This is a genomic window from Epilithonimonas bovis DSM 19482 (genome assembly GCF_900108115.1).
Classification (GTDB): domain Bacteria; phylum Bacteroidota; class Bacteroidia; order Flavobacteriales; family Weeksellaceae; genus Epilithonimonas; species Epilithonimonas bovis.
The window spans coordinates 1-81,339 of the sequence record NZ_FTPU01000014.1 but is presented as its reverse complement, the minus strand read 5'-3'; the positions used below and the strand labels follow the sequence as shown (position 1 = coordinate 81,339).

Genomic DNA, 81,339 nt, shown 5'->3' with positions numbered 1-81,339 from the left:
TTATCAAAAGCAGACAAAGCGCAAAAAATTTAGAACCAGAGCGGCAATAGAACCTATCATCGGACATTTAAAAACCGATTTTAGGCTGGCAAAAAATTACTTCATGGGAGAAACGGGACCACAAATCAATGCATTACTAGCTGCAACCGTTTGGAACATGAAGAAAATGATGGAGCTACTGAAACAGAAAATTATTTTCTTATTTTATAAGATACAAATTATGCTGTTTTCTAATCCTGTTTTTAAAAATAAATTAAATAGTGGGTTTTGTTAAGGAACGACTAAATAGTGGGTTTTGTTAAGGAACGACTAATTAATAATAAAAGAAATGAACCGCGGTTAACAAATTCGTTTCTTGATTCGGCTTAGTGCCTGCGGTGTAATGCCCATGTAAGATGCAATATATTTCAACGGTACGGCCTGGAAAAGTTCCGGCTGCTCTTTCAGAAGTTTGAGATATCTTTCTTCGGCAGTTTCGCTAAGGAAAGAAAACTCCCTTTTCAGTTTTTCTACATAAAGATACTCAATCATCAGGCGCCCAATAAGATTGCCAACACTGGATTTTTTATAAATCTTCTGCAAATCATCGTGATGGATTTGCCAAACCACCATATCCGTCAGCGCTTCTATGTTGCAACGGGACGGTGTCTAATAAACTCCATCTGATACTATTTGTAGATAGAATCCAATTCTGCCATATATTCGTAAGCGGTTAGATCAAATTTGACCGGGACAATACTGATATAGCCATTGGCAAGAGCGGTTTCATCTGCATCTTCGGACTCATCCATGTTGTTAAAGTAGCCTGTGAGCCAGTAATATTTTCGGCCATGAGGGTTAACCCTTTCGTCAAAACTCTCTTCCCATTTGGCATCGGCTTGTTTACAAACCTTAACTCCTTTTATTTCTTCTTTTTTAAGATTCGGGATATTCACATTTAGCACAACACCTTTGGGCATTGGGTTTTCTAATGTTTTGAGAACGATTTCCCGGATGTAATCTTCTGCCTGGTCAAAATCGGCGTCCCATTTCAGGTCAGAAAGAGAAAATCCAATAGATTGCAAGCCTTCTACACCGGCTTCTACAGCGGCACTCATGGTTCCTGAATAGATTACATTAATAGAAGAATTGGCCCCGTGATTGATTCCCGATACCACAAGATCCGGCCTTCTTGGGAGAATTTTGTCCAAGGCCATTTTTACACAATCCACCGGTGTGCCAGAGCAGGCAAAATCTTTTTGAGGCCCATCCAGCGTCAGCTCCTCATAACTCAAGGTAGAATTAATAGTAATAGCATGGCCTTTGCCACTCTGTGGGGAGTTGGGTGCCACTACAATCACATCTCCAATTTCATTCATAATACTGATTAGTTTCCTGATCCCAGGTGCTGTAATGCCGTCATCATTGGTTACCAATATCAATGGTCTGTTCATAGTATGATATTTTAATTCTTTAATTGATTTTTCAAATATCTCTCAAAAATAACCATTTTATAGCAGGTAAAATAAAATAAGGTCTTAAATTTGGTTTCATTTTTGAAGATTTATGTAACTTTCAAAAGAAAATTTTTACTAATAGCAGTACACATTAAAAAATATGTTCAAAAAATTCAAGCTCAAGAAACTACTGATGTTTGCGCCTCTTATGACGCTGATGTTCTGTTTCAACTCTCCACAAAATGATGATGAAAAAATGCAGACCATTATGGTAAGTGTGAGAAACACCTTATCATACCTCCATTATAGTCCCAAACCCATCAATGATGCTTACTCGCAGGATGTTTATGACAAGTATCTGGAAGATGTTGACGCATCCAAGCGTTATTTTCTGCAGTCTGATATAGACGAGTTCAAAAAACATTATACAAAACTGGATGATTACCTTAATCAGGGTAATCTTATTTTTTATAAATTAACAATCGACCGCCTTTACCAGCGTGTAGACGAGATTGATAAAATGACTCAGGATATTTTGGCAAAACCGATTAATCTTGATGAAAATGATGAACTTGTCCTGGAGCCCAAAAAGCGGGTAAACCCGGCCAATGCCAAGGAGCAGTACAACGAATGGAAAAAATACATCAAGTACAATATCCTACAAGAGATAGAAACGCTTAACAGCAAAGAGGAAGCACAGAAAAAGAAAAAAGATTCTGTTGTAGCCAACAAACTGAAAGATACGATTAAGTACGAGCCACTTTCTATAGAAAAGAAACGCGAAAAAGCCACGTCCGAAGTTAAGGACTTGATTACAGATTCTTTCCGACGCTTCAAAAAAAGAAAAAAAATGGACTGGTTTACGGTGTATATGAATGCGTACACCGAAGTTTTTGATCCGCACACCAATTATTTCTCTCCCAAAAACAAAGAGGAATTTGACATGCAGTTCACCGGGAAAGTGATTGGCATAGGCGCTCTTATACAGGAGAAAAGAGGCTACCTTTACCTGGGTGAGCTAACTATTGGTGCACCAGCCTGGAAATCCAAACAGCTTGCGGCAGGAGATAAAATCCTGAAAGTACGATCCAAGCCTAATGAAGAGCCAGTAAATGTTGTTGGTATGCTGTCTGACGAAGCTGTGCGCCTAATCCGAGGAGAGAAAGGAACACCGGTGACATTAACGGTAGAGAAAAAAGATAAGAGTATCAAAGAAGTTACCATGATCCGCGAGGAAGTAACCATAGAAGATACTTACGCCAGAAGTATCGTGGTGAATTCTAAAAACGGTAAAAAATATGGGTTTATTTATCTGCCGGGCTTCAATGTAGAATTTGATAAAGAAAACGGTGGCAGAAATGCCTCTGATGATGTCAAGGCAGAACTCCTCAAGCTTAAAAAAGAAAATGTAGAAGGGATTATCCTAGACCTTAGAAACAATGGTGGCGGTTCTTTGACTGAGGTAGGAGATATCATGGGGCTTTTTATGAATGCCGGCCCTTATGTACAGGTAAAAGACAGCCGTGGCAAAGTTCAGGTTTTGTCCAACAAGACCAATGATCCTATCTGGACCGGGCCGCTTGTCATCATGCAAAACGAACTGTCTGCTTCTGCATCAGAGATTTTGGCAGGCGCCATGCAGGATTACGGCAGAGCAGCGGTTATCGGGTCACCAAGCTCTTTTGGTAAAGGTACCGTGCAGACTTTTGTAGAGCTCAACAGGTTCCTGAATACCAGCGATGATTTTGGTGCGCTTAAACTGACTATTCAAAAATTTTACCGAATCTCTGGCGAGTCCACCCAAAGAAAAGGTGTAGAGTCTGATATCAAAATGAAGGATCTCTTCTCCTACGCAGAAGTGGGTGAGCGGTTTGACCAGTTTGCTTTGCCATGGGATAAAATTGCGGCCACATCTTATAAGAAATTAACGGCCCTTAATATTCCTCAATTGCAGGCAGAGATTGACAAACAGGTTGCTAACAATAATAATTATAAATTGTTGCTGGAATCTGCAGAATGGAAAGAAGCACTTGACAAAGAAGAAACCATTACTTTGAATCAGGCCAAATTCAATGAACTGATGAAAACGCGTAAAGCGCAAATTGAAAAGTTCAAAGCTTTGGACAAATTCAACAACGGGCTCAAGTTTACGCTGCACACAGATGAAGCAGAACGAATCAAAAAAGATGAGGCCTTTGCCAAAAAAACAGAAAACTGGAGAAAAAACCTTGAACGGGATTTCTATCTGGAAGAGACGGTAGATGCGCTCTCAAAAATTAAATAGCAAAAACCCGCTTCAATATTGAAGCGGGTTTTTTATATTCTTTTGGTAACAAGTTTGTAAATAACCGTTTTATTCCTGGTATTTGAAAAGGAAAATCTTCTTGATGTCAGGATGAAGGCTGAGGTACACCGGGCAATTCTTAATGGTGCTTTCTATAAACTCTTTCTCCTCAAGGGCATAATCTTTTGGAAAATGGAAAACGCAAAAGATCTCACCAATTCTTCTTGGGTCAAAATACATCGTTTTTTTCAGTTCACAGGTTGCGCCGGTAATATCGATATTCCTGTCCTGTCCCAAAACTACCAAAGAAGCAAACGCACTTTCTGCCAAGGCCGTTGCAAAAATATCAGTCGGGGAAAAATGCTCACGGACAGAAAAATTGTTGGCTGGCACATAGGTAGAGAATACCTCTCCGGATGCTTCGTGCACAGATTCTATTTTTGAGTCTCCCAAATAAGTCGTTTTTGAAGTCATAGTTTGAATTTTTATATTGTTTTTCAGTAATAAAAGTACAGCTTTTTTTTAAGATTCATAATTCATCATTTCACGAATCCTCAAAATATGATAAAACTTATCTTCTCACCAGCTTTAGAAATGGAAAATATCTTTTGCCATATTATAGGCACTTTCAAAATGCAAAAGGTTCTGATGGATATCCAGTTTTTCTGATGACATAAAAGTGAAAACCTTTTCTGTAGGCATATTTCCCACCAAATCATCCTTGGCCATCGGGCAGCCACCCATGCCTTTTATAGCGCTGTCAAATCTTCTGCAGCCCTGATCATAAGCCGCTTTCAGTTTTTTGTAAGAATCCTCATAGCGGTTATGCAAATGGGCACCAAAGTTGATCTCCGGATATTTTGAAGGGATCTTATTGAACAACAGCGATATTTTTTCAACATCGCCCACGCCGGTAGTGTCCGATAAAAGGATATTCTTAATGCCAATCTCTTCAAAGCGATGAGCCCAAAAATCCACATCTTCCCATTTCCAGCTTTCCCCATAAGGATTTCCAAAAGCCATAGAGAAATAGAGGTTCAGTTGCCGGCTTTCTGAAGTTACAAGGTCCAATATTTTCACCACTTCTGCAAAAGCCTCTTCGCGGCTTTTATTGGTATTGCGGTGTTGGAACGTTTCGGAGATAGAAAAAGGAAAACCAAGGATATCCACCTGCTCATGGCTCAGCGCTTTCTCTGCACCACGCAGATTGGCGACCACCACAGACAGTTTTGTATTAGAAAGGGATTTATCTATCTCGTCCACCACAATCCCGGAATCGGCCATCTGAGGCATCGTTTTAGGATTGACGAAGCTGCCGCAATCCAGCACATCAAAGCCTACTTCCATCAGTCGGTTGATGTAATCAATTTTTGTTGGTGTCGGGATCATCTCTCCCCAGCCTTGCATCGCGTCCCGAGGACATTCGGTTAAGAACATTGGTTTTTATTTTTTAATAATTTTTTAGGCGTGCCCTTTTGTTCCTCTTGCATCGGAACAAGCAGGTCGCGCTTTTCGCTGTATCTATTTCTTGGCAAGCCTTCATTCTTCAGCCATGCAAAGAAAAAGGATGCCGCTGCAATCGCTCACGCATGCTATTCGGCGTTCCAATATTGCGCATTGGCGCTCGCTTCGCTCGCGCTCTTACACTGACAGCAGTGGCCTCCATTGTAATATAATGTGCCAATGCAGCCAATTTCAGCGCAGAGATTAATCATTGTCTATTATTTGCCGTTCACTGCATAAATATATAACTTTGCGCGGATATAGCAATTGATATGGAAAACATTCAGTTAGACAGCATTTGGAGCGAAAAACTCCTCAACAGATTTATCACTTACATCAAGATTTATTCTACCAGCGATCCGGAAAGTGAAACCACGCCGTCCACAGAAAGGCAATGGGATATCGCCAATTATCTGTATAAAGAATTGCAGGATTTGGGGCTGGAAGATGTGAGCATTGATGACAAAGGCTATGTTTTTGGATACATCCCTTCCAACAAAGAAGAAAAAGTGCCTCAGGTTGGGTTTATCGCCCATTATGATTCGTCCCCGGATTTCAGTGGTGAAAATGTCAATCCACAAATTTGGGAAAATTATAACGGCGAAGATCTGTTGCTGAATAAAGAAACAGGATTTACTTTGTCTTCAACCAAATTTGAAGCTTTAAAAAAATATATCGGGCAAACCATCATTACAACCGATGGGACAACATTGCTAAGTGCAGATGACAAAGCGGGTGTGGCTGAGATTGTAACAGCTGCTGAATTTCTTTTGGCCAATCCGCAAATCAAACACGGGAGAATCTCTATCGGGTTCAATCCGGATGAAGAGATTGGACGTGGCGCACATCATTTTGATGTCAAGAAATTTAGTGCAGAATGGGCTTATACCATGGATGGCGGAGAAATTGGCGAGCTGGAATATGAGAACTTCAATGCCGCAGGTGCGGTGATTAAGATCCACGGTTTATCTGTTCACCCGGGTTATGCATTTGGGAAAATGATGAATGCAGGTTTGATAGCATCAGAATTTATCAGTTCGCTTCCGGCTAACGAAACGCCTGCAACGACCAAAGGTTTTGAAGGGTTTTTCCATCTGACAGATTTTGAAGGTGATGTTTCTGAAGCTAAACTCCAATATATTATCCGTGATCACGATGATCAGAAATTTGAAGAGCGAAAAAAGCTGATTGCTGAGAAAGTTGACGAGATCAACAGAAAATATGGCGAAAAAACCGCTGAGATAGAAATCAAACCGCAATATCTGAATATGAAAAAGCAGTTTGAGGGTAAAATGCACATCATTGATTTGGCAGAACAGGCCATGAAAGATTCCGGGATTGAGCCAAAAATCAAGGCTATAAGAGGCGGGACAGACGGTGCACAGTTATCCTATATGGGATTGCCTTGCCCTAATATTTTTGCTGGCGGTCACAACTTTCACGGACCTTACGAATTTGTACCCTTGGAGAGTATGTTGGCAGCGGTAAAAGTGATTGTAAATATTACACAATCAGTAAGATAAACTTAAAAGTAACAAGACTAAGTTTGGTTTATTAGTCAACAAAAACTTTGTGCCTTTTGTGGTGTTTCCAAAATAATTTAATTTTAATTCAAATTAATTCTGAATGACAATCAAAGAAAAACAACAGGAACTGATAGAAGAGTTCGCCTTTCTCGACGATTGGGAACAGAAATATGAATATATCATTGACCTTGGCAAAGAGCTGAAAGGCCTGCCAGACGATAAAAAAACAGATGAAAATCTCATTAGAGGATGCCAGTCCAAAGTTTGGATTGATGCAGATTTCAGAGATGGTAAATTGTTTTTCAATGCAGATTCTGACGGTATTTTGCCTAAAGGCATTGTGTCATTATTGATAAGGATCTACAGCGGCCATACGACCCAGGAAATCCTTGATTCAGATTTTGAGTTTATTTCAAAAATTGGATTACAGGAATTTCTATCACCCTCCAGAGCCAACGGGCTGATGGCGATGACCAAACAGATCAAATTTTACGCAGTTGCATTCCAACTAAAGAAGTAGGTGAAGAGAATTCTGGCATATCGTTTTTCCGCATTTGGAGATGTGGCAATGGCCGTTCCGGTTTGCATAGAGTTACTGGAACAGAATCGTGATGTTGAAATTATTTTTGTAAGCAGAGATAATTTTAGAGATCTTTTTGACCATCACCCGAGGCTGAAATTCCATGGGGTCAGTTTTGATGATTATAAAGGAATTTTCGGGATCAGAAAACTCACAAGGAATCTGATAAAGACCTATAATCCGGATTTTGTAGGTGATCTCCACGAGGTTATCCGTACCAAAATGATCAATTCTATTTTTAAAAGGCATGGTTACAAAGTTTTTCAGATTGATAAAGGGAAAGACGAAAAAGAACGCCTCACCAATGTTTGGAACCTCAATAAATTTCCCCTGAAAAGAACCGTTGAGCGCTATGCTGATGTTTTCCGCAAAATGGGTTTTGGTTTGGAACTTTCTTATAAATTACGCAGCCAGTGCAGCAACAAAAAAGATATTGGCTTTGCACCTTTTGCCCAGCATACTGGGAAAATGATGCCTGTAGAAAAATCTTTTGAACTGGCACGCTTACTGGCGCGGACCAACAAAGTCTATTTTTTTGGCGGAGGAAAGGAGGAAAACGATATTCTTAAAACATGGGAAACCCAAATTCCCAACACACACAGCTTAGCCGGAAAACTCACCCTGAAGGAAGAGCTGCAAAAAATTGCGGAACTAAAAGTGATGATATCCATGGATTCTGCCAATATGCATTTGGCGAGTCTTATGGGCACCAGATGTATTTCTGTTTGGGGTTCTACCCATTATTATGCCGGTTTTTTAGGCTACGGGCAGAACGAAACCGATATCGTTGAGGTCAAGGATCTAACGTGCAGGCCATGTTCTGTATTTGGGGACAAGGAATGTTTCCGTGGCGATTATGCCTGTCTGGAAGAATTGGATATTCAGCAGGTTATTGACCGGCTTGATCTTTGAAAATAATGTCTGCCATTCTTTTTGCCATATTCAGGTCAGAATAGTTGTTTTCAAGCACAATTTGTTTTTGGCTGTACATTTTAAAATCCTGTGTGGCAATTTCAATTATTTTATCTCTTAATTCAGTTTTATCGTTGATCAGTGTACAGAGATTAATTAGCTGCGGGTCATCTGTTATATTGTCATTAATAATGGTGAATCTACTGTTAAACAGCGTGTTAAATAGTTTCACCTTTGTGCCGGATTTTTGGTAAGACAGCAAAATATTTGCCTGTGCATGGCTCAGAAGCAAGTTGAGATTGTCCTGATTTTTAATTGGAACAAGTTTTATGTTCTGATGTTTTGACAGGTTTTGTTTTATTTTGGGAGTGGCTTTATCAGATGCTACGACAAGATTATACTGCGGTAGCTTCTCAAAAACTTCAATTACTGAATAGAGTGCCTTTCGGTTGTCAGATATGCTCAGGTCTCCGTGAAATAAAAAATATTCACCTCTGCCTTCCAGGGTTTTTACATGTGTATTACCATGAAAAATACCAATAAGAGACGCATTCCCTGTATTGGAGTTAACTTCATTATACTCTTTTTGAGAGAGGCAAAAAACGGTTTCAAACAAGGCAAATTTGGATTTTTGATAAAATCGGTACTTATAGCTTTCGAAATAATAGACTATTTTTTTGACAAAATTTTCTTCGGATTGAGAAAGTCCTTTATAGTAAACTTCTTCATTGTTATGAAGCCTTAAAAAGATTGATTTATGCTTGAGGTATTTGGCAATGCCAGTGGTTTGCAATCCTTCAAACAAAACGGGGGCATCGATCTTTTCCACATTCTGCAAAAGTATTTTAGACGTTCTGATTTTGACAGAAAACGGATCTTTAAATAAAAAAAGCAAGGGATTTCTCTTTTTTCTGTAGAAGAAAATATTGTCAACGAGGGACGCGACCTCTTCATCAATAACAGCAGGAATATTTTCTACAAAGCAGTGCAAGTGGATTTTAACCCCGAGCTCTGATAATGCCTTGATTTTATAATAAGCATCAATTAATCCACCATATGACGGTGGATAAGGATAATTAAATGATATGATCTGGAGTTCCTTCTTCAATTGCCCAATATTGATGACAACTATACCACGGACTTTTTGGTCCGGATGTCACAAATATATTGTTTTATTTTAATCCGATGGATAGGAAGAAAGCTTTACTACGAAAAAATTACAGGTATCATGATAATCTGTAAGAACCTACAGGATTTTGTTCCAATTCAATATTAATGTTAGCTACATTAAGCCATTTAACCAATTTTAAAGAAAAATAACCTAGCAGCATCCCAAGAGTATTCAGAAATACATCATCTATATCTGCTGTTCCGCGCGCTGTGTAAAGTTGTGCTAATTCTATCATCGATATCCACGAGATAAACAAAAACAAAAGTAATGGCAGCTTATCAAGTCTTTTATCTAGTATGCCCAACCATCCAAAAGGTGTAAATACCAGGATGTTACCCACAATATTTACCAAAAAGGTCTGGGAGAAAAACTCAGAAGAGTTGAAAAAATGATTGATGCTTTCTAAAGGATGCAGTTTTAGGAAACCGTATTCCGGATGCCTGCCACAACCATAAAACATCATATATAATAGAAAAAATGTGTAGAAAAAAATTAACACTGCATAGTATCTTTTCATAGGTTTCCTTTTTTGGAGGATTAGTAATCAAAAAGAAATTTACTTCATAGAGGGATTATTAATGCATAGTTTTTCTCTGTATCAAAAATCTTTCCCTTTTAGAAATTACTGTGATAAAAAAAGAAAATTTATAAAAAATTAACAGTTTGGCGTTGTGGAAATCGAGAAAGATGAAGAAAAAGTGGGCGATACAGGATTCGAACCAGTGACCTCTGCGATGTCAACGCAACGCTCTAAACCAACTGAGCTAATCGCCCTTTATGAGGCTGCAATTTAGAAAAAATTTCTTAATCAAATTTCAACAATATCAATATTTGTCTTCAATTTCTTATTTCTAAATTTGTATTTTCATTATAAACTATGACTTTGCAAGATTATCAGCAGGCTGTAGAGTGGCTGTTTGTTCAGATGCCCAATTATCAGACCGACGGAGAAAAGGCTTACAAACCCGGCCTCGACAATATCAGGAGGCTGTGTGCATTTTTTGGAAATCCACAGGATAAGATTAAAACGATACACATTGGTGGGACCAACGGAAAAGGTTCCACCAGCAATATGCTGGCCTCTGTCCTGCAGGAGTCCGGGTACAAAACAGGCCTTTATAACTCACCACATCTTATAGATTTTACAGAAAGAATCAAGGTCAACGGGCAAAACTGTGACAAAGAATTTGTATATCAATTTATACAGAAGCTCAGGCATTTGCCTCAGGATATCCATCCCTCTTTTTTTGAATTTACAACCGTGATGGCCTTTGAATATTTTTATCAGCAAAAAGTCGATTTTGCTATTATAGAAGTAGGTTTAGGCGGCCGGCTGGATTCTACCAATATTATAAAGCCTTTGGTTGCAGCTATTACCAATGTCCAGCTGGATCATCAGAATATCCTCGGGAATACCATAGAAGAAATTGCTTACGAAAAGGCTGGCATTATTAAAGAGAATGTCCCTGTTATTTCCGGTGATGACAATACAATCGTCAAAGAAATCATCAGATCAACAGCTGCAAAAGTTAATACAAAATTTGTAGATGCCAGCGAGGTTAAAACGTCTCTTGTCTCTGATTTGAAAGGTAATTATCAACGGAAAAATATCCGTGTGGTTATTGCATTGGTTGATGAATTAAGAAAAAAAGGCCTTCAGATTTCTGACGAAGATCTACAGACAGGACTTCTGAATGTCTGTAAAAACACCAATTTTATTGGAAGATGGTACGAGTTTTCAAAAGAACCATTAACAATCTGCGATACAGGCCATAACCAGGCCGGGCTGCGGGAAGTTTTTATACAGCTTAAAAGTTATCCTCAGCATAAGCATGTTATTTTGGGATTTGTGAATGATAAAAAGATTGATGAGGTTATCCCGATGTTGCCGAAAGATGCTGATTATTATTTCGTAAAACCAGCGGTTAACCGAGGCAGGCACCCCATTGATTATGAAGAATTACTTCAAATATCAGGATTACACTACCATATTTTTGATACAGTGCAGGATGGCTATGTTGCTGCAAAACAGCATGCTGGGGCGGAAGAAATGATTTTTATCGGAGGCAGTAACTTTGTTGTGGGTGAATTTTTAGAAAAAAATTTGCTGATTTCGTAATAAGTTGTATATTTGCACCACTCTAAACGAGAATTAGAGGGTTCTTAGCTCAGTTGGTTCAGAGCATCTGGTTTACACCCAGAGGGTCGGGGGTTCGAATCCCTCAGGACCCACACAAAAGGAAACGAAACCTTTTCAAAAAATTCGGGTTCTTAGCTCAGTTGGTTCAGAGCATCTGGTTTACACCCAGAGGGTCGGGGGTTCGAATCCCTCAGGACCCACAGTCAAAAATCTCAGAATTTTCTGAGATTTTTTTGTTTTTCGCCTTTTCAGTTTTCTGGTGTTGATCGTTACCAATGGCAGTGTAACGGTAGAATATTTTATTTTAACAGCCTTTTCTCGCGACAATCTTTTACTTTTGCAAAAAGTTTTAGAACAATGACGATGCAAAAACCCGAAGTCGGGAAAATTCTTACAGAAGCTTATCAGTATTGGATGAAAACATTACCTTATCAGTTGCTGTTTTCTGTGATCTATTTTTCTGTAATTATGTTTGCCGGGGCTTATGCCTTTCGGTATTATGGTTTGTTTGAAGAGGTTAATCGCTTCTCACAACTCATGTACTCTGATTTTCCGGCATTCTTAAAAAAATATGAGGCGCTTATGCAGACCGATAATGCCGTCGCTTTTACCATGGCTGTACTGGTAATAAAAGCAGTCATATTCCCTCTAAATATTGGATTTCTGAAGATTTACAGAAAATTGGATCTCGGGGAGCCGGTTGTTGTGTCAGACCTTTTTGCAGGTTTCAGAGGTTATCACTTCTTTTTATTTGGCATCTATGCGGTTTTCTGGAATGTCATCAACAGCTATCTTCTTCTCTTTCCGCCATTATGCCTGTTGTGGATTGGTCTGGCGCTTTTTGTGCCTGCCCTTGTTTTTTATAAAAATATTAATTTTTTTCAGGCTTTTAGAATTAGTGCGCAGGTTTTCCGGAAGAATGTTTTTCTAATTTTGCTTGTCAGCCTTGCATCTGTGCTGATATCATATTGTGGTATATTGGTTTTCTTTTTCGGGATTTTTGTAAGCTTCCCTTTTTGGAATGCTGCAATATATGTTCTTTACAAGCATCTTATTGCGGATTTTGGCGAATAATTTTTTCTAACTTTATCCATTTCATTATTTTTTTTTGTAGATTTGATTATCAACTACAAAAATAAACTCAATGGAAAATTTTAACGAATTTGATTCACCTGCTAAATCGCCGGACAGAGAAGCCGGAAGTATAATTTCTCACGCACTGGAGATTTTTAAAAACACATTTCTTTACTGCTTTTTAGCGGTAGTGATCTATTTTTTACTCAGCTTTTTAATCCAGTTGCTAACGGGTTTTGATTCTCAGGTCTTTGTGGAAGAAATCAGAGATAAAACAGAGGCAGGGCAAAGTTTTGGTTATAGTGATATTATTGCTGCGCCTGGTTTTATAACCTATAGTGGTGCCAGTTTTCTGGTGACATTGTTGCTTACGCCTATTTTTGTGAGTCTCATCTACGTTGCTAATAAGTCAAATTTCAAACAGCGAATTACGGTTTCTGATATCTTTTTCGCCTACAGGCAAAATTTCATCAACATTTTTATTTATGCATTAATCACACAGGTAGCCGCGTCAATTTTACTTCTCATGTGTGTATTGCCAGCCATTTTTGTGATGCCATTCTTCTTTTTGGGTTACCCTATTTTGATTTTTGAAAAGGCAAGTGCTTTTGATGCAATCAAAAAATCTTTCAATATTGTGCAGAATAATTATGGCACGATTTTACTTACAGGAGTTTTAACTTTTCTAATTAGTATCGCAGGCCTTGTCTTATGTTGCGTTGGGGTTTATCTTACATTTCCTTTCGCTTATATTGCGGCATATTCTGCGTATTGCGCCTATTGTGGTGCGCCAAGACAGTTGGGTTAATAATCTTTAAAAATAAATTATGTCAGATTCCGGTAAGCCAATAGATTCTGTAGTTATCAAACAGGTCGCTCTAATTCTTGTAATATGTGTATTAGCTGGGCTTATTTGCTGGAATCTGGCATTATTCATCCCTTCAGTTTTAGGTGCTGTTACGCTGTACATCATTTGCAGAAAGTACAATTTTTACCTGACAGAAGAAAAAAACTGGAAACCTTGGCTGTCCGCCACCGTTCTTATGCTGGCTTCTTTGATCATGTTGATTCTTCCTATCTATTTTACTATAGACCAGATGGTTTCCAAATTAGGAAATGCTCAGTTGTACATGCAGAAATTCAATGTTTTCCTGGAGAAAATTCATCAGTTTATTTACCAGAAAGTCGGGTTTGATATCCTCAGCAAAGAGAATATTACCAAGGTTACAAATTTTGCAGGAACCTTTTCTACTAAGGCGCTCAGTACAACGGTCAATACCTTTACGGTTATTGTTTCTATGTACTTTATTCTTTATTTTATGTTTGTCAAGCCCCGTTTTTTTGAACGATCGGTTGCCAGAGCAATGCCTTTTAAAAGAACCAATACCCAAATGTTGGGAGACAAATTTGTAAAACTTGTCATGGCTAATGCTATTGGTATTCCGGTTGTAGCTTTGGGGCAGGGCTTTGTGGCGCTGATTGGCTACTGGATTTTTGGCGCGCCCAGTCCTTTGTTGCTTTTTGCGTTAACGGCGCTGGCCTCTATGTTGCCGGTAGTAGGTGCGGCAATCGTGTATGTGCCGATTGGTATTTTTATGATTGCAGAAGGGCAGACTGGCTCAGGCATCGGGATACTGATTTATGGGCTGGTACTCGTTGGCCTTACAGATAATCTGCTCCGCTTTACATTGCTGAAAAGGCTGGAGGATATTCACCCATTGATTACGGTCTTCGGGATTATTATGGGTCTCAACATTTTTGGATTCATGGGATTGATATTCGGCCCTATTTTAATGTCCATTACAGTCTTGCTGGTTCAGGTATATCAGGATGAGTTTTCTGATGATGATGCAACACCAACCTTAGAAATTCCTGAACAAAATAATAAACCATCCGATCTTATCCTGTAAAATGGAAGAATTAAACACCCAGATCCTTGAAGAAATATGCATTGTAAAAATGCCTTTCGGGAAATATAAAGATACTGTGCTGGCCGATTTACCCATATCATATCTTGAATGGTTTATGAGGAATGGTGGCTTCCCAAAAGGAAAACTTGGGATGCAGCTTTCTACCATCTATGAAATTAAGCTAAATGGACTGATGGATCTTCTGACACCCATCCGCGGGAAAGTTGATTATCAAAAACCAAAAAATAAAACCTACAGATTCTAAAAAAAGAGAGCAGACGTTAATCTGCTCTCTTCTGTTTTGTAAAAATTATTAAGCTTTGAGAGCTTCGATCTCATCCCTTAATTTAGCCGCTTTTATAAAATCGAGGTTTTTGGCTGCGGCTTCCATCTCTTTTTGTTTCTGAATAATTATTTTTTGGATGTCTTCATTGCCATAATTGGCTTTGGTCTCAGCCACTTCCTGCATGATTTCTTTGTGGGTATACTTCTCATCAGGGAAATCCTTGCTTCTGCCGACCAGATTTTCACTGATTTTTTTATTAAGTGCCTGAGGGACTTTACCGTGTTCCTCGTTGTATTTCATTTGTTTTTCCCGGCGATAGTTAGTCTCATCTATGGTATTCTGCATAGATTTTGTCATTTTATCCGCATACATGATGGCGCGGCCGTTCAGGTTCCTGGCAGCTCTACCAACAGTCTGAATCATCGATCTTCGGGAACGCAACATCCCTTCTTTATCCGCGTCCAAAATGGCTACCAGAGAGACCTCAGGCAAATCCAGGCCTTCTCTCAAAAGATTGACACCTACCAAAACATCAAACAATCCCAAACGCAAATCCTGCATAATCTGAATCCGTTCCAGTGTCTCGACATCTGAGTGGATGTATCTGGTGCGGATCCCGACTTTGGTAAAATATTTAGTTAGTTCTTCAGCCATTTTTTTGGTTAGGGTGGTGACCAGAACACGCTCATCCAACTCAACTCTTTTATGGATCTCTTCAATAAGATCATCAATCTGATTCATGGTTGGGCGCACTTCGATTATTGGGTCCAAAAGGCCTGTCGGGCGGATAATCTGCTCTATATAAGTACCTCCGGATTTTTCCAATTCATAATCTGCGGGTGTTGCAGAGACATAGATAACCTGGTTTTGCATGGTTTCAAACTCTTCAAATTTGAGTGGGCGGTTGTCCATCGCCGCAGGTAAACGGAAGCCGTGCTCTACCAAAACTTCTTTACGGCTTCGGTCACCACCGTACATCGCATGTACCTGCGGGATGGTGACGTGGCTTTCATCAATTACCATTAGGAAATCTTTTGGGAAATAGTCCAGAAGGCAAAATGGCCTTGATCCCGGCAAACGGCCATCCATATAGCGGGAATAATTCTCAATCCCGGAACAATATCCCAGTTCTTTTATCATCTCCAGGTCTAGTTCTGTTCGTTCTTCTAACCGTTTGGCTTCCAGTGGTTTTTCGATTTCTCGGAAAAAATCCACCTGCTTTACCATATCATCCTGAATCTGACGGATGGCACTTTGCATGGTTTCCGGAGTGGTTACAAACAAATTGGCCGGGTAGATATTAATACTGTCAAAATTAGAAGTGACATTCCCGGAAACAGGGTCAAAACTTTGTATTTTGTCGATCTCATCACCAAAAAACTGTACTCGGATTGCCGTATCAGCATAGGCAGGATAAATATCAATCACATCGCCTTTGACACGGAATGTCCCTCTCTGAAACTCGTTCAATGCTCTGGAATATAAAGAACTAACGAGCGAATGAAGCAGTTTTGTGCGGGACAGTTTCTCGTTTTTCTCTATGGAAATAACCGATTTATGAAATTCGGTCGGGTTTCCGATACCATAAATACATGAAACTGAAGAAACAATCAGGACATCACGTCTACCAGACAGCAAACTGGCTGATGCGGACAGTCTCAGTTTTTCCACTTCTTCATTGATACTGAGGTCTTTTTCGATATAAGTATTGGTAGATGCAATAAATGCTTCCGGCTGATAATAGTCGTAATAACTTACAAAATACTCCACGGCATTATCAGGAAAAAACTCTTTGAACTCCATAAAAAGCTGCGCTGCCAAAGTCTTGTTATGCGCCAGGACCAATGTTGGTTTCTGAACCTGCTGCACGACATTGGCTACTGTAAAAGTTTTCCCCGAACCGGTAACGCCCAACAGCGTCTGGTATTTTTCCCCAATGTTAATGCCTTCTACCAATTTCTCAATGGCTTTGGGCTGATCTCCAGTGGGTTGATATTCTGAATGAAGTTTAAAATCCATCTAACAAAAATACGAAATAAAAAACGTTCCCATATCGGAACGTTTTTTTAGGCGGTTAAATTATTGGGCAAAATTCATTGTAAGAGGGAATTTAAAAACGGTTGCTGCATCTTTTCCATTTTCTGTTGCGGGTTTCCAGGTTACATTGTCTGTTGATGTTTTCATGGCCTTGACCGCTTCGTTATTGAAAGCTGTGTTGGGTCCGTCAGCTCTTACGTTAGATGTTTTTCCATTTTCGTCAACCGAGATGTATAACATGGTTTTTATAGTTCCCTGCCCGGTCAAAGTAGTTGCATCAAAATTATTTTGAAACTTTAGTCGTAATGCATTCATACCTTCAGGAAACTCAGCGTTCGTCAAATCTCTTGCAGGCGGAGGTGACGATGGAATTGGAGATTCGTTTTCCTTAAATTCCTTTGGTATCGGTGGGGTTTTTACTTTTTTGGAATTTTTAAATTTTACATTATTTTTTACTTCGGCTCTTTGTGGAATGGTATCCATCTTCAATGAGTTGCTTGTCATGATTATTGGAGCGTTATGCTGTTCCAGCTTGCTTTCCGATGCATAAACTTTCTGTACAAATAAAGTGCTCAATCCTGCAAAAGCGGAAGCCGCCAATATTTTTTTTGCTTTTTCAAATTTTGATTTTTTGGTGGTCATCATAATAAATCGTTTTTTGGTGTTGTTATAATTGAATTGATGTGTGAGGCTAATATTTTGAGTCTGCAGCATCTCCGAGAGAATCAGTCTTTGATAATCTTTTACATCGGTATTTTGTAGAATGATGCTATCGTCTGCCAAAAACTCGTGGTTATCGCTCATTGCTTTTTTATAAACATACAGAGCGGGATTAAACCAAGATATAACCTTCAAAATCTCAAGGAACAGGATATCCAAAGAATGTTTCTGAGCGATATGTGTTTTCTCATGTTGGAAAATCCTCTCGTCAATTTTCCCATTTTCAAAGTATTTTTTGTTCAGGTAGATGGTTTTCAAAAAACTGAATGGCGGAAGATTTTTCTCAATAATCTTCATTTTTTGGTTCTGATAAATAATCTCGATTCCTCTCAGACTAATAATTTTTTTGAAGGCAATCACTAATTTGATCATCAGAATAAGCGAAACCAATACGTAATCTATTACAAGCAAGCTAGACCAGTCGAATTGGGAAGTGTTATTGCTGCTCCTGAGCAATTGTTGTGCTGGGATTTGATCAATCAATAGTACTTTTTGGGACGATGTTTCTGGCAGCGTGATTTTAATAAACGGAATCGCATAAGAGAAAATCAAGGCTGTCAAAAGATAAAAACGGTTGAACCAGAACATCTTTTCCTTTTGCAAAAACATGTAATAAATGCCAATTAATAAAGATGAACACAGGATTATTTTAAAAATCGGTATGAGCATTTTATTCGTTGATTTCTTTGTCTATAATGTCTCTAAGTTCTTTTAACTGCTTCTGAGAGAGCTTTGCATTCGAAGTGAAAAACGAAGCAAACTGGCTCACAGAATTGTTAAAAAAACGGTCAATCATAGAAGTCATTTCCACCTGGAAATAATCTTCTTTCCTCACTTTTGGGAAATATTCTCTTGAGTTACCAAAAGTTTTGTAGCCTATCAGATCTTTGGTCTGCATTCTTTTCAGCAATGTCGCGATGGTGGTTGCCGCAGGTTTTGGTTCGGTATATTCGTCCAGGATGTCTTTCATAAAAGCTTTTTCCTTTTGCCAAAGAATCTCCATCAGAATAATTTCGGTATCGGTTAATTTGTGTTCTTTCATAATTTTATTCTACAAAGCTGCAATTGTTTCTACAAATGTAGAATAAATATTTGAAATTGATTATATTTGATAAAAAAAATATGATGAAGTATTATATTCTTTGTTTTCTGATGGTTTTAATATCTTGTAAAATAAACCGTTACGAGCAATTGCCAAATCATCAGAAGAAAAAAACCGGAAGATGGATAGAAAAGGATGATTACCCACAGCAGACGTTCCTGAGTATTGGTCGCTATAAAAAAGGTGAAAAGAAAGGCGTTTGGAAAACCTATCGCAATGGGAAGTTATACCAAAAAGATGTGATCAAAGATTCTGTTACCACCACGACCCTTTATCAGGAAAATGGGAAGAGGCAGGAAAAAGGACAAACGAAACGTATCAGTAAGCCAGGATCTGTGCATTGGTTTTACTTTGGGGATTGGATTTATTATGACGAAAAAGGTAATCCTTCTTATATCAAAACATACGATAAAGATAAAAGTACAGACAGTGTTGGATACAAAAAAAGGATTCAAAAAAGCTTGAATCCTTTCAAAAAAAGTAGTTAGTATAGATTAAAATTTATAAGTTACCCTTGTGAAAACCTGTCGACCCGCAAATCCCATCTGCACAGGATCAAAGATGCCACCAGATTCTGTATTGCCTTCTGATACAGAAGAGTATTGTAGAGTAGGATATCTGTTGAATACGTTTTTTCCACCCACGATCCATGAGAAATTTTTGGTGAAATCATAGCCCACTGAGAAATCGGTGGTCACTCTTGGTGTATAGGTCTGGTAATCGTCCAGACCGTTGTATCCTACCAACGTTATTTTGTCAAACCTCACCAATTGCAAATTAGCATTGAATTTCTGGATCCTGTAGTTCAGATTCAGGTTGACTTTGGTTTTGGGTGCAGATGCTAAGATAAAAGCTCTTTCTCTGGCACTGAGATAGGTGTCCTCTTTGCCTATCAGTTTGCCGCTGGTGTGAACAGCGGTGATCTCCATATCGTTGTAGTTGCCGGCAAGAGTTGCGGCTAATTTTCCGGTTCCTAGATTGGTATTGTAAGACAGGATCAGATCTACGCCGCGGGTTTTTGTGTCCACCGCATTGGTGAAAAACTGTGCCTGGTCTATATGGCTCGCTGCCAAAATAGATCCAATAGCATCATCGGATTGATCAAATGTTCCCGTCAAAACAATTCTGTCTTTTACCTTGATATAATAACCGTCAACTGTTGCAGTGAACTTTCCACTATTGAAGGTGAAGCCGGCACTTCCGTTGGTAGAAGTTTCCTGTTTTAGATCGGGGATACCAACTTCTTTAGCCAAGGCACTGTCATTGGAAGCCAGCTGGACAGTTACAAGATTTCCTCCCTGGAAGTTGGTAAATTGAAGGCTGTAATATTTCTGAACCAACGATGGTGCACGGAACCCTGTAGAAACCGATCCTCGGAACGCAAACTGTGGCGTGATGGCGTATCTTGTAGCAAACTTACCATTTACGGTGCTTCCAAAATCGTTATAATTCTCGAAACGGCCTGCCGCGCTGATCATCCAGTTTTTGGTGATGTCCAACTCTGTATCTATATACGCAGCAAAGTTGTTTCTGCTTTTGCCAACTTCCTGAGAATAGCCCGGAAAGCCTTGTGCGCCGCCTGGTCGTACATCGCCGGATAACGGATTGATGACCAACAGATCAGGATTGGTGTTGGCAGTTACTACTTGACCATTGACATCATACATCGCATAAGACGCTTCTTCTCCTTTGATAATATTAAATTTTTCGTATCGGAATTCTGTTCCCAGCGCGATATTTAATCCTTGCAAAACATCAAATGACTTGGTTGTGCTGATGCCCGTCGTATTTTGAAAAAGCGAGTGGCCTCCGGCATTGAAACTCGTTGGCGAATTGACGCCCAATGTTGCATTGATGGTATTATCGATCTGATAAACAAAACGGTTGCCACCAAAAGCATTATAAAAATCAAAATCCCAGCCTCCAACTTTGAATTTGAGCCCGTTATCAAAAGTAAAATCGCTGATTTTGGTATTCTCTATTGGATTGAAACCAGTTGGGTAGATCTCCGGAATGTTGCCATCAGCATCGGCAGATCGCGTCCATGCGTATGCATGGGTGTTGCGGAAAGAAAAACCTGGCTGAGTGTAGAACTTAAGCCCATCAGACAATGGCACTTCTATATTTCCAAAAAAATAAACATTGTTGGATTTGGCATCGCCAAAGCGTTGCCTTGGTGCATCAAACTTATCCGGATTGGCATTTCGTATGGCATAATCTTTATTAATTAATTCTAAAGTAAAGTTTCCGAAACCTCCTTTGGTTCCTATTTTTGTCCCCAGGTTTCCACTAAAATCAAATGTATTACCGTCCAGTTTTTTATCAGAAACGACATCATTATTCCCTGGGCTTTTAAAAACATTGCCACTGTAGAATGCGCTGCCTTCAAAACCGTGATCACGATCATTCAAAACCACATTGATAACTCCTGCAATCGCATCTGAGCCATACTGTGCTGAGGCACCATCACGCAGAATCTCCACTCTTTTAATCGCCGCCACAGGAATGGTATTCATGTCAGAGCCTGTATTTCCGCGCCCTCTGGTTCCAAAAAGGTTGATGAGAGAAGACTGGTGGTATCTTTTGCCATTCAATAATAACAAAGTCTGATCCGGTCCCAAACCTCGTAATGTCGCAGGATCTACCGCATCGGCACCGTCTGAGCCTGATTGCTTGTTGGAGTTAAACGAAGGTGCTGCAAACTGCAATAGCTGATTAACATCTACCTGACCGGTAGATTGGCTGACCTGTTTCAGATCTATGACATCCACGGGAACCGCCGTATTGGTAACGGTTCTCTTTTTGTTTCGTGTTCCGGTGAGAACCACTTCATCTACAGATGTTTCTTTGGATAGGCTGTCTTTTGTGGTCTGAGCAAAAAACAATGATGTTGCACCCAGGAAAAAAAGGACACTTACTTTTTTGATTCTCATAGTATGATTTAGATTTTAATCAAATGTATAACATTTTTGAATTAAAATTGAATTTTATTAGGGTTGTTTGTGTTTTAATACCTAAAATTTGTAATTATACTTATTTAAATTGAGGGTAATGTCTAAAAATTGTAAAAACAGATGGTGTATTTTGATCTTATCTCTTTTTTGATGGCACTATATTTCCATTTCATTCAAAAAAGTTATGTTAAAATTTGTCATTTTATTCGCTTGTTGTTCTTCAACCATTCTAATTTGTTGTCAGGAAAAGGGCTCCGTCAAAAATCTCTCATCGGTTGAAAAAGAACAGCCCAACTCCGATTATAAACCGGCATTTAACGGTCAAACAAGGGTCGCAGGATATAAAACTCAAACCGAATATCAGGTTGATATTATCAACACCAGCCTTGGGCGGCCTTGGGGAATGGCGCAATTACCGAGCGGCGATTTTCTGATTACAGAAAAGACAGGATTTATCAATCTCGTTTCCAAAGACGGAAAAACGATTACAAAAATTACCGGTCTCCCAAAAGTTGACAGCCGTGGACAGGGCGGGCTTTTGGATATCGCGATTGACCCTGATTTCTTAACTAATAAAACCGTTTACTGGACATTTTCGGAACCTTATGAAAAAGGAAATTTGACCGCCGTTGGCAAAGGTGTTTTGTCCGGGAATAAAATCGATAATGTGAAAATCATTTTCCGGGCGACGCCTTCCTACAACGGTAGGTTACATTACGGCAGCCGCCTGGTTTTTGATAAATCCGAAAATCTTTTTGTGAGCACCGGTGAACGGTCAGATTTGGAAACCCGCCCTTTGGCTCAGGATCTCAAAGCATACTTGGGAAAAATTCTTAAAATCGATAAAAACGGAAAACCTGCGGCGGGAAATCCATTCATTGGAAATGATAATGCACAACCGGAAATCTTTTCTTACGGACACAGAAATCCCCAGGGCCTCGCCATCAATCCCCCAACGGGAGATCTTTGGGAAACCGAAATGGGACCCAGAGGTGGTGATGAAATCAATCTCATCCAGGCCGGGAAAAACTACGGTTGGCCAACGATTACTTATGGTATCGAATATTCTGGGAAGGCAATCAATAATGGTTTGACAAAGCAAGCCGGACTGGAGCAGCCTGTTTATTATTGGGATCCCGTGATCTCGCCCAGCGGTATTACCTTCTACACCGGCAATATAACCGAATGGAAGAATAATCTTTTCATTGCCTGCCTTAGCGGCGAAAAAATTGACAGAATTATTATCGAAAACAACAAAGTTGTTGGCGAAGAACGCCTGCTGGAAGACCAACACGAGAGATTCCGTGATGTTTTTGACGGGAAAGACGGGAATCTTTATGCGATTACGGACAGCGGGAAATTGTACCGAATTTCTAAGAAATAATTACTGTTTCTTAACTCTATCAGCTTTCTTAATTCCCTGAAAATCTTTTAGATAAAAAGGTTCAAAATAAGCGACATCTTCAAAATCCTGCTGATTAAATTTCTCCACCGCTTTTTTAATCAAGCCTTTTGCTGAAGGATAAATATCTGTTTTGAATTCTGCGTTTGGAAAGTTCAAGATTTCCTGGGCTTTTTTTGCGCCATCGCCAATGAAGAGAATTTTCTTGTCAGCTAATTCAGAAAATGAATTTTTATCCAGGATTTTGGCTTCGGTTTCCTTAATCATTTCGCCTGATTTCCCATCGAAAAAAGCGGTGTAAACTTCCATTCTTCTGGCATCAATCAAAGGAATAATTAATTCAAAACCTTGATTAACGAATTCTTCAACCATAGAATCCAAAGAATTAACAGCAATCAACGGAAGCTTAAGTCCATAACAAAAGCCTTTGGCAGAAGCAGCTCCAATTCTAAGGCCAGTATAAGAACCTGGACCTTTTCCTAAAGAAACAGCATCCAAATCTTTCAAAGAAATCTCTGCGCCTTCCAAAGCCCATTCTACAAAAGTATGCAGACTTTCGGATTGTTTGTAATTATCCGAAACTTCTTCGCAAAGGCAAAGCAAATTTTCACCATCGGAGATGGCAACAGAACAGTTTTTGGACGAGGTTTCTATGTGAAGGATTTTCATTGTGCAAATGTAAGGATTAAGAAAGAATTATTTCAAACCAACACTTTGCCTGCTCCACAATTTCCAGATTCCTTTTTGCCGGATCCAGAGTTCCAAGACAGAAAGTTTCATTTCGAAGACTTCCTCTTTATAAAGACCTTTTACGGCAATAATTCTTCTGATACTGGCAAATTTATTTTTGAATTTAAGTTCCTTCAATTCGCTTTGCTTTACAGATTGATATTTCACTTTCCCGGACTCAAAATCTGTTTTGAAATCATCTTTATTTTGAACCCAACCGTTGGAATGCCCAAAAGAAACATCATCAGAAAACAATTCTAAAATCTTAGAATCATTATTTTCCATCAGAGAATCCAATTTTGAAACCTGAATCAAGATGACCTTTTCTTTCTTAGAATAAGTCTGAGAAAATCCGACAAAAAAAAACAAGCAAAAAAGTAAAGTTAAAAACCTCATTTTTCAGATTACAATTTCCTATAAATCGTTCGTGGTTCTGCCTGCGCTTTGGGAAAAATTGTCATTTCTGCCACAGAAACCCTCTCAGGAACGTTGATACAATACGCAATCGCATCCGCAATATCATCGGCAACCAAAGGTTCGTAGCCTGCATATACAGTTGCCGCTTTCGCTTCATCACCTTTGAATCTCACTTTAGAAAAATCAGTTTCCACAGCTCCCGGCTGAATATTAGTCACGCGAATTCCGAATTCCGTCAACTCGATCCTCATTCCTTCTGAGATGGTGTCAACCGCTTTTTTAGAAGCACAATAGACCACGCCACCAGCATAAGTCTGCCTTGCCGCAACCGAACTGATATTGATGATTTGGCCGTTTTGTTGAGCTTTCATCAATCTGATAATGGGCTGGGAAACATAAAGCAGACCTTTCACATTGCCGTCCATCATAGCATTCCAGTCTTCGATATTGCCATCTGCAAGAGAATCCAATCCGTGGGCGTTTCCGGCATTATTGATGAGAACATCAATGTTTTTCCACTCTTCCGGGAGCGAATTGATCACAGCAAAAACCTCATCAGAATTCCTGACATCAAAACGTAATGTAAAAACTTCGGTTTCCTTTGATAGTTCGGTTTTCAGTTCATCCAAGACTGTTTGGTTCCTGCCGCAAAGGATCAACCTGTTTTTTTGTTGGGCTAACAAGACGGCAGTGGCTTTTCCTATTCCGGAAGTGGCTCCGGTGATGAATATTGTTTTCAATTTTAAATTAGATTTAGTGATACAAAATTAACGCAAAGTCGCAAGCATTTTAGAATTTAAAACTAAAAAAGTCGCAAAGTTTTAATTTGCGACTCATATAAAGATAATTTAAATCTTCCTTTATGCCTTTGCGATGAAAACTATTTCTTATCGCGTTGAAAATCCAAACTAACAGAATTCATACAATACCGTGTACCTGTTGGTGGCGGGCCGTCGTTGAAAACGTGTCCCAAATGTGAATCGCAGCGTTTACAAAGCACCTCGATACGTTCCATTCCGTGAGAAGAATCTCGTTTATAAATCACACCATCTTTATCAGCTTCGAAGAAACTTGGCCAGCCACAAGTACTTGCAAATTTAGAGCTTGAACGGAACAAATGATTACCGCAAACAGCGCAGTAATATTCTCCAACTTCATCGAAATCATTATATTTCCCGGTGAATGGATATTCTGTATTGGCTTCTCTAGCTATTGCATAAACTTCTGGCGGGAGGATTTTTTTCCATTCTTCGTTGGAAACATTCAGTTTGGTTTTGTCAGTTCTTGAATAATAGGGATTGTTGGCGTGTGTGTTATCTTCCATTGTTGTTTGTTGTTGGGGTTTGGTTAAATCAACTTTTTTCTGCGCACATTGTTGCAAAAATAAAGTGATTAATATTAAAAAAACTACTTTTTTCATTGAAATAAATTTACAACAATTAAAGCGAAAATTCATTAACATAAGATATCTAAACAAATGCACTCATTCCTGTAATTGAACGACCGACAATCAATGAGTTGATTTCTTTGGTTCCTTCGTAAGAATAGATGGCTTCTGCATCGGCAACAAAGCGGGCAACATCGTGTTCCAAAAGAATTCCGTTTCCACCCATTACTTCTCTTGCTTGCGCCACAACATCACGAGTTCTCAGACTACAAAATACTTTTGCTAAGGAAGCGTGTTCGTCTTTCAAAATATCAGCATCTTGCATTTCGGACAATCTGAAAACCAAAGTCTGCATTGCTGTAAGGTTTGATAACATTTCTACCAAATGTCCTTGAATCAACTGAAAAGATGCAATTGGTTTTCCGAATTGTTTACGTTTTCTGGTGTAATCCAAAGCACTTTCGTAAGCACCTCTTGCACAACCAGTCGCCATCCAAGCAACACCAGCTCTTGTCATTTGGAGGACTTTTGCTGTGTCTTTGAAACTGTTGGCGTGTTCCATTTTCTGAGAATCTGCGACGAAACAATCTTTCATTGTAATTAATCCGTTTTGAACAATTCGGAGTGCCATTTTTCCTTTGATTTTTTCAACCGAAAAACCTTCCGTTCCTTTTTCGACAATGAAACCTTTGACTTGATTGTCATCAAGATCCCTTGCCCATATAATTATCACATCCGCAAAAGTGGCATTTCCGATCCATTTTTTCTGTCCGTTCAGGATCCAGCCGCCTTCTACTTTTTTGCAGGTTGTTGTCAATCCGCCAGCTGCGCCCGAACCAACTTCCGGCTCGGTTAAGCCGAATGCGCCAATCAAATCGAATTGCTGCATTCCCGGAAGATACTTCTGTTTTTGTTCCTCGGAGCCACAAATATAAATCGAACCCATTGACAAACCCGACTGAACTCCGAAGAATGTCGCCAGCGATGCATCGACCCGGGCAATTTCCATTGCAATGACACCCTCCATTAAGAACGGAAGATTTGGGCAACCGTAACCTTCGTACGTGACACCACAGAGATTCAGTTTTTTGAATTTTGGGATGAGTTCGTGTGGAAAATCATCGTGCAACCAATAATCGTTGACTAGAGGTTTTGCTTCTTTTTCCATAAACTCACGGACTTTTAGCTGAATTGCTCGCTGCTCATCCGTCAGTTTCATATGCAGTTCATAAAAATCACCGTTGATTGGAGGTAATTCTCTTTTCTTCCCGGAAGAATCGAGCATTTTCGTCAAACCTTTGATTTGATTGTCGTCCAATTTTGAGAACTGATTCATCAGTTTTGGAAGGTCGACTTTTTGAGAAATTTTGGAGATTTGGTCTATATCGATATGTTTCAGGAGGTTAAAAAGCCCTTTGATCTTGGAAATTGTACCGTTCATAGATTCTGTTTTCTTGTAGAATGCAATTAATATTCCTAAAACGTGAACCACAAAAGGCACAAAAGTTTTACTAGTTTTTTAACACAAGGGCACAAGGATTTCTTGATGTTCTAATGTTTTTAAGGTCACAAAGATTTGACTTCATCAATTGAATTTTTGTGCTTTGTGAAAATCTTTGTGCCTTTTGTGGTTCGTTTATTTTGTATTTCATAATTTTGCAAAACGATGTTGAGAAAGTTTCAATTGATATTAATGATTTTCTGTTTGGGGATTTTTGTATTTCCAAAGCAGAACTTTAATGTTCAGTTGGCTCAAAGCTCTTGCTGCGAAGCTCAGAAAGAAAATTCGGGTTGTTGCAAAAAAGAGAAAAAATCAGATTCCTGCCATCACGATTCCAAAAAAGAAAAAGACTGCAAAGACAATTGCACCACTTGCAAAACCTGCAGTTCAGGATTTGTTTTTTCGGTTGTTCTGAATAACCTCGATAACAAATTGAAAACACCCGTTTTTGAGATCAAAAATCAATTTTCTTATCAATTACAATCGCCTTTAGCAAGGTCTTTCAATATTTGGCAACCGCCTAAATTGGGTTAATTTTAAATTAGGTTTATCTCGCTGATTAAGCAAATATTGCGAATTTTTCTGCAAATTAATTTGCTAAATCCGTGAAATCTGCGAGAATTCAAATTCAAGATTTGCTTAAAATCTCGAATCAACAATTAAAATTAACCAAAATGAATACAATCATAAAATCAGGAATTTTATTCCTTTCAATATTTCTATTTTCAAATTTTTCTGCACAAACAAAAACCTTCAAAGCCAAAGTAGAAGGCAACTGCGGAATGTGCAAAGAACGCATCGAAACGGCTGTTAAAGCTGATAAAAATGTAAAATCAGCCGACTGGAATATGAGCAAAAAAGTCTTGACCGTAAGTTACGACGCTTCCAAAACTGATCAAAAATCGATTCTGAAAAGTGTAGCGGAAGCAGGTCACGACAACGAAATGTTCCGCGCTTCCGACAAAGTCTATGACGATCTGGACGCTTGCTGCCAGTACGACCGTCCTGACAACAGCAAAAAGATGGCGAAAAGTTGCGATCCTAAACAAGTCTGCGAGCTTAAGTAATCAACTTAAATTTTTGACGATGAACATTTTAAGTAGGAAACTTATGTTTTTTATGCTGCTCGTTTGTTCCATATTTTCCTTTGCACAAACCGTTACAGAACAGTTTTTGGTAAAGGGAAATTGCGGACAATGTAAAGCACGAATAGAAAAAGCAGCCTTGAAAGCAGGAGCACAAACTGCAAACTGGACAGCCAATAATCAGACTTTGACAATGACAATTGACGAATCAAAAGTTAAATGTGATGATATCCTGAAACAAATCGCTGAAGTTGGTCACGATAACGAGAAATTCAAAGCGCCGGAAGATGCTTACAAAAATCTGCCTGCGTGTTGTCTATATACAAGAGGTTCTGATTTTGAAAAACCGAATGACACACTTGAACATCATTCAGATTCTGATAAAAAAACGAATCAGATTGAAGGTGTAAAACTGACGAGAGAAAAAGAAGCAACGGCTATCAGTAAAAAAGAAGCGGGATTGATTTTCAATATCAGTTCCAAAGAATTATTGAAAGCGGCTTGTTGTAATCTTTCCGAAAGTTTTGAAACCAATGCGACTGTGGATGTTTCGTTCAGTAATGCGGTTACGGGAACTAAGCAATTGAAAATGCTCGGACTTGACCAGAAATATACACTTTTGACCAAGGAACAATTACCTGAAATCCGTGGATTGGCTTCGCCTTATGGGCTCAATTTCATTCCAGGAAAATGGATTGGCGGAATCCAGCTGACGAAAGGCGGAAGTACGGTTGTCAACGGTTACGAAAGTATCACAGGACAAATCAATACAGAACTTTTGAAAACCCACGACGATGATAAAAAATCGGAAACAGAAATCAATTTGTTCTCTGATAACAATGGTCGTGTGGAAGCCAATGTGACGAGCACTTCTCCAATTTCTGACAAATGGACTCAAAGTGTTTTGCTTCACGGTAACGGCACTTTTGGCGATACAGATATGAACGATGACGGTTTTCTTGACAGGCCAAAAGGAAGCCAATTAAATGTTGCTTATCTTTTGAATTACAATGATTTGGAGAACTCTGGATTTGCTTCGCATTTCGGAATTAATTATCTGAAAGACGAAAGAACGGCAGGACAAATCGGATTTAATAAAAGGATTCCGCAGGAAGACCAATCGCTTTATGGTGTTGGAATTGATATTTCGAGATTTCAATTATGGAATAAAACAGGTTATGTTTTCAAAGGAAAACCTTATCAAAGCTTGGGATGGATGAACCAATTGACTTATCATCAGCAAGATAGCTTTTTCGGATTGAGAAATTATTTTGGGAAAGAGACTTCTTATTATTCTAATTTGATTTTCGAAAGTATCATCGGAAATACAAACAACAAATATAAAGTTGGAGCTAGTTTCCTTTATGACAAATACGATGAAGATTATCTTTTGGACAATTACAAAAGAACCGAAACTGTTCCAGGATTGTTTGCAGAATATACTTTGACAGGCGAAAAATTCACTTTGGTGACAGGCGCTCGTGTTGATTTTCACAATCTTGCAGGAACGCAATTTACACCTAGAATGAATTTCAAATATGATTTGACTCCGAAAACGATTTTCAGAATTTCGGCTGGAAGAGGTTTCCGAACTGCGAATATCTTTGCGGAAAGTCAGTCTTATTTTGCATCAAATCGTCAAATTCAAATCATCAATAATGGTGGCGAAATCTACGGTTTGAAGCCTGAAATCGCTTGGAATTATGGAGTAAGTTTGCAACAGGAATTTAAGTTGTTTGGAAGAAAATCAACCATTTTAGCTGATTTTTTCAGAACAGATTTCCAGAATCAGGTGGTGACAGATTTGGATGAATCTGCACAGAAAATTTTGTTTTATAACCTTGAAGGAAAGTCATTTGCAAACAGTTTCCAGACGCAGTGGGATTTTCAGCCAATTAAAAACTTAGATTTCAGAGTGGCTTACAAATATTATGATGTGGCTTTGGATTATTTGAGCGGATTAAAAAAAGTGCCATTTATGGCGAAACATCGTGGATTTGCTAACCTGGCTTATTCAACCAATAAAACTGAGAAAGGTAGATTTTGGAGTTTTGACACGACTTTAAATTTAGTTGGAAAACAGAGACTTCCGAATACAAAATCAAATCCTACAGAATTTCAGTTAGCAGATTACTCACCAAGTTATGCCACTTTGAATGCTCAGATTTCCAGAAACTTTTCTGAGAAAATCAGAATTTATTTAGGTGGAGAAAACTTAACGGGCTATCAGCAAAAAGTTGCGATTCTGGATGCTGGAAATCCCTTTGGAAATTACTTTGACGGCGGAATGGTTTATGCACCAATTATGAAGCAAAATTTCTATGTGGGTGTAGATTTTAAGTTTTAGATCAGACGATTTTTAATAACCCTTTCAGAGTTTTGAACTCTGAAAGGGTTTTAATTATCTGTATTATAAAATTCATTCATCAATTGATTAGCTTTTCCAAAGTCATTTTCTGAGACTTTTAGCTGAACGCCGCCACTTGTATTGTTGAATAAATTGTAAGTATTGGCTAAAATATTCCCAAAAACAAAGGTTTCAATGCCGTTGGTTTCCAGATAAGCTTTGAGCAATTCTGCTTCTACTTCTGTATTGAAAATCCTGAGTGTCATTAATTCCATAATTCATTGATTATAATCTGTTCGAAGTTACGTTGACAGCATTTTCCTTGTAACTGGATTTTTTCAGTTTACCAAAATTATACTTTGCTGAAAAAGATATCGTTGGCGTATTTCCAAAAAAAGTGCCAGTTGAATTGATTCCGCTATAAGACATTTTCTGCATATAATTCATCTGATTGAAAACATCATTGTATCGAACTGTAAAATCAAAATCGGAAATAGAAGACGTCATCCCAAGATTGACCAAACACATTGCATTGTTTTCATACAAACCTTCCACACGTTTTGTGATATAAGAACCGTCCAGCAGAATTGACAAATACTTCCAAACATTCACAGTATTATTAGTTGAAAAATAAACATAAGGCGTCGAATTTTTCAGAACGGCTAGAGAATCTTCGATTTTATCATAATTAACGGAAAGACTGTTCTGAGACGTCCACTTTTTTCCTTGAAAAAGAGAATCAATGCCTAAAGAAATACCCATTTCTTTATCGAAATTAACCGGTTGAAATTTGGAAATATTTCTTACCTCATCATAAACCAAGGTGTAACCGAAAGGATTTTTGCTGTTGTAAGCAGAAGCGTTGACAGAGATTTTTTTCAGATTTGTGGTAAAAGTAATCGTGTTGGTATAAGTTGGAACTAAGTCTGGATTTCCTTGATATTCAACGTATGGACTTCCATATAAACCTCCGGAAGCCAGATTTCCATAACTCGGACGGGAAATGCTTTTTCTGAAGTTCAAAGTATAATCATAATTGTCATTTTGCTTGAAACTGATTTCCGCATTGGGGAACCAGTCGAGATAATCTCTCTTGATTTTAGTTGCATTCTCAATCACATCAAAACCTTGCGCATTGGTTGTTTCAGCTCTCAAACCTGCATTGATATTCCATTTGTCAGCAGTAATGGCGAGATTGGTATAACCTGCAAGATTCGATTCTTTGAATTGGTATTGATAAAATTCAGGATTTTGATTATTCTGAAAAACCGTTTTGTTATTGGTGTTGGTTTCTGCTTTTGTGAAGCTTCCGCCTAGTTCAAGATTGTAATTGTCACTCAATTTTTTCTCTATATCAATTCTTCCGGAATAAGCATTTCCAGAATATAACTGATGACGAAACTGATTGAACTCGTAACCGGAATTATTGGTATCATTATAAAAACTATAATCCACATTATCGCTCTCTCTTTTGAACTGAAATCCGGTCAAAATCTCAGCATCCCAATCTGTTATTTTCTTTTTATAATTAAAGATAGAATTGATGGTCGCTCGGTTTCTGTCTTGCTGATTCAGGGTTTTAACAAAAGTAGAATTACCATTTTCTGAATAGAAAGTATTGGTATTGTTATCGCCTTTATCAGGTCTGAAATTCATATTAAAACTTAGCGTTATGTAATCGCCGTCGTCATTCAGTTCCTGATACAAACTCGCTCCAAAAATAGTTTGCGGGCGTTTTGTGATGGATTTAATAACATAATCGGAACTAATATTTTTACTTGGAACTTGATAATCAAAACCATTGCTTTCCCAATGATTGACTTGGTTGTAGGAAGAATTCAGTTTCCACTCGGTTTTATTTTTCTTTTGCTGAAAATTAGCTGAAAGATAATTACTGAATCGTTTTTGGAAAGTTGCCGTTTCCGAAAGACTCAATTGCGAACCATCTTTTCTACTCTTTTTAAGATTAACTTTGATAACTGCTTTTCCTTCCGATTCATATTTAACAGACGGATTTCTAATAACTTCTACAGACTTGATGTCGTCCACTGAAATTGCAGATAATGTCGCAAAATCCACTCGCTGATTGTCAACATAAAGCAAAGGTGTTCCTTTTCCAACAAACGATAAACCTTCGCCGTTTGCATCCATCATTACAAAAGGTAATTTTGATAATAATTCTGAAGATGTCGGTAATTTATTCAGAGCTGAATTAGCAACATCCAGCGTAATATTCCCATTTTCTACCTTGAAAGTCTTTTTCTTAGCCGTGATTGTTACCTCATCAATTTTTTGGCTTTTCAGTTCAAATGCAATTGAAAGCTCGAGATTTTTTTCCAGATAAAATGGCTTCTCATTCTGAATTGTTTCATCTGACGAGAGTTGAAGATGATAATTCCCCGACTTCAACTGGTCGAATTCAAACTTCGAATCCTGAGCAAAGGTCGATTTTATTAAGTGATTATCTTGATCCAAAAGGTAAATGATAATAGGAGATACATTTTTCTCTTTATCAGAATTAATGATTTTTCCATTAATCTTAAGATTTTGCTGAGCAGAGAAAGCCGTTGAGATAAGGATAAGAAAAAATAAAATGCTATTTTTCATGGCTGATCAGTTTTAAAAAGGTTATCTAATTAAAACAATTATCGCACTTGATTTATTACATTTTATCGAAAAGATATTAGCCTTAATTAAAATTAATTGTATAAGTCCCTTGAGAGTTACTTTGGGATTTTTTAGCTTTTACATATTGCTTCATCCAGATGACAGCTGCAGTAATATTACAGCCGTCCTTGATGCCGCTGCTTCTTCCGGTGCTGGTGACATTGCCTGACTTGTCTACTGTAAAAAACATCACAAGCTGGCCTTTGGTTTTACAGTTATGTTTTGGTAATTTGCCTGCTTTCCCCATCGTTCCCGGGATAAAGGCGGTTAGCGGTCTGTCTTTTCCTATTTTGGTGACTTTGTCGGATTTAGGATCTGTCTGTTTTTTTTCTTCTTCCTTTTGTTTGGTTTTAGAATCAGCCACCTTTTCTTTTTTAGATGTTTCAGCGGCCTGTTTGTCCTTGTCTTTTTCTTTTAGCTCTTGATTTTTATCATCATCAATTGTTGCTACAGGAGGCAGGACTTCGGCTTCCGGCACGTAGATTTCCGGTTTTGTTAATGTGTCTTGTATTGGTTCCTCAATCGCTTGTGGCGTTTCTACGACAACAGGTTGCGGGATCTCAGAGTTTTTGTAATAAGAAGAATTAAAGGAAAACAACAGCACAAAAAACAACAGCACAACTACATAAAATGCAATTGGCAAACCGGAAAGCCTTTTTGTTTTTCGACGAAAATCCATTGTTAAGAAGGTTTGTTGATGATGTCCAGAAACTCGTTGGTGTGGTACTGGATTTTCATCAGCATATAATCTATTTTGCTCACCAGAATATTGTGGAAAATGTAAGAAATAAATCCAACGATAAGCCCCACAGCGGCTGGTGCCAAAGCTTTATAAAAATCTGCTGCCAAAATATTTTGAGCCACCAAAGTTTCTGTTTTTGATAAACTTCCAAAAGTAGAAACCAAGATCAAAATACCACCCAGTAGCCCTAACATAGGTGCAGCGCCGGAAAGTGTTGCCAGAAAACCAACGTTTTTCTCAGCACTGTTAAGCTCTATCTGTGCCTGAGTTTCCATCGCATTTGCAATTTCGTTAACTGGGCGCCCCAGTCTTGAGAGGCCTTTTTCTACGCTGCGCGCTTCCGGTGAGTTGTCTCTTCTGCAAAAATCAACCGCGGATTGGATTCGGCCATCATTCAGCAGATCATTCACGTTCTTTAGTAGATAAGGATCTACCTGATTTTCCCGGTTAAGCGCATATAGTTTCTGTGCAAAAAAAACAATGGCTGCAATCCCAAAAAAAATCAGAATCATAATCAGGGAAACGCTCAACAGGCCTCCGCTAAATAAAAATTCCCAGATAGAAATACTCTGTTTTGCCATAGTTTTGATTTTGTTTTTGACCCTTCAAATTTAAGAATTAACTAAGGACTTATCCGAATGGATTGTCCAATATTTTAAGAAAAAATCCTCTTAAGACGATTAGAACACGATTTTGTACGTTCCCTTTGAAGATACATTGGCAGGTTCTGCTTTTACATATTGCTTTACCCAGCTGGTAGCCGTACTGATGAGGCAGGGATCCGAGCTGCCGCTTTGGCGCCTGGCAGATACAACCTTTCCCGACTTATCAACTGTGTAAGAAATAGTAATGCTGCCACTGGCTGAGCAGCTTTGGCTAGGTTGCGCACCGCCCCTCCCCATAGTCCCCGGGATAAAACCGACTAGTTTTCTGTCGATGCCAATAAGGCTGTTTCCGTCGCCGTCGCCACCCAGAGGATCGCCATAATTGCCCGGCCCGGAACCATTACCCTGAGATCCTGCTTTTGTACCACGGCCTTTTAGCAGATTGCCAATGGCTGCATTTCCACGGCCGTCACCGGTGGCATTTTCTTTCTTGATATCGCCTTTTGCGTTGGTATTGCCTTTTACGGTTTTGGTAGAATTAGCCACCACGGGCGAATTGGCTTTGTCGTTTGATTTTTTGCTGGCTACGGGCGGGTTTTTAGTTCTGGTAGGTGTCGGGACAACATTATCGGGTATGTCTTTGTCTGTGTTGTCTTTAGATGATTTCGCAATCTCTGAAACTGTTTCTTTTTCCTGTTTTTTCTCAATCACGGGCGCCGGGCTTCCTTCTTCGGCTTTGGGTTCTTCTGCGCCATTCCCATTGCGGTTGTCGCCATAATTGATGCGCATCTCGGTAAGGTCAACAGGAATTATTTTTTCGCTGTTAATTGCTGTTTTCCTGGGTGTTTTGGTTAATGATGCCGGAATAAAAAAGAGCACGCAGAAGATAAAAATCCCTACAACCACGGCTTTGGTAAGGGTAAAGTCATAATGCTTACGGAATTCATAAGCACCATAAGCCTTGTGGCGGTCTTCAAAAACAATATCGTCCAGATCCTGATACATCAATCAATAGTAATTTATCGTTACAATGAGTTTATAACGATTTGTAAATATAAATATTATTTTTTGAGAAGGATTACTCGTCTACCTCGATGTCATCCTGACGGAAATTGCACTTCAGTTTGAACGGGATGGGCTCGTCTGCACCGGTATAAAAATCGGTAATACTGCCTGTCCAGCACAATTGAAGCTCGCCATCCTTATTCTCGAAAGTCAGATCATTGTCAAAAAGAAAAGCTTCTTCATCATCAAAAAGGTCTGCCTCTGTGTAGGTGTCGTCATCCGTATCTTCTATGTGGAAACTGTGCCCGGCAAGATCCGACACGGCAATGGGATAGTCAAAAACATTAAGGGAAAGCTGCGGGAAATTGTATTGCAGCGAGTCGTCTTCTACATGATCCAAAGAATCATCGGTTAAGATTTCCACTTCTAAAAAGTTTTTGGTATTGCTGTAAACCGATTTGCAGTACGTACTTTTAATAAAATACTTGAGTGTCTCCTCCGGATGGTAGATCTTTAATATTCCTTTCATTATAAGGATAATAATTATAAATAAATGTTTTATTAGTGCATAACAAAGATAAAAAATAGAATGATTGAGAAAAATTTTTGATTATTATTTTTATTAATTCTCTTCTCTTACCGTTAAAAATATGTTTTTGACTAATAAGTTTTGAAGCAAAATAAAAATATACTTGATCTAAAACCCTATCTTTACAGTGCCAAATATTTTCTATTAAGATGAATTCTTTCCTTAAAACGCTCTCCCTTTTTATCATTATTACGGCTCTTTTTTCTTGCAAAAAAGAAGATTCACCAATGCTGAACGCTGCCAATATTATGAAGTCACCCAACCTGGACTCTATAGCGGCCGGTTATTATGAAGAATATCTTAAGTTTTATCCGCTGGAAGCCACATCTCAAGGCGACAACCGTTATAATGACCAATTGCCGAACAATATTAGCCAGGCATTTATCAAAAAAGAAATTGCGTTTTATAATTCTGTACAGAATCAGCTGAAGCTGGTGGATTACAACAGCCTTGATGATGACAGGAAAGTGGTGTATGATGTGCTGGAATATACCATTATCGATAAACAGGAACGCTACGCCTACCATCCGGAGTATATCCCTTTTACACAATTTTCCGGATTGCCTTTGGATTTCCCGATGTTGGGAAGCGGCAGCGGCATACAGCCCTTTAAAACTGAAAAGGATTACGAAAACTGGCTAAGCAGGGTTGATCAGTTTCCGGTATGGATGGATACAGCGATCTCAAACTTTCGAGCAGGAATCGTCAATAATGTTGTTTTACCCAAAGCTTTGGTTTTAAAAATGATTCCACAGCTTAGAGCCCAGGAGATTATCACAGACGATTTTGATAAAAATATTTTTTACGGTCCTGTTAAGAATCTCCCTAAGGATTTTACACCTGTTATTGCCAATAAGTATTCTAAACTTTATCAGGATGCTATCAAAAACAAACTGATTCCTGCGTATCTGAAGATGGCTGACTTCCTGGAGAAAGAGTATCTGCCCAAAGCAAGGCTAACTGACGGCTATAATGCATTGCCGAATGGTAGCAATATCTATAGCTATTATGTAAAAAGCTGGACAACAACTGATAAAACACCGGACGAGATACACAAAACGGGGCTCTCAGAAGTAGAAAGGTTGAGAAAAGAAATGGAAAAGGTGAAGACTCAGCTCAATTATAAAGGATCGCTGGATGAGTTTCTAAATTTTGTAAAAAGTGATCCCAAAGCCATGCCTTATAAGAATTCTGCTGAGGTCTTGGCGGGTTTCCAGTCAATTTTGGATAAAATTACACCAAAGTTGAAAACCATGTTTAATGTAACGCCAAAAACGCCTTTCGAAATCAGACAAACCGAAAAATACAGAGAGGCCAGTGCCAGTGCAGAGTATATACAAGGCAGCCCAGATGGTAGCAGGCCAGGTATTTTTTATATCCCAATCCCGGATCCGCGCAAATTCAATGTGACCTCGGGGATGGAGTCTCTTTTTCTTCATGAAGCAATACCCGGGCATCATTATCAGATCTCATTGCAACAGGAGAATACCAAGCTGCCCAAATTTATGCGGTTTGGGTGGATTGGCGCTTACGGCGAAGGTTGGGCGCTTTACTGCGAGTCGCTTGGCCAGGAGCTTGGCCTTTACACAGACCCTTATCAAAAAATGGGTTCTCTGAGTGATGAGATGCTGCGGGCGGTGCGCCTGGTGATAGATACCGGTTTGCATACTGGCCAGATGACGCGAGAGCAGGCTATCCAATATTTTCTGAGTAACGTTGCCTATGACGAAGCTGGCGCCACCGCCGAAGTGGAGCGTTATATGGCAATGCCGGGACAGGCTTTGAGTTATAAAGCAGGTGCCATGAAAATCAGAGAGCTGAGAAACAAATATCAGAAACAGTTGGGGTCAAAATTTAATCTGGCCGCATTTCATGATGAGGTTCTAAGCCAGGGTTGCCTTCCTTTAGAAATCCTTGAGAGAAAGATGGATCTCTGGGCCAAAAATGTAATCAAGCCTGCTAAGTGATCATAACAGCGGTTACTTGTCAAATAACATTTTCGTTAAAAAATCTTTCTCTTTATTCCCTCTTGCGGGCGAATACTCGCGACCATAGAAAATGATTTGAAGATGGAGTTTGTTCCATACGGATTTTGGAAAGAGACTTTTGGCGTCTTTTTCAGTTTCTACAACATTTTTCCCCGAGGTTAACTTCCATTGTGTCATCAGCCTGTGGATGTGCGTATCCACAGGAAACGCCGGGAAACCAAAACCCTGGCTCATGACTACAGATGCTGTCTTGTGACCTACACCGGGCAATTCCTCCAGTTCTTCATACGTTTGTGGTACAACAGAGTGGTGTTTTTCAACCAGTATTTCTGCCATTCCTTTCAGGTTTTTGGCTTTGGAGTTGGAAAGTCCAATTTCTTTGATCAGGTTTTTGATCTGCTCTACGCTCAGTTTTGCCATTTTTTCGGGTGTGTCTGCCACGGCAAAAAGCGCAGGTGTTACCTGATTCACTTTTTTATCGGTTGTTTGTGCAGAGAGTGCCACTGCAACCATCAGTGTAAAAGGGTCTTTGTGATCCAGTGGGATAGGGACTTCGGGGTATAATTTTTCTAATTCTTCCTGGATCATTTGGGCTCTTTGCTTTTTTGTCATTTTTTATATTTTTTTATGGCAGCTTTATCCGCCTTCCGTTCCCGCTGTCATCGCGAGGAATGTAGCGTTGGTATTGAAAGATCGTTGCGCCCCTCGCGATGACGAGCTCCACTCAAGTCGGGCTGCGGTTTTCAGCATTTATTCAATATTTCACATCAGATTCACGATGAAAATTCAAGAATGAATTACTTTTGTGTAAAATTAAAAATTATGTTACAGGTTGGCGACGCTTTGCCAGAATTTATCGGAACAAATCAAAACGGGGAACAAATCGATTCTCAAAAACTAATAGGTAAAAAACTAATTATTTACTTTTACCCAAAGGCCAGTACGCCTGGTTGCACGGCAGAGGCCTGTAATTTGCGCGATAATTATTCTTTTCTGGAAAAAGACGGCTACCAGCTGCTTGGCGTGAGTGCGGACTCTGTGAAACGTCAAAAAAACTTCAGTGAAAAAAATGCATTGCCATTTGATGTCATTGCTGATGAAAACCATGATATTATCAATCAATTTGGTGTTTGGCAGCTGAAGAAATTTATGGGCAGGGAATTTATGGGCATTGTGCGTACTACCTTTATTTTTGATGAGAAAGGCATCTGTACCAAGGTTATAGATAAAGTAAAGACCAAAGATCACGCCGCTCAGATTTTGGAATAATCTATTTCACCGGAATCCAAATTTCTTCTTGTGCAGAATCGTCATTCGGATTATAATCTTCTCCGAAAATCTCAAAATGTGGCCTGCTGTCCACTTCTAAGTTGTTTTCCGGAAGGAAGTTTTGGAAAATATATCTGAAAATCTCCGGCCCGTTTTCCGCTTTGCCTTTGTAATTAAAAACGAAATATTTCCCACTCTGTAATTCGAAGGTTTCAAATTCTTCTGGCATATCGGCAAAATCAGAGACCTCGGCCAATGCATATTTAGTAAACGGTTGATGGGGAGAAAAATTAGCCGGGTAGATCTGTAGGGAAAATAAGTTGGCGGAAACCCGGTTGCTGATTTCTTTTCGTCTCATCATGAATTTTTTCCAAAGAAGTGCTGTTTGATCATCCTGAAAAGATGTCAAAGTACTCAAGCCGACTAACTTTTTTTGTGGGATAACGTCTGTCCGATGGCTAAGATTAATTTTCATAGTACCTCAGTTCTTTCTCATCGTCAGGGATTCTTACCATCTTTTGAAACTTGAGTCCCAGTTTCTCAATCAATTTTTGAGAAGAAAAATTATCGGTTGTCGTAATAGCGCTTAGTTTTTTTACTCCAAAATCAAGCGCTGCTGCCTCTTTTAGGCGGGATGCAGATTCGTAAGCGTAACCTTTTCCTCCATATTTCTCAAAAAAAGAAAAGCCAATATCCAGAACATCCAGGCCATCCCGTTCAAATATTCCTACAGCACCAATTTTGGAACCGTCTTCTTTTAGTATGACAACATAATTGCCAAAACCTAATTTCTGGAATTGCGGGAGAAAACGTTTAGTATTATATGTCTCGGCATCCTCCTTAGTTTTGAGTTTTCTGTCTCCAATATTTTTTATGAAGGAAGGCATATTGTATAGCTTCAGAAAAAAATCGGCATCGCCTGTATCTGCGGTTTTAGGATCAGGCGTTCTGTTTCAAAAATTTTCATTAGATAAAATTAATGAAATTTATGGAACAATTACTGTGAAAATATAGGCAAATAGATTAACCAATAATACAAGGCCATACAGAACATTGGTTTTCCCACGATTGAGTGACAGCATTACTGTATACAGCGAAAGTGCAAGCAGAATCATAGACTTGATATCCAGTCCCAATACCAATGGCAGATCAAGTACAATGCAGACCACGGCAACGCAAGGTATAGTTAACCCGATACTGGCCAATGCTGAGCCCAATGCCAGATTAAGACTGGTCTGGAACTGGTTTCTTCTGGCTGCCTTGATGGCTGCCATGCCTTCGGGTAATAGGACCACGGCTGCAATGATTACACCAACCAATGATTTTGGGGCACCCACACTGTGTACCATCTCTTCTATCTTTGGTGAAAGTGCTTTGGCTAAAAATACAACAACGCCAAGGCATATAATGAGAAAAATCAGACTGACAATACTTGTCGTGGTGGATGGCGGATCTGCGTGCGGTTCATCATCATTTTCGGGTAAAAAATAATTACGGTGCCTCACTGTTTGAACCATTAGAAATGTACTGTAGATAACGAGGCATGCAACTGAGAAAAAAATGAGCTGCGCCGTACTGAATGTTGCGGACGATTCTGTGGTTGTATAATTGGGTAAGATTAAGGTCATGACTACAATGGCTACCAAACTGATAAGCGCCATGTTGCCGGAGGTCCTGGCAAAAAACTGTTCTTTGAACTTGATGCCTCCTACTAACAGACAGGCACCCATGATACCATTAAGAATGAGCATAATTGCAGCAAAGACAGTGTCCCTGGCTAATGTGTCTGTTTCTTTTCCACCGGCGATCATTAATGATACAATAAGGCCTACTTCCAAAACGGTAATGGCTATCGCAAGAATAATGGTGCCGAATGGTTCCCCAACTTTGTGCGCTACGACCTCGGCATGGTGTACAGCTCCCAATACAGAGCTAATTAAAAAAACGCCACCTAATGCTGCCAGTAAAGGACTGTCATCCGTTATTCCCAGCAAATAATAAACTAATGATAAAACCGGAAAAATGTAAGACCAGTGAAATAATGACCGTAAACTCATAAAAATTGATTTCTCTAATTTACAAAAAATTTAATTATAATATTTTCATCGTGGTATAACAAAAAATCCACCAAAATCTTGGTGGATTATATATTATAATATGATTGGTTTCTATTTTACCAAAGTCAGCTCGCTGATGAGCCTTGTAGCTCCGGCATATTTGTCGATGACCCAAAGTACATATCTTACATCCACATTGATGGTTCTTTGTAAGTTAGGTTCAAAAACGATGTCACCACTTAGAGCCTCGCTGTTACCGTCAAAGGCAAGCCCAAGTAGGTTACCGTCTCCGTCGATGATTGGCGAACCAGAATTACCGCCGGTAATATCATTGTTGGATAAGAAGTTGATAGGCATAAAACCGCCTTTTCTATCAGCGTACTGTCCGTAATCTTTTTTCTTGGCAAGATCCAGGACTTTCTGAGGAAGGTCAAATTCTTCATCACCTTTTTTATATTTGGCAACCATTCCGTTGATATCGGTATAGTAATTTTCTTTGATCCCCTTATAGTTTCTGTCATTTCTTTTTGGTAAAGTTTGCACGGTACCATAAGTCAACCTCATTGTAGAGTTGGCATCCGGATAGAATTTTCTTTCTGGTTGCGCTTTTCTAAGCCCATCTAAAAACAATCTGCTGTTTTTTGCAAAATTCTCATCAATTTTAGAATACTTTTCTATTCCCAATTTTTGATCTTCAACAATGCCATTGGCAAATTGTCTTAGCTTATCAGCATCAATTTTTAAGCGGTCAGGGTTTTCTACAAACAAAAGTGCAGATTTTTCATTCGCAAAGATCGATTCGTAAGCCATAGTGGACAGGCTGTTAGCATCAGCGGCAAGGATCGTTGGCGAAGCAACATCTTTGGCAACTCTTGATTTATAAAGTGCGGCTAAAGAATTCAGCATTTTGCCTTCTACATTATCGTGGAAACCGTCATAAGCTTTGTCTACTGCGTCCAAAACTTTTTGTTTCATGGCTGTTTTTCCTGCATCATCCTGATCAGCATAAGTTTTGAAAAGGCTTCCCAGCTGGTAAGCTACTCCTATGTAATGGGCATTTCTTTGCAGGATAGAGGCGTAATTGCGCTCCACGTTTCTGGCAGAGACCTGCTGATAATAAGCTTTAATTTCCGGTAATACAGCATTATAAGTGCTTTCGTTGGCGGATTGTGCAGCCCACTGGTTGTAGATCTCTTCGGTTTTTTGTTTCTCTGCAACGGTTCCGTTTTTCTTTACAGCGTCGATGGTTCCGGCTCTGTTTTTCCAATAGTTGGCCACACTGGCGTATTGAGAAGCATAATCTAACTGAGTGGCTTTATCTTTATCCATATATTTTTTCATGACGTCCATTGCCACTTTGGATGCATCTACCCAAGCCGGATAATCTTTGTCTACCATCTGTTCGATGCCGTACGAAGTCAAATAACGGTTGGTTCTTCCCGGATATCCAAGGATCATGGTGAAGTCTCCAGGTTTGTAACCCTTAAGGGAAACCGGTAGGAAATGTTTTGGTTTCAGAGGTTGGTTGGTTTCAGAATATTCTGCCGGGTTTCCGTTAGCGTCTGCATAGACACGGAAAACAGTAAAGTCTGCCGTATGTCTTGGCCATTCCCAGTTATCTGTATCACCACCAAATTTTCCCAATGAGGATGGCGGAGCGCCGACAAGACGAATGTCTTTATAGTCTTGATAAACAAAATAATAGAACTCGTTGCCGTTGAAAAAATCTCTCACAACAACAGTGTATTTTCCGTTTTCAGAATTTTCTGTTTGGATGGCTTTATATTCTGCATCGATAACCGCTTTTCTGTCCGCAGCAGACATATTGTTATTCAGTTTTGCATTGATTCTTGCAGAGACATCGTCCATCCTTACCAGAAATCTGACATACAGATTTTTAGCATTGAACTCTTCATTCGGTTTCATGGCCCAAAAACCATTTTTAAGATAATCTTTTTCTGATGTAGAAGCTGCAGCAACAGCATCATAACCACAGTGGTGATTGGTGAAAATCAAACCTTGGTTAGAAACGATTTCGCCGGTACAGAAACCGCCAAAGCTCACGATAGCATCTTTCAGGCTCGAGTTATTCACAGAGTAGATCTCTTCTGGTGTCAGGTGCAAACCTTCTTTTTGCATATCTACACCGTTCAGGCGTTTTACAAGCATCAGAAGCCACATACCTTCATCTGCTCTCATTTGTGCATATCCCAGAATCAGGGTTAATGCTAAAAATATTTTTTTCATTGAGAATATTATTTTGTCGCTAATTTACTGATTATTTTAAATCTAATGGTACGGATTTGGTTAACAGATCAGGTAAATCACACCTTATGAAAGTTTTAAAATCGATTGGGGTTTTATCATTAATCCTGTTTTTAGCCGTATCCTGTAAGACATCCAATAAAGATAATAAAGGAATGATGGAAAATATTAACAGAAAATGGATGCTGGTTGAATATAAAGATTTCACCAAAGAAGATCTTACAAAATTAGAGGCTAACATGGATTTAACAAAAGAAAGTGATGCGCCTAACCGCTACACCGCAAAAATGGGATGTAACGGAATGTTTTTTACGGCAGAATTTGATAAAGGCAAAGCAAAATTTTCCGGTGTAGGATCTACTATGATGTATTGCGACGGCCGTATGAAACTGGAAGAGCAGTTTGGTAAAGATTTGCCCAATATGACACAATACAAATTGGAAGGCCATTTTCTTAATCTTTCCGGAGGCAATACGACGATGAAATTTGTAGCGGCAGACTGGGACTGATAAAAGCATTAAGGGATTTTGATTCAATTTGAAATTTACAAAACAATTAATTTTAAAAAAAAACGCCTTTGTATTAACAAATTATAATATCCAACATTGAAAATATGAAATCACAGATTCCAAATGATCTTTAAAAACAATAAAAATATTTACATATGAAAAGAAGTGCAAAAGCCGTATGGAAAGGTACGGTAAAAGAAGGCAGCGGAGTTTTATCCACTCAAAGTACAGTACTGGACAATACTCAATATTCGTTTAAAAGCAGGTTTGAAGACGGTGTTGGCACTAATCCTGAAGAATTACTGGCCGCAGCGCATGCGGGATGTTTTGCAATGATGACATCATCACTGCTGACCGAAGCGGGCTACACACCGGAAATATTGGAAACAGACTGCAAAATAAGTTTTGTAGACGGAAAAGTAAGTTTATCTGAATTAACGTTAAATGCAAAAGTTCCCGGAATTTCCGAAGAAGAATTCCAAAAAATTGCAAAAGAAGCTAAAGAAAAATGCCCGGTAAGCGTTGCTTTTAGCTTTGAAAAAACATTGGCGGCAACTCTGGAGAATTAGGAATTGATTTCAAAAATCTACAGGTTTTATCTTAAATCAACAATTTGTTGAATGTAAATATAATCCTGCGGTTTTTTAGGGTCATACTAATTATAGATTGGCTTTTTTAAGTTAAAATATGCCACGATAAAAATGTAAAACCAAAGATATTCTTTGGTTTTTTTGATGAAAAATAGTATCTTGTCAAAATCAGAAAACAATAAATTTTAATGTTAGAAAAGAAAGAACATCAGTATGAAAAAGCGGTTTTGGTTGGCCTTGTTACCCAAAATCAGGATGAAGAAAAACTGACAGAATATATGGATGAACTGGAGTTCCTGGCTTATACGGCCGGTGCTACGGTTGACAAAAGATTCACTCAAAAACTGTCCCAGCCGGACTCACGAACCTTTGTGGGAAGTGGTAAGGCTTTGGAAATCAAAGAATATGTTAAAGAGAATGAGATAGGTACCGTTATTTTTGATGACGAACTGTCTCCCTCCCAACTCAAAAACCTGGAGCGTGAGCTCGAGGTAAAAATCCTTGACAGGACCAACCTTATCCTAGATATTTTTGCGCAGAGAGCACAGACCTCTTACGCCAGAACTCAGGTGGAACTGGCCCAGTATCAATACCTTTTACCAAGGTTAACGAGGATGTGGACCCACCTTGAGCGGCAAAAAGGGGGAATTGGGATGCGTGGTCCGGGTGAAACCGAAATTGAGACCGACAGAAGGATTATCCGCGACAGAATCACACTCCTGAAAGATAAACTGAAAACCATCGATAAACAGATGGCTACGCAAAGAAATAACCGAGGCAAAATGGTGCGAGTGTCGCTCGTTGGTTATACCAATGTTGGGAAATCCACGCTGATGAACGCTTTATCAAAATCAGAAGTCTTTGCAGAGAACAAACTGTTTGCAACACTGGATACAACAGTGCGTAAGGTTGTGATTGGGAACCTGCCTTTCCTGTTGACCGACACAGTAGGATTTATAAGAAAACTGCCCACACAACTGGTAGAGTCCTTCAAATCAACTTTGGATGAAGTGCGCGAGGCAGATCTTTTAATTCACGTCGTTGATATTTCTCATGAAAGTTTTGAAGATCACATTGCTTCAGTTAATCAGATTCTTCAGGAGATTGATGCCCATCAGAAACCCATCATTATGGTTTTTAACAAGATTGATGCATTTGCTTATGAGAAAAAGGATGAGGATGACCTTACACCGTCTTCCAGAAAAAATATTTCTCTTGATGAATGGAAAAAAACATGGATGGCCAAATCAAAATATCCAACTGTTTTTATCTCGGCTCTGACTAAGGAAAACTTCCCTGAGATGAAAAAAATGATCTATGATGAGGTCCACAGGATCCACATATCCAGATTCCCATACAATGATTTTTTGTTCGAATATTTTGATGATGAAGATAATTAATTAACTAATTAAAAAATCTCTATCTAATAAAACCAAATGGAATTATACTATTCATTTTCTGTTCTTATTGTCTTAGCCTCATTATTTGCCTATATCAATTACAGGGTTCTCAAACTTCCAAGCACCATCGGCATTATGGTTATCGCCATTATTGTTTCGGTAACACTGGTAGCTTCCGGGGACAATTTTTTGCCAAAAACAACAAGCCATCTAACCAAGCTCATCAACAGTTTTGATTTTACTGAGATCCTGATGGGCGCCATGCTTAATTTTCTGCTTTTTGCAGGCGGTATACATGTTAATATCAAGGATTTACGGGAGCAGTTTGGGCCTGTGCTTATATTCTCTACGGTAGGCGTTATTATTTCAACATTTGCTGTGGGTTTTGGAGTCTACTATCTTTTACCGCTTGTTGGTATTACAATTCCGTTGATCTATTGCCTTGTTTTTGGTGCCCTGATTTCGCCTACAGATCCTGTCGCGGTACTTAGTATCCTGAAGCAGGCTAATGTTTCCAAATCGCTGGAAACCAAGGTGGCCGGAGAATCTTTGTTTAATGATGGGATGGCCGTTGTGGTATTTACCGTTGTACTACAGATTGCGATAGGAAAAGAGTTTGATCTCAATGTAGAGAATGTTGGCCTGTTATTACTGCGCGAAGCGGGTGGCGGTTTGCTGTTGGGTGTATTACTAGGGTTCTCCGCGTCAAGAGCTATGCGGGCGGTAGATGACTATATTATTTCAGTTTTGGTGACACTTTCTGTCGTAATGGGAGGTTATCTTGTCGCTCGGGAGCTGCATATTTCTGCACCGTTGGCGATGGTGGCAGCCGGACTTTTTATGGGTAATTTCAATGTAAGGTTCAAGATGAAGTCTGAGACGCAGGATTATCTGATAAAATTCTGGGAACTGATTGATGAAATAATGAATGCAGTGCTTTTCCTTTTTATCGGATTTGAACTCTTGTTGATCAAAGACCTTAATGAATATCTAATTGCTGGAGGTATCTGTATCCTAATTGTTTTAGTAGCACGTTGGATTGCCATTTTTGTACCTACAAAATTCATGGCATTCAAGTACAGGTTCAGTCCGCAAACTATCAAAGTACTGGTTTGGGGTGGCATCCGCGGTGGCGTCTCCATTGCGTTGGCTTTATCCATCCCTCAAAACGAGTACAGCCAGATTATCATTAGTATCACTTATTGTGTAGTCGTATTTTCTATTGTTGTTCAGGGGCTTACTATTGCCAAAGTGGCTTATCCGAAGAAGATTGCCACAGAGGAAAAAATTATGGGAACTGCAGAATAATGAGACCTGGTTTTCCAACTGTTTCAGATATTTGTAATGCGCTTGATGCGCTCGCTCTTCCCGAAAAAGCCGAATTTTTCCCCAAATTCTTCAAAACCGGAAAGGGTGAATACGGAGAAGGTGACCTCTTTATTGGTGTAACGGTGCCAGACCAAAGAAAAGTGGCTAAAGCGTATTATGATAAAGTTTCATTAGCAAAAATCAGTGAAGTATTGGCTTCAAAAATCCATGAACATCGCCTTACCGCACTCCTGATCCTCATTCATAAATTTGAAAAAGCAAAAGATCAAAGTAGTCAAAAAACGGTTGTTGATTTTTATCTTGATCATCTCAGGTATATCAATAATTGGGATCTTGTGGATACCTCCTGCTATAAAATTTTAGGCAGGTTCTGTTTTGAAAATGAAGATCCGGGCATTCTGAAAAAACTCGCTGAGTCCGAAAATATGTGGGAAAAAAGGATGGCTATCGTTGGGACGATGTATTACATCAAAAAAGGGAAATTGGAGTTGACAAAAGAATTGGTTATCAGAAATCTGCAACATCCTCACGATCTTATGCACAAAGCCAACGGCTGGCTTCTTCGGGAAATGGGAAAAGTGGATGAAGATGAGTTGATAGATTTCCTTAATTTACATTACCATAAAATGCCCAGGACCTGCCTCCGTTATGCTATAGAAAAGCTGGATGAGGGCATCAGGCAGGATTATTTAAAAGGACGAGTTTAATGGATTATTTTTGGATTAGGACGTTGTTGCATTATTCTATGCATCTGGTTTTCCCGTTGGGGATTGCTTATCTTCTGTTCCCGGGCAACTGGAAAAAGGCATACTTCATCATGTTGGGGACCATGCTTGTAGATGCCGATCATTTGCTAAGCACGCCGATGTTTTCTGCACATCGGTCGAGTATCAATTTTCATCCGTTGCATACGTATTGGGCCATTGGATTTTACTTTTTGTTACTTTTTTTTCGAGGGGTACCAAGGATGGTTGGTGTAGGCCTGTTATTCCACATGTTCACAGACTGGATAGATTCTCTATGGTTGTAGAATTAAGTTTCTTTTAAGTCGAAATTAAGTTTGTTTTTATTGATTTTTCGGAAATTTGCATATAAAATAAAAGGTGGAAAAATCAAGACAAATATTTCAGACAGATAACAAAAAACGCTGGCGCAATATCAAGTGGAGCAGCCGGCTCGTCATTTTTGTTGTTCTTTTACTTATTGCATCTCTGGTGCTTATGATGAGCCTGGACCGGAATCCGGAATTGCCGTTTCATGAGGATTATAAGGCCGTCATCACCGCAAACAAACCATATCTTCAGGAGAACAGGATTTCAAAAGAATACAAGGGATTCCGCAGTTTTATCCATTCCAAAAAAATGGAAACCAACGTAGAGAAAATCCAAAGAGCCCGTGCAGAGCGCCTTAGAAAACAAAGTAAAAACTGGAACCTTTTTCCGGCAGGTATCCGCTCAGCTTTCTATGTGGCCTGGGATCCGCAGTCTCTGATGTCACTCAGAAGAAATATCAAACATCTGAATGTGGTCTTTCCGGAGTGGTTTTTTATAGATCCAAAAACCGGGAATATCAAGAATAATATGGATCCGGAGGGCTATAAAGTGATCAAAAGAACCGGCGTTGCGGTAATGCCTATCCTGAGTAATAACTTTAACCAGGAGTTCCATTCCGAAGGGATTGGCAGGATACTGGGTGACCCGGTAAGAAGAAAAGTGCTGATCAACAGAGTAGCCAGCCAGTGCCTTAAGTACCATTTCAAAGGGATTAATATTGACTTTGAAGATCTTAATCTCGATTCTGATCAGGTTCTCATTGATTTTATGGCAGACCTTTCATCGGTTTTCAGACAGAATAACCTTCTGATTTCTATGGATGTGATGACAGATAATGATGACTACAATATCAAGAAGCTGGATCCTTACGTTGATTATTTTGTTCTCATGGCCTACGATGAGTATTCTGCAGACAGCGATTCCGGCCCCATCTCTTCACAAAAGTGGATAGAGCAGCAGACCGATAAAATGCGGGCCAAAACCAGTCCTCAAAAAATAATTTTAGGTCTAGGAGCTTATGGCTATGACTGGAGCAGCAACCGGGATCAAAATGCGTCGGTGACTTATATGCAGGCCATCACCAAAGCTAATGCGAGTAAGTCTGTCATCAATTTTGATGATAATACCTTCAATCTTAACTATTCTTACACCGATAACAATCAGAATACCCATACAGTATTTTTTAACGATGCAGCGTCTATCTTCAACACCATGCGCTTTTCATCAGAATATCCTTTGGCCGGGACAGCACTTTGGCGTTTGGGAAGTGAAGACAGCCGGATATGGACCTTCTATAATAAAGACCTAACAACAACAGCTCTGGGAAAGATTAACCTCAAAAATCTTGAACACGTAAAAGGGCAAACTATGGTAGATTACATTGGCGAGGGTGAAGTGTTGGATGTCCTTAATACGCCACATGACGGTAAGATTGCTGTAGAGATAGATCCTGCAGAAAAAATCATCACTGATGAAAATTATCTCTCTTACCCAAGTTCTTATGAAGTGAAAAAGTATGGTGCTGCGCCACAAAAAGAGCTGGTCCTTACCTTTGATGACGGCCCGGACGAAACTTATACACCACAGATTCTCGATATACTGTCAAAATACCATGTGCCGGCGGCGTTCTTCCTTGTAGGCATCAATGCAGAGAAAAACCTGCCTTTGGTAAAAAGAATTTACAAAGAGGGGCACTTGATTGGTAATCACACTTTTACCCACGAAAACGTTGCTAAAGTTGATCCTAAAAGAGCTTTGCTGGAGCTTAAGCTTACCCGGCTTCTTATAGAATGTGTGACCGGGCACAGTACAATACTTTTCCGTGCACCATATAATGCTGACTCCGAGCCTACAACGCCAGAGGAGATTATCCCGGTAGCATTGGCGAGGCAGCAAAATTACCTTGATATCGGCGAAAATATTGACCCCGAAGACTGGCAGCCCGGTGTAAAAGCTAATCAGATCATTTCCCGCGTACTGGATGGGATCAAGCATGAACGCGGAAACATCATCCTGCTGCACGATGCCGGCGGCGACACAAGGGCAGAAACTGTAAAAGCACTGAAAGTACTCATCCCGATGCTCCAGAAACAAGGCTATCATTTCACAGATCTTACAAGCATCCTTCACAAAAATAAAAAAGAACTGATGCCGGAGATCCCGAAAACTAAAACCTATTATGTGATGCAACTTAACCTTTTGCTGGCAACGGTCATCTATTGGATCAGTCATTTTCTGGGCGCATTGTTTTTGATATTTATTGGGTTGGGATTTATAAGGTTGGTAATAATGATCTGTTGGGCTATCGCTGAAAGCAAAAAAGAAAAAAAGCTGAACAGATTGCCTATGATGAGCAATTATCCAAAAGTCTCTATCATCGTTCCTGCTTATAATGAGGAGGTTAACATTGTTTCTTCAATCAGGAATTTGCTCAACCAGACTTATCCCAACTATAATGTGGTTTTTGTAGATGATGGCAGTAAGGATGATACACTCGGAAAGGTGAAAATGTCATTTTCGGAAGAAAATAAGCTGACGATTCTTTCAAAAAACAACGGAGGGAAAGCCAGTGCGCTAAACTATGGTATTTCGCAAACAGATGCCGAATATGTGGTCTGTATCGATGCAGACACCAAGCTGGAAAAGGACGCTGTAAAATATCTGATAGCCAGGTTTTTGAATGCTGTTCCTGAAGAGAATATTGCTGCTGTGGCGGGCAATGTAAAAGTAGGCAACCGTGTAAACTGGCTAACAAGATGGCAGTCTATAGAATACACCACCAGCCAGAACTTTGACAGGTTGGCTTATGCCAATATCAATGCTGTTACAGTAATACCTGGAGCTATTGGAGCATTTCGCAAAGCTGTGATAGAGGAGGTGGGCGGTTATTCTGGAGACACGCTGGCTGAGGATTGCGACCTTACGGTAAAGATCCTGAAAAAAGGTTATAAAGTAGCTAACGAAAACCGGGCTGTTGCTGTAACAGAAGCGCCGGAATCTGTTAGACAATTCCTGAAACAACGCTTCCGATGGACGTATGGTATTATGCAAATGTTTTGGAAACAACGGGAAACTTTTCTCAATCCAAAATATAAAGGCCTCGGACTTTGGGCTATGCCTAACATCCTGATTTTTCAGTATATTATCCCGATGTTTTCGCCTTTGGCAGATCTCATTATGTTTTTTGGGATTTTGTCCGGTAATGGCAGCAAGATATTTACATATTACCTTTTATTTTTGTTGGTAGACGCTTCTTTGGCGTTGGTGGCCTTTATTATGCAGCGGCAGAAATGGACAGACCTGTTCTACATTATTCCGCAAAGATTTGGTTACAGATGGCTGATGTACATTGTCCTGTTCAGAAGCTTGAGGCATGCTTTACAAGGCGAGATGCAATCCTGGGGCTTTTTGAAGAGGACCGGCAATGTAAAGGACCTGATTTTAGAGAATGGTACCAAGTAGTTAATTTTTTGAAAGGAATTAACGATATATTTTTAGACTAAAATAGCTTAATTATAAGTCTTTTTATCTTACAGATTTCATTTTATGATGCATAATCCTGGCAATATTAAGTGCCCTTGTAATCGCATTTTCAGCATTGTGGCCTTCAAAGTTTTCATGCACGGTGCGTTCCCAAACCTGTAGCCAGCGGTTAAAGTGCTTTTCCTCCATGGCGGCAATATCGTTAATAGGGAAATGCTTTGCCATAGGCTGTCCTTCATACACTGGATTTCCCAACAGGATACTCTCCCAGAAATTATACATTTTTGGGAGATGTAGATTCAGGTCAATCTTTGCCACGTCTGTAAAGAAGAATCCGATGAGGTCATCTTTTACAATTCTGCCGTAGAACGCCTGGACCAAAAACTCAACATCTTCTCTGCTTGTAATATCTTTCATAGACACAAATCTAAGAATTTAATAAGTGGTTTAAAATAAGATTGTTGTCATTTTATTATATTTGATAAAAACTATTAATGTACACATTTACCGTTTTACCAACTTTAGTTATAATCACTTTTGTTATTGTCACACTTTATAAACATTTTATAAGGAAAGAAAGACAGGATCTTAAATCATCTTTTTTATTTGCTTTATTTTTCTCTGCCATTTGGTGTGGTCTGTATTATTTGGTGTTCTCATGATAAAACCAATAACTTTGCACCATGGATCTTGATTTTTATAAAAAACAAGCACTTCAAAAACAGAAAGAGCATAAAAAGTTTTTGGATGGACTCAAAAAAAAACCGCCCAAAAATCTTGATTATCAGGTTCTGGAAACCCACGAGGAAACTTTTGAAGAGATCGACTGCCTTAGCTGTGCCAATTGCTGCAAAACGACAGGCCCGCTTTATATAGAAAAGGATATTGAGCGGATCTCAAAACATCTGCGAATGAGACAGGCTGATTTTGAAGCTAAATTCCTGAGAGTGGATGAGGATAACGATAAAGTTCTACAAGACCTGCCTTGCTTTTTTCTGAATGACGATAATACCTGCTCTATCTATGATGTGCGGCCAAAAGCCTGCCGCGAATATCCGCATACCGACCGTAAAAAGATCTATCAGATCAACAACCTGACGATAAAAAATACGCTCATCTGCCCTGCAACATATGTTTTTGTAGAGAAATTAAGAAAAGCACTGGAAAAGTAAAATCTCCTAATTTTCTGCCAAAAAACTTATAACTTCTTAAATTTAACATAATATGGTTTGGTGTTTGAGTTGCCTATGTAATCAATAAATTTAAGTATTATGAAAAAATTAATGATAGTGGGAGCATTTCTAATGCTGGGTACATTGATGATGAATGCACAGACCACCACAAGGCAGGATAAAAGAGATAATCTGCGTTCCAAAGCTGAAAAGAATTTGAAATCAGGTGATTTCAAAATGGACACATCCTCTCAAAGCACCGAATTCAGGAGGAAGGCTGATACAGCCACTTTTAACCAAAAACAAAAATTGCAGCGGGAAGCAAGAAAGGATTCTGAACAATCCAAAGATGGCCTCAATAATGAAGCTGTAAAACCAACTCAACCGGCACCAGGCCAGTTGGAATAAAAAAAGGAGCAAATTAATTGCTCCTTTTTGTTTAAGGTTTCCATTCAACCACAGCTTTTATAAAAGCTTCAGCATTATCTACCGGAATATTCGGTAGAATCCCGTGTCCGAGGTTGACGATGTATCTGTCTTTTCCAAAACGGTTAATCATCTCGTGCACCATTTTCCGGATCGTTTCCGGCGACGAGTGTAATCTTGACGGGTCAAAGTTACCTTGCAGAGTCACCGCATTATTCGTAAACTGTCTTGCCAGTTCCGGCGTGATGGTCCAGTCTACACCTACTGCAGAAGCCTTAGATTTGGACATTTCGTCCAGTGCAAACCAACAGCCTTTTCCAAATACCACAACGTGCGTCAACGGCGCCAAAGCCTCAACAATCTGATTGATATATTGCCATGAGAACTCCTGATAATCGGCCGGCGAAAGCATGCCGCCCCAGCTGTCAAAAACCTGAACAGCAGAAACGCCTTTCTCCACCTTCCTTTTCAGGTAAGCAATCGTAGTATCGGTGATTTTTTGCAATAATTGGTGAGCCGCTTCCGGCTGAAGAAAACAAAACGACTTCGCAATATTGAAATCTTTGGAACCTCTGCCTTCTATACAGTAGCAGAAAATCGTCCAGGGTGAGCCAGCAAAACCAATCAACGGAATTTCGTTATCCAGTTTTTCCAAAGTCATCTCTATAGCATCAAAAACGTAACCCAAAGTCTCGTTTACATCAGGAACAATCACGTCATCAACTTGCTTAGCAGTCCTGATAGGATTATCCAGCCAGGGCCCAACCGATTCCTTCATTTTGAAATCGATGCCCATCGCTTGCGGAACTACCAGAATGTCTGAGAACAAAATCGCCGCATCCAAAGGAAATCTCCTAATCGGCTGCACTGTAATTTCCGAAGCCAATTCCGGGGTCTGGCATCTGGTGAAAAAGTCGTATTTGTCGCGCAAGGCGATAAATTCCGGGAGGTATCTTCCGGCTTGCCTCATCATCCAGACTGGCGGTCTTTCCACGGTTTCCCCGCGAAGCGCTTTTAAGTATAGGTCGTTTTTAATCATCTTATATATTATTTGGGCGCCTTTATCCGCCTTCCACTCCCGCTGTCATTGCGAGGAACGAAGCAATCCTATTGTATGATTGTTTGTCCCTCGCAATGACGAGCTCCGCTCAAGTCGGGGCGCGCTGCGCAAAATAGAACTTTAGTCTTTTAAATCACATCAACATTGTCATACTGAGCCTGTCGAAGTATCTTTTAAAATCAAATTTAAAATATCAGCTAATGTGTTTTTTGAGCTTGTAATTATTTTATTATCCGTTATTTTTTCTAATTCGGCGGTGGTTGTTTTCCCAATTGAAAAAATCTTTGCATCACCCAATGGATTAAACTTCGCAAAACTACGAACTCCGCTCGGACTAAAAAAAACTATCGCCTGATATTTCTCATCGATTGTGGGATAAAGCAATTGTGTTTTATAAACCGCTATTTTCTGGTAAGCTATATTTTGCAGGGGCAATTTCTCATCCAGGATATCAATGGCCAGATTACCGCAGAAGTGAAAAAACTTTTCATTGACAGAATTCTCTATGATAAAATTGGATAATTCATTAGCATTCTTACAAAGTTTAAAAGTCCCAAAATTATATTTTCTGAGTTCTTTTTTGGTTTGTGAACCTACAACATATATTTTGTTGTAATGATGCGGTTCTGCAAAATTTTCATTGGGTAAAAACCCGTTGGAGAAAAACGCTTTTACACCATTAGCACTGGTAAAAATCAAAGAATTATTTTCTAAACCGAAAGCTTTCGTTGTGATGATTTCTGTGCCAATTACTTTTACAAAATCGTATGACAATCCGGAAACCGTTCCCAGCTTCTCGTCAATTTTTTCTTTCCTGATCGGTTTTGTAAATAGGATTTTCATTTATTAAAGTATTAAACCTCACAGGTTTTTAAAACCTGTGAGGTTTTCATTATAAACTTTTTTTAATTTCATCCATCAGTTCCCGGCCGCCGTTGTTCAGGATTTTTTTGGCAAGCCTTTCTCCGAAGTTTTCGGTCTCATTCCAGTCAAAAATTTCATCGGTTTCTATAAAATCTTTGCCGTTAAGCGAACAAAGCGCACCTAAAAAACGAACCTGCCCGTCCAGCATCTCTGCTTTGGCACCAATTGGCGCAGTACAGCCGCCTTCCAGTGTTCTGAGGAATTCGCGCTCGATGGTAGTACAGATTTCTGTTTCTTTGTGCGAAATGGATTTCAAAACCTGATTCAGGTCTATATTGCTGGATAAACTGGCGATGGCTACCACACCTTGTGATGGCGCCTGCAAAAGAAAAGGGATGGGCTCATAAAGGACATCCAGATTCATCCGCTTGATGCCTGCCAAAGAAAATATAGTAGCATCGGCAATACCGTCGTCAAGCTTTTTTAACCGTGTCTGTACATTACCACGGATGTCAGCAAATTCGGTTTCTGGGAATTCTTTCAGCCAAAAAGCACGTCTTCTCAAGCTGCTTGTGGCAATTTTCAGCACCTCAAGATCCAGCGGCTCTGCGTCTTTATTCCTTACCAGTACATCTTCGGAAAAATCTCTTTCCAAAACGGCAGAAATCTGAATATTATGAGGCAACTCTGTCGGCACATCTTTGAGAGAATGTACGGCAATGTCTATCTGGCTGTTGAGCAGGGCAAGATCAAGATCTCTCGTGAAAATACCCGTGATCCCTAACGCATAAAGCGGCTGATGAAGATTTTTGTCCCCCGAACTTACAATAGGAACAATCTCTGTGTCAAAACCAACGTGTTGTAATTTTGCTGCAACCTCGTGCGCCTGCCAGAGGGCAAGTGGGCTATTTCTGGTTCCTATCTTTATTGTGTTCATCGGTATCTTGTTTATGAATGTCGAGAATCTCTTCCATCAATTTTGTGATTTCTGTGGCCCGTAGTGGGTTCTCGAGAATGTATTTTGCAAACCTGTTAGTGATTTTCTGCACCAGGTTATTAGAAAGTTCCATATCCTCAATTTTTGCATAATGGAATTTTCTGTGGATGTTATGCAGCTCATTTTCCTCAATCTGTTTGAGAGAATTTTTGAAGTGAGTGATGTTGGGCGCCAGTTTCCGTTTTTTTTCCCAGTCTGCAAATTCTTTGGCCATCTCTCTGATAATAGCTTCCGCTTTTGGGATTTCTTTTTTGCGCTGTTCCATTGTCTCCCTGATGGTTTGCGAGAGTTGGTCCACATCAATCAACGTCACATTCTCCAGCTTTCCGATTTCCTTTTGTACGTTATTGGGGATCGACAAGTCGATGACGGCCATCTCTTTCTCCTTAGGAAAGTTGGTTTCGTCAATAATATATTTTTGGGCACCTGTGGCCACAATCAGAATGTCAGTTTGCTTGAGTTCCTCCGGGAAAAGATTAAAATCGATTTGAGGGATTTTATATTTATCAGCTATTTTTTCTGCCTTTTCAAAAGAGCGGTTGGCGATTTTTATTTTTGGCTGATAGATATGTTTTACAAGGTTCTCTATGGTGTTTTGGCCAATTTCGCCAACGCCAAGAAGCAGGATGTTTTTCTCGTGGATCCGCCTTGTGTTATTCAGTATATAATGAACGGCAGCGTAAGACACCGAGGCAGACCCGGTGCTGATCCCTGTTTCGTTCTTAATTTTCTTTGAGATCTGGATTGCAGAGTTAATGGCTCTTTCCAGATAAGGGTTAGAAAAATCTTTGTATTTCTTGAAGCGGTTATAAGCATTTTTGATCTGGGACACAATCTCAAAATCACCAATGATCTGGCTTTCTAAACCTGCCGCCACGCGGAAAAGGTGAAAAAGCGCATCTTCTCTTTGCAGGACGTTGACATATTTCAAAAATTCAGACAGGCCAACGCCTACCGTATTGCAATAGAGTTCGGCAATATGAAGATAATTCTTGGTGGTAGAGTAGATCTCTGTCCGGTTGCACGTAGATACGACAAAAGCATCGCCATAATCCTGCTCGTGGATCTGGTTGACAAATGACTTGATATGCTCGTCAAAAAAAGCAAATCGCCCACGCGTTTCTGCATCCGCTTTTTCGTAACTGATACTGAGAACCGCAAAGTCCGAGGTCTGATGAAATTTATTACTATGGCTCATTTTCCGAGTGCAAATTTACAATTTTTTTAAACAAAGATTTTTGCGGTTTGGCTTTTGATGCTATTGATAGTTTCTATACAACATTTAAAAGTATAATTTTCGCTGATCTCCGGGTTAATTTTCGTCAAAATAGCCGTTGTTGTTTAGTTGATTTTCAATTTTCAGGTTGGTTTTTGAGATGTAAATTTTAATAAAATTTTAACCAAATTATTTCTAATTCAACAAACAGAATCATCGTAAATTTATATCTTTGTAAACTTAACAATTATCGAAGGAAATGGGTTTATTGGATATGTTCACGCAAGAGATTGCGATTGACTTAGGAACAGCGAACACGCTTATTATACATAATAACAAAATAGTTGTGGATCAGCCATCTATCGTTGCGATAGAGCGTTCTTCCGGCAAGCCGATTGCGGTTGGGGAACAGGCCAAACACATGCAGGGGAAAACCCACGAAGATATCAAAACAATCCGTCCGCTAAAGGATGGTGTGATCGCGGATTTTCACGCTTCTGAGCACATGATTAAGGAATTTATCAAACAGATTCCAGGGATCAAGGGCAAACTTTTTCAGCCGGCTCTAAGGATTGTGATCTGTATCCCATCCGGAATTACCGAAGTTGAAAAAAGAGCGGTAAGAGATTCTGCCCAAAAAGTGAATGCCAAAGAAGTGCGCCTTATCTATGAACCAATGGCGGCTGCAATAGGAGTTGGTATAGATGTTCAGAAACCGGAAGGTAACATGATTATCGATATAGGTGGCGGTACTACAGAAATTGCCGTAGTTGCATTGGGTGGTATTGTTTGTGACAAATCTGTGAAAATCGCAGGTGATGTTTTTACCAATGATATTGCCTATTATCTTAGGACGCATCATAATTTATACATCGGAGAGAGAACGGCGGAGCGGATCAAATTAGAAGTTGGTTCTGCTGTTGAGGAGCTGGATGTTCCTATTGATGATATCCCTGTACAAGGCCGTGATCTCATTACCGGGAAACCAAAAGAGATTATGGTTAACTATAAGGAGATCGCCAAAGCACTTGATAAATCAATTATCAGAATCGAAGATGCTGTAATGGAAACACTTTCTTTAACACCTCCGGAACTGTCTGCGGATATTTACAAAACCGGGATCTATCTTGCCGGTGGCGGTGCGCTTTTGAGAGGCTTGGCAGACAGGCTTCACAGAAAAACCGGTCTTCCTGTTTTTGTTGCAGAAGACCCTCTGAGAGCGGTAGTAAGAGGGACAGGTATTGCTCTTAAAAATATGGATAAATTCAATTTCCTAATCAAATAATATCAATTTTCTAAAACCTGAATAATCATATAGGTTCTTGATAATAGATGGGCAGCAATATTATAAAAGTGCTTACTCAATTGTCAATTATCGCTTTTCATTTATAACTTAGATGGGTGCTTTGCTGAGATTTTTTTCCAAGAATGCGTTATTTGTGTTCTTCATATTCTTACAGTTGGTTGCAATTGTATTGATATTCAGCAAAAATGCTATGCAGCAAAGTTTTCTTGCAGCAAACACTGCCGCTTTTAATTCCTGGGTTTCCGGCTATATCGATGAGGGGACTTCTTACCTCAAGCTGAAGCAGATTAATGAAGATCTTGTAACGCAGAATAAAGCCCTTATGAAGCAGCTCTATGGTAAAGAGAAACTGGATAAACCAGTATTTCGACGGGTTTATGACACGATTGGCGGTGGGCAGATCTACACTTTTGTAGACGGCGAAGTTGTGTTTAACAGCATCAACAGAAAAGACAATTATTTTACCATTAACCGCGGCCGCTTACAGGGCGTTGGCTCTAAAATGGGGGTTATTGCGCCTAAAGGTATTGCCGGGATTGTGATCAACACTACAGATAATTATGCGCTGGTGCAATCGGTTTTGAGTATGAACAAAATCAAAATCAGTGCATCGCTCAAAAAGTCCGGTTATTTCGGAACATTGTCATGGAAAGGCGATGACTCCCGCACGATGACTTTGTCTGATATTCCTAAATATGTACCACTAAAAGTGGGAGATACAGTAGTTACTGATGGTAAGTCATCCATTTTCCCGGCAGGGATTATGGTGGGAACAGTTGCCGGTTATCAGGTGGACAGCAAGACCGGTTTTTGGGACGTTTCTGTAGAACTTAGCGAGAAAATAGGCAAGCTAAGCACTGTGTATGTGGTGAGAAATCTTAAAAAATCCGAGGTCCATAAAATTAATGATACTTTAAAAGCACAGATAAAGAAAGATGGTCAGTAGAAATATTTTTTCCGATTTGCTTTTAATTGCATTACTTACGGCCTTTCAGGTTTTTATACTGAACAGGATTGCGCTGTTTGGGCAATACATCCCCGTGCTTTATCCCGTGTTTGTGATGTTTTATCCGTTTTTCCGTAATCAGTTTCAGTTTTTGGGATTGAGTTTTTTATTGGGACTGTGTGTGGATGCATTTCTTGGGACTTGGGGGATTAACGCATTTGCAACAACCGTTATCGCCTATTTCAGGACCATTATCTTCAGAACATCGACGGATACGACCACCGATTTTTTCTCCTTCCAGAGTATCCAGTGGACACAGTTCATATTTTTTATACTGACGAGTATTTTTATCCATCAATTTTTGGTTCAGTACATAGAATTTTTTAAATTCAACAGATTCTTTGATATTTTGCTGAATGTAGTGGCAACCAGTCTTATTTCTTTTGTATTTATACTGGCTTATACATTGGCATTTAAGATCAAACAAAAAGTCTGACCAAATAGTTAGAAAGAAGACTTGCCGGAAATCTGGGGTTTGAGTTCGCTCCGAAAAGATTAAAAACACAAATGAAATCACAGTATCTCAAAATCATCATATCGCTTTCTGTTATTGCATTAATTTTTATTGCAAGGCTTTCTTATTTGCAGTTGTTCACAGACAGATATGCACTTAATGCAGCGAATACATCCATCAAGATAGAATATATCATCCCGCCGAGAGGTGTGATTTTTGACCGAAATGGTAAAATCCTTGTGGGCAATCAGCCAGCTTTTGAGATTTCCTATACAGCAGCATTGCTTAAACCGGATTTCGATACGCTTGGATTCTGCAAATTGGTCAATATCTCAAAACCGGCCTTCATCCAGACGATGAAAAGTATAGAGCAGGAAAAGTATTATTCCCGCCTCACACCAATGACTTTTATGAAAAACCTGAGCCGCGAAGATATGGCAAGGATTCAGGAATTGATTTTCAAGTATCCGGCTTTCAGCATCGTTCCAAGACCGCAACGGCAGTACGAGATTAATACCTCAGGTAACCTTTTGGGCTATACGAATCAGGTGAATGACAATGATATCAAGAAGGACTCGCTTTATTATTTACCCGGAGATATTGTTGGGAAAAGTGGTGTAGAAAAATCCTATGAAAAGGAGCTGCGAGGTGAAAAAGGAATGAGATACATTCAAAAAGACATTCGCCAGAGAAGTATTGGTTCTTATAAAAATGGGGAGCTTGATAAAGAAGTGGTAACTGGAAAAGATTTGACGCTAACTATTGACTATGATTTGCAAAGGATGGCAGAAGAGATGCTGGTTAATAAACATGGTGCTATTGTGGCACTGGATCCTAATAATGGTGAGATCCTGACAATGGCCACCGGCCCTGATATTGATCCTAATCTCTTTACCGGCCCGGAGAAATCCCGTAATCTTTACAAGCTTGCAAACGATACAATCTATGAGAACAAACCTACATTTGATAGGTCTGTTCAGGGAACATATCCACCAGGTTCTACATTCAAACTTTTGACAGCACTGGCAGCAATGCAAATGGGTGTAATGACTGATAAGACCATCTTTCCTTGCGGGCGTGGTTTTTTTTACCGTGGCAAAAGTATCAAGGGGCATGGCGGTGCTGATCCTTTGATCCCTTCTATTCAGGTTTCCAGTAACTGTTATTTTACTTACGCTTTTATTAATATTATTAAGAAATATCCTGGTAATCCAAGTAAAGGTGTTGATGAATGGCAGAAAATCATGGAAAGTTTTGGACTCAACAAGTATATGGACAATGATCTTGCTGTTGGGGCAAAGGGGAAAATTCCTTCAGGAAAATTCTACGAAAATAGAATGGCTGCCCTATATAAAGCAAACGGATCCAAGAAAGATCCTAAAAATTGGGATGAGATGTCTACAGGCGCAATCTATAATGGGATGGGACAGGGCGATGTCATGCTAACACCTTTGCAAATGGCCAATTTTGTCGCGGCTATTGCCAACAAAGGCTGGTATTACACACCTCATATTGTCAAATCAATTGATGGTAAACCAAACCCTGACCCACGATTTAAGAAAAAACATTATACAGCGGTCCAGAATCCGCAGTTTTATAATGTGGTGCTAAAAGGTATGGAGGCTGTAATGTTGAGAGGAACAGGTAGAGGGCTCATGTCAAAAGATTTCACACAGTTGGCTAAAACCGGTACCGCACAGGTTCCGCAAGGGAAAGATAATTCTATTTTTGTCCTGATTGCTCCTGCTGATAAACCAAAAATTGTTGTAGCTGCCGTTATGGAGCATGCCGGTTTTGGAGCTACCTGGGCAGGGCCGGCCTGTACGACAATCGCTGAAAAATATGTGACCGGTGAGATGAAGAGGGAGCACCTGTACAAGAAAATGGTTACTTCCAGTTTTATGCCGGAGTATAAGCGGCAGTATGTTGCTGATATGAAACGAAAAGGCTGGTACAAAGAACCAGTTGTGGATTCTGTAAAGCTAAAAAAGATCAAAGACAGCCTGAAGGCAATTCAGGATAAAAAAATCAAAGTAAAGAATACGAATGTTAAACCTATAAAATCCGGCGCAAAATGAAGTGGGCAGAAGGTATAGATAAACTGGGTATAACATTGTATATCCTTTTGTGTGTTTTTGCAATCATCAATATTTACAGTGTAAAAGAGGAATTGGGCCAAAAGCAGTTGATCTTTTTTGGTTTGTCCCTTTTTGTTGGCCTTATCATATTTCTTATGAGGACCAAATTCTTTGAGAATATGTCAGCGGTTATATATGTTGGTGGTGTTTTGCTCCTGATTGGGTTATTTCCTTTTGGGACGGAGATCCTGGGCCAGAAAAACTGGTACAAATTCGGGGGTTTTACCATGCAGCCGGTCGAGTTTGCCAAGATAGGGACGGCACTTATGCTGGCTAATTATGTCTCTAACCCTGATTTTAATATCAAAAATACAAAATCACTGTATACTGCTTTAGCAATCATTGCTATTCCCGGAGTTGTTGTACTTATGATTCCCGACGTGGGATCATTATTGGTGTTTTTTGCTTTTATAATGGCGCTGTACAGAGAAGGTTTGTCAGGCTGGGTATTTGGTGTCATCTTTACCTTTGCTGCTATTTTCCTAATTTCTATCGCCGTAAATCCTTTGTATATTGTATTGTCGATATTATTGATTGCAGCAGTACTTATTTTCCTTAATTATTACCGAATCAGCTGGAATGTTATCAGTATCAGTAGGATTATATTAACAATAGTCATGCTGAGCGCACTGTCATTTGCATCTCCATATATCCTGACAAAACTGCCAAAACACCAGAGAGAAAGGGTAGAAGTTTTATACAAAGGCGAAAAAGCTTTCCGGGATACCTCGGGGTATAATTTGCTTTATTCAAAAACAGCGATTGGTTCCGGAGGTCTTATGGGGAAAGGGTACAAGCAGGGCTCGGTTACGCAGGGTAAATTTGTGCCGGAGCAGGAGACCGATTATATTTTCTGTACGGTAGGAGAAGAGTGGGGATTTGTAGGGAGTGTAATTTTGATACTTTGCTACGCCGTTTTTATTGGCCGGATATATTACCTTGCAGAGAATCAAAAATCTACTTTTAACCGTGTTTTCGGGTACTGTTTTGCTTCAATTTTATTGATACACTTTACTATCAATTTAGGCATGGTGATGGGCTTGTTCCCAACGGTTGGTATCCCGTTACCATTTTTCAGTTACGGAGGCAGTTCTCTGTTAGCCTTCTCCATCATGACATTTATCTTTTTCAAACTGAATTACGCTGATAAAAATAGCCTTGTTTAATTAAGTGATAGATAGATATACTTACAAAAAAAACGCATCGGAATGATGCGTTTTTTTTATTGATTCTTTATCTCTTAGAATTCCATCTCAACATTAAGTTTTTCTGCCAAAAGTTGCGAAATCTTATGTTTAAGAGGTTCTATGTCAATATTCTGCATGGCATCATTAGCAAATGCATAGAGTAGCAATGCCTGAGCTTCTTTCTTAGAAATACCTCTTGCCCTTAGATAGAACATGGCATCTTCATTTAATTGCCCAACAGTACAGCCATGGGAACATTTTACATCATCTGCAAAAATCTCCAGCTGTGGCTTCGTATCAATGGTTGCGCCCTCGTCAAGCAAAATGTTGTTATTCTGCTGATAAGCATTGGTCTTTTGTGCAATCTTGTCTACATAAACTTTCCCGTTGAAAACACCGTGTGATTTATCCTTATAGATCCCTTTATAGTTTTGGTAAGATTCACAGTTTGGTTGTTTGTGATGCACAGCTGTGTGGTGGTCCACCGTTTGGTCTTTTCCAATAATGGTGATACCATTCATAAATGAATTGATATTTTCACCATTGTGGATGAAATCCAAATTGTTACGCACTAATTTTCCACCAAAAGAGAAGGTGTTCACTGTGGTTAGGGAGTCTCTTTCCTGTTTTGCAAATGTGTGGTCTACAAGGTAAGAAGTATCATTGTCATTCTGCAGCTTGTGCCAGTCGGCTTTCGCGTTCTTACCTGTAAAGATTTCTGTAACAGAATTGGTGAATACAAAGTTATTATCAAAGTTGTGATGGCTTTCTATGATTTCCACCTTCGATCCTTCTTCAGCAATGAGAAGATTTCGGGTATTATAAAATGTATTTTCTTCCTGATTTTGTGACAGGTAAAAAACGTGGATCGGCTTTTCTATTAAGGCATTTTTTGGCACCTTGAGAAAAAATCCGTCTGTAAAATAGGCCAGGTTCAGGTTGGTAAAGGCTAAATCCGGATTGGCGATGGTATTGAAGTACTGATTAAAATCCTTCTTATGCTCTTCATGGTCTAGAGCATAATCGATGGATAGCAATTCCACATTTTGAATAGAAATCTTTGAAAATTCTTTGTGCAGTTTTCCGTTGATGAAAACAATCCAGTCAAATTTTTCTTCGCCCAGATGCAGCTCATCCAGTTGCGCTTTGGTAACGTGATGTGCCGGTGTAGGCAGAAAATTATAGTTTTTTTCTGTAATTTCCTTCAGATTCGTGTATTTGTATTCTTCATCTTTTTTGGTCGGAAAACCTTCAGCTTCAAATTTCTGAAGCGCAGTTTTTCTTGCATCGTTCAAAAAAGAATGATGCAACGTTTCCAAAAAAGAAGCGTGATTGTCTAAAATTTGTTCAAATAAAGCCATTGTAATGGTTTGATTGTGCATCTTTTTGAGTAGTTTCTGTCACTCCCGGTTTCAATTCTTCAGGATTGATTGGGGAGGACAATTTTTTATTAATTCAAAAGCCAGTCATAGCCTTTTTCTTCAAGTTCCAGAGCCAGGGATTTGTCTCCTGTTTTGATGATTTTACCATCTGCTAAAACGTGTACAAAGTCCGGCTGGATATAATTAAGAAGTCTCTGGTAGTGGGTGATGAGCAGAACGGCATTGCCCTGGTTTTTAAAATGCTTAACGCCTTCAGAAACAATTCTTAGGGCATCAATGTCAAGGCCTGAATCGGTTTCATCAAGGATAGCCAATTTGGGGTTCAGCATGAGCATTTGGAAAATTTCATTCCTTTTTTTCTCACCGCCGGAGAAGCCTTCGTTAAGCGATCTGGAAAGGAAATCTTTCTTGATGCCTAATAATTCTGACTTTTCACGGATTTCGGAAAGCATTTCTTTAGCTGACATATCATCAAGGCCATTGGCTTTTCTGTTCTCGTTGAGGGCCGCTTTGATAAAATTGGTTACAGATACACCCGGTATTTCCACGGGATATTGAAAAGAAAGGAAAATGCCTTTGTGTGCACGCTCTTCAGGCGCATCTTCGATGATGTTTTTACCTTCAAAAAAGATTTCACCATCAGTCACTTCATAATCTTCTTTCCCTGCAATTACAGAGGAAAGTGTCGATTTTCCGGCACCGTTAGGACCCATAATGGCGTGGACTTCGCCTGGTTTTATCTCTAGATTAATTCCTTTTAAAATTTCTGCGCCATCTTCTATTTTGGCGTGTAAGTTTTTGATATTAAGCATTATATATGTTTAAAACTTTGTCTTTTTATTATTTTTAGTAATCAATTAATTTGATCTCATCCTACACTTCCTTCAAGAGAGATTTCCAATAATTTCTGAGCCTCGATAGCAAACTCCATTGGAAGTTTGTTGAGGACCTCTTTGCTGAAACCATTCACAATCAGAGCGATTGCTCTTTCGGTATCAATTCCCCTTTGGTTACAGTAGAAGATCTGGTCTTCCCCAATTTTGGAAGTAGTCGCTTCGTGTTCCAACTGTGCTGTCGGATCTTTTATTTCGATGTACGGGAAGGTATGCGCCCCGCAATTGTTGCCCATAAGCAGCGAGTCACACTGAGAAAAATTTCTGGCACCTTTAGCGCTTGGCATCACTTTTACCAGACCACGGTAAGAGTTTTGAGATTTCCCTGCGGAAATACCTTTGGAGATGATTGTAGACCGGGTATTCTTTCCGATATGGATCATTTTGGTACCTGTATCAGCATATTGATGCATATTGGTAACGGCGATAGAGTAAAATTCCCCCACCGAATTATCACCTTTCAGGATGCAGCTTGGATATTTCCAGGTTACGGCCGAGCCGGTCTCTACCTGCGTCCATGATATTTTTGCATTTTTCTCGCAAAGCCCTCTTTTGGTGACAAAATTGAAAACCCCGCCTTTACCCTCTTCATCACCGGGATACCAGTTTTGGACCGTGGAATACTTGATTTCGGCATTATCCATCGCAATCAATTCCACAACTGCGGCGTGGAGCTGGTTTTCATCTCTGGATGGTGCTGTACAGCCTTCCAGATAAGAGACATAGCTTCCTTCATCTGCTATGAGCAAAGTTCTCTCGAACTGTCCGGTCCCGGATTGATTGATACGGAAATAGGTAGACAATTCCATCGGGCAACGTACGCCTTTTGGGATGTAGCAAAAACTGCCATCGGAAAAAACTGCAGAATTAAGTGCTGCGTAAAAATTGTCGCCTCTTGGTACCACTTTCCCGATATATTTTTTTACCAAATCGGGGTGATTCTTGATCGCTTCGGAAATAGAGCAAAAAATAATGCCTTTTTCCGCTAGTGTTTCCTGAAAAGTGGTTTTAACAGAAACGGAATCCATCACGATATCGACAGCAACACCGGAAAGCCTTTTTTGCTCTTCGATGTTGATGCCTAACTTTGCGAAAGTTTTTAGCAATTCCGGATCTACTTCGTCTAGACTGGCCAGTTCCGGTTTTACTTTGGGAGCCGCATAATAGCGAATGGCCTGAAAATCAGGTTTCACATATTTTACGTTTGCCCAATGTGGCTCGGTCATCTTCAGCCAAATGCGGAACGATTCCAAACGCCAATCTGTCATCCATTCCGGCTCTTCTTTTTTAGCAGAAATAGCACGGATGACATCTTCATTCAGCCCGATTGGAAAATCTTCGTAATCGATTTTCGTTTCCCAGCCAAATTCGTACTTCTTATTTTCTAAATCGACCCTTAGGTCGTCTTCTGTATATTTACTCATTTTTTCAGATTTCAGATTTCAGATTTTTGGCTTACAGCCATAATCCTGATCTAGTGCCTATAAACTAAAACTCTCCCCGCAGCCACAGGTTCTTGCAGCATTAGGATTGTTAAAGATAAAACCTTTACCATTAAGCCCTCCAGAATATTCAAGTATGGTGCCTGCCAGATACAGGATCGATTTTTTATCCACCACAATTTTCACTCCGTTATCTTCAAAAAGCTGATCGGTATCGTTTTTAACATTGTCAAACTTGAGAACGTACTCTAATCCGGAGCAACCTCCGCTTTTTACGCCTACTCTTATGTAATCTTGTTCAGGATTAAAGCCATCCTCACTCATCAACTGAGCTGCTTTTGCTTTTGCCTGATCGCTAACTTTAATCATTGTTTTTATTTAGACTGATTTTAGTCTGCAAAAATACAACATAAAATCCGCAATCTCAAATTGATGTCATCTATTTTGATGATTTCCTATACATGTGCGGGTTGTTAATTTTATTTGAAAATCAACGGGTTATGTTAAGTTATCCCAATTAAAATAAACAAATATTAATTCTCCTAGGAGTAATAATTAACTTTGCTGTTATTTGTTAATCAAACCATCAGAATATGAATAAGATTATTGTCCTCATAATGTTTTTGGCTTTTGGGAAAGTATTTTGCCAGACCGATCGCTATATTTATCAAACCGAAGCTAATCCGGACACCATCAACCTGGTGGATATGAAGGTTGAGAAAACCTTTCTGGATGTCAGTAAGACGCAGACTTTGTTCATCAGCGAAAGCCGGCTTTTGAGAGATTCCCTGAGAAGTACACTGAAACTTCAGGAAAAACAGGAGATTAAAAAATCCAAAAAAGATAAGCCGGATTTTCCTAAACTGGCCGACGGAAAATCTATCCAACCAACATTTTTTGAATATTTTATTATAAAAGATCTGGCAGGTAATAGTGTAAACCTTGTAGAGAATGTAGGCCCCAAACAGGTTTATTATCAGGAAGACCGCAAGCTGAATTGGGAGATCACACCACAGACCTCGGAGTATAAAGGGTACAAGATACAGAAAGCAACCGTCAATTTTGGAGGCAGGAACTGGACGGCCTGGTTTTCGCCGGATATCAAATTATCAGACGGGCCATACAAGTTTTACGGATTACCCGGTTTGATCTTGAAACTGGAAGATGATAAAGGTGATTACAGATTCAGTTTTTTAAAAAAAGTGGTTGTCACTAATGCTTATCAGGAACAGATTATGCCTGATGCAAGGAAGTCCAGCAGGATTAACTTTGCGGGAGATAAGGCTTCTGTAAGAATGGAGTTGTCAAAAAATAAGGATTCACAAATTAATTTGGATCAGTTTAATCCAGGTGGCGGGCGTGGTATGCATCAGCGGAATGGTGCTATGAACGGCGGTTTTAACGGCCCACCCGGAGGCAATGGCGGAATGCCAAATGGCGAAATGGGCGGTGCACCCAATATGGGCGGGATGCCGGCCGCTACATCCGGGCAGAACACCGGTTTTACCAATTTTGGAAATACAAACCCTATAGAACTAACTAATAAATAATCATATGAAGATTGTGAAAATACTGAGCCTTTTGGCTATGCCGATGCTGATGGCACAGCAGAGTACACGCTTTGTTTATCAAGTCACAACAACGCCTGATTCTACTAATACAGACAGCAGGAAATCTGAATTGGCTTATCTGGATACCAATGGCAAGCAGTCTTATTTCTATGCAGAAAATACACTTAAAAGAGATTCTGTAATGGAACGGATGCGTGCAACAAAAAGTTTTGACCGCTCACAGATGGAAAATCTGAGAAGCAATCTGCAGTTCTCTATTGAAAAAGATCTTGGTAAGCAAAGCCTGCTTTATAAATCCAGAATTGGCAGAGATCAGTATTCTTATAATGAAACACCAGCTTTCCCTTGGAAAATCTTACCGGAGACTGTTAAGATAGGCGAGTATAATACGCAAAAAGCAGAGGTAGTATATGGCGGAAGGACATGGTATGCATGGTTTACACAAGAGATTCCTTTGCAGGACGGGCCTTACAAGTTTTCCGGCCTGCCGGGACTGATTGTGAAAGTGCAGGATGCTAAAGGAGATTATTCTTTTGACCTGAGGCAAACTAAAAAAATTGCGAGTGTACAACAGCCACAAACCAGAGGCCAGTACATCAATATCAGTAAAAGTAAGTACGCTGACCTGGAGAAGAAATTTCAGAAAGATCCTGTCAGCTTTTCTAATTCCCAAAGGGGCGGTGGTTCTGGTCCTGGCGGTAGCAGAGGCCCCGGCGGGCCTTCCTTTGATCCAAAACAAATGCAGAATATGCAAAAAAGAATGGAGAATGAGATCAAGAGCCGAAATAACCCAATTGAACTGAAATAAATAACTCCGGGATAATTCCCGGAGTTTTTGTTTATGGTTTTCTGTTTTCTTTAACTTCTTCTATCTTATCTTCGAAATAAGCCTTCTTCTCCGGATGTTTTTTAGAAAGGATTTCATAAGCTTTAATAGCTTTTGTATAGAGTTTTTGCTCGGTGTATAATCTGGCAAGCGTCTCGGTCATCAGGTGCGAGATGTCGTCTTTTCTCTCTTTTATAACGTATGCGTTTTCGTCTTTCAGCTGGGAAATTTTCGGGTTGTTTTCGATAAAATTATCAATAATTTTTTCTTTTTTTGTTACCTTTTGTTCAGGCTGGTCATTACGTTCGATCTTTAGCCAGTTTTGCCAGGTATTGATAAAACGGCCAACGTTGCTGTCATCATTCTGCTTTGGTTTCTCCACAGAAGAAGTAACCGGTATTTCTTTATGATCTTCTATTTTAGCAACATCATCCCCAAAAAATGAAACATTGATAACGGGAAGCTCTTCTTCTTTAGGTTCCTGAGGGGTTTCCACAGTGCTTTCTTCTACTACGAAATTCTCTTCGAGACCATTCTTTTGTTCGTTATCTTGGACCATTGGCTCTTCAATCAGGTCAATTTTGAATTTTTCGCTGACAGCCGGTTCTTCTTCCACGGCCGGCTCTTTTTCTGGCTTGCCAATTAAAGCATCCGGTGTATTACCCGAGAACTGCATCGGTTTCCAGCCGTTGTCTTCCGGCTCCGGGATGTCTGCTATAACGATTTTGTCATCCGAATTATGTTCTATCTTGCTTGGTTCTACCTCTGCATTAGCAAAGTCAAAAGCCTGCGTTTCTGCAAAACTTACTGCATTGGCATCTTGTATTTCCAGATCTTCTTGTAAGGTTGGGCCTTCATAATGATGACCGGTTTTATGCTGATCTTCTTTAGTTAATTGGGTCTCATATTTTGGGGGATTGAGGTAATCAAGATGATTTTTTGGGACAGAAAATTTCACATCCGGCATAAAATCCTGAGCACCACCGAAGCTGATATCATCGTTCTCATCTTTAACAGTGCTTTCAACAGGTTCATTGCTCTGAAGTCCATTGTTATTTTCAAACAAGACTTCTTCCGGCCTGTTTTCTGCCGGGACGATTGGCGTAACAACAGTTTCATTTTCCTGTTTCAGAGTCAGTTCGCCAGATTCTGCCGTAGCTTCCAGATCCAGTTCAGGCGTTTGCTCTGCCATAAAGTTTTCTTCACCTTCATACAATAATCTGTTTTTTTCGCCCTCCACAACTATAAATTCTGATCCTTCCTGATCCTCTGATTCAATAATTTTATTAATGTCGAACTTGTTGAGTGATGGTGTTTCTGCCTGTTCTATTTCTGCAATAAGCTCGGGATTGGCAGGTTCGGATAGTTCTTCTTCTGCCGGTCTTTCAATAACTTTTTTAGAAACAACAGTTTGGGGAATTGGGAAGCCTGTTTTCCCACTTTGTGTTTTTGTGTTATTTATCTGATATACAATGTTGTTAGCCGATGTAAATGTGATGGAAGGTGAAATGTTATAGGATGGCTTACTCACTTTTTCAGCTTCTATATTTTCATTAGAATCCGTTATGTTTACCGGCTTTTCTTCAGGCTTTTCTTCAATTTCTTCCTGTGGCAACTCTTCCGGAGTAATCTGTTCTTCCTGAGTTTTGCTAATCTCTTTAGTTGGCTGAATATTAGCGTCTTCCAAGGCTAGTTGCTCATTAGGCAACTGCTCTTTTTTGTTTATCTTTTCAGAATTGATGAATTGATAAAGTATCTTTTTATCGGTGGTGTATGCCGCAGTGCGGGAAAGGTTTTCTTTGTATTTTTCTGGCTGATAAAGATTGATCCCATAGAGGTAAAGTGCTCTGATGCTTTGTGCATAGGGTGTTTTTTCTGATTCGGATGCCAGGATATCCAGATCAGATTCTGTAATGATTTTTGGATTTTTTATTAATTCTAAAACTCTCGTATTCATGTCTTTACCAATTGGCTACAATGTCATTAAAGATTTTATTAATGATTCTCTCATTTACAATTTTCACCTGTGAGGTTTCTATGGTATTAAGGTCAAGATCGCTGCTAAAAACGGCCTCGTCGCTGTAAGTTCTGTCAAAATTCAGCGTGGGGTCTTTTGCGTTTTCGTAATGCACTTTTACAGTAATAGTCAGTTTGTTTTGTTGTGCCTGCACGGTATTGCCTGTAGTACTGGTCGTAGCGTTACCAATACTGGTAGGTGTAATGTTATAATCTGTAATCTCTCCTTCTATAAGCAGATCCGGGTTTTCTACAGCACCTTTCAGTGTTGTTCGCTGCAAAAAACGGTTTTGTACGGCCACCGTAAAATCCTGGCTAAGGCTCGGGAGATTGTTGGGAGCATTGTTGGGGAACGTGTTGATCTTTACCGTTTTCATGTCCTCCCGCAAAGAAGAACCTGTGAAGGAATAACAACTGCTAAGGACCATGAGCCAAGATAATAGAAAAAATATTTTAATTCCCGGGCTTGTGGCTGGTGGCTTGTGACTTCTGACCATTATTCTTCTAGGTTATACTGTTTTATTTTTCTGTAAAGCGTTCTCTGAGAAATACCCAGTTCATCCGCTGCTCTGTTTCTTCTGCCTTTGTGTTTTTCTAATGCTTTGATAATCAAATCTTTTTCATTATTCTGCAAAGACAGGGATTCTGGCTTGGCCTCCTCTACTTCTACATCTTCGACATCGTTAAAATGATGGTCGTCATTATCCGAAATGATGGTTGGATGACGGGTTTCGTTTTCAAAATACAACAGAGAATTAGGGTTTTGACTGTGCGTTTCTGGTGTGTAGATCCTGTTAATCAGATTTTTCTCCTGATTGCTAAGGTCGCCGTTACCTCTGTTTTTTATAAGCTCCGAAGTTAATGATTTTAAATCATTGATATCACTGCGCATATCAAACAGGATTTTATACATAATTTCCCTCTCCGAACCAAAATCGGAACCGCTGCTTCCCGTGGTGCCTTTTTGAACAACAGCAGGCAGGTTGGCATTCATCGGGATATATTCTGCCAGTTTTATAGCATTAATCTCGCGGTGTTGCTCTACCACAGTCATCTGCTCTACGAGATTCCTCAGTTGCCGCACATTGCCCGGGAACGAGTAGCTCTCCAGATAAGACACGGCATCCGGTGTCAGGGTAAGCTCCTGCATCCTGTATTTCTCGGCAAAATCGACAGCAAATTTTCTGAATAAAAGATGGATATCACCTTTCCTTTCTCTCAAAGGCGGCATATCGATCTGAACGGTGTTCAGGCGGTAATACAAATCTTCGCGAAAACGGCCGTCCGTAATCGCTTTCATCATATTAACGTTAGTTGCCGCTACGATTCTCACATTGGTTTTCTGAACCTGAGAAGACCCGACTTTCATAAATTCGCCACTTTCCAGAACCCGGAGAAGTCGAACCTGTGTCTGGAGCGGGAGTTCTCCCACCTCATCAAGGAAAATAGTCCCACCGTCGGCCACTTCAAAATAACCTTTCCTTGTAGAAGTTGCACCGGTAAATGCACCTTTCTCATGACCAAACAGTTCAGAGTCTATCGTACCTTCCGGTATTGCGCCACAGTTGACGACGATATAGGGTTGATGTTTTCTTTTGGATTCTGCATGAATGATTTTTGGGATAAATTCTTTCCCAACGCCGGATTCCCCGATTACGAGGACCGAAATATCTGTTGGAGCAACCTGAATTGCCTTTTCTAGTGCGCGGTTGAGTGCCGGATAATTCCCGATAATCCCAAACCTTGTTTTTATAGATTGTAAGTCTGCCATTTTAGAAGATTTTTTAAGTTTTAAATTTTTTATTTCAGTTTAAAACAATTGTATCTAAATGGTCTTTGTTCCTAACTTTGGAGGTTTTCTTGTGGATTTTAAAAATTTGCTCAGAGTTACTGCTTTCAGCCTTTTTAGATATTTCTCCAGTAAAATCAATTTGTTGGTTGGTGCAGAGAAAAGCAAAATGCTTCTGAAGATTTTGATTGTATTTTGAAATAAAGTGTCCAAAATCTTTTAAAAGCTGTTTGGCCTGTTCATTTGATATTTTTTCAATCTTGTTTTCCGAACATACATAAGTTGTGTTTTGAGTGCAGAAAGCCTTAGCTGACTGGCAATTGCCAATCAGGCTCATCATAATGATTATGTATGAAAAACTTTTCATCGAGACTTAAGCCACTGTTTCCCCCAAAAGCGTTCCCTGCGTATTGCCGTGAACAAAAACGGAAACTATGTCACCAATTTTTTGCCCTTCCAGCATATCAAACACACAAACAGCATTCTGAGAATTCCTACCTTTCCACTGGTTTTTATTCTTTTTGGAAACCCCTTCTATTAAAATGTCATGAACCCGGCCTACATAAGAAGCCATTCTTTTTCTAGAGAGTTCGCCTTGCAGGGCAATCACTTCCGCCAGACGCCTTTGCTTCACATCTGCTGGGATATCATCAGCCATCTTTTTGTGAGCTGGCGTCCCCGGCCTTTCCGAATAGGCAAACATATAGCCATAATCATACTCTACTTCCCGCATCAGCGATAGAGTATCCTGATGGTCTTCTTCGGTTTCTGTACAAAACCCAATAATCATATCCTGTGAAAAAGAAATATCTGGAACAATTTCCTTCGCTTTTCTGATCAAATCCAAATATTCTGCTCTGGTATGCTGACGGTTCATCAGTCCAAGAATCCTGTCGCTGCCGCTCTGGACGGGTAAATGAACATACTTGCAGATATTATCGTGCTTAGCCATCACTTCGAACACGTTGATATTCATATCCTGCGGGTTGGATGTAGAAAAACGGATTCTCATTTCCGGAACAGCATTCGCTACCAGACTGAGCAATTGTGCGAAATCAACAGCGGTTGCTTTTTGCATTTCGGTAGCTTTGGCAAAGTCTTTTTTGGGACCGCCGCCATACCAAAGATATGAGTCTACATTTTGCCCCAGAAGTGTAATTTCTTTATAACCGTTGTTCCAAAGATCCTGACATTCTTCGATAATCGAGTGCGGATCCCGGCTTCTCTCACGGCCTCTGGTAAAAGGCACCACACAAAAAGTACACATGTTATCACAGCCTCTGGTAATGGTCACAAAGGCAGTAACGCCGTTCCCTCCCAAACGGACCGGATTAATATCTGCATACGTCTCTTCTTTTGAAAGGATGACGTTGATGGCATCTCTTCCGTCTTCAGTTTCTTTTAAAAGATTCGGAAGATCACGGTAAGCATCGGGCCCTACAACCAGGTCTACGAGGTGTTCTTCTTCCAGAAACTTGGTTTTTAGGCGCTCTGCCATACAGCCAAGTACACCAACTGTAAGATTAGGATTTTCTTTTTTCTGATTTTTGAATTGTGACAAACGCATTCTTACCGTTTGTTCTGCTTTTTCACGGATAGAACACGTGTTGATGAGGATTAGGTCTGCCTCTTTTACGTCCAGAGTCGTGTTGTATCCCTGTTCGTTAAGAATAGATGCAACAATCTCAGAATCAGAGAAATTCATTTGGCACCCATAGCTTTCCAAAAACAGTTTTTTGCTGTTTTCCGGTTTTTCTGCGATGGCAAAAGCTTCGCCCTGTTTGGTTTCGTCTATATATTTTTCCTGCACTTTTATAAACTTAAGTCTCGAAAAATTCTCCGAGTTGATTTAGTTTACAAAGATACAAAATATTGTGACAGAATGGCAGGGCTAATTGTTTTGCGAAAATTTTGATCGATGACAATGAGTGTGATGATCCATGAGAAAAGGGCGGGTTTCTTCATCTTTAATCACCATGATCAGCATGATCTGTTGTAAAGTTGGTAAAATTGATATTGGAACTTATTGGTTTTCCGTCAATTGTTGCCGGTTTCCATTTCTTCATGGCAAAAGTCATATCCTGAACAAATTCTTCATCATTTTTAACTTTTGGGTAGATAACCAGCTCGCTCATTTTTCCTTTTTCATCAATGGTGATAATGAAGGAAAATGGCCCGTTTACAGCGTAGGCTGTTACATCCACATAACCGTAAACCATCGTCATGAATTCTTTTCGGAATGCTTCCATACCGCCGGGGAATTCTGCTTTTGTAACAACATCAGGCATGCCCAAATCTGAATCTTGTGTATAAAAAAAGTACTAATTACTAATAAATAAAGTAAGAACAAGAAAGAAATATCTCATGTTTTTTATTTAAAATTTTTGCCAAATTAATTATAATAATGAATAGGTTTGCCAAATTTTGTTTTTGTAATTTTGAGGTTAATTTAACGAGATCAATAAAAAAATGAAAATTACACTTAACAGGATCAATGATGATTTTTTGTTTGAATGTTCTAACGAACAGGGCAATTCAATACTATTGGATAATACAACTTTGCCGGGAGCCAAAGGCGTGTCGCCCATGCAGTCTGTGCTGATGGCGGTTGCCGGATGCAGCGGGATAGATGTCGTTTCTATCCTGAAAAAACAACGCCAGAATATCACCGATTTCAAAGCTGAAGTGGAAGGCGAAAGAGTTCAGGTGGATGAAGCAAAACCTTTCAAATCCATCAAAGTAAAGTTTTTCCTAGAAGGCGAAATCGACCCGAAAAAAGCAAAAAAAGCATCGGAATTATCTTTCGAAAAATATTGTTCTGTTTCTAAAACATTGGAGCCAAATGTTGAGATTTCTTATGAAGTCAGCGTGAATGGAGTAGTAGTTTAAAAATCCGTAAAAACTAAAAAATGAAAATTAAATTAGGAATTATTTTTCCAATTTTTCTTTTAATATTTTTCCAAAGTTGTATTGTAGTTCCTCAAAGAGATTATCAAGGATTTAGTAAGTCTTTGGTTTTTAAGGATAACAAAAAATGGATGATTAATAAAGCCCTTACGGATTTAAATTCTACTGATGCAATAAAATTTAATCAGAACAATTTTGACTTGTTTAATAAGTTAAGTAATGGAAATGCCAAAACGATTATGGATGCGCAAAAAGAGAACTTGATTCCAAACAAAATCGCTTATCATCCAAGTTTAGACGAACTGGAGACTTTGAAAAACTCTACAGATTTTGATTATTTGGTTAATAGTTATACCAAAAATGTGAGGGATGAAATTGCCAATATTGAAACAGAATTGCCATTTCAATACAGTAAAAATGAAGCATTTGTTATTATTGAAGTCTATGATTTGAAATCTTTGAAAAAAATATACTATCAAAAAGTCTCGTCTTCCCAGACTTTAGAAGGAAGAAAATATCCGTCTGAACAAACTCTTCAAGAACAAATCAATAGAAAAAGTTCAGGACCAAATTTTAGCTATTCAGCAAATCAACTGATTTTTGTTAATCAGAAAAAACTTTTAAAAGATATTTCGAAGAATGCTATAAAATAGAAGTAATTCATTCTAATAAAAAACCTTATCAAAATCTGATAAGGTTTTTAGTTTATCGGCTAGAAAGTCTCGGCTGGATCAACTTCGCCACCGTAGAAGTCCATCCTGTTTGATGTGAAGCGCCAACGCCTCGACCATTGTCACCGTGGAAATATTCGAAGAACATAATGTAATCTTTGAAATGTGGGTCTTGATTGAATTTCTCAACGCCACCGTTGAATGCTCTGTTTCCATTTTCATCCTTCAGGAAAATCTTACAAAGTCTGTTGCTGATATCCTTTGAAACTTCATCCAGATTTTTGTATTCTCCGCTTCCTTTTGGATATTCTATTTTTAAAGAATCTCCGAAAAAGAAATCAAAACGCTGTAAACTTTCAACAATCAGAAAATTAATCGGAAACCAAATCGGTCCGCGCCAGTTGCTGTTGCCACCAAACATTCGGCTGTCGCTTTCTGCAGGCGTGTAATAAACCACGTGTTCCTGCCCGTGAACAGTGAATCGGAAAGGATTTTCCTCATAGACTTTAGACATCGCGCGGATTCCGTAATCGCTGAGGAATTCAGATTCGTCAACCAATCTTGTTAAAACTTGGGTCAATCTTGTTTTTCTGAGGATACTCAAAAGGTGTTTATTGCCTTCGCCTTCAACATACCATTGGGAAACGAGTTTGGTCAGGTCTTGCTTATTTTTCAGAACCCATTCCATTCTTTTTTTGAACTCCGGAAGTTTTTCCAAAAGACTGTGTTCCACAACTTCTACTGCAAACATCGGAATCAATCCCACGATGCTCCGAAGTTTCAAATTCACACTGTCTCCATTGGAAAGCTGAAGCAAATCGTAGAAAAAACCATCTTCTTCGTTCCAAAGTCCTTGCTTGCCTTCCCCAATGTTTTCCATTGCTTCGGCGATATAAAGATAATGCTCGAAAAATTTAATCGCCATATCTTCATAAACAGGATTGTACGTTGCCAATTCCATAGCGATACGCATCATATTCAGTGCGTACATTGCCATCCAGCTTGTTCCGTCGGCTTGTTCAAGATGTTCCCCTTCATTGAATTCCATATTGCGGTCAAAGGCGCCAATATTGTCGAGTCCTAAGAATCCGCCTCCGAAAATATTTTTTCCATTGTAGTCTTTCCGGTTGACCCACCATGTGAAATTGAGCAACAGCTTCTGGAAAACACGTTCCAAAAATGCAAGATCAGGTTTGCCGTTGTTTTTTTCATCAATTTTAAAAACCCGGAAGGTTGCCCAGGCATGAACAGGCGGGTTAACGTCATCAAAATTCCATTCGTAAGCCGGAAGCTGACCGTTTGGATGCATATACCATTCTTTTGTCAATGTAATCAATTGATTTTTAGCAAATTCCGAATCAATTACAGAAAAACTCACACAGTGGAACGCCAAATCCCAAGTCGCATACCAAGGATATTCCCACTTGTCTGGCATCGATATAATGTCCTTATTATGAAGATGTTCCCAATTGCTGTTTCTTACAAAGCCTTTTCTTTGGATCGGGAAATTCGGGTCGCCTTTCAGCCATTTTCCAACGTTGTAATGATAAAATTGTTTGTTCCAAAGCAATCCAGCAAAAGCCTGTCTTTGAACATTTTTTTCATCCTCATTCTCAATGTCTTGCTGGATGTTTCCGTAGAAATCATCAGCTTCTTGTTTCCTTCTTGCAACAATTTCATCAAAATCCCAAAACGCATCCTCCATAATATGTGGCGATAATCGGAACTCAAAAACTTTATTGCTATTCGCTTCTATAATCTCTTCACAATGAACAGATGCTTTTGTCCCAGTCTTAGAAGGATTAATAGTATCAAGACCTTTCGTAATGTATTGATTGATTCCGTCTTTGAAAAAACCTTCAGTCTTCGGAAGATTAAATAACCTCGAACGGTTGGTTTCATTCTCACAAAACAACGCATCCACATTTCTGTTTCGGGAATAAAGTTTTTTTATACTAAGACTATTATGATGAATATCAATTTCGCCCCGCTTAGAAAATCCTAGTTTTCCTTTGTAATCATTGTAACCCCATATCCAGTTATTTCTGTACCACACTGTTGGTAAAACTACGATTGGCGCAGCTTTGTTGCTTCTGTTATGAACATCGATTCTGATTAAAAAATCGTCTTCGCCAGCTTTTGCATATTCAATAAAAATATCAAAATATTCATCATTGTCGAAGATTCCTGTGTCAATAAGTTCATATTCTGGGTCTTTGTTGGATCGTTGCGCATTCGTATTGATGAGGTCATCGTACGGAAATGCATTGATTGGGTATTTGTAAACCATCTTCATATAGCTATGAGAAGGTGTATTGTCCAGATAGTAAAAAATCTCCTTGATATCTTCACCGTGATTTCCCTGATAATTACTCAGTCCAAAAAAACGCTCCTTGACTCGGCAGTCATTTTTATTCCAGAAAGAAAGTGCAAAACACATCTGTTGCTTCTCATCCGAGATTCCCGCGATGCCTTCTTCTGCCCACCGGTAAGTCCAGGCTTCCGCCATATCGTGACCAGTAAATCCCCACGCATCACCGTTGGTACTGTAATCTTCGCGTACATTTCCCCATTGGCGGTGGCTCACGTAAGGTCCCCACTTTTTCCAATCCGGATTTTTTAATTTTTCTTCTTCATTCATTTTTCTAATTATTTTCGAGAATAATTATTCTTTTTATTAGGAGCAACACGGTTGTACCTTTGCTAGAACATCCCAACCCGCTGTCCACTATATCTTTCTTGTCATTGCGAACAAAGTGAAGCAATCTGTAGAACTTATCAACAATCGCAATAACAAAAAAGGATGCCGTTCCCATCGGGGCTATGCTGAGGTTTTGTTATTCTTTCAACTAATAAATAATGATTGGTCAATGATAATTGATACTTCTTAGAACCTGAGTTCAATTTTACCCAATAGTTTTTTCTGATCCAAAATATCAATCATTTATCATTTATCACTCATCATCTATAATTTACCCGTTATCCGAGAAACTCTCCAGGCTGGTCATTCCACCATCCACATAGATACTCGCACCTGTAATATAATCCGAATAATCACTCGCCAAAAATACGGCTAAATTTCCAATGTCTTCCGGTTGCCCGATTCTATCATACGGGATTAGCGTCATCAGCGCATCCAGAGATTTTTGACTATCCCAAGCGGATTTGTTGATTGGCGTTTGGATTGCGCCCGGACAAATATTATTCACACGGATTTTTTGTTTCCCATATTCCTGAGCCCATTCCTCGCTTCAGGAATTCCTTAATCGCTTCTCTTGAACAAAGAAATTGTCCGGTCAGATTCACATCAATAACCTTTTGCCATTGAGCAAGGGTCATTTCTACAAATGGTGCATCTTGTTGTAAACCTGCGTTATTAATAAGAATATCTACAGTTCCGTATTTATCAATAGTCGTTTGGAACATTGCCAAAACTTGGTCTTCCTTACTCACATCACATTGGATGATAAAGCCTTCCCCTCCGTTTTCTTCAATGGTTTTAAGCGTTTCTTCCGCTTCCGGACGAGAATGTTCGGATGAATGATTCACGATAACAATTGCACCGGATTTTGCCAAACTGATAGCAATTCCTTTTCCTATTCCACTGCTAGAGCCGGTAACAATGGCAACTTGTTTATTTAGAGCCTGTTTAAAAATTAAATTAGAAAAATTCGTATGGCGTTTATTTTATAAAATAATCTTATAAAAAAACTGATTGTCAGTTGTTTATGTTGTTTATTTTCCGTAACTTGTTGGTTACTAATCAATTAAATTACAGTGAAAAATTACTCGACAAACATTTCTGACAATCAGTGGCAATTTATAAAAAAAACTTTGAACCTCAATGACAGAAAGCGAAAATATGATTTAAGAACCATTTGGAACGCCATAATGTATTTGGTGAAAACCGGTTGCCAATGGAGGATGTTGCCTGGTGATTTTCCGAAATGGGAATTGGTCTAT

The 81,339-nt window shown here is 39.4% G+C and carries 76 protein-coding genes, 3 tRNA genes and 2 pseudogenes; 38 read left to right on the top strand and 43 right to left on the bottom strand.

Annotation, left to right across the window (positions count from 1 at the left end; translation table 11 throughout):
• A pseudogene (locus tag B0B05_RS16810) lies at window positions 1-274 on the top strand (hypothetical protein); the annotation flags it as partial.
• A 65-nt stretch (window positions 275-339) separates the two neighbouring features.
• Here B0B05_RS16810 and B0B05_RS07995 read toward each other — a convergent pair.
• Together B0B05_RS07995 and surE are read right to left on the bottom strand one after the other, a co-directional pair.
• Complete coding sequence (locus B0B05_RS07995; protein ID WP_076783136.1) at window positions 340-612, bottom strand: cyclic nucleotide-binding domain-containing protein; 273 nt, start codon at window positions 610-612, stop codon at window positions 340-342.
• Window positions 613-668: 56 nt separating this feature from the next.
• On the bottom strand, window positions 669-1,433 hold the full coding sequence (surE, locus tag B0B05_RS07990; RefSeq protein WP_076783135.1) for a 5'/3'-nucleotidase SurE: 765 nt from the start codon (window positions 1,431-1,433) through the stop codon (window positions 669-671).
• Window positions 1,434-1,596: 163 nt separating this feature from the next.
• Between surE and B0B05_RS07985 the strand changes: the two genes are divergently transcribed.
• Window positions 1,597-3,720 (top strand): carboxy terminal-processing peptidase, encoded by a 2,124-nt coding sequence (locus tag B0B05_RS07985; protein ID WP_076783134.1) that lies wholly within the window; start codon window positions 1,597-1,599, stop codon window positions 3,718-3,720.
• Window positions 3,721-3,789: 69 nt separating this feature from the next.
• Here the strand turns inward: B0B05_RS07985 and B0B05_RS07980 are convergent, their stop codons facing one another.
• The gene (locus tag B0B05_RS07980; protein WP_076783133.1) at window positions 3,790-4,194 is read right to left on the bottom strand and encodes an OsmC family protein; all 405 of its coding nucleotides are present in this window, start codon (window positions 4,192-4,194) and stop codon (window positions 3,790-3,792) included.
• Window positions 4,195-4,308: 114 nt separating this feature from the next.
• Window positions 4,309-5,157 (bottom strand): beta/alpha barrel domain-containing protein, encoded by an 849-nt coding sequence (locus B0B05_RS07975; protein ID WP_076783132.1) that lies wholly within the window; start codon window positions 5,155-5,157, stop codon window positions 4,309-4,311.
• 338 nt (window positions 5,158-5,495) lie between these two features.
• Here B0B05_RS07975 and pepT point away from each other — a divergent pair, with 338 nt between their 5' ends.
• The 3 genes from pepT (at window position 5,496) to B0B05_RS07960 (ending at window position 8,241) form a co-directional block, all read left to right on the top strand.
• Window positions 5,496-6,746: a peptidase T gene (gene pepT, locus B0B05_RS07970; RefSeq protein ID WP_076783131.1), complete on the top strand. Its 1,251-nt coding sequence runs from the start codon at window positions 5,496-5,498 to the stop codon at window positions 6,744-6,746.
• A 103-nt stretch (window positions 6,747-6,849) separates the two neighbouring features.
• Window positions 6,850-7,269: a SufE family protein gene (locus tag B0B05_RS07965; protein WP_076783130.1), complete on the top strand. Its 420-nt coding sequence runs from the start codon at window positions 6,850-6,852 to the stop codon at window positions 7,267-7,269.
• A complete protein-coding gene (locus B0B05_RS07960; protein WP_245799254.1) occupies window positions 7,270-8,241 on the top strand; it encodes a glycosyltransferase family 9 protein in 972 nt (323 codons plus the stop codon). It begins immediately after the preceding gene.
• On the opposite strand, the gene B0B05_RS07955 is transcribed toward B0B05_RS07960, so the two are convergent.
• The 3 genes from B0B05_RS07955 to B0B05_RS07945 all read right to left on the bottom strand — a co-directional run bounded on the left by B0B05_RS07955 (window position 8,219) and on the right by B0B05_RS07945 (window position 10,186).
• The gene (locus B0B05_RS07955; RefSeq protein ID WP_076783129.1) at window positions 8,219-9,349 is read right to left on the bottom strand and encodes a hypothetical protein; all 1,131 of its coding nucleotides are present in this window, start codon (window positions 9,347-9,349) and stop codon (window positions 8,219-8,221) included. The genes B0B05_RS07960 and B0B05_RS07955 overlap by 23 nt on opposite strands.
• A 118-nt stretch (window positions 9,350-9,467) precedes the next feature.
• Window positions 9,468-9,929: a VanZ family protein gene (locus tag B0B05_RS07950; protein WP_084173908.1), complete on the bottom strand. Its 462-nt coding sequence runs from the start codon at window positions 9,927-9,929 to the stop codon at window positions 9,468-9,470.
• A gap of 182 nt (window positions 9,930-10,111) precedes the next feature.
• Window positions 10,112-10,186 (bottom strand) — tRNA-Val (locus tag B0B05_RS07945).
• A gap of 103 nt (window positions 10,187-10,289) precedes the next feature.
• On the opposite strand from B0B05_RS07945, the gene B0B05_RS07940 reads away from it, so the two are divergent.
• The 7 genes from B0B05_RS07940 (at window position 10,290) to B0B05_RS07910 (ending at window position 14,801) form a co-directional block, all read left to right on the top strand.
• A complete protein-coding gene (locus B0B05_RS07940) occupies window positions 10,290-11,531 on the top strand; it encodes a bifunctional folylpolyglutamate synthase/dihydrofolate synthase (protein ID WP_076783127.1) in 1,242 nt (413 codons plus the stop codon).
• 38 nt (window positions 11,532-11,569) lie between these two features.
• A tRNA-Val gene (locus B0B05_RS07935) sits at window positions 11,570-11,644 on the top strand.
• A 33-nt stretch (window positions 11,645-11,677) separates the two neighbouring features.
• Window positions 11,678-11,752 (top strand) — tRNA-Val (locus tag B0B05_RS07930).
• A 163-nt stretch (window positions 11,753-11,915) separates the two neighbouring features.
• Entirely contained in the window at window positions 11,916-12,626 is a 711-nt protein-coding gene (locus tag B0B05_RS07925; RefSeq protein ID WP_076783126.1) for a hypothetical protein, read from the top strand.
• A gap of 70 nt (window positions 12,627-12,696) precedes the next feature.
• Entirely contained in the window at window positions 12,697-13,434 is a 738-nt protein-coding gene (locus tag B0B05_RS07920) for a beta-carotene 15,15'-monooxygenase (protein WP_076783125.1), read from the top strand.
• 19 nt (window positions 13,435-13,453) lie between these two features.
• Window positions 13,454-14,536: an AI-2E family transporter gene (locus B0B05_RS07915; RefSeq protein WP_076783124.1), complete on the top strand. Its 1,083-nt coding sequence runs from the start codon at window positions 13,454-13,456 to the stop codon at window positions 14,534-14,536.
• A 1-nt stretch (window position 14,537) separates the two neighbouring features.
• Complete coding sequence (locus B0B05_RS07910; RefSeq protein WP_076783123.1) at window positions 14,538-14,801, top strand: DUF3820 family protein; 264 nt, start codon at window positions 14,538-14,540, stop codon at window positions 14,799-14,801.
• Between the two features lie 48 nt (window positions 14,802-14,849).
• Here B0B05_RS07910 and uvrB read toward each other — a convergent pair whose 3' ends face one another.
• The 3 genes from uvrB to B0B05_RS07895 all read right to left on the bottom strand — a co-directional run bounded on the left by uvrB (window position 14,850) and on the right by B0B05_RS07895 (window position 18,621).
• Window positions 14,850-16,841, bottom strand: coding sequence for an excinuclease ABC subunit UvrB (uvrB, locus tag B0B05_RS07905; protein ID WP_076783122.1), 1,992 nt, complete (start codon window positions 16,839-16,841; stop codon window positions 14,850-14,852).
• Window positions 16,842-16,901: 60 nt separating this feature from the next.
• Window positions 16,902-18,167 (bottom strand): M56 family metallopeptidase, encoded by a 1,266-nt coding sequence (locus B0B05_RS07900; protein WP_076783121.1) that lies wholly within the window; start codon window positions 18,165-18,167, stop codon window positions 16,902-16,904.
• A gap of 82 nt (window positions 18,168-18,249) precedes the next feature.
• Complete coding sequence (locus tag B0B05_RS07895; RefSeq protein ID WP_076783120.1) at window positions 18,250-18,621, bottom strand: BlaI/MecI/CopY family transcriptional regulator; 372 nt, start codon at window positions 18,619-18,621, stop codon at window positions 18,250-18,252.
• Between the two features lie 80 nt (window positions 18,622-18,701).
• Here B0B05_RS07895 and B0B05_RS07890 point away from each other — a divergent pair, with 80 nt between their 5' ends.
• Window positions 18,702-19,169, top strand: coding sequence for a hypothetical protein (locus B0B05_RS07890; protein WP_076783119.1), 468 nt, complete (start codon window positions 18,702-18,704; stop codon window positions 19,167-19,169).
• Window positions 19,170-19,175: 6 nt separating this feature from the next.
• Here the strand turns inward: B0B05_RS07890 and B0B05_RS07885 are convergent, their stop codons facing one another.
• Window positions 19,176-21,614: a TonB-dependent receptor plug domain-containing protein gene (locus B0B05_RS07885; protein WP_076783118.1), complete on the bottom strand. Its 2,439-nt coding sequence runs from the start codon at window positions 21,612-21,614 to the stop codon at window positions 19,176-19,178.
• A gap of 205 nt (window positions 21,615-21,819) precedes the next feature.
• On the opposite strand from B0B05_RS07885, the gene B0B05_RS07880 reads away from it, so the two are divergent.
• Window positions 21,820-23,019, top strand: a complete 1,200-nt coding sequence (locus B0B05_RS07880) for a PQQ-dependent sugar dehydrogenase (protein ID WP_076783117.1) — start codon at window positions 21,820-21,822, stop codon at window positions 23,017-23,019.
• On the opposite strand, the gene tsaB is transcribed toward B0B05_RS07880, so the two are convergent.
• From tsaB to B0B05_RS07855, 5 genes are all read right to left on the bottom strand, one after another.
• Window positions 23,020-23,706 (bottom strand): tRNA (adenosine(37)-N6)-threonylcarbamoyltransferase complex dimerization subunit type 1 TsaB, encoded by a 687-nt coding sequence (tsaB, locus tag B0B05_RS07875; RefSeq protein ID WP_076783116.1) that lies wholly within the window; start codon window positions 23,704-23,706, stop codon window positions 23,020-23,022.
• A gap of 27 nt (window positions 23,707-23,733) precedes the next feature.
• Window positions 23,734-24,162, bottom strand: coding sequence for a nuclear transport factor 2 family protein (locus B0B05_RS07870; protein ID WP_084173906.1), 429 nt, complete (start codon window positions 24,160-24,162; stop codon window positions 23,734-23,736).
• A gap of 8 nt (window positions 24,163-24,170) precedes the next feature.
• Window positions 24,171-24,923, bottom strand: coding sequence for an SDR family NAD(P)-dependent oxidoreductase (locus tag B0B05_RS07865; RefSeq protein ID WP_076783114.1), 753 nt, complete (start codon window positions 24,921-24,923; stop codon window positions 24,171-24,173).
• Between the two features lie 140 nt (window positions 24,924-25,063).
• Window positions 25,064-25,603, bottom strand: a complete 540-nt coding sequence (gene msrB / locus B0B05_RS07860) for a peptide-methionine (R)-S-oxide reductase MsrB (RefSeq protein WP_076783113.1) — start codon at window positions 25,601-25,603, stop codon at window positions 25,064-25,066.
• Window positions 25,604-25,652: 49 nt separating this feature from the next.
• Window positions 25,653-27,011, bottom strand: coding sequence for an acyl-CoA dehydrogenase family protein (locus B0B05_RS07855; protein ID WP_076783112.1), 1,359 nt, complete (start codon window positions 27,009-27,011; stop codon window positions 25,653-25,655).
• Window positions 27,012-27,263: 252 nt separating this feature from the next.
• Between B0B05_RS07855 and B0B05_RS07850 the strand changes: the two genes are divergently transcribed.
• The 3 genes from B0B05_RS07850 to B0B05_RS07840 all read left to right on the top strand — a co-directional run bounded on the left by B0B05_RS07850 (window position 27,264) and on the right by B0B05_RS07840 (window position 30,503).
• The gene (locus B0B05_RS07850; protein ID WP_076783111.1) at window positions 27,264-27,605 is read left to right on the top strand and encodes a hypothetical protein; all 342 of its coding nucleotides are present in this window, start codon (window positions 27,264-27,266) and stop codon (window positions 27,603-27,605) included.
• A gap of 140 nt (window positions 27,606-27,745) precedes the next feature.
• Window positions 27,746-28,138 carry a heavy-metal-associated domain-containing protein gene (locus tag B0B05_RS07845; RefSeq protein ID WP_076783140.1) on the top strand — a complete coding sequence of 131 codons (393 nt, stop codon included), beginning with the start codon at window positions 27,746-27,748 and terminating at the stop codon, window positions 28,136-28,138.
• 19 nt (window positions 28,139-28,157) lie between these two features.
• Window positions 28,158-30,503, top strand: a complete 2,346-nt coding sequence (locus tag B0B05_RS07840; protein WP_076783110.1) for a TonB-dependent receptor domain-containing protein — start codon at window positions 28,158-28,160, stop codon at window positions 30,501-30,503.
• 50 nt (window positions 30,504-30,553) lie between these two features.
• Here B0B05_RS07840 and B0B05_RS07835 read toward each other — a convergent pair whose 3' ends face one another.
• From B0B05_RS07835 to B0B05_RS07810, 6 genes are all read right to left on the bottom strand, one after another.
• A complete protein-coding gene (locus B0B05_RS07835; RefSeq protein ID WP_076783109.1) occupies window positions 30,554-30,778 on the bottom strand; it encodes a putative signal transducing protein in 225 nt (74 codons plus the stop codon).
• 10 nt (window positions 30,779-30,788) lie between these two features.
• The gene (locus tag B0B05_RS07830) at window positions 30,789-33,110 is read right to left on the bottom strand and encodes an outer membrane beta-barrel family protein (protein WP_076783108.1); all 2,322 of its coding nucleotides are present in this window, start codon (window positions 33,108-33,110) and stop codon (window positions 30,789-30,791) included.
• 82 nt (window positions 33,111-33,192) lie between these two features.
• Window positions 33,193-33,849: a hypothetical protein gene (locus B0B05_RS07825; protein WP_076783107.1), complete on the bottom strand. Its 657-nt coding sequence runs from the start codon at window positions 33,847-33,849 to the stop codon at window positions 33,193-33,195.
• 2 nt (window positions 33,850-33,851) lie between these two features.
• Window positions 33,852-34,493, bottom strand: coding sequence for a MotA/TolQ/ExbB proton channel family protein (locus B0B05_RS07820; protein WP_076783106.1), 642 nt, complete (start codon window positions 34,491-34,493; stop codon window positions 33,852-33,854).
• 99 nt (window positions 34,494-34,592) lie between these two features.
• On the bottom strand, window positions 34,593-35,522 hold the full coding sequence (locus tag B0B05_RS07815; protein WP_245799252.1) for a ferric siderophore ABC transporter substrate-binding protein: 930 nt from the start codon (window positions 35,520-35,522) through the stop codon (window positions 34,593-34,595).
• Between the two features lie 73 nt (window positions 35,523-35,595).
• Entirely contained in the window at window positions 35,596-36,051 is a 456-nt protein-coding gene (locus B0B05_RS07810) for a hypothetical protein (protein ID WP_076783105.1), read from the bottom strand.
• A 209-nt stretch (window positions 36,052-36,260) separates the two neighbouring features.
• Here B0B05_RS07810 and B0B05_RS07805 point away from each other — a divergent pair, with 209 nt between their 5' ends.
• A complete protein-coding gene (locus B0B05_RS07805) occupies window positions 36,261-38,078 on the top strand; it encodes a DUF885 domain-containing protein (RefSeq protein ID WP_076783104.1) in 1,818 nt (605 codons plus the stop codon).
• Window positions 38,079-38,090: 12 nt separating this feature from the next.
• On the opposite strand, the gene nth is transcribed toward B0B05_RS07805, so the two are convergent.
• Window positions 38,091-38,711 (bottom strand): endonuclease III, encoded by a 621-nt coding sequence (nth, locus tag B0B05_RS07800; RefSeq protein ID WP_076783103.1) that lies wholly within the window; start codon window positions 38,709-38,711, stop codon window positions 38,091-38,093.
• Window positions 38,712-38,921: 210 nt separating this feature from the next.
• Between nth and bcp the strand changes: the two genes are divergently transcribed.
• Window positions 38,922-39,368 carry a thioredoxin-dependent thiol peroxidase gene (gene bcp, locus B0B05_RS07795; protein ID WP_076783102.1) on the top strand — a complete coding sequence of 149 codons (447 nt, stop codon included), beginning with the start codon at window positions 38,922-38,924 and terminating at the stop codon, window positions 39,366-39,368.
• 1 nt (window position 39,369) lies between these two features.
• Here the strand turns inward: bcp and B0B05_RS07790 are convergent, their stop codons facing one another.
• From B0B05_RS07790 to B0B05_RS07775, 4 genes are all read right to left on the bottom strand, one after another.
• Entirely contained in the window at window positions 39,370-39,843 is a 474-nt protein-coding gene (locus B0B05_RS07790) for a GyrI-like domain-containing protein (RefSeq protein WP_076783101.1), read from the bottom strand.
• Window positions 39,833-40,255 carry a GNAT family N-acetyltransferase gene (locus B0B05_RS07785; RefSeq protein WP_317044121.1) on the bottom strand — a complete coding sequence of 141 codons (423 nt, stop codon included), beginning with the start codon at window positions 40,253-40,255 and terminating at the stop codon, window positions 39,833-39,835. The genes B0B05_RS07790 and B0B05_RS07785 overlap by 11 nt, the downstream gene beginning before the upstream one ends.
• Window positions 40,256-40,354: 99 nt before the next feature.
• Entirely contained in the window at window positions 40,355-41,425 is a 1,071-nt protein-coding gene (locus B0B05_RS07780) for a calcium:cation antiporter (protein ID WP_076783100.1), read from the bottom strand.
• Window positions 41,426-41,536: 111 nt separating this feature from the next.
• On the bottom strand, window positions 41,537-43,672 hold the full coding sequence (locus B0B05_RS07775; protein ID WP_076783099.1) for a S46 family peptidase: 2,136 nt from the start codon (window positions 43,670-43,672) through the stop codon (window positions 41,537-41,539).
• An 86-nt stretch (window positions 43,673-43,758) separates the two neighbouring features.
• Between B0B05_RS07775 and B0B05_RS07770 the strand changes: the two genes are divergently transcribed.
• From B0B05_RS07770 to B0B05_RS07740, 7 genes are all read left to right on the top strand, one after another.
• Window positions 43,759-44,199 (top strand): META domain-containing protein, encoded by a 441-nt coding sequence (locus tag B0B05_RS07770; protein ID WP_076783098.1) that lies wholly within the window; start codon window positions 43,759-43,761, stop codon window positions 44,197-44,199.
• 155 nt (window positions 44,200-44,354) lie between these two features.
• Window positions 44,355-44,768 carry an OsmC family protein gene (locus B0B05_RS07765; RefSeq protein WP_076783097.1) on the top strand — a complete coding sequence of 138 codons (414 nt, stop codon included), beginning with the start codon at window positions 44,355-44,357 and terminating at the stop codon, window positions 44,766-44,768.
• 209 nt (window positions 44,769-44,977) lie between these two features.
• Window positions 44,978-46,189: a GTPase HflX gene (gene hflX / locus B0B05_RS07760; RefSeq protein ID WP_076783096.1), complete on the top strand. Its 1,212-nt coding sequence runs from the start codon at window positions 44,978-44,980 to the stop codon at window positions 46,187-46,189.
• A 36-nt stretch (window positions 46,190-46,225) separates the two neighbouring features.
• Window positions 46,226-47,497, top strand: coding sequence for a cation:proton antiporter (locus B0B05_RS07755; protein WP_076783095.1), 1,272 nt, complete (start codon window positions 46,226-46,228; stop codon window positions 47,495-47,497).
• The gene (locus B0B05_RS07750; protein ID WP_076783094.1) at window positions 47,497-48,225 is read left to right on the top strand and encodes a DNA alkylation repair protein; all 729 of its coding nucleotides are present in this window, start codon (window positions 47,497-47,499) and stop codon (window positions 48,223-48,225) included. Before B0B05_RS07755 ends, B0B05_RS07750 begins: the two co-directional genes overlap by 1 nt.
• The gene (locus B0B05_RS07745) at window positions 48,225-48,548 is read left to right on the top strand and encodes a DUF6122 family protein (RefSeq protein WP_076783093.1); all 324 of its coding nucleotides are present in this window, start codon (window positions 48,225-48,227) and stop codon (window positions 48,546-48,548) included. The genes B0B05_RS07750 and B0B05_RS07745 overlap by 1 nt, the downstream gene beginning before the upstream one ends.
• Window positions 48,549-48,621: 73 nt before the next feature.
• Entirely contained in the window at window positions 48,622-52,032 is a 3,411-nt protein-coding gene (locus tag B0B05_RS07740; RefSeq protein ID WP_076783092.1) for a trifunctional glycoside hydrolase family 18/polysaccharide deacetylase/glycosyltransferase family 2 protein, read from the top strand.
• A gap of 63 nt (window positions 52,033-52,095) precedes the next feature.
• Here B0B05_RS07740 and B0B05_RS07735 read toward each other — a convergent pair whose 3' ends face one another.
• A complete protein-coding gene (locus B0B05_RS07735; RefSeq protein WP_076783091.1) occupies window positions 52,096-52,470 on the bottom strand; it encodes a group III truncated hemoglobin in 375 nt (124 codons plus the stop codon).
• A 266-nt stretch (window positions 52,471-52,736) separates the two neighbouring features.
• On the opposite strand from B0B05_RS07735, the gene B0B05_RS07730 reads away from it, so the two are divergent.
• Entirely contained in the window at window positions 52,737-53,225 is a 489-nt protein-coding gene (locus B0B05_RS07730) for a YkgJ family cysteine cluster protein (RefSeq protein ID WP_076783090.1), read from the top strand.
• A 99-nt stretch (window positions 53,226-53,324) separates the two neighbouring features.
• Entirely contained in the window at window positions 53,325-53,633 is a 309-nt protein-coding gene (locus B0B05_RS07725) for a hypothetical protein (protein ID WP_076783089.1), read from the top strand.
• 31 nt (window positions 53,634-53,664) lie between these two features.
• On the opposite strand, the gene hemE is transcribed toward B0B05_RS07725, so the two are convergent.
• From hemE to hemA, 4 genes are all read right to left on the bottom strand, one after another.
• Window positions 53,665-54,690 carry a uroporphyrinogen decarboxylase gene (hemE, locus tag B0B05_RS07720; RefSeq protein WP_076783088.1) on the bottom strand — a complete coding sequence of 342 codons (1,026 nt, stop codon included), beginning with the start codon at window positions 54,688-54,690 and terminating at the stop codon, window positions 53,665-53,667.
• Window positions 54,691-54,858: 168 nt separating this feature from the next.
• Window positions 54,859-55,554, bottom strand: coding sequence for a uroporphyrinogen-III synthase (locus B0B05_RS07715; RefSeq protein ID WP_076783087.1), 696 nt, complete (start codon window positions 55,552-55,554; stop codon window positions 54,859-54,861).
• 49 nt (window positions 55,555-55,603) lie between these two features.
• Window positions 55,604-56,512, bottom strand: coding sequence for a hydroxymethylbilane synthase (hemC, locus tag B0B05_RS07710; protein ID WP_076783086.1), 909 nt, complete (start codon window positions 56,510-56,512; stop codon window positions 55,604-55,606).
• The gene (gene hemA / locus B0B05_RS07705; protein WP_076783085.1) at window positions 56,481-57,770 is read right to left on the bottom strand and encodes a glutamyl-tRNA reductase; all 1,290 of its coding nucleotides are present in this window, start codon (window positions 57,768-57,770) and stop codon (window positions 56,481-56,483) included. The genes hemC and hemA overlap by 32 nt, the downstream gene beginning before the upstream one ends.
• Window positions 57,771-58,047: 277 nt before the next feature.
• Here hemA and B0B05_RS07700 point away from each other — a divergent pair, with 277 nt between their 5' ends.
• The 5 genes from B0B05_RS07700 to rodA all read left to right on the top strand — a co-directional run bounded on the left by B0B05_RS07700 (window position 58,048) and on the right by rodA (window position 63,858).
• Window positions 58,048-59,073: a rod shape-determining protein gene (locus tag B0B05_RS07700; protein WP_076783084.1), complete on the top strand. Its 1,026-nt coding sequence runs from the start codon at window positions 58,048-58,050 to the stop codon at window positions 59,071-59,073.
• 112 nt (window positions 59,074-59,185) lie between these two features.
• A complete protein-coding gene (gene mreC, locus B0B05_RS07695; RefSeq protein WP_076783083.1) occupies window positions 59,186-60,040 on the top strand; it encodes a rod shape-determining protein MreC in 855 nt (284 codons plus the stop codon).
• Window positions 60,030-60,536: a rod shape-determining protein MreD gene (locus tag B0B05_RS07690; RefSeq protein WP_076783082.1), complete on the top strand. Its 507-nt coding sequence runs from the start codon at window positions 60,030-60,032 to the stop codon at window positions 60,534-60,536. Before mreC ends, B0B05_RS07690 begins: the two co-directional genes overlap by 11 nt.
• Before the next feature lie 71 nt (window positions 60,537-60,607).
• Window positions 60,608-62,632, top strand: a complete 2,025-nt coding sequence (locus tag B0B05_RS07685) for a peptidoglycan D,D-transpeptidase FtsI family protein (RefSeq protein ID WP_076783081.1) — start codon at window positions 60,608-60,610, stop codon at window positions 62,630-62,632.
• Complete coding sequence (gene rodA / locus B0B05_RS07680; RefSeq protein ID WP_076783080.1) at window positions 62,629-63,858, top strand: rod shape-determining protein RodA; 1,230 nt, start codon at window positions 62,629-62,631, stop codon at window positions 63,856-63,858. The genes B0B05_RS07685 and rodA overlap by 4 nt, the downstream gene beginning before the upstream one ends.
• A gap of 74 nt (window positions 63,859-63,932) precedes the next feature.
• Here the strand turns inward: rodA and sufD are convergent, their stop codons facing one another.
• From sufD to B0B05_RS07660, 4 genes are all read right to left on the bottom strand, one after another.
• Complete coding sequence (gene sufD / locus B0B05_RS07675; RefSeq protein WP_076783138.1) at window positions 63,933-65,240, bottom strand: Fe-S cluster assembly protein SufD; 1,308 nt, start codon at window positions 65,238-65,240, stop codon at window positions 63,933-63,935.
• Window positions 65,241-65,329: 89 nt separating this feature from the next.
• Window positions 65,330-66,073, bottom strand: coding sequence for a Fe-S cluster assembly ATPase SufC (gene sufC, locus B0B05_RS07670; protein WP_076783079.1), 744 nt, complete (start codon window positions 66,071-66,073; stop codon window positions 65,330-65,332).
• Window positions 66,074-66,129: 56 nt separating this feature from the next.
• The gene (gene sufB / locus B0B05_RS07665; protein WP_076783078.1) at window positions 66,130-67,578 is read right to left on the bottom strand and encodes a Fe-S cluster assembly protein SufB; all 1,449 of its coding nucleotides are present in this window, start codon (window positions 67,576-67,578) and stop codon (window positions 66,130-66,132) included.
• A 57-nt stretch (window positions 67,579-67,635) separates the two neighbouring features.
• A complete protein-coding gene (locus B0B05_RS07660; RefSeq protein ID WP_076783077.1) occupies window positions 67,636-67,965 on the bottom strand; it encodes a HesB/IscA family protein in 330 nt (109 codons plus the stop codon).
• Window positions 67,966-68,189: 224 nt separating this feature from the next.
• Here B0B05_RS07660 and B0B05_RS07655 point away from each other — a divergent pair, with 224 nt between their 5' ends.
• Both B0B05_RS07655 and B0B05_RS07650 read left to right on the top strand, forming a co-directional pair.
• Window positions 68,190-69,146, top strand: a complete 957-nt coding sequence (locus B0B05_RS07655; RefSeq protein WP_076783076.1) for a GLPGLI family protein — start codon at window positions 68,190-68,192, stop codon at window positions 69,144-69,146.
• Between the two features lie 4 nt (window positions 69,147-69,150).
• Window positions 69,151-69,975, top strand: coding sequence for a GLPGLI family protein (locus B0B05_RS07650; RefSeq protein WP_076783075.1), 825 nt, complete (start codon window positions 69,151-69,153; stop codon window positions 69,973-69,975).
• A 31-nt stretch (window positions 69,976-70,006) separates the two neighbouring features.
• Here the strand turns inward: B0B05_RS07650 and B0B05_RS07645 are convergent, their stop codons facing one another.
• From B0B05_RS07645 to B0B05_RS07620, 5 genes are all read right to left on the bottom strand, one after another.
• The gene (locus B0B05_RS07645) at window positions 70,007-71,950 is read right to left on the bottom strand and encodes a hypothetical protein (protein ID WP_076783074.1); all 1,944 of its coding nucleotides are present in this window, start codon (window positions 71,948-71,950) and stop codon (window positions 70,007-70,009) included.
• 4 nt (window positions 71,951-71,954) lie between these two features.
• On the bottom strand, window positions 71,955-72,506 hold the full coding sequence (locus B0B05_RS07640) for an LptE family protein (RefSeq protein WP_084173905.1): 552 nt from the start codon (window positions 72,504-72,506) through the stop codon (window positions 71,955-71,957).
• Complete coding sequence (locus B0B05_RS07635; RefSeq protein WP_076783073.1) at window positions 72,506-73,780, bottom strand: sigma-54 interaction domain-containing protein; 1,275 nt, start codon at window positions 73,778-73,780, stop codon at window positions 72,506-72,508. Before B0B05_RS07635 ends, B0B05_RS07640 begins: the two co-directional genes overlap by 1 nt.
• A 391-nt stretch (window positions 73,781-74,171) precedes the next feature.
• On the bottom strand, window positions 74,172-75,608 hold the full coding sequence (gene miaB, locus B0B05_RS07625; protein WP_076783071.1) for a tRNA (N6-isopentenyl adenosine(37)-C2)-methylthiotransferase MiaB: 1,437 nt from the start codon (window positions 75,606-75,608) through the stop codon (window positions 74,172-74,174).
• Between the two features lie 157 nt (window positions 75,609-75,765).
• Window positions 75,766-76,086, bottom strand: coding sequence for a hypothetical protein (locus tag B0B05_RS07620; RefSeq protein ID WP_076783070.1), 321 nt, complete (start codon window positions 76,084-76,086; stop codon window positions 75,766-75,768).
• A gap of 181 nt (window positions 76,087-76,267) precedes the next feature.
• Between B0B05_RS07620 and B0B05_RS07615 the strand changes: the two genes are divergently transcribed.
• Window positions 76,268-76,687: an OsmC family protein gene (locus tag B0B05_RS07615; RefSeq protein ID WP_076783069.1), complete on the top strand. Its 420-nt coding sequence runs from the start codon at window positions 76,268-76,270 to the stop codon at window positions 76,685-76,687.
• A 20-nt stretch (window positions 76,688-76,707) separates the two neighbouring features.
• Window positions 76,708-77,358, top strand: a complete 651-nt coding sequence (locus B0B05_RS07610; RefSeq protein WP_076783068.1) for a hypothetical protein — start codon at window positions 76,708-76,710, stop codon at window positions 77,356-77,358.
• Window positions 77,359-77,410: 52 nt separating this feature from the next.
• Here B0B05_RS07610 and B0B05_RS07605 read toward each other — a convergent pair whose 3' ends face one another.
• Window positions 77,411-80,017 carry an MGH1-like glycoside hydrolase domain-containing protein gene (locus tag B0B05_RS07605; RefSeq protein ID WP_076783067.1) on the bottom strand — a complete coding sequence of 869 codons (2,607 nt, stop codon included), beginning with the start codon at window positions 80,015-80,017 and terminating at the stop codon, window positions 77,411-77,413.
• 331 nt (window positions 80,018-80,348) lie between these two features.
• Window positions 80,349-80,952: pseudogene (locus B0B05_RS07600) on the bottom strand (SDR family oxidoreductase).
• A gap of 201 nt (window positions 80,953-81,153) precedes the next feature.
• Between B0B05_RS07600 and B0B05_RS07595 the strand changes: the two are divergent.
• Window positions 81,154-81,339, top strand: a 186-nt coding sequence (locus tag B0B05_RS07595; protein ID WP_143745972.1) for a transposase, incomplete at its 3' end; no start/stop codon positions are given.

Excerpts from the sequence above, each read along its gene's own strand:
- B0B05_RS07995 (WP_076783136.1), bottom strand. The coding sequence starts at position 612 with ATGGTGGTTTGGCAAATCCATCACGATGATTTGCAGAAGATTTATAAA.
- surE (WP_076783135.1), bottom strand. The coding sequence starts at position 1,433 with ATGAACAGACCATTGATATTGGTAACCAATGATGACGGCATTACAGCA.
- B0B05_RS07985 (WP_076783134.1), top strand. The coding sequence starts at position 1,597 with ATGTTCAAAAAATTCAAGCTCAAGAAACTACTGATGTTTGCGCCTCTT.
- B0B05_RS07980 (WP_076783133.1), bottom strand. The coding sequence starts at position 4,194 with ATGACTTCAAAAACGACTTATTTGGGAGACTCAAAAATAGAATCTGTG.
- B0B05_RS07975 (WP_076783132.1), bottom strand. The coding sequence starts at position 5,157 with ATGTTCTTAACCGAATGTCCTCGGGACGCGATGCAAGGCTGGGGAGAG.
- pepT (WP_076783131.1), top strand. The coding sequence starts at position 5,496 with ATGGAAAACATTCAGTTAGACAGCATTTGGAGCGAAAAACTCCTCAAC.
- B0B05_RS07965 (WP_076783130.1), top strand. The coding sequence starts at position 6,850 with ATGACAATCAAAGAAAAACAACAGGAACTGATAGAAGAGTTCGCCTTT.
- B0B05_RS07950 (WP_084173908.1), bottom strand. The coding sequence starts at position 9,929 with ATGAAAAGATACTATGCAGTGTTAATTTTTTTCTACACATTTTTTCTA.
- B0B05_RS07940 (WP_076783127.1), top strand. The coding sequence starts at position 10,290 with ATGACTTTGCAAGATTATCAGCAGGCTGTAGAGTGGCTGTTTGTTCAG.
- B0B05_RS07925 (WP_076783126.1), top strand. The coding sequence starts at position 11,916 with ATGCAAAAACCCGAAGTCGGGAAAATTCTTACAGAAGCTTATCAGTAT.
- B0B05_RS07920 (WP_076783125.1), top strand. The coding sequence starts at position 12,697 with ATGGAAAATTTTAACGAATTTGATTCACCTGCTAAATCGCCGGACAGA.
- B0B05_RS07915 (WP_076783124.1), top strand. The coding sequence starts at position 13,454 with ATGTCAGATTCCGGTAAGCCAATAGATTCTGTAGTTATCAAACAGGTC.
- B0B05_RS07910 (WP_076783123.1), top strand. The coding sequence starts at position 14,538 with ATGGAAGAATTAAACACCCAGATCCTTGAAGAAATATGCATTGTAAAA.
- uvrB (WP_076783122.1), bottom strand. The coding sequence starts at position 16,841 with ATGGATTTTAAACTTCATTCAGAATATCAACCCACTGGAGATCAGCCC.
- B0B05_RS07900 (WP_076783121.1), bottom strand. The coding sequence starts at position 18,167 with ATGTTCTGGTTCAACCGTTTTTATCTTTTGACAGCCTTGATTTTCTCT.
- B0B05_RS07895 (WP_076783120.1), bottom strand. The coding sequence starts at position 18,621 with ATGAAAGAACACAAATTAACCGATACCGAAATTATTCTGATGGAGATT.
- B0B05_RS07890 (WP_076783119.1), top strand. The coding sequence starts at position 18,702 with ATGATGAAGTATTATATTCTTTGTTTTCTGATGGTTTTAATATCTTGT.
- B0B05_RS07885 (WP_076783118.1), bottom strand. The coding sequence starts at position 21,614 with ATGAGAATCAAAAAAGTAAGTGTCCTTTTTTTCCTGGGTGCAACATCA.
- B0B05_RS07880 (WP_076783117.1), top strand. The coding sequence starts at position 21,820 with ATGTTAAAATTTGTCATTTTATTCGCTTGTTGTTCTTCAACCATTCTA.
- tsaB (WP_076783116.1), bottom strand. The coding sequence starts at position 23,706 with ATGAAAATCCTTCACATAGAAACCTCGTCCAAAAACTGTTCTGTTGCC.
- B0B05_RS07870 (WP_084173906.1), bottom strand. The coding sequence starts at position 24,162 with ATGAGGTTTTTAACTTTACTTTTTTGCTTGTTTTTTTTTGTCGGATTT.
- msrB (WP_076783113.1), bottom strand. The coding sequence starts at position 25,603 with ATGAAAAAAGTAGTTTTTTTAATATTAATCACTTTATTTTTGCAACAA.
- B0B05_RS07855 (WP_076783112.1), bottom strand. The coding sequence starts at position 27,011 with ATGAACGGTACAATTTCCAAGATCAAAGGGCTTTTTAACCTCCTGAAA.
- B0B05_RS07850 (WP_076783111.1), top strand. The coding sequence starts at position 27,264 with ATGATTTTCTGTTTGGGGATTTTTGTATTTCCAAAGCAGAACTTTAAT.
- B0B05_RS07845 (WP_076783140.1), top strand. The coding sequence starts at position 27,746 with ATGAATACAATCATAAAATCAGGAATTTTATTCCTTTCAATATTTCTA.
- B0B05_RS07840 (WP_076783110.1), top strand. The coding sequence starts at position 28,158 with ATGAACATTTTAAGTAGGAAACTTATGTTTTTTATGCTGCTCGTTTGT.
- B0B05_RS07835 (WP_076783109.1), bottom strand. The coding sequence starts at position 30,778 with ATGGAATTAATGACACTCAGGATTTTCAATACAGAAGTAGAAGCAGAA.
- B0B05_RS07830 (WP_076783108.1), bottom strand. The coding sequence starts at position 33,110 with ATGAAAAATAGCATTTTATTTTTTCTTATCCTTATCTCAACGGCTTTC.
- B0B05_RS07825 (WP_076783107.1), bottom strand. The coding sequence starts at position 33,849 with ATGGATTTTCGTCGAAAAACAAAAAGGCTTTCCGGTTTGCCAATTGCA.
- B0B05_RS07820 (WP_076783106.1), bottom strand. The coding sequence starts at position 34,493 with ATGGCAAAACAGAGTATTTCTATCTGGGAATTTTTATTTAGCGGAGGC.
- B0B05_RS07815 (WP_245799252.1), bottom strand. The coding sequence starts at position 35,522 with ATGTATCAGGATCTGGACGATATTGTTTTTGAAGACCGCCACAAGGCT.
- B0B05_RS07810 (WP_076783105.1), bottom strand. The coding sequence starts at position 36,051 with ATGAAAGGAATATTAAAGATCTACCATCCGGAGGAGACACTCAAGTAT.
- B0B05_RS07805 (WP_076783104.1), top strand. The coding sequence starts at position 36,261 with ATGAATTCTTTCCTTAAAACGCTCTCCCTTTTTATCATTATTACGGCT.
- nth (WP_076783103.1), bottom strand. The coding sequence starts at position 38,711 with ATGACAAAAAAGCAAAGAGCCCAAATGATCCAGGAAGAATTAGAAAAA.
- bcp (WP_076783102.1), top strand. The coding sequence starts at position 38,922 with ATGTTACAGGTTGGCGACGCTTTGCCAGAATTTATCGGAACAAATCAA.
- B0B05_RS07790 (WP_076783101.1), bottom strand. The coding sequence starts at position 39,843 with ATGAAAATTAATCTTAGCCATCGGACAGACGTTATCCCACAAAAAAAG.
- B0B05_RS07785 (WP_317044121.1), bottom strand. The coding sequence starts at position 40,255 with ATGCCTTCCTTCATAAAAAATATTGGAGACAGAAAACTCAAAACTAAG.
- B0B05_RS07780 (WP_076783100.1), bottom strand. The coding sequence starts at position 41,425 with ATGAGTTTACGGTCATTATTTCACTGGTCTTACATTTTTCCGGTTTTA.
- B0B05_RS07775 (WP_076783099.1), bottom strand. The coding sequence starts at position 43,672 with ATGAAAAAAATATTTTTAGCATTAACCCTGATTCTGGGATATGCACAA.
- B0B05_RS07770 (WP_076783098.1), top strand. The coding sequence starts at position 43,759 with ATGAAAGTTTTAAAATCGATTGGGGTTTTATCATTAATCCTGTTTTTA.
- B0B05_RS07765 (WP_076783097.1), top strand. The coding sequence starts at position 44,355 with ATGAAAAGAAGTGCAAAAGCCGTATGGAAAGGTACGGTAAAAGAAGGC.
- hflX (WP_076783096.1), top strand. The coding sequence starts at position 44,978 with ATGTTAGAAAAGAAAGAACATCAGTATGAAAAAGCGGTTTTGGTTGGC.
- B0B05_RS07755 (WP_076783095.1), top strand. The coding sequence starts at position 46,226 with ATGGAATTATACTATTCATTTTCTGTTCTTATTGTCTTAGCCTCATTA.
- B0B05_RS07750 (WP_076783094.1), top strand. The coding sequence starts at position 47,497 with ATGAGACCTGGTTTTCCAACTGTTTCAGATATTTGTAATGCGCTTGAT.
- B0B05_RS07745 (WP_076783093.1), top strand. The coding sequence starts at position 48,225 with ATGGATTATTTTTGGATTAGGACGTTGTTGCATTATTCTATGCATCTG.
- B0B05_RS07735 (WP_076783091.1), bottom strand. The coding sequence starts at position 52,470 with ATGAAAGATATTACAAGCAGAGAAGATGTTGAGTTTTTGGTCCAGGCG.
- B0B05_RS07730 (WP_076783090.1), top strand. The coding sequence starts at position 52,737 with ATGGATCTTGATTTTTATAAAAAACAAGCACTTCAAAAACAGAAAGAG.
- B0B05_RS07725 (WP_076783089.1), top strand. The coding sequence starts at position 53,325 with ATGAAAAAATTAATGATAGTGGGAGCATTTCTAATGCTGGGTACATTG.
- hemE (WP_076783088.1), bottom strand. The coding sequence starts at position 54,690 with ATGATTAAAAACGACCTATACTTAAAAGCGCTTCGCGGGGAAACCGTG.
- B0B05_RS07715 (WP_076783087.1), bottom strand. The coding sequence starts at position 55,554 with ATGAAAATCCTATTTACAAAACCGATCAGGAAAGAAAAAATTGACGAG.
- hemC (WP_076783086.1), bottom strand. The coding sequence starts at position 56,512 with ATGAACACAATAAAGATAGGAACCAGAAATAGCCCACTTGCCCTCTGG.
- hemA (WP_076783085.1), bottom strand. The coding sequence starts at position 57,770 with ATGAGCCATAGTAATAAATTTCATCAGACCTCGGACTTTGCGGTTCTC.
- B0B05_RS07700 (WP_076783084.1), top strand. The coding sequence starts at position 58,048 with ATGGGTTTATTGGATATGTTCACGCAAGAGATTGCGATTGACTTAGGA.
- mreC (WP_076783083.1), top strand. The coding sequence starts at position 59,186 with ATGGGTGCTTTGCTGAGATTTTTTTCCAAGAATGCGTTATTTGTGTTC.
- B0B05_RS07690 (WP_076783082.1), top strand. The coding sequence starts at position 60,030 with ATGGTCAGTAGAAATATTTTTTCCGATTTGCTTTTAATTGCATTACTT.
- B0B05_RS07685 (WP_076783081.1), top strand. The coding sequence starts at position 60,608 with ATGAAATCACAGTATCTCAAAATCATCATATCGCTTTCTGTTATTGCA.
- rodA (WP_076783080.1), top strand. The coding sequence starts at position 62,629 with ATGAAGTGGGCAGAAGGTATAGATAAACTGGGTATAACATTGTATATC.
- sufD (WP_076783138.1), bottom strand. The coding sequence starts at position 65,240 with ATGGCTTTATTTGAACAAATTTTAGACAATCACGCTTCTTTTTTGGAA.
- sufC (WP_076783079.1), bottom strand. The coding sequence starts at position 66,073 with ATGCTTAATATCAAAAACTTACACGCCAAAATAGAAGATGGCGCAGAA.
- sufB (WP_076783078.1), bottom strand. The coding sequence starts at position 67,578 with ATGAGTAAATATACAGAAGACGACCTAAGGGTCGATTTAGAAAATAAG.
- B0B05_RS07660 (WP_076783077.1), bottom strand. The coding sequence starts at position 67,965 with ATGATTAAAGTTAGCGATCAGGCAAAAGCAAAAGCAGCTCAGTTGATG.
- B0B05_RS07655 (WP_076783076.1), top strand. The coding sequence starts at position 68,190 with ATGAATAAGATTATTGTCCTCATAATGTTTTTGGCTTTTGGGAAAGTA.
- B0B05_RS07650 (WP_076783075.1), top strand. The coding sequence starts at position 69,151 with ATGAAGATTGTGAAAATACTGAGCCTTTTGGCTATGCCGATGCTGATG.
- B0B05_RS07645 (WP_076783074.1), bottom strand. The coding sequence starts at position 71,950 with ATGAATACGAGAGTTTTAGAATTAATAAAAAATCCAAAAATCATTACA.
- B0B05_RS07640 (WP_084173905.1), bottom strand. The coding sequence starts at position 72,506 with ATGGTCAGAAGTCACAAGCCACCAGCCACAAGCCCGGGAATTAAAATA.
- B0B05_RS07635 (WP_076783073.1), bottom strand. The coding sequence starts at position 73,780 with ATGGCAGACTTACAATCTATAAAAACAAGGTTTGGGATTATCGGGAAT.
- B0B05_RS07620 (WP_076783070.1), bottom strand. The coding sequence starts at position 76,086 with ATGCCTGATGTTGTTACAAAAGCAGAATTCCCCGGCGGTATGGAAGCA.
- B0B05_RS07615 (WP_076783069.1), top strand. The coding sequence starts at position 76,268 with ATGAAAATTACACTTAACAGGATCAATGATGATTTTTTGTTTGAATGT.
- B0B05_RS07610 (WP_076783068.1), top strand. The coding sequence starts at position 76,708 with ATGAAAATTAAATTAGGAATTATTTTTCCAATTTTTCTTTTAATATTT.
- B0B05_RS07605 (WP_076783067.1), bottom strand. The coding sequence starts at position 80,017 with ATGAATGAAGAAGAAAAATTAAAAAATCCGGATTGGAAAAAGTGGGGA.